Source organism: Roseobacter weihaiensis (genome assembly GCF_020622345.1).
Classification (GTDB): domain Bacteria; phylum Pseudomonadota; class Alphaproteobacteria; order Rhodobacterales; family Rhodobacteraceae; genus Roseobacter; species Roseobacter weihaiensis.
In genome coordinates, this window is record NZ_JACNMO010000022.1 from 1 (window position 1) to 94447 (window position 94447).

At 61.3% G+C, this 94447-nt stretch carries 106 protein-coding genes, 2 tRNA genes and 2 riboswitches; of the genes, 73 read left to right on the forward strand and 35 right to left on the reverse strand.

Annotated features, from left to right (window positions below; all coding sequences use genetic code 11):
- Positions 1-224 (forward strand): helix-turn-helix domain-containing protein (locus H7847_RS19505; RefSeq protein ID WP_227271158.1); only part of this gene is annotated, 224 nt, incomplete at its 5' end.
- Between the two features lie 483 nt (positions 225-707).
- Here the strand turns inward: H7847_RS19505 and H7847_RS19510 are convergent.
- Positions 708-783 (reverse strand) — tRNA-Lys (locus tag H7847_RS19510).
- 97 nt (positions 784-880) lie between these two features.
- Between H7847_RS19510 and dapF the strand changes: the two genes are divergently transcribed.
- The 4 genes from dapF (at position 881) to H7847_RS19530 (ending at position 4250) form a co-directional block, all read left to right on the forward strand.
- Positions 881-1723: a diaminopimelate epimerase gene (gene dapF, locus H7847_RS19515; RefSeq protein ID WP_406676024.1), complete on the forward strand. Its 843-nt coding sequence runs from the start codon at positions 881-883 to the stop codon at positions 1721-1723.
- A complete protein-coding gene (gene mtaB / locus H7847_RS19520) occupies positions 1720-2973 on the forward strand; it encodes a tRNA (N(6)-L-threonylcarbamoyladenosine(37)-C(2))-methylthiotransferase MtaB (protein ID WP_227271159.1) in 1254 nt (417 codons plus the stop codon). The genes dapF and mtaB overlap by 4 nt, the downstream gene beginning before the upstream one ends.
- Positions 2974-3313: 340 nt before the next feature.
- Positions 3314-3988 carry a Crp/Fnr family transcriptional regulator gene (locus H7847_RS19525; RefSeq protein WP_227271160.1) on the forward strand — a complete coding sequence of 225 codons (675 nt, stop codon included), beginning with the start codon at positions 3314-3316 and terminating at the stop codon, positions 3986-3988.
- A gap of 10 nt (positions 3989-3998) precedes the next feature.
- Positions 3999-4250: a hypothetical protein gene (locus tag H7847_RS19530; protein WP_227271161.1), complete on the forward strand. Its 252-nt coding sequence runs from the start codon at positions 3999-4001 to the stop codon at positions 4248-4250.
- A gap of 383 nt (positions 4251-4633) precedes the next feature.
- Here H7847_RS19530 and H7847_RS19535 read toward each other — a convergent pair whose 3' ends face one another.
- From H7847_RS19535 to H7847_RS19555, 5 genes are all read right to left on the reverse strand, one after another.
- The gene (locus tag H7847_RS19535) at positions 4634-5422 is read right to left on the reverse strand and encodes a cytochrome c1 (RefSeq protein WP_227271162.1); all 789 of its coding nucleotides are present in this window, start codon (positions 5420-5422) and stop codon (positions 4634-4636) included.
- 14 nt (positions 5423-5436) lie between these two features.
- Entirely contained in the window at positions 5437-6780 is a 1344-nt protein-coding gene (gene petB / locus H7847_RS19540; protein WP_227271163.1) for a cytochrome b, read from the reverse strand.
- 12 nt (positions 6781-6792) lie between these two features.
- Positions 6793-7353: a ubiquinol-cytochrome c reductase iron-sulfur subunit gene (petA, locus tag H7847_RS19545; RefSeq protein ID WP_227271164.1), complete on the reverse strand. Its 561-nt coding sequence runs from the start codon at positions 7351-7353 to the stop codon at positions 6793-6795.
- A 198-nt stretch (positions 7354-7551) separates the two neighbouring features.
- Positions 7552-8163 (reverse strand): glutathione S-transferase, encoded by a 612-nt coding sequence (locus H7847_RS19550; protein WP_227271165.1) that lies wholly within the window; start codon positions 8161-8163, stop codon positions 7552-7554.
- Between the two features lie 44 nt (positions 8164-8207).
- Positions 8208-8834 (reverse strand): FMN-binding negative transcriptional regulator, encoded by a 627-nt coding sequence (locus tag H7847_RS19555; protein ID WP_227271166.1) that lies wholly within the window; start codon positions 8832-8834, stop codon positions 8208-8210.
- A 61-nt stretch (positions 8835-8895) separates the two neighbouring features.
- Positions 8896-9046: riboswitch (FMN riboswitch) on the forward strand.
- A 77-nt stretch (positions 9047-9123) separates the two neighbouring features.
- On the opposite strand from H7847_RS19555, the gene H7847_RS19560 reads away from it, so the two are divergent.
- Positions 9124-9570 carry a 6,7-dimethyl-8-ribityllumazine synthase gene (locus H7847_RS19560; protein WP_227271167.1) on the forward strand — a complete coding sequence of 149 codons (447 nt, stop codon included), beginning with the start codon at positions 9124-9126 and terminating at the stop codon, positions 9568-9570.
- Here H7847_RS19560 and H7847_RS19565 read toward each other — a convergent pair.
- The 3 genes from H7847_RS19565 to H7847_RS19575 are packed head-to-tail and all read right to left on the reverse strand — an operon-like array spanning position 9567 to position 12758.
- On the reverse strand, positions 9567-10259 hold the full coding sequence (locus tag H7847_RS19565) for a thiamine ABC transporter ATP-binding protein (protein WP_227271168.1): 693 nt from the start codon (positions 10257-10259) through the stop codon (positions 9567-9569). The two genes, H7847_RS19560 and H7847_RS19565, sit on opposite strands and share 4 nt — an antisense overlap.
- On the reverse strand, positions 10246-11802 hold the full coding sequence (locus H7847_RS19570; protein ID WP_227271169.1) for a thiamine/thiamine pyrophosphate ABC transporter permease ThiP: 1557 nt from the start codon (positions 11800-11802) through the stop codon (positions 10246-10248). The genes H7847_RS19565 and H7847_RS19570 overlap by 14 nt, the downstream gene beginning before the upstream one ends.
- The gene (locus H7847_RS19575; protein WP_227271170.1) at positions 11778-12758 is read right to left on the reverse strand and encodes a thiamine ABC transporter substrate-binding protein; all 981 of its coding nucleotides are present in this window, start codon (positions 12756-12758) and stop codon (positions 11778-11780) included. The genes H7847_RS19570 and H7847_RS19575 overlap by 25 nt, the downstream gene beginning before the upstream one ends.
- A 36-nt stretch (positions 12759-12794) precedes the next feature.
- Positions 12795-12895: riboswitch (TPP riboswitch) on the reverse strand.
- 92 nt (positions 12896-12987) lie between these two features.
- Here H7847_RS19575 and aroC point away from each other — a divergent pair.
- From aroC to H7847_RS19590, 3 genes are read left to right on the forward strand one after another with little or no spacing between them, the layout of a single operon-like run.
- Positions 12988-14088 carry a chorismate synthase gene (aroC, locus tag H7847_RS19580; RefSeq protein WP_227271171.1) on the forward strand — a complete coding sequence of 367 codons (1101 nt, stop codon included), beginning with the start codon at positions 12988-12990 and terminating at the stop codon, positions 14086-14088.
- A 57-nt stretch (positions 14089-14145) separates the two neighbouring features.
- Positions 14146-15120, forward strand: coding sequence for a DMT family transporter (locus H7847_RS19585; protein WP_227271172.1), 975 nt, complete (start codon positions 14146-14148; stop codon positions 15118-15120).
- Between the two features lie 40 nt (positions 15121-15160).
- Entirely contained in the window at positions 15161-15781 is a 621-nt protein-coding gene (locus H7847_RS19590) for a DUF6434 domain-containing protein (protein ID WP_227271173.1), read from the forward strand.
- Positions 15782-15866: 85 nt separating this feature from the next.
- Here the strand turns inward: H7847_RS19590 and H7847_RS27035 are convergent, their stop codons facing one another.
- Both H7847_RS27035 and H7847_RS19600 read right to left on the reverse strand, forming a co-directional pair.
- Positions 15867-16490, reverse strand: a complete 624-nt coding sequence (locus tag H7847_RS27035; protein WP_227271174.1) for an IPTL-CTERM sorting domain-containing protein — start codon at positions 16488-16490, stop codon at positions 15867-15869.
- A 228-nt stretch (positions 16491-16718) separates the two neighbouring features.
- On the reverse strand, positions 16719-17588 hold the full coding sequence (locus tag H7847_RS19600) for a branched-chain amino acid aminotransferase (RefSeq protein ID WP_227271175.1): 870 nt from the start codon (positions 17586-17588) through the stop codon (positions 16719-16721).
- Positions 17589-17759: 171 nt separating this feature from the next.
- Here H7847_RS19600 and H7847_RS19605 point away from each other — a divergent pair, with 171 nt between their 5' ends.
- From H7847_RS19605 to dxs, 5 genes are all read left to right on the forward strand, one after another.
- The gene (locus H7847_RS19605) at positions 17760-18272 is read left to right on the forward strand and encodes a MarR family winged helix-turn-helix transcriptional regulator (protein ID WP_227271176.1); all 513 of its coding nucleotides are present in this window, start codon (positions 17760-17762) and stop codon (positions 18270-18272) included.
- The gene (locus H7847_RS19610; protein WP_227271177.1) at positions 18269-18970 is read left to right on the forward strand and encodes a response regulator; all 702 of its coding nucleotides are present in this window, start codon (positions 18269-18271) and stop codon (positions 18968-18970) included. The genes H7847_RS19605 and H7847_RS19610 overlap by 4 nt, the downstream gene beginning before the upstream one ends.
- A 114-nt stretch (positions 18971-19084) precedes the next feature.
- Positions 19085-19327 carry an exodeoxyribonuclease VII small subunit gene (locus tag H7847_RS19615; RefSeq protein WP_227271178.1) on the forward strand — a complete coding sequence of 81 codons (243 nt, stop codon included), beginning with the start codon at positions 19085-19087 and terminating at the stop codon, positions 19325-19327.
- Positions 19328-19331: 4 nt separating this feature from the next.
- A complete protein-coding gene (locus H7847_RS19620; RefSeq protein WP_227271261.1) occupies positions 19332-20201 on the forward strand; it encodes a polyprenyl synthetase family protein in 870 nt (289 codons plus the stop codon).
- 9 nt (positions 20202-20210) lie between these two features.
- Positions 20211-22139, forward strand: coding sequence for a 1-deoxy-D-xylulose-5-phosphate synthase (gene dxs / locus H7847_RS19625; protein WP_227271179.1), 1929 nt, complete (start codon positions 20211-20213; stop codon positions 22137-22139).
- Here dxs and H7847_RS19630 read toward each other — a convergent pair.
- The 6 genes from H7847_RS19630 to H7847_RS19655 all read right to left on the reverse strand — a co-directional run bounded on the left by H7847_RS19630 (position 22136) and on the right by H7847_RS19655 (position 28518).
- The gene (locus tag H7847_RS19630; RefSeq protein ID WP_227271180.1) at positions 22136-23002 is read right to left on the reverse strand and encodes an SDR family oxidoreductase; all 867 of its coding nucleotides are present in this window, start codon (positions 23000-23002) and stop codon (positions 22136-22138) included. The two genes, dxs and H7847_RS19630, sit on opposite strands and share 4 nt — an antisense overlap.
- A 75-nt stretch (positions 23003-23077) precedes the next feature.
- The gene (locus H7847_RS19635) at positions 23078-23857 is read right to left on the reverse strand and encodes a carnitinyl-CoA dehydratase (RefSeq protein WP_227271181.1); all 780 of its coding nucleotides are present in this window, start codon (positions 23855-23857) and stop codon (positions 23078-23080) included.
- Positions 23844-25943 (reverse strand): acetate--CoA ligase family protein, encoded by a 2100-nt coding sequence (locus H7847_RS19640; protein ID WP_227271182.1) that lies wholly within the window; start codon positions 25941-25943, stop codon positions 23844-23846. Before H7847_RS19640 ends, H7847_RS19635 begins: the two co-directional genes overlap by 14 nt.
- 3 nt (positions 25944-25946) lie before the next feature.
- The gene (locus H7847_RS19645) at positions 25947-27110 is read right to left on the reverse strand and encodes an acyl-CoA dehydrogenase family protein (RefSeq protein ID WP_227271183.1); all 1164 of its coding nucleotides are present in this window, start codon (positions 27108-27110) and stop codon (positions 25947-25949) included.
- Positions 27111-27244: 134 nt separating this feature from the next.
- Complete coding sequence (locus H7847_RS19650; protein WP_227271184.1) at positions 27245-28000, reverse strand: class II aldolase and adducin N-terminal domain-containing protein; 756 nt, start codon at positions 27998-28000, stop codon at positions 27245-27247.
- Between the two features lie 98 nt (positions 28001-28098).
- Positions 28099-28518: a VOC family protein gene (locus H7847_RS19655; protein ID WP_227271185.1), complete on the reverse strand. Its 420-nt coding sequence runs from the start codon at positions 28516-28518 to the stop codon at positions 28099-28101.
- A 49-nt stretch (positions 28519-28567) separates the two neighbouring features.
- On the opposite strand from H7847_RS19655, the gene ade reads away from it, so the two are divergent.
- From ade to H7847_RS19670, 3 genes are all read left to right on the forward strand, one after another.
- Positions 28568-30370 carry an adenine deaminase gene (gene ade, locus H7847_RS19660; protein WP_227271262.1) on the forward strand — a complete coding sequence of 601 codons (1803 nt, stop codon included), beginning with the start codon at positions 28568-28570 and terminating at the stop codon, positions 30368-30370.
- Positions 30367-31830, forward strand: coding sequence for an AMP nucleosidase (locus H7847_RS19665; RefSeq protein ID WP_227271186.1), 1464 nt, complete (start codon positions 30367-30369; stop codon positions 31828-31830). The genes ade and H7847_RS19665 overlap by 4 nt, the downstream gene beginning before the upstream one ends.
- Positions 31831-31966: 136 nt before the next feature.
- Positions 31967-32254: an HU family DNA-binding protein gene (locus tag H7847_RS19670; RefSeq protein ID WP_227271187.1), complete on the forward strand. Its 288-nt coding sequence runs from the start codon at positions 31967-31969 to the stop codon at positions 32252-32254.
- Between the two features lie 97 nt (positions 32255-32351).
- Here H7847_RS19670 and H7847_RS19675 read toward each other — a convergent pair whose 3' ends face one another.
- The gene (locus H7847_RS19675) at positions 32352-32945 is read right to left on the reverse strand and encodes an ATP-dependent Clp protease proteolytic subunit (protein ID WP_227271188.1); all 594 of its coding nucleotides are present in this window, start codon (positions 32943-32945) and stop codon (positions 32352-32354) included.
- A 151-nt stretch (positions 32946-33096) separates the two neighbouring features.
- On the opposite strand from H7847_RS19675, the gene H7847_RS19680 reads away from it, so the two are divergent.
- Together H7847_RS19680 and H7847_RS19685 are read left to right on the forward strand one after the other, a co-directional pair.
- Positions 33097-33966: a DMT family transporter gene (locus H7847_RS19680; protein ID WP_227271189.1), complete on the forward strand. Its 870-nt coding sequence runs from the start codon at positions 33097-33099 to the stop codon at positions 33964-33966.
- Positions 33967-34028: 62 nt separating this feature from the next.
- On the forward strand, positions 34029-35012 hold the full coding sequence (locus H7847_RS19685; RefSeq protein WP_227271190.1) for a GlxA family transcriptional regulator: 984 nt from the start codon (positions 34029-34031) through the stop codon (positions 35010-35012).
- Here H7847_RS19685 and H7847_RS19690 read toward each other — a convergent pair.
- The 3 genes from H7847_RS19690 to H7847_RS19700 form a co-directional block, all read right to left on the reverse strand.
- Positions 35009-35638 carry a class I SAM-dependent DNA methyltransferase gene (locus tag H7847_RS19690; RefSeq protein WP_227271191.1) on the reverse strand — a complete coding sequence of 210 codons (630 nt, stop codon included), beginning with the start codon at positions 35636-35638 and terminating at the stop codon, positions 35009-35011. The two genes, H7847_RS19685 and H7847_RS19690, sit on opposite strands and share 4 nt — an antisense overlap.
- 26 nt (positions 35639-35664) lie before the next feature.
- On the reverse strand, positions 35665-36201 hold the full coding sequence (locus tag H7847_RS19695) for a glutathione peroxidase (protein ID WP_227271192.1): 537 nt from the start codon (positions 36199-36201) through the stop codon (positions 35665-35667).
- Positions 36202-36279: 78 nt separating this feature from the next.
- On the reverse strand, positions 36280-37512 hold the full coding sequence (locus H7847_RS19700) for an MFS transporter (protein ID WP_227271193.1): 1233 nt from the start codon (positions 37510-37512) through the stop codon (positions 36280-36282).
- A gap of 144 nt (positions 37513-37656) precedes the next feature.
- Here H7847_RS19700 and msrB point away from each other — a divergent pair, with 144 nt between their 5' ends.
- On the forward strand, positions 37657-38106 hold the full coding sequence (gene msrB / locus H7847_RS19705) for a peptide-methionine (R)-S-oxide reductase MsrB (protein WP_227271194.1): 450 nt from the start codon (positions 37657-37659) through the stop codon (positions 38104-38106).
- Positions 38103-38624, forward strand: a complete 522-nt coding sequence (msrA, locus tag H7847_RS19710) for a peptide-methionine (S)-S-oxide reductase MsrA (protein ID WP_227271195.1) — start codon at positions 38103-38105, stop codon at positions 38622-38624. The genes msrB and msrA overlap by 4 nt, the downstream gene beginning before the upstream one ends.
- Positions 38625-38647: 23 nt before the next feature.
- On the opposite strand, the gene H7847_RS19715 is transcribed toward msrA, so the two are convergent.
- The 7 genes from H7847_RS19715 to H7847_RS19745 all read right to left on the reverse strand — a co-directional run bounded on the left by H7847_RS19715 (position 38648) and on the right by H7847_RS19745 (position 49762).
- Positions 38648-40654, reverse strand: a complete 2007-nt coding sequence (locus tag H7847_RS19715; RefSeq protein WP_227271196.1) for a hydantoinase/oxoprolinase family protein — start codon at positions 40652-40654, stop codon at positions 38648-38650.
- A gap of 64 nt (positions 40655-40718) precedes the next feature.
- A complete protein-coding gene (gene queG, locus H7847_RS19720) occupies positions 40719-41762 on the reverse strand; it encodes a tRNA epoxyqueuosine(34) reductase QueG (RefSeq protein ID WP_227271197.1) in 1044 nt (347 codons plus the stop codon).
- Positions 41763-41813: 51 nt separating this feature from the next.
- Entirely contained in the window at positions 41814-42479 is a 666-nt protein-coding gene (gene fzlA, locus H7847_RS19725) for an FtsZ-binding protein FzlA (RefSeq protein WP_227271198.1), read from the reverse strand.
- 55 nt (positions 42480-42534) lie between these two features.
- Positions 42535-43257: a monofunctional biosynthetic peptidoglycan transglycosylase gene (gene mtgA, locus H7847_RS19730; protein WP_227271199.1), complete on the reverse strand. Its 723-nt coding sequence runs from the start codon at positions 43255-43257 to the stop codon at positions 42535-42537.
- A gap of 52 nt (positions 43258-43309) precedes the next feature.
- Positions 43310-47842 (reverse strand): glutamate synthase large subunit, encoded by a 4533-nt coding sequence (gltB, locus tag H7847_RS19735; RefSeq protein ID WP_227271200.1) that lies wholly within the window; start codon positions 47840-47842, stop codon positions 43310-43312.
- Positions 47839-48282: a GFA family protein gene (locus tag H7847_RS19740; protein ID WP_227271201.1), complete on the reverse strand. Its 444-nt coding sequence runs from the start codon at positions 48280-48282 to the stop codon at positions 47839-47841. Before H7847_RS19740 ends, gltB begins: the two co-directional genes overlap by 4 nt.
- Before the next feature lie 46 nt (positions 48283-48328).
- Positions 48329-49762, reverse strand: a complete 1434-nt coding sequence (locus H7847_RS19745) for an NAD(P)-dependent oxidoreductase (RefSeq protein WP_227271202.1) — start codon at positions 49760-49762, stop codon at positions 48329-48331.
- A 224-nt stretch (positions 49763-49986) separates the two neighbouring features.
- Between H7847_RS19745 and H7847_RS19750 the strand changes: the two genes are divergently transcribed.
- On the forward strand, positions 49987-50790 hold the full coding sequence (locus H7847_RS19750; protein ID WP_227271203.1) for an undecaprenyl-diphosphate phosphatase: 804 nt from the start codon (positions 49987-49989) through the stop codon (positions 50788-50790).
- On the opposite strand, the gene H7847_RS19755 is transcribed toward H7847_RS19750, so the two are convergent.
- Positions 50787-51770 carry a complex I NDUFA9 subunit family protein gene (locus H7847_RS19755; protein WP_227271204.1) on the reverse strand — a complete coding sequence of 328 codons (984 nt, stop codon included), beginning with the start codon at positions 51768-51770 and terminating at the stop codon, positions 50787-50789. The two genes, H7847_RS19750 and H7847_RS19755, sit on opposite strands and share 4 nt — an antisense overlap.
- A gap of 172 nt (positions 51771-51942) precedes the next feature.
- Between H7847_RS19755 and H7847_RS19760 the strand changes: the two genes are divergently transcribed.
- The 12 genes from H7847_RS19760 (at position 51943) to H7847_RS19810 (ending at position 57119) form a co-directional block, all read left to right on the forward strand.
- Positions 51943-52028, forward strand: a tRNA-Leu gene (locus tag H7847_RS19760).
- 135 nt (positions 52029-52163) lie between these two features.
- Positions 52164-52289, forward strand: a complete 126-nt coding sequence (locus H7847_RS26855; RefSeq protein ID WP_264479654.1) for a hypothetical protein — start codon at positions 52164-52166, stop codon at positions 52287-52289.
- A complete protein-coding gene (locus H7847_RS19765; RefSeq protein WP_227271205.1) occupies positions 52289-52633 on the forward strand; it encodes a hypothetical protein in 345 nt (114 codons plus the stop codon). Before H7847_RS26855 ends, H7847_RS19765 begins: the two co-directional genes overlap by 1 nt.
- Positions 52630-52974, forward strand: a complete 345-nt coding sequence (locus H7847_RS19770; protein WP_227271206.1) for a hypothetical protein — start codon at positions 52630-52632, stop codon at positions 52972-52974. The genes H7847_RS19765 and H7847_RS19770 overlap by 4 nt, the downstream gene beginning before the upstream one ends.
- Positions 52971-53339, forward strand: coding sequence for a hypothetical protein (locus H7847_RS19775; RefSeq protein WP_227271207.1), 369 nt, complete (start codon positions 52971-52973; stop codon positions 53337-53339). Before H7847_RS19770 ends, H7847_RS19775 begins: the two co-directional genes overlap by 4 nt.
- Positions 53336-53626: a hypothetical protein gene (locus H7847_RS19780; protein ID WP_227271208.1), complete on the forward strand. Its 291-nt coding sequence runs from the start codon at positions 53336-53338 to the stop codon at positions 53624-53626. Before H7847_RS19775 ends, H7847_RS19780 begins: the two co-directional genes overlap by 4 nt.
- Positions 53623-54336, forward strand: a complete 714-nt coding sequence (locus H7847_RS19785) for a hypothetical protein (RefSeq protein ID WP_227271209.1) — start codon at positions 53623-53625, stop codon at positions 54334-54336. The genes H7847_RS19780 and H7847_RS19785 overlap by 4 nt, the downstream gene beginning before the upstream one ends.
- Before the next feature lie 7 nt (positions 54337-54343).
- Positions 54344-54547, forward strand: coding sequence for a hypothetical protein (locus H7847_RS19790; RefSeq protein ID WP_227271210.1), 204 nt, complete (start codon positions 54344-54346; stop codon positions 54545-54547).
- Positions 54548-54549: 2 nt separating this feature from the next.
- A complete protein-coding gene (locus H7847_RS19795; protein WP_227271211.1) occupies positions 54550-54768 on the forward strand; it encodes a hypothetical protein in 219 nt (72 codons plus the stop codon).
- A gap of 240 nt (positions 54769-55008) precedes the next feature.
- Positions 55009-55410, forward strand: coding sequence for a hypothetical protein (locus tag H7847_RS19800; protein WP_227271212.1), 402 nt, complete (start codon positions 55009-55011; stop codon positions 55408-55410).
- Between the two features lie 3 nt (positions 55411-55413).
- Positions 55414-56760, forward strand: a complete 1347-nt coding sequence (locus H7847_RS27040) for a DUF6538 domain-containing protein (protein ID WP_227271213.1) — start codon at positions 55414-55416, stop codon at positions 56758-56760.
- Complete coding sequence (locus tag H7847_RS19810; RefSeq protein WP_227271214.1) at positions 56757-57119, forward strand: thermonuclease family protein; 363 nt, start codon at positions 56757-56759, stop codon at positions 57117-57119. Before H7847_RS27040 ends, H7847_RS19810 begins: the two co-directional genes overlap by 4 nt.
- On the opposite strand, the gene H7847_RS19815 is transcribed toward H7847_RS19810, so the two are convergent.
- Together H7847_RS19815 and H7847_RS19820 are read right to left on the reverse strand one after the other, a co-directional pair.
- The gene (locus H7847_RS19815; protein ID WP_227271215.1) at positions 57116-57292 is read right to left on the reverse strand and encodes a hypothetical protein; all 177 of its coding nucleotides are present in this window, start codon (positions 57290-57292) and stop codon (positions 57116-57118) included. The two genes, H7847_RS19810 and H7847_RS19815, sit on opposite strands and share 4 nt — an antisense overlap.
- Positions 57282-57518, reverse strand: a complete 237-nt coding sequence (locus H7847_RS19820) for a helix-turn-helix domain-containing protein (RefSeq protein ID WP_227271216.1) — start codon at positions 57516-57518, stop codon at positions 57282-57284. The genes H7847_RS19815 and H7847_RS19820 overlap by 11 nt, the downstream gene beginning before the upstream one ends.
- A gap of 296 nt (positions 57519-57814) precedes the next feature.
- Between H7847_RS19820 and H7847_RS19825 the strand changes: the two genes are divergently transcribed.
- From H7847_RS19825 to H7847_RS20015, 39 genes are all read left to right on the forward strand, one after another.
- On the forward strand, positions 57815-59365 hold the full coding sequence (locus H7847_RS19825; protein WP_227271217.1) for a DNA methyltransferase: 1551 nt from the start codon (positions 57815-57817) through the stop codon (positions 59363-59365).
- On the forward strand, positions 59362-59655 hold the full coding sequence (locus tag H7847_RS19830; protein ID WP_227271218.1) for a hypothetical protein: 294 nt from the start codon (positions 59362-59364) through the stop codon (positions 59653-59655). Before H7847_RS19825 ends, H7847_RS19830 begins: the two co-directional genes overlap by 4 nt.
- A 4-nt stretch (positions 59656-59659) precedes the next feature.
- Positions 59660-59929 (forward strand): hypothetical protein, encoded by a 270-nt coding sequence (locus H7847_RS19835; RefSeq protein WP_227271219.1) that lies wholly within the window; start codon positions 59660-59662, stop codon positions 59927-59929.
- An 11-nt stretch (positions 59930-59940) separates the two neighbouring features.
- A complete protein-coding gene (locus H7847_RS19840; RefSeq protein WP_227271220.1) occupies positions 59941-60825 on the forward strand; it encodes a DUF6456 domain-containing protein in 885 nt (294 codons plus the stop codon).
- Positions 60826-60828: 3 nt separating this feature from the next.
- On the forward strand, positions 60829-61176 hold the full coding sequence (locus H7847_RS19845; RefSeq protein ID WP_227271221.1) for a hypothetical protein: 348 nt from the start codon (positions 60829-60831) through the stop codon (positions 61174-61176).
- Positions 61173-62030: an HD domain-containing protein gene (locus H7847_RS19850; RefSeq protein ID WP_227271222.1), complete on the forward strand. Its 858-nt coding sequence runs from the start codon at positions 61173-61175 to the stop codon at positions 62028-62030. Before H7847_RS19845 ends, H7847_RS19850 begins: the two co-directional genes overlap by 4 nt.
- Entirely contained in the window at positions 62030-62206 is a 177-nt protein-coding gene (locus H7847_RS19855) for a hypothetical protein (RefSeq protein WP_227271223.1), read from the forward strand. The genes H7847_RS19850 and H7847_RS19855 overlap by 1 nt, the downstream gene beginning before the upstream one ends.
- Positions 62206-63372: a CHC2 zinc finger domain-containing protein gene (locus tag H7847_RS19860; protein ID WP_227271224.1), complete on the forward strand. Its 1167-nt coding sequence runs from the start codon at positions 62206-62208 to the stop codon at positions 63370-63372. Before H7847_RS19855 ends, H7847_RS19860 begins: the two co-directional genes overlap by 1 nt.
- Positions 63369-64061, forward strand: coding sequence for a dATP/dGTP pyrophosphohydrolase domain-containing protein (locus tag H7847_RS19865; protein WP_227271225.1), 693 nt, complete (start codon positions 63369-63371; stop codon positions 64059-64061). Before H7847_RS19860 ends, H7847_RS19865 begins: the two co-directional genes overlap by 4 nt.
- Positions 64058-64396, forward strand: a complete 339-nt coding sequence (locus H7847_RS19870; protein WP_227271226.1) for an HNH endonuclease — start codon at positions 64058-64060, stop codon at positions 64394-64396. Before H7847_RS19865 ends, H7847_RS19870 begins: the two co-directional genes overlap by 4 nt.
- A 3-nt stretch (positions 64397-64399) precedes the next feature.
- Positions 64400-66064: a DNA primase family protein gene (locus H7847_RS19875; protein ID WP_227271227.1), complete on the forward strand. Its 1665-nt coding sequence runs from the start codon at positions 64400-64402 to the stop codon at positions 66062-66064.
- A 417-nt stretch (positions 66065-66481) separates the two neighbouring features.
- A complete protein-coding gene (locus H7847_RS19880) occupies positions 66482-67144 on the forward strand; it encodes a hypothetical protein (RefSeq protein WP_227271228.1) in 663 nt (220 codons plus the stop codon).
- A gap of 174 nt (positions 67145-67318) precedes the next feature.
- Positions 67319-67909: a hypothetical protein gene (locus H7847_RS19885; RefSeq protein ID WP_227271229.1), complete on the forward strand. Its 591-nt coding sequence runs from the start codon at positions 67319-67321 to the stop codon at positions 67907-67909.
- Positions 67910-68042: 133 nt separating this feature from the next.
- A complete protein-coding gene (locus H7847_RS19890; protein ID WP_227271230.1) occupies positions 68043-68699 on the forward strand; it encodes a terminase small subunit in 657 nt (218 codons plus the stop codon).
- Positions 68674-70767 carry a terminase gpA endonuclease subunit gene (locus tag H7847_RS19895; RefSeq protein WP_227271231.1) on the forward strand — a complete coding sequence of 698 codons (2094 nt, stop codon included), beginning with the start codon at positions 68674-68676 and terminating at the stop codon, positions 70765-70767. Before H7847_RS19890 ends, H7847_RS19895 begins: the two co-directional genes overlap by 26 nt.
- 153 nt (positions 70768-70920) lie before the next feature.
- Positions 70921-71130 (forward strand): hypothetical protein, encoded by a 210-nt coding sequence (locus H7847_RS19900; RefSeq protein ID WP_227271232.1) that lies wholly within the window; start codon positions 70921-70923, stop codon positions 71128-71130.
- A gap of 15 nt (positions 71131-71145) precedes the next feature.
- The gene (gene ssb, locus H7847_RS19905) at positions 71146-71580 is read left to right on the forward strand and encodes a single-stranded DNA-binding protein (RefSeq protein WP_227271233.1); all 435 of its coding nucleotides are present in this window, start codon (positions 71146-71148) and stop codon (positions 71578-71580) included.
- Between the two features lie 17 nt (positions 71581-71597).
- On the forward strand, positions 71598-71768 hold the full coding sequence (locus tag H7847_RS19910; RefSeq protein WP_227271234.1) for a hypothetical protein: 171 nt from the start codon (positions 71598-71600) through the stop codon (positions 71766-71768).
- Positions 71769-71942: 174 nt separating this feature from the next.
- Positions 71943-72479 carry a hypothetical protein gene (locus H7847_RS19915; protein WP_227271235.1) on the forward strand — a complete coding sequence of 179 codons (537 nt, stop codon included), beginning with the start codon at positions 71943-71945 and terminating at the stop codon, positions 72477-72479.
- Entirely contained in the window at positions 72476-73972 is a 1497-nt protein-coding gene (locus H7847_RS19920; protein WP_227271236.1) for a phage portal protein, read from the forward strand. Before H7847_RS19915 ends, H7847_RS19920 begins: the two co-directional genes overlap by 4 nt.
- Positions 73969-75915: a phage major capsid protein gene (locus H7847_RS19925; RefSeq protein WP_227271237.1), complete on the forward strand. Its 1947-nt coding sequence runs from the start codon at positions 73969-73971 to the stop codon at positions 75913-75915. The genes H7847_RS19920 and H7847_RS19925 overlap by 4 nt, the downstream gene beginning before the upstream one ends.
- A gap of 75 nt (positions 75916-75990) precedes the next feature.
- Positions 75991-76353, forward strand: a complete 363-nt coding sequence (locus H7847_RS19930; protein WP_227271238.1) for a hypothetical protein — start codon at positions 75991-75993, stop codon at positions 76351-76353.
- Positions 76350-76565 carry a hypothetical protein gene (locus H7847_RS19935; RefSeq protein ID WP_227271239.1) on the forward strand — a complete coding sequence of 72 codons (216 nt, stop codon included), beginning with the start codon at positions 76350-76352 and terminating at the stop codon, positions 76563-76565. The genes H7847_RS19930 and H7847_RS19935 overlap by 4 nt, the downstream gene beginning before the upstream one ends.
- The gene (locus tag H7847_RS19940; protein ID WP_227271240.1) at positions 76562-76870 is read left to right on the forward strand and encodes a head-tail joining protein; all 309 of its coding nucleotides are present in this window, start codon (positions 76562-76564) and stop codon (positions 76868-76870) included. Before H7847_RS19935 ends, H7847_RS19940 begins: the two co-directional genes overlap by 4 nt.
- Positions 76871-76873: 3 nt before the next feature.
- Positions 76874-77263 (forward strand): hypothetical protein, encoded by a 390-nt coding sequence (locus tag H7847_RS19945; protein ID WP_227271241.1) that lies wholly within the window; start codon positions 76874-76876, stop codon positions 77261-77263.
- A gap of 3 nt (positions 77264-77266) precedes the next feature.
- Positions 77267-77659: a hypothetical protein gene (locus H7847_RS19950; protein ID WP_227271242.1), complete on the forward strand. Its 393-nt coding sequence runs from the start codon at positions 77267-77269 to the stop codon at positions 77657-77659.
- Entirely contained in the window at positions 77659-77808 is a 150-nt protein-coding gene (locus H7847_RS19955; RefSeq protein WP_227271243.1) for a hypothetical protein, read from the forward strand. Before H7847_RS19950 ends, H7847_RS19955 begins: the two co-directional genes overlap by 1 nt.
- Before the next feature lie 3 nt (positions 77809-77811).
- Entirely contained in the window at positions 77812-79755 is a 1944-nt protein-coding gene (locus tag H7847_RS19960; RefSeq protein ID WP_227271244.1) for a hypothetical protein, read from the forward strand.
- On the forward strand, positions 79755-80399 hold the full coding sequence (locus tag H7847_RS19965) for a DUF2460 domain-containing protein (protein ID WP_227271245.1): 645 nt from the start codon (positions 79755-79757) through the stop codon (positions 80397-80399). The genes H7847_RS19960 and H7847_RS19965 overlap by 1 nt, the downstream gene beginning before the upstream one ends.
- Before the next feature lie 100 nt (positions 80400-80499).
- The gene (locus tag H7847_RS19970; protein WP_227271246.1) at positions 80500-81378 is read left to right on the forward strand and encodes a DUF2163 domain-containing protein; all 879 of its coding nucleotides are present in this window, start codon (positions 80500-80502) and stop codon (positions 81376-81378) included.
- Positions 81375-82007 (forward strand): C40 family peptidase, encoded by a 633-nt coding sequence (locus H7847_RS19975; RefSeq protein WP_227271247.1) that lies wholly within the window; start codon positions 81375-81377, stop codon positions 82005-82007. Before H7847_RS19970 ends, H7847_RS19975 begins: the two co-directional genes overlap by 4 nt.
- A 3-nt stretch (positions 82008-82010) precedes the next feature.
- Positions 82011-85895: a baseplate multidomain protein megatron gene (locus H7847_RS19980; RefSeq protein WP_227271248.1), complete on the forward strand. Its 3885-nt coding sequence runs from the start codon at positions 82011-82013 to the stop codon at positions 85893-85895.
- A gap of 1 nt (position 85896) precedes the next feature.
- Entirely contained in the window at positions 85897-86232 is a 336-nt protein-coding gene (locus tag H7847_RS19985) for a hypothetical protein (protein ID WP_227271249.1), read from the forward strand.
- The gene (locus H7847_RS19990) at positions 86232-86942 is read left to right on the forward strand and encodes a DUF2793 domain-containing protein (protein WP_227271250.1); all 711 of its coding nucleotides are present in this window, start codon (positions 86232-86234) and stop codon (positions 86940-86942) included. Before H7847_RS19985 ends, H7847_RS19990 begins: the two co-directional genes overlap by 1 nt.
- Entirely contained in the window at positions 86939-87400 is a 462-nt protein-coding gene (locus H7847_RS19995) for a hypothetical protein (protein WP_227271251.1), read from the forward strand. Before H7847_RS19990 ends, H7847_RS19995 begins: the two co-directional genes overlap by 4 nt.
- Positions 87401-87427: 27 nt before the next feature.
- Complete coding sequence (locus tag H7847_RS20000; RefSeq protein WP_227271252.1) at positions 87428-88102, forward strand: glycoside hydrolase family 108 protein; 675 nt, start codon at positions 87428-87430, stop codon at positions 88100-88102.
- Entirely contained in the window at positions 88089-88388 is a 300-nt protein-coding gene (locus tag H7847_RS20005; RefSeq protein ID WP_227271253.1) for a hypothetical protein, read from the forward strand. The genes H7847_RS20000 and H7847_RS20005 overlap by 14 nt, the downstream gene beginning before the upstream one ends.
- A gap of 3 nt (positions 88389-88391) precedes the next feature.
- Complete coding sequence (locus H7847_RS20010) at positions 88392-89552, forward strand: hypothetical protein (protein ID WP_227271254.1); 1161 nt, start codon at positions 88392-88394, stop codon at positions 89550-89552.
- Entirely contained in the window at positions 89549-90100 is a 552-nt protein-coding gene (locus H7847_RS20015; protein ID WP_227271255.1) for a deoxynucleotide monophosphate kinase family protein, read from the forward strand. The genes H7847_RS20010 and H7847_RS20015 overlap by 4 nt, the downstream gene beginning before the upstream one ends.
- A gap of 90 nt (positions 90101-90190) precedes the next feature.
- Here the strand turns inward: H7847_RS20015 and H7847_RS20020 are convergent, their stop codons facing one another.
- The 4 genes from H7847_RS20020 to H7847_RS20035 form a co-directional block, all read right to left on the reverse strand.
- Positions 90191-91747, reverse strand: coding sequence for a recombinase family protein (locus tag H7847_RS20020; RefSeq protein ID WP_227271256.1), 1557 nt, complete (start codon positions 91745-91747; stop codon positions 90191-90193).
- Positions 91737-92027: a hypothetical protein gene (locus H7847_RS20025; RefSeq protein ID WP_227271257.1), complete on the reverse strand. Its 291-nt coding sequence runs from the start codon at positions 92025-92027 to the stop codon at positions 91737-91739. The genes H7847_RS20020 and H7847_RS20025 overlap by 11 nt, the downstream gene beginning before the upstream one ends.
- Positions 92028-92258: 231 nt before the next feature.
- Positions 92259-92870 carry a hypothetical protein gene (locus tag H7847_RS20030; protein ID WP_227271258.1) on the reverse strand — a complete coding sequence of 204 codons (612 nt, stop codon included), beginning with the start codon at positions 92868-92870 and terminating at the stop codon, positions 92259-92261.
- Positions 92867-93538 (reverse strand): DNA methyltransferase, encoded by a 672-nt coding sequence (locus H7847_RS20035; protein ID WP_227271259.1) that lies wholly within the window; start codon positions 93536-93538, stop codon positions 92867-92869. The genes H7847_RS20030 and H7847_RS20035 overlap by 4 nt, the downstream gene beginning before the upstream one ends.
- Between the last annotated feature and the right edge of the window lie 909 nt (positions 93539-94447).

Below are 94447 nucleotides of genomic sequence, written 5' to 3' on the forward strand. Positions count from 1 at the left end.
TAGCGGCTTACGCGCGGGTTCTCCGCGAGAGACGTAAGGCCGCGAACCTCTCGCAGGAGGAACTCGCGTTCAGAACAGATCTTTCCATGAGCTACATCTCGTTCCTGGAAACCTGTAGGCGACAACCCACCCTGACTGTGATGGATGCAATCTGTCGGGAACTTGAGGTATCGCTGACGGAATTTATTGGTGAGGTTGAAGGGGACGTCGAGAATAATAGGTAGGCGCTGACCGCCTGGATGTTAGAGGGCGGAGAGTAGATGGGGTGGGCGGCTTCCGCTCCCCGGCGTCGCAATGCGCCGTTGTGCGGGTGTCATGATCTGCGATCGAGACGAGCTACCCTATGTAACCCATCGCTGTCGGCCTGTATTTGGCCAAGACAGTCTTTCACGTGCACGGCAACGCGGAAGCTGAGCAGGTTATGTTCAATAGGATCTTCTGGCAATCTCAGGTCATTCAGTTCTTCGAACGCCTCGCGCCTTGTCTAATTGGTGTCGAGGCTTGCGCATCGAGCCACCACTGGGCGCACAAACTGTCGAAACTGGACCATATGCCAATCAGTTCCTGATAGTGTTGCTTCGGCTTCATCACACCCAACTGCTCCGAAAAGCCCAAAAGGTTGTTGTGGAAGGTTTCCTTGACGTTTGTGGCAGAAAACCTGGCAATTGTGGAAGACTCGCGTGAGTACTCACAACAAGGTGATGAAGTGGTGAGCCGTGCAGGATTCGAACCTGCGACCCACTGATTAAAAGTCAGTTGCTCTACCAACTGAGCTAACGGCCCACTAGGCGGCTTGTGTAGAAAGCTGCTGAGGTAGGGTCAAGCCCCAAATCAGCGTTTTTGCAGGGACATACTGGATAGTTTCGTCGCATCCGCTTATATGGCCGCAATGTGTCACTTCAACGATACCGGTTTGCCCTTTATGAAAATGCACGGGCTGGGAAACGACTTTGTCGTTGTGGATGCGCGTGCGCAGAAAATTGACATCACCCCGGCCTTGGCCGAAGCGCTCGGCGATCGACATCGCGGGGTTGGTTTCGACCAGCTTGCGGTCATGACCCAAGGACGTCAGGCACTGCATTTGACCTTCTATAACGCAGACGGATCGATCGCCGGAGCCTGTGGCAATGCCACGCGCTGCATTGCCCGCCATGTGATGGACGAAAGCGGCGCAACCGACCTGCACCTCACCACAGACCGGGGCGACTTATGGGCGCGTGACGCTGGGGCCGGTCTGACGTCAGTCAACATGGGTCAACCGCAGTTGAAATGGGATGAAATCCCGCTGGCCCACGAAATGGACACGCTGGAGTTGCCGATTGAAGGTGCACCGACGGCGACCGGTATGGGCAACCCCCATTGCACCTTCTTTGTGGATGACCTCGATGCGGTTAACGTCCCCGCCTTTGGCGCTGCGCATGAGCATCATCCGCTTTATCCTGAGCGGACGAATGTGCAGGTTGCGCAGATTGTAGCTGAAGACCACATCCGCATGAAGGTCTGGGAGCGGGGCGTGGGCATGACACTGGCGTCGGGCTCGTCCAGTTGTGCGGTTGCGGTCGCCGCAACGCGCCGCGGTTTGACTGGTCGCCAGGTTACAATCGATCTGGATGGGGGGCAGATGAGCGTCGATTGGCGCGATGACGGCGTCTGGATGACGGGACCCACCCAACATGTCTTTACCGGTCGGTTGACCGAAAGCTTTCTGGAGAGCTTGAGATGAGCGCCCCAAAGTTCGCCACGTTGGGGTGTCGCCTGAATGCCTATGAAACCGAAGCAATGAAAGAGCTGGCCGCAGAGGCTGGTCTGGATGATACGGTTGTCGTCAACACCTGCGCGGTGACGGCCGAGGCCGTGCGCAAGGCTCGCAGCACCATCCGAAAGCTGCGGCGGGAAAACCCAGGCGCGCGCATGATCGTGACCGGCTGCGCTGCGCAAATCGACCCTGAGGCTTTCGCTGAGATGGCTGAAGTTGATGCGGTCATTGGAAATACCGAGAAAATGGAAAACGCAACTTGGGCAGGGCTGGCCAAGGATTTCATTGGCGCAAGCGAAGCGGTACAGGTAGACGACATCATGTCCGTGATGCAGACAGCAGGACATCTGATCGATGGCTTTGGCACGCGCAGCCGCGCCTATGTGCAGGTCCAGAATGGCTGCGATCATCGGTGTACCTTTTGCATCATTCCGTTCGGACGCGGCAATTCGCGCTCCGTGCCTGCGGGCGTGGTGGTCGACCAGATCAAGCGCCTCGTCGACAAAGGCTACAACGAAGTCGTCCTGACCGGCGTTGATCTGACCAGCTGGGGGGCGGACCTGCCCGCCACGCCACAGTTGGGCGATCTGGTGATGCGTATCCTGAAACTCGTACCGGACCTGCCGCGTCTGCGGATCAGCTCTATCGACAGTATCGAGGTGGATGACAATCTGATGCAGGCCATTGCGACCGAGCCTCGACTGATGCCGCATCTGCATCTGTCGCTGCAACATGGCGATGACTTGATCCTCAAGCGTATGAAACGACGCCATCTGCGCGACGACGCGATCCGCTTCACCCGGGAGGCGCAACGCCTGCGTCCCGACATGACATTTGGCGCGGATATCATCGCGGGCTTTCCCACCGAGACAGAAGCCATGTTCGAAAACTCCATTGCGCTCGTCCAGGAGTGCGATCTGACGTGGCTGCATGTGTTCCCCTACTCCGCACGTCAGGGCACGCCCGCAGCCCGCATGCCGCCCGTGTCCGGCCCCGACATCAAGGCGCGTGCAGCGCGGCTGCGCGCGGCAGGTGAGGCACAGGTACGCAAACATCTGGCACGGCAAGTGGGCCGAACCCACAACGTTCTGATGGAAAGCCCCACGATGGGCCGGACCGAACAATTCACCGAAGTGCAGCTCTCGAAGCCGCAGACCGAAGGGCAAATCGTTGCGGTCAAGATCTCTGGCGCAACGGACAGTACTCTGCGCGCGTAAATTGGTGCCACCTTCAGCTTGAGTACGAATTCTCGTGACAAACTCTCTGGTTGGCCGGTAATCTCCGTCTACCTTGTGGGAGAGGTATGAATGCAACACGCATCGGTTTTGACATCAGGCGGGAGTGGCCGGATGGCAAGGCAAACGGCTTGGGTATGCGGTGCATCTTATCCTTTTGCAGGGAAGGTTGGGCCGGTTTAAGACGGGTCTGCACCGTCCCATTTCATCGCAGGGCTTTGAAGGGACCCCTCCTGTTTTGGTTCCCTTGGATCAACACGGGTGCCGAGTGTCACCGAGCCCCAGATCAGTTTGTCTGGGGCATGTCAGGAAAGACAAAAAGATGGATAGCAAAGATCTGCCAAGAACAGGTTTTCTGGCCAATGCCTCAATTGATCTGTCCCGCTTGATAAACTCGGTTGCAAGCGACGTTGAACTGGCAGAGGGCGAAGTGCTGTTTGAGCAGGGCGATCAGGGAGATGCGCTTTATGCCATCGCCTCCGGCAGTCTGGAGTTCAGTATTCTGTCGCGGGAAGGGCGCAAACTATCGCTCGACGTGATGCGCCCAGGTGCACTCTTCGGGGAAATTGCGCTGTTTGATCCAGGTGTGCGGACAGCGACCGTTACCGCGCTGGAACCATCGCGGGTACGTGGTGTTAAAAATGCGGACATGATTGCCGCGATCCGTAAAAATCCGGATCTGGGCATTGATCTGATCCAACTCGCGGGCGCGCGGATGCGCTGGATGAGCAGCCAGCTCAACGAACAGGTCTTTTTGCCGATGCCCGCGCGCTTGGCCCGCAAGATTCTTTATCTGACAGCCAACGGAACAGATCAGCAGTCTTTGCTGAGGTTGTCTCAAACGGAACTGGCAGAGTTCGTTGGTGCCACGCGTGAAGCGGTCTCCAAAACTCTGGCGCTCTGGAAACGGGCCGGGGTGATCGACGCGTCACGGGGCGGTGTGCGCGTTCTGGATCGAGACAGGCTGCAGGTGATGGCGGACCTTCAGCAGATTTAAACATCTTCATGTGAAACGTATCACAGACCGAAACGGCGATTTCGGTCATCCTGAAGATATTCCAGACTATATTTTTGATCAAATTTCTTTACATCGCAAAAGGATTTTCGATATGCAACGCATTGAAGAACTCGCTCCTGTCGCTGACAAGGCGCCCACACCAGCATCCCCCGTGAAGGCCGTCATCAATTGGGTGATCGAAACAGAGCGAGAGTTTCGCGCGACGCAAAAGCTGATAGATAAGACGCGGGACCGGTCCTGAAACCTTGTTGCCACAGTCGCTTCCAGGTCCCTTCCCAGGCTATTCAAAAGGCCAAAATTACAAAACTTTCGCGCTGAGTGTGACCAAGATCACAGACGTCGATTCGAGAAAATGTTAATTATTGGTTATTGTAGTGACCGGTAAAGAGTAAAAGAGGTCCTTCTCAGGGCATTTGAAAAGTTAACGAGGGAAAACATTCAAAGGTACAGAAAGGTATCTGAATTGCGGGAGAAAGCCGTAGGCTGACAATGACCGTAATCACGGGTCCTTCTGATTTCGACTCTCCCCAGGGTCTGTTATTTGCCTCCGTCGCGAGGTGCAGACAGGTAACCCCCCGCGCAGCACCTGCACGGGGGGTTATTTTGCAACAGAATTTAGAAGGGTCAGGAAGCCTTCTTGCCTTTAACCGGCGCCCAGATGCGCTTGTTCGTCAGGTAGAGAAGAACTGACAAGATGGTCAGGAACAACACGCCGACAAATCCGGCCTGTTTGCGCGCCATCATTTTCGGCTCAGCAGTCCACATCAGAAAGGCCGAAACATCCTCGGAAAGATGGTGCAGATCGTTTTGATGCCCATCGGCAAATTCCACCAGTTCATCATCCAGTGGCGGGGCCATGGCGATCCAGCCACCAGGGAAGGCTGTGTTTTCGTAAAGGATCACACCAGCTTCTTCTTTTTCTTCACCCGTATAGCCAGTCAGCAAAGACGCGATGTACTCCGGCCCGCCAATGCCTTTGAAGAACTGGTTGATCCCCAGACCGTACGGACCATGGAAACCTGCACGCGCCTTTGCCATCAGGCTCAGGTCGGGTGCGTTTTCCAATCCGGACTCCGGAAAGTTATCTGCTGGAATAGCGGCGCGAAAATCGTCTATTTCGGGATCGAAGACTTCGAAATTCTCCGCATAGGCGCGCACTTGATCCTCTGGCATGGAGGGCCCACCCTCCTCGGAAAGCGACCGGAAAGGGACGAACTTCAACCCGTGACAGGCGGCGCAGACCTCGGTGTAGATTTGCAGACCGCGCTGAAGCTGGTTCTGGTCGTAGGTGCCAAAAGGCCCTTCGAACGAGAAGTCAAAGTCTTCGATATGCGTGTCATACGCACCTGCTGTCAGACCCGCTGTGGCAAACGATACGGCCGCCACAGCACTCAGTGTAAGTGTTCTGAACATGATCTTATGGTCCTTTATTCAGCCGGGGTTGCCAGCGGTTTCGATCCGCCGTCACCAGAGCCCTTATGCGAGGCAAAATCCTCTTCGATGGTCGCGGGTCGTGCCAACGGTTTCTCGATCACGCCCAGCAGGGGCAGGATCACCAGGAAGTAGGCGAACCAGTATGTCGAAGCGATCAGCGAAATCGTGTTGTAGGGCTCTTCCGCCGGCATCGCACCGACCCACATCAGCACGAAGAAGTCGAAAACCAGCAGAGCAAACCACCATTTCAGCATGGGGCGGTAGCGCCCGGAGCGGACCGAAGATGTATCCAGCCAAGGCGCCAGAGCCATCACCACAATCGCACCGAACATCGCAAGCACGCCGAAGAACTTCGCGTCGATGATCCCTCCCGTGACAAAGGACGCGATCTGCACGATCCATACTTCATCCGTAAAGGCCCGGAGAATCGCGTAGAACGGCAGGAAGTACCATTCCGGCACGATATGTGCAGGTGTCGCCAGAGCATTCGCCTCGATGTAGTTATCGGGGTGGCCCAGATAGTTCGGCATGAAGCCGACGATGGCAAAGAAAACTGCCAGAATAACCGCCAGCGCAAAGAGGTCCTTGATGACGAAGTAGGGCCAGAACGGTAGCGTGTCTTTCTCTGCTTCTTCCTTCGAAGTGCGGCGCACTTCAACACCTGTCGGGTTGTTGTTGCCCGTCGTGTGGAAGGCCCAGATGTGCACGATCACAAGACCCAGGATCACAAAGGGCAGCAGATAGTGCAGCGAGAAGAAGCGGTTCAACGTGGCATTATCCACCGCAGGCCCGCCCAGCAGCCAGGTTTGCAGCGCATCACCGATGAAGGGGATTGCGCCGAAAAGGCCAGTGATAACCGTCGCACCCCAGAAGGACATCTGACCCCAGGGCAGCACGTAGCCCATGAAGGCGGTGCCCATCATCAGCAGGTAAATCAGCATGCCGATGATCCAGGTAATCTCGCGCGGTGCCTTGTAGGAGCCATAGTAAAGACCCCGGAAGATGTGCGCATAGACAGCCACAAAGAACAGCGACGCGCCGTTTTGGTGCATATATCGAAGCATGTAGCCGCCGTTCACGTTTCGCATGATATGCTCAACGGACGAGAACGCGTAATCAACATGCGGCGTGTAGTGCATCACCAGAACGATACCGGTGACGATCTGCAGCACCAGCACGAATGTCAGGACGATGCCCCAGATCCACATCCAATTGAGGTTCTTGGGTGTCGGGATCATCAGTGTGTCATACATCAGGCCGATGATCGGCAACCGTTTGGCCAAACTCTTTTCCCAAGGGGCCTTCGGTTCGTAATGGTCGTGTGGAATTCCACCCATCTTCTGTCTCCCTTACCCGAGTTGGATCGTGGACTCGTCCACGAATACTGCGACCGGAACCGGCAGGTTGCGCGGTGCGGGACCACGGCGAATGCGTCCGGAAGTGTCATAGTGCGATCCATGGCACGGGCAGAACCACCCGTCAAAATCGCCCGCATCTCCCAGCGGCACGCAGCCCAGGTGGGTGCAGACGCCCTGCATGACCAACCATTCACCGGCCTCGTCGAGCGACCGGTTTTCATCTGCGGCCGTCGCATCTGCAGCAATGTTTGCGTTCTCGGCACCCTGATCCGGCAGGTCCTCAAGCGGCGTTTCGCGCGCGGCTGCGATCTCTTCCGGCGTTCGGCGGCGGATGAACACGGGTTTGCCAAGGAACATGACGGTCAATTGGGTGCCCGGCGCGACGCCGCTGATATCAACGCGCTTCGATGACAGCGCAAGGACGTCTGCCGACGGGTTCATCTGGTTGACCAAAGGCCAGATCGCGGCTCCTGCTGTTACCGCGCCAGCACCAGCAGTGGCGTAGTAAAGGAAATCCCGCCGGGTGCCTTCGTGATCTTCTGCATGCGACACAGGTTTACTCCATTTCCAGGGCCAAAAATGTGGCCAGTAGTGAATAGGTCGCGCAGAACGCAACCATAGCTAGGCGGGTACTTAGCGCTGTGACCGCGATCAGTCTAGTGACCTTTAGCGCGCAAACCGTCGCAGGTCGTTAAGGTTTTTGCCAAAAACCCCTTGTATGGCCCGTATTTCTTTATCCTTTCTTAAGAATCAGGCGTCTGGCGGGCGCGATGCCTGCATGGAGGGCCGCGAATCAAAAGCCTGGTGCCATGCGGCCAGCGCTTCGTTGCCCTGCCGCCAGTTGCGCGGTCCGTGGCGAAAATCAAGATAAGACAGCGCACAGCCGACCGAGATATGCGCCATTGTCAGAGGTCCCGACAGGTGGCTCATCCAGCGGGTATTCAAAACCGACAGGGCCCGGCTGATCTTGGACCATTGCGCCTCGACCCAGGCATCGGACTGCTCCGCTTCCGGTCTGAGACGTTTTTCGTACGACATGGACACGGCACTATCCATAATGCCGTCGCCGGTCGCCTCCAGCGTCAGGGTCTCCCACCGTCCGCTGCCCTGGGGATAAAGCGTGCCGCCAAACAGATCGTTGAGATAGCTGGTGATCACCCGACTGTCATAAAGCGTGGCCCCCTCTGCCCGCTCCAGTGCCGGAATGCGCCCCAGAGGGTTGGCGGCCTTGAGCGCCTCGTCGGAGGCAAAGGCCGTGGTGGTGATCGTTTCCAGAGCCACGGCCTCGGTTTTCTCCAGCTCATGGAGCAAAACAACGACTTTGCGCACATAGGGCGATGCGGGAGAGTGGAAAAGCTTCATGGCAGGGGTCCTTTGCTGAGGTCACGCAAAGCCTATCAGAGCGGTCAGCCCTGTCCATCCACACCGCGCATCAGGGCGGCAAGGACCTGCATATCGCTGCCCTGACCGTAGGCCTCCACATGGTCCGCCGCGCTGTGGCGTACGGCGGCGGGTTTGTTCTGGTTCAGCTTCCAGGTGCCGTCGACCCCAGTCACCTGCATCTTGCAGGGCACGATCTGCCGCATCATGCGCGCCATCACGCCCTCTGACATCTTACCGGTCGTCCAGGGCGTCTTTGGCAGCAGCCGGTTTTCAAAGAGAGCGGATTGACGGTCAAGAATACCGTGCAGTTCTTCTTGCGGTCGCAGTTCCAGCAGCCCGGTCAGATGCACGGCCACATAGTTCCACGTGGGCACCTGATCGCTCACACCGTACCAGTCGGGCGAGATATAGCTGTCCGGGCCAGAGACCGCGATCCTGGCCTCCTGCGGTGCTTTCAGTGCCCGGGCAATCGGGTTGGAGCGCACCAGATGCAGCCAGACAGTCCGGCCATCGTCGTCCAGCAGGAACGGAATATGGGCGAGCAACGGGGCGCCACCATCCGCCACCGCCAACACCCCAAAGGCGCGCTGCCGGGCGTAAGCGAGGTTATGGTCGTCTGCCTGCGTATGAAAAACCGGATTGGGATGCATGGTTCTGGCCTCCGCTAGTGCGATTTGCTCTTGCAGGCTTTTACGCGGCTTGGCAACCTGATGCCATTCTCAGGGCGGGGTGAAACTCCCCACCGGCGGTATGCAGGGCTTCGACCCTGCGAGCCCGCGAGCGGCCTGTCAAAAGACAGGTGTCAGCAGATCTGGTGAGACGCCAGAGCCGACGGTCATAGTCCGGATGAAAGAGAATGCGCATGTGCGGGGCCCCTTGGGGCTGCGCGCTGACGTGATCGCCTTGGGTGGACGTGTCTGACCAGAAAAGGAGATCACCATGACACACACCCGTTTCGCTTTTGTCCAGGCCCAGTGGCACAAGGACATCGTGCGCCGCGCCTATGAGGGCTTTGCTCAGGACATTCCCGCCGAGCAGATCGACATCTTCGAGGTGCCCGGTGCCTTTGAAATGCCATTGATGGCGCGCGATCTGGCCGCCAGCGGGCGCTATGCCGCGGTGATCTGTGCCGCCTTTGTCGTTGATGGGGGTATCTACCGCCATGATTTTGTGGCGCAGGCTGTGGTGGATGGGTTGATGCGGGCGGGCCTCGATACCGGCGTGCCCGTGTTGTCGGTGTCGCTGACCCCGCATCATTATCAGGAAACCGCGCATCACGATGCCATCTACCGCGCGCATTTCGTCACCAAGGGGCGCGAGGCCGCACAGGCGGCTCTGGGCATTCTGAAAGCACGTGAGGCGCTGGAGGTCACAAAGGCCGCCTAGCCCAGATAGGCCCGCAGCGCGGGCGGCGGGTTCTGCATGATCTCCGCCGCCGGTGTCGGGGCCTCGGCCCGGCCTGCATCGACAAAGATCACCTCATCCGCGATGCGCAGCACATCTTCGGGCGCATGGGTGACCATCAGCAAGGTCGCCCCGGTCTCGCGGATCAGGGCGCTGACCAGATCCAGCATGTCCTGACGCAGCGCCGGGCCAAGGGCGGCAAAGGGTTCGTCCAGCAAAACCAATGGTTTGTCCTGCACCAGAACCCGTGCAAGGGCGGCACGACTTTGCTGTCCGCCCGACAGCGCGCTGGGTTTGCGATCCGCCATGCCCTCCAGTCCAACCCGGTCGAGGGCGGCGGCCACCCGCGCCCTGTCCTGTGCGTCGAGCCGCAGGTTGGCCCGCAGCCCCAGACCCACATTCTGCGCCACACTCAGATGAGGAAACAGGTTGTTGTCCTGAAACAGCATCGCGATGGGCCGCGCACCGGGGGCGGCGTGGGTGATCGCGATCTCTTGCCAAAGCACCTGCCCGGCCGCCACGGGCACAAAGCCGCCCAGAGCCCCAAGCAAGGTGGATTTCCCCGACCCCGAAGGTCCGATCACGGCCACCTTGCGCCCTTGCTCAACTGAAAGATCCGCTGCCAGGTCAAAACTGCCCTGATGGATGGACAGGCCCTCAAGTCTTAGCATACCAGCGCGCCCCTCTGTCGCAGGTCCAGAAAATCACCAGCGCCATCATCAACAGCAACAGGGCCGCGCCAGCCGCGGCGTCTGTCTGGTAGGCCCCCATCAAACGGTACATCTGCAGCGGCAATGTCGCCCGGTCCGGGTCCGCAAAGAGCGCGATCACTCCCAGATCACCAATCGACAGCGCACCCGTCAGCCCTGCCGCAAACCCGATCTGTGGCAGGGCGCGCGGCAAGATCAGCCAACGCCACGCGGACCAGCCTGTCACCCCCAGCGACAGACAAAGCCTGCCATGTCCCGCAAGAGCCTCCCGGATGCCCGGCACGAGGATACGCAAGGCAAACGGCAAAGCCATCAGCGCGTTGACAATGGCCGTGACGGGAAGAGACAGGCTCACCGGATCCGCGATCGGATTGATGAGGATGAACCAGCCGGTCCCGATCATAAGCGGTGAGGCCGAGAGACCCAGAAGTCCGATCGCCTCCGCACTGCCGCGCGCACGGATGGCGATCCAACCTGCCAAAGGCAGCGCAACAGCCAGCAGGACGGCAACGCTGAGCGCCGCAACCCACAAGGACACAAAGGCCGCCTGCCAGACAGACGCAGGCATCAAGGGCAAACCCACCAAACCTGCCAGGGTAACAGACAAGAGCGGCAACAGCAGGAACGCGGCCCCGAGCGCAATCACCAGCGCATCGGTCAGCCGCTGCACCCCGCCGCGCGCATCCCAGCGCTGCACCGGCCGGTCCATGCCGCCTGTCAGCGGGATCGCCGGAATGACCCACAGCGCCAGCAAGGCGGCCCCGCCGGCCAGCACCAGTTGCACCACCGACAGCATCGCCGCTTTGGACAGGTCAAAGTCAAACCGAAACGCCTGAAAAATCGCCAATTCAATTGTGGTGGCGCGCGGCCCGCCGCCCAAGGTCAGTGCCACGGCAAAGCTGGTCAGACAGATCACGAAGATCAGCGCCGCGGCCCCCGGCAGCACCCGGACAATCAGCGGCCATTCTAATGTCCGCCAGATCATCGCCGGCGGCAGGTTGAGCTGGGCTGCGAGCCTGAACCGCTCTGCCGGGATGCTCTGCCAGCCTTGCAGCAGAAGGCGTGTCGCCAGCGGCAGATTGAAAAACACATGCGCCAGCACCACCCCGTGCAACCCGTAGATCGAGAGACTTGGCAGATCCAGAATGTCCAGCACCTGGTTGACCCACCCCTTGCGGCCAAAGATCGCCAGCAGCCCCAGTACCGCCACGATCACCGGCAGAATGAAGGGCGCGCCCAGCAGCGTGACCAGAAGGGTCCGCCCCGGCATCTCGCGCCGCGCCAGCGCGCGGGCCAGCGGCACGGCCAGCGTCACTGAAATCAGCGCCGAGAGCGCGGCCTGCATCACCGTAAAGCGGATCGCCTGTCCCTCCGCCGGTCCCAAACCAGTGCCCGGTTCGGCGCGCAGCCCGATCCCCACAAATGCCAGCAGGACCGCCGCGACCACACAGGTGCCCGCGACGATCCCCGATGTCCCGCTTATTGGCTGAGCGCGTTGCGCCATGTCTCGATGGCCTCCGCCTGAAGCGCGGCGGCCTCGGTTTCGGAATAAAACAGCACTTTTTCCGGCAGCGGCAATTGCGCCCATCCTTCAGGCCAGTCGGTCTGTGGCAGCGCGGAGGGCAGCGACCAGTTCGCCGTCGGAATCATCGACTGGAAATCCCGCGACATCACATAGGTCAGAAACGCATCCGCCAGCTCGGGCTTTTGCGTCTGGGCAATCTTGGCAACCGTCTCGACCATGAAATAGTGCCCCTCGGGGAAGAGCGCGGCTTTCTTGGTGAAATCATCCTCTGCGAACATGTGATAGGCGGGCGAGGTCGTGTAGCTGAGCACCATGTCCGCCTCGCCGTCGGTGAAGAGGCCGTAGCTTGCCGACCAGTCCTTGGTCACCGTCAGGATCTTGGGGGCCAGCTTTGTCCAGACATCGGCGGACGCCTCGCCATAGACCGCCTGCACCCACAACACGAGGGCCAGACCCGAGATCGACGTCCGCGGATCCTGAATGACGATCTTGACGTCATCGGGCATCTCCAGCAGCGCATCGAAACTGGCAGGGGGGGCCTCCATCGTGGTCTCATTATAAATGAAGGCCGTGTGCCCGTAGTTGAAGGGTAGGAAGGTGTCATCCGTCCAGTCGATGGGCAGGGTCAACGCGCTGTTGTCCTGCCCGTGTGGTGCAAACAGCCCCGTGGCCCGCGCACGCGCCGTCACGTCAGAGGTCAGACCGATCACAACATCCGCCTTGGTCCGCTCCCCTTCCAGCAGCAGACGCGGCAGCAGATCGCCGGTGGAGAATTGCAGGTCGCAATTGCAAATCTCTTCGAACCCGGTCTCGATCATCGGACCGGGACCCCATTCAGACGTGAAGTAATCGCCCGCGTACACGGTCAGCACAGGTGTCTCTGCCCCTGCCTGAGAGGCCAGCAGGAGACTGGCAGCCAAAAGAGTTCTTCGCATGATCTATCCCTTTCATATGCGTCGAACGGCGAAAGAGGATGATATGCTCACCTTCCCTCCGCCGGTCTTAACCGGTTCAGGTTCTACGGGTCCGCGCACATGCACATCTCAGCCGAAAGGCCCCCCGAGGTACCTGATGACGTAATATGCGCCACTGGAATTGGCAAGCGATAAGGGCTTGAGGCGGCCCGCCTGCGCCGCTAAGCAACTCGCTCAAAGGAGAAGCTCCATGTCGATCAACACATTTGGCCACCTGTTTCGCGTCACCACATGGGGCGAGAGCCACGGCCCGGCGCTGGGTGCGACGGTGGATGGCTGCCCGCCGGGTGTGCCGATTGACGCGGGTGCGATCCAGCACTGGCTCGACAAACGCAAACCCGGCCAGAACAGATACACCACCCAACGGCGCGAGGCGGATGCGGTGCAGATCCTCTCCGGCACCTTCGAAGGCGTCACGACGGGCACGCCGGTGCAACTGATGATCGAGAACACCGATCAACGCTCCAAGGATTACGGGGACATCAAGGACAAGTTCCGCCCCGGCCACGCGGATATCACCTATTTCCAGAAATACGGCCTGCGGGATTATCGCGGCGGGGGGCGATCAAGCGCGCGCGAAACCGCAGCACGTGTGGCGGCGGGCGGTCTTGCGCGCGCGGCACTGGCAGCGCTTGCCCCGACTGTCGAGATCAAGGGGTACATGACCCGGATGGGGGCGCATGAAATCGACCGCAGCCGGTTCTACTGGGATCAGATCGACCAGAACCCCTTCTGGACGCCGGATGCGACAGCGGCGGAGACCTGGGCCGACTATCTGGACGGTCTGCGCAAATCCGGCAGCTCCGTGGGCGCGGTGATCGAAGTGGTGGCGCGCGGCGTGCCTGCGGGCCTTGGGGCCCCGGTCTATGGCAAGCTGGATACGGATCTGGCCGCCGCGATGATGAGCATCAACGCGGTCAAAGGTGTCGAGATCGGCGAGGGCATGTCCGCGGCCATGCTCACGGGCGAGCTGAACGCGGATGAGATCACCATGGGGCCGGATGGGCCGGTCTATTCGTCGAACCACGCAGGCGGTATTCTGGGGGGCATCAGCACAGGCCAGGACATCGTGGTGCGCTTTGCGGTGAAGCCGACCTCCAGCATTCTGACCACCCGCAAGACCATCACCAGGACCGGCGAAGAGACCGAGATCATCACCAAGGGCCGCCACGACCCCTGTGTCGGCATCCGCGCGGTACCCGTGGGCGAGGCGATGATGGCCTGCGTACTGCTCGATCACATGCTGTTGCATCGCGGTCAGATCGGGAAAAATCAGGGGCAGATCGGTTAGAGCAGATCCCGGACGCCGTGCCTTGATCTTTGCCCGTCTTGGGCGCAGAGAAGGCGCATGGCAACTGACCTCACCCAAAACAGACCCGGCCTTGCGATTACACTCAAGCTTTGTGCCGTGTTCCTGTTCATGGTGATGGCCGCCCTCATCAAGGCGGCATCCGATCACGTGCCTGCGGGTCAGGCGGTTTTCTTTCGGTCGTTCTTTGCCGTGCCGGTCATCATGCTGTGGCTTTGGCAACGCGGGCAGTTGCGCGAAGGGCTGATCCCCTCGAACCTGACGGGCCATGTCTGGCGCGGCGTTTTCGGCACCACGGCGATGGGTCTGACCTTTACCGGGCTGGCGCTTTTGCCCCTGCCCGAGGTCACCGCGATTGGTTATGCGACGCCGTTGTTCGCCGTGATCTTTGCCGCGATGTTTCTGGGTGAACGGGTGCGGCTGATCCGGCTGTCCGCCGTGGCGCTCGGGCTGATCGGTGTGGCCATCGTGATCGCGCCACGCCTCAGCCTCGGTGCCGAGGCGCTGACAACCGGTGCAACCTTCGGGGCGATTATGGTGCTTGTGGCCTCGATCCTGCGAGCGATGGTGCAGATTCACGTCCGCCGCCTGGTTCAGACCGATACGACGGCGGCGATTGTGTTTTACTTCTCGATCACGGCCTCGACACTGGGGCTTTTGACGCTGCCCCTGGGATGGCTGACGGGTCTTGCCGCGCTGGAGTGGACGGCACCCCCGCTCTGGGTGATTTACCTGCTGATCCTGTCAGGACTGGTCGGCGGCATCGCGCAGATCATGGTCACGGCCTCCTACCGCTTTGGCGGAGCCTCCATGCTGGCGCCCTTTGACTACGCGTCGATGATCTTTGCCAGCGCCATCGGATATGTGGCGTTTGGAGAAATCCCCACCGGCCCGATTCTGCTGGGCGCCAGCCTCGTGATCGCGGGTGGCGTGCTCATCATCTGGCGGGAAAGTCAGCTGGGGTTGGATCGCAGCAAATCCAAACCGAATGTCCCACCCTCCGGCACACCCTGAAGGCAGATGACATCGCGGTGCCGATGACTATCTTTGCCCCATGGCAGATCGCAGCGAACACCGACCGGATTTGGCTGACATTACCAACGGCACAGAATTGCGCCGCTGGTATTGGCTCAAATCAGAGCTGGCCGCCCGGGCAAAAGCCTGCGGTCTGAAGCGGACGGGTGGTAAATTCACCCTTTTGGAGCGTCTCGCGCACTACCTTGACAGCGGTGAAACGAATTGGCCGGGCGACATAAAACAGAAGGCCAAGTCCGGATTTGATTGGCACAGTGCGGAGCTGACACTCAAAACCGAGATCACAGACAGCTACAAGAATTCCCAGAACGTCCGGCGGTTTTTCAGGGCGCATGCGGGGAGCGGCTTTAAGTTCAATATTCAGTTCATGAAGTGGATGCGCGACAATACAGGCAAGACCCTCGCCGATGCCGTGGCCGAATACCACCGACAGAAAGAAAAAGCTGCAACCCCCGGGTTTCAGTCAGAGATTGCAGAGCACAACCAGTTCAACCGGTATACAAGGGATTTTCTGGCCGATAACCCGCAGATGGGTATGGCGGAGGTGCGTCACTACTGGGCTCTCAAGCGTCAACTGCCGTCCGACACCGGACGACACGTCTACGATGCATCAGATCTGAAGCTGACCCCAAGCAGCTGAGCCAGGCCCCGCAGACTGTCGCGAACCGGGCACAAAAGAAAAGGGCGGCACCGAAAGCCGCCCTCTCAAAGCATTTTTACCAGCGTTACGATTTGCGGCGACGACGCATGATGCCGAACCCACCCAGAGCTGTCATCATCAGGACCATGCCTGCTGGCAGCGGTACCGGTGTGACAAAGTTGGTAAGGTTGGACTGTAGCTGCGCTTGGGTGAACTGCCCTTCGAAGTACCAAAGCTCAGCCTGGAAGGTCCCGGCACCACCGCCCCACACCGCGCTGGTTGTGTTGTTGGGCGCGCGGATTCCGGTGAATTCCGACAATGTGTTACCACCAATGATGAGGCGGAAGCCGTCATCGGATGTCACATCGATCTGATCGCCGTCTGCAAGTGTCACAAGCCCGGAAATCCGGAACACGGATTCCTGCATGCTGGCAGGGTCAGACCCGCTGATCGATCCTGCGTCGCCTTGCAGGAAGTTCGACAGCGATCCGATGACAAAGTTCGCGCCCGCATCCCCATAATTGATGGAAGAGGAGTCGAACGTGGCCGTTGTCGGATCAGCGCCGCCCCCAACAGCGGCAATCGCCTGATCGATGTTTGAGATGGTATTTGCCGGTAAATCCCAGAACTCACCGCTCAGCGTCGCGGCACTTGCGCCCGAGCCCATCAGCCCCATCGCGGCCGCAGCAGCAATTAAATAACGTTTCACTATTCATATCCCTTTTCTATCTTGATCTTCTAAAACGAGTGCAGTTTGAAATTCCGCACTGCGTGAAAAGGTTAACACAAGTTAACAGAATTAAGAAGTAACAAGATTTGAGTGTATCAAAGATGCTAAACCCGCTCTGCGGCAAACAGAACGGGCTTTGTCTTTGGCATAACGTGCACAAGCGGTCGCGGAAACGGCCCGATGGTACCTTTTTCGTATGCGCCCGGCTTACGTCCGGACCAGCGTCTCGTAGCTTTGCGCGATATCGCGGGTCAGGCTGCCTACCTCGAAGTTGTAGTCACCGATCTGACCCACAGGTGTCACTTCTGCGGCGGTGCCTGTCAGCCAGCACTGCTCGAAACTTTCCAACTCTTCGGGCATGATGTGACGTTCATGCACCTTGATCTGGCGGTCCTTGAGCATACCGATCACGGTTTGCCGGGTGATGCCGTTCAAAAAGCAATCAGGGTCGGGCGTGTGAACCTCGCCGTCTTTCACAAAGAAGATGTTCGCCCCCGTCGCCTCGGCCACATAACCGCGATAGTCGAACATCATCGCGTCAGAGCATCCTTTGGCCTCCGCCGTGTGTTTTGACATCGTGCAGATCATGTAAAGACCCGCCGCCTTGGCGTGGCTGGGGATCGTTTCGGGGCTCGGACGCTTCCATTTTGAGATGTCGAGCTTGGCCCCCTTCATTTTGGCATCGCCGTAGTAGGCCCCCCATTCCCAGGCGGCGATGGCCATCCGCACCGGGTTGCGCGCAGAGGCCACACCCATATCCTCGCCTGCACCGCGCCAGGCGACCGCCCGCACATAAGCATCGGACAGCCCCGACTTTGCCAGAACCTCCGCCTTGGCCGCTTCGATCTCGTCGACTGTGTAGGGAATCTCGAAATCGATCATCTCAGCCGACCGCCTGAGGCGCTCGGAATGCTCCCGGCTTTTGAAGATCTTGCCGCTGTAGGCCCGCTCCCCTTCGAAAACGGAAGAGGCATAATGCATGGCATGGGTCAGGATATGAACATTGGCGTCGCGCCAATCCACCATCTGGCCATCCATCCAGATATATCCGTCGCGGTCATTGTAAGCGCCTGCCATGAGTGTTCCCTTCCCGATCTTACAAGCAATATTTCCAAATATTGCGCTGCATACGTCCACTTCGGACATAAAATTGCGCAAAACCTGCAATTCGATATCTGTTCGCTCTTGGAATGTCAACAACACTGACATAAGCTAGCCGGAATTGGACAAGGCAATTTGAGGCATACCATGGCAGACCGCAGAGCAGGCGCGGCCCACAGCGGTGAAACCCTGCTGTTTCTGACGGATGAACAGTTGCGGCAGGGCATTGAGGCGATGTTCTTTGCCTACCGGGGGTTCACCGCAGACCCGGATCGGATCCTTTCCGACATGGCCTACGGGCGTGCGCACCACCGCGCGGTGCATTTTATCAATCGCGCCCCCGGGACCACTGTGAACAACCTGCTCAACATTCTTGGGGTGACAAAACAATCTCTCAACCGTGTCTTGCGTACCTTGATCGAGGATGGTCTGGTTGAAAGCAGGGTCGGAAAGGTGGACAAACGCGAGCGCCACCTGTTTCTGACCCCGGACGGAGAAGCATTGGAACAAAAGCTGTCGGATGCACAGCGCGCTCGGATGCGGATGGCGTTCCGCGAGGCCGGACCAGAAGCGGTCGCGGGGTTTCGCACGGTATTGGAGGCGATGATGGATCGGGAAATGCGCTATGCTTACACGCGGCTCAAGGATAGCGGATTATGAGTGACCTCGATGCCCACCTGCTGATTGTCGATGACGACGAGCGTATCCGCACCCTTTTGCAGAAATTCCTGATGCGAAACGGGTTTCTGGTCACCGCCGCCCGCGATGCAGCCCACGCCCGCCGCATCCTGTCGGGGCTCGATTTCGATCTGATCGTTCTGGATGTGATGATGCCGGGCGAAGATGGCCTGGCCTTTACCCGCGCGCTGCGCGAAACCAACGCCGTGCCAATCCTGCTGCTGACCGCCAAGGGCGATACCGACAATCGCATCGAAGGGCTGGAGGCGGGCGCGGACGACTATCTGCCCAAGCCCTTCGAGCCCAAGGAGTTGCTGCTGCGGATCAATGCGATCCTGCGGCGGGTGCCCGAGGCCGAGGTCGATGCGACCATGCCCAAGGTCCTGGCACTTGGTCCTATCCGCTATGACATGGAACGGGGTGAGATGTGGCAGGGCGAAGACCTCGTGCGGCTGACGGCGACGGAAATGCAGCTGATGAAAATCTTTGCGGCCAGCTGTAATGAGCCGATCAGCCGCGCCAAGCTGGTCGAAGAGCTTGGCCGGGATCGCGGGCAGGCGCAGGAACGCGCCGTGGACGTGCAGATCACCCGGTTGCGCCGCAAGATCGAAAGTGACCCCAAACAACCCCGCTATCTGCAAACCGTGCGCGGGGCCGGGTACATGCTTGCCCCCGAATAACCGCCGACGCCTGCGGGCGTTTGAATTTTCCCTCGGATCAGCCTGCCGATGCACTGGCATGCGGGGCCGAAACTGATTAGTGTCGCCTCACCGCAAAGGCAGGATGATACGATTATGACCGACACCCCCGTCACCGACATGAGTTTTGAGCAGGCCATGAGCGAGCTTGAGAAAGTGCTCGGCCAGTTGGAACGTGGCGACGTGGCGCTTGACGAGAGCATCGCACTTTACGAACGCGGGGCGGCCCTGAAAAAACGCTGCGAGGAAAAGCTGAAAGAGGCCGAAGAAAAAGTCGCGGCGATCACCCTCGATGGGGACGGCACCGCAACAGGGACAAAACCTGTCGAAGGTCTTTGACCCGATGTTCTCCGCAAGGTTGGGGGAGGCCGCCGCGGCGATACAATCGCATCTGGATGGCATCCTGGGACAGTTCGAAGACGTTCCCGTTGTGCAGGCCATGGCGCATGCCACGCAGGGCGGCAAAAGGCTGCGCGGCTTTCTGGTGCTGGAAAGTGCAAGGCTGCATGGCATCGATCCGGCTCAGGCACTCTGGCCGGCCACCGCAATCGAGGCCCTGCACGCCTATAGCCTCGTGCATGATGACCTGCCCTGCATGGACGATGACGATCTGCGCCGCGGCCAGCCGACGGTGCACAAACGCTGGGATGAGGCCACCGCGGTTCTGACCGGGGACGCGCTGCAGACACTTGCTTTCGAACTGGTGAGCACCGCAGCCGCAAGCCCCTCTGCCGAGGTGCGTGCAGATCTGGCGCTGAGCCTTGCGCGCGCCAGCGGTGCGCAGGGCATGGTGCTGGGCCAGGCGCTCGATATCGCGGCCGAGACGGCCAAAACCCCCCTGACGCTGGATGAAATCACGGCCCTGCAACAGGGCAAAACCGGCGCGTTGATTGAATGGTCAGCCACGGCAGGCGCGCGCCTGGCGCAGGCGGACCTGCACCCTCTGCTCAGCTATGCCCGCGCATTGGGCCTCGCCTTTCAGATTGCGGATGACATTCTGGATGTGACGGGCGATAGCGCTACTGTTGGCAAGGCCGTTGGCAAGGATGCGCAAGCTGGAAAGGCGACCTTTGTCTCTTTGCTGGGGTTGGAGGCAGCCCGCAGACAAGCCTCCGATCTGACCGAGGCAGCCTGCGACAGCCTGACGGGTTACGGCGCTGAGGCAGAGACTTTAAAAGAGACGGCACGCTTTGTCGTGAGACGGGCGCATTAAGGACATGACATGACAGACAGGCCCCACACCCCGCTTCTTGACCAGATCGACCGGCCCGCCGATCTCAAAGGCCTGTCGGACCGCCAATTGACCCAGGTCGCCGAGGAGCTGCGGGCCGAGACGGTTTCGGCCGTGTCCGTCACCGGTGGGCATCTGGGCGCCGGGCTTGGCGTTGTCGAACTGACCGTTGCGCTGCACGCCGTGTTTGACACGCCGCGCGACAAGATCATCTGGGACGTGGGTCACCAGTGCTACCCGCACAAGATCCTGACCGAGCGGCGCGACCGCATTCGCACCCTGCGGATGAAGGACGGGCTGAGCGGCTTCACGAAACGCAAGGAATCCACCTACGACCCCTTCGGCGCGGCGCATAGTTCCACATCGATTTCGGCGGCTTTGGGCTTTGCGGTGGCGCGCGACCTGGGCGGGGTCATCCCCGAAGGATTGGGCGACGCGATTGCCGTGATCGGGGATGGCGCGATGAGTGCGGGCATGGCCTATGAGGCGATGAACAACGCAGGCCACCTGAAAAAGCGCCTGATCGTGATCCTCAACGACAACGAGATGTCGATCGCCCCACCGGTGGGGGCGATGTCATCGTATCTCAGCCGGCTCTATGCCGAAGAGCCCTTTCAGGATTTCAAGGCCGCCGCCAAAGGGGCGGTCAGCCTGCTGCCGGGGCCCTTCCGCGAAGGCGCCAAGCGCGCCAAGGACATGCTCAAGGGCATGGCGATGGGCGGGACGCTGTTCGAAGAGCTTGGCTTTACCTACATCGGCCCGATTGATGGCCACGACATGGACCAGTTGCTGCCCCTGCTGCGCACGGTCAAGGCCCGCGCCACCGGCCCGATCCTGATTCATGCGCTGACCAAGAAGGGCAAGGGCTACGCGCCTGCTGAAACAGCGCGCGACAAGGGCCATGCCACGGCGAAGTTTGACGTCATCACCGGTGAGCAGAAGAAAGCGGCCTCGAATGCGCCGAGCTATACACGCGTCTTTGCCGAAAGCCTGATGCAAGAGGCCGCAGCAGACGATAAGGTCTGCGCCGTGACCGCCGCGATGCCGGACGGCACCGGGCTGAACCTCTTTGCCGAACGCTACCCGAGCCGCTGTTTCGATGTGGGCATTGCCGAACAGCACGGGGTGACATTTTCTGCCGCCCTGGCGGCGGGCGGCATGAAACCTTTCTGTGCGATATATTCGACGTTTCTCCAGCGGGGCTACGACCAGGTGGTGCATGATGTGGCCATCCAGCGTCTGCCGGTGCGGTTCGCCATCGACCGCGCGGGGCTCGTGGGGGCCGACGGGGCCACCCATGCGGGGTCGTTCGACATTGCCTATCTTGCCAACCTGCCCGGCTTTGTCGTGATGGCCGCCGCCGACGAGGAGGAACTGAAACACATGGTCGCAACCGCCGTGGCGCATCAGGATGGCCCCATCGCCTTTCGGTTTCCACGCGGCGAAGGCGAAGGCGTGGAGATGCCCGAGAGGGGCGTTGTACTTGAGATCGGCAAGGGCCGGATCATGACCCAAGGCGCACGGGTCGCACTCCTGTCGTTCGGCACCCGTCTGGCCGAGGTTCAGAAAGCTGCCGAAGCTTTGTCCGCCCGTGGCATCTCGCCCACCATCGCGGATGCCCGCTTTGCCAAGCCACTGGACCGCGAGATGATCCTGACCCTCGCTGCAGAGCATGAATGCCTGATCACCATAGAAGAAGGGGCCGTGGGCGGGTTTGGCAGCCATGTGGCCCAGCTTTTGGCGGAGGAAGGCGTCTTTGACAGCGGGTTGAAGTATCGCTCCATGGTGCTGCCGGATATCTTTATCGATCAGGCCAGCCCCGCAGATATGTACGCCGTCGCGGGCATGAACGCGGCCGATATCGAGAGCAAGGTGCTGGAGGTGCTGGGGGTGGCGCAGATCGGCGAGGCGCGGGCCTAGCCCTCTGACGCCTCGGCCAGCATCGCCCGCAGGCCGGTTTTGTAATCGGGGTACTTCAGCGTCACACCGAGTTCCGTCTTGATCTTGTCGTTGCGGACCTTCTTGCTCTCGGCATAAAAGCTGCGCGCCATTGGTGTCATCTCTGCCGTCTCGAAGTCCTCGGCGGGGGGCTGGGGCAGCCCCAAGAGCGCCGCCGCATAGCCGATCACATCCTGCGGGGGGGCCGGATCATCGTCACACAGATTGTAGATCGCCCCCGGATCAGGCTGGCGCAGCGACGCCTCAAGCACCTGCGCGATATCATCGACATGAATCCTTGAGAACACCTGACCCGGTTTGATGACCCGTCGCGCGGTGCCTGCGCGCACCTTGGCGAAGGGGCCCCGGCCCGGCCCGTAGATGCCCGCCAGCCGAAAGATATGCAGGGGCAGGCCGGGGATCGCGCGCCACGCGGCCTCCGCCTCGACCCGCGCATGACCACGCGCGGTCGAAGGAGCGAGAGCGGTGGCCTCGTCCACCCACCCCCCGGCGTGGTCGCCATAAACGCCCGTGGTCGACAGATACCCGGCCCAGAAAAGCCGGGGGACTGCGGCCTCGATCCGGTCGCGTGCCGCGTTCAGAACCGGATCGCCGTCCTTGCCCGGCGCGGGCGAGATGAGCAGGGCGTCTGCCTCATCAAGTGCCGGGCTGATCTCATCCCGGCCCGGCCAGATCAGGGCCTCGACCCCGCTGGCGATGATTTCCCGCGCCTTATCCGCGCTGCGTGTGGTTCCGATCACCCGCCACCCCGCCGGGATCAGCAGCTTTGCCAATCCGCGCGCGCTGAACCCATGTCCGAGGGAAAGAAGCGTTTTTTGTTTCATGGCATCAAGTTGGCCGTTATGGCCCGCACTGACAAGAGGCGCTGACCTCGCATGGGCACAAATCCCCCCGCCCGCTCAACGCCCTTTCCAGACAGGATCCCGCTTTTCCGCAAAGGCCCGCGCCCCTTCAAGCTGATCCTCGGACCCATAGAGGATATCCACCGTTTCAAGCTGGCGTTTGGTGATGCGGTTCAGGACATCCTGAAACTTGGCATCTTCGGCTTCGCGCACGACCTCCTTGATCGCGGCATAGACCAGCGGCGGACCCGATGCCAGAAGCTCAGCCAGCGCCCAGGCGCGGGGCATGAGCCCATCCGCCGGCAGGACTTCATTCAGCAACCCCCAGCCCCTGGCCTCATCGGCGTCGAACCAGCGACCGGTTAGCAAAAGCTCCATCGCGATGTGGTAGGGGATGCGCTTGGGCAGTTTGATCGAGGCTGCATCCGCCACCGTGCCCGAACGGATTTCCGGCAGCGCGAACGTCGCGTGATCGGCGGCCAGGATTATATCCGCGCTCAGGGCAAGCTCCAGCCCGCCACCACAGCAGATACCGTTCACGGCGGCAATCACCGGCTTGTTGAGGCCCCGCAACTCCTGCAAGCCGCCAAAGCCGCCAATGCCGTAATCGCCATCCACCGCGTCCCCCTCTGCGGCGGCCTTCAGGTCCCATCCGGGGCAAAAGAACTTCTCGCCCGCCCCGGTGAGGATTGCGACACGCAGATCGGGGTTGTCGCGAAAATCGGCAAAGACCTCTCCCATGCGGCGCGAGGTCGCCAGATCAATGGCGTTCGCCTTCGGGCGATCCAACGTCACCTCGAGGATCGTGCCCTTTGTGCGCGTCTTAACCGGGTCCATCGTTGGTCTCTCCTTCTATCGGGCCGATGCGCCTTGAGATGAGCGCATCCGCGGCAACAGCATGATCTGGCGTGCAGATCAGCGGGTTGATCTCAATCTCGTGCAAATACGCCGCATCGGCAATCACATAGTCCTGCACCGCCATGATCGTTTGGAGGATGGCGGGGATATACGCGGCGGCAGCCCCCCGGTAGCCCTCCAACACCGGATAAAGCCGCAGGGACCGCAGCGCTGCCATGACATCTTGCGCGCTGGCAGGGAGCAAAAGGCTGACGCGATCCTGCAACAGCTCGGTCAGCACGCCCCCTGCGGCCAGCGTCAGCACATAGCCATGGGCCGCGTCCCGCGTCACCCCGACCAGCAGCTCTGCCACCGCGCCCTGCACCATTTCTTCGACAAGGAACCGGTCGCCTGCCATCCCCTGCGCCGCGCGCGGCAACGCGTCCTGGGTCAGGCCCAATTTCACCGCGCCCGCCTCGGACTTATGCGCCAGACCTTCGGCCTTCAAAACCAGCGGGGCCGTCAGGAGGGTAGCCTGTTCCGCCAATGTCTCCCGCCGCGTGACAGCACCGCGCGGCACCGCAACGCCGTGCTGCTGCAGCCGCGCTTTTGCAGCCGCTTCGCTGATGACCTCGGTCGCGCCCTCCGGTGCCACGCCGAGCGGCGGGGCCGCCTTGGGTTTACCGATCTGCGCCGCAGCCGCCGCGGCGGCGATCGCTTCGCGCAAACCGCGCAGAGGTGTCACCCCTGCGACCTGCAGTTGAGCTGTCACATCCGCTTGCAGAAGTTCCGGCAGGGTTGTGACCACAGCCACCGGGCGGCCACTTTCGCGACGCACCGCGATAGCGGCCTGAGTTGCGCCCTCCCAGGCGCGCGCATCGGTGTGCGGATAGTCCAGAACGATCAGGACCAACCCGATATGCGCCGCGGCCATCGGCAGCCACGCGCGGGTCATCTTGTCCACGTTTCCCCAGATATAAGTGTTGTAATCCAGTGGGTTAGACAGGGCGACCATTGGCCCGAGTACGCTGGAGAGCGCCTTCCGCTGGGCCTCGGTCAAGGGGGGAAAACTGACCGCATGACCCTCTGCGGTATCGGCCACCAGGGAGGCCTCCCCTCCCGAGCAGCTGATTGACGAGAGCGTCGGGGCCTCCAGAGGGCCGTTGCAATGCAGCAGCATCAGCGTCTCCAGAAAGGTTGGCAGGTCGTGCACCCGCGCAATGCCCAAATGCCGCAACAGGGCATCGGCACCCGCATCGCTGCCCGCAAGCGACGCCGTATGCGAGACCGTCGCTTGCCGGGCTTGCTCGGACGCACCAACCTTGAGCGCCACCAGCGGAATCCCTCGGGCATGGGCTTTCAGGGCAAGCGCATGCCACAGAAACGTGTCCCCGAAGCCTTCGACATGCAGCCCTATGGCGGTGATCCGCGGGTCGTTCAGCAAAGCCAGCGCGATTTCCGCCTGACCGGTCTGGGCCATGTTCCCGCAGGTAATTGCAAAGGCGATCGGCAAGCCGCGTTGCTGCATGGTCAGGTTGATCGCGATGTTAGAGCTTTGCGTCAGGATCGCCACACCCCGCTCAACCGGCGCGCAGCCATGCTGATCGGGCCAGAGCAATGCCCCGTCCAGCGCATTGACGAAGCCATAGCAGTTCGGCCCGAGGATCGGCATCTCACCGGCGGCGGCAATCAGATCGGATTGCAGGCCGGACCCTGACGCGTCCTCTGCCGCCGCTTCCGAGAACCCCGAGGCAAAGCACACCGCACCCCCTGCCCCCATCGCTGATAAGGCCGCGACAGCATCAAGGGTCGCGTGCCGGTTCACCCCCAGAAAAACCGCATCCGGCGGATAGGGCAGATCGGACAGGGACGGCACCGCCGCGACCCCCTCAACCGGATCGGGACGGGGATGGATACGGAAGATGTCGCCTTCAAACCCCATCCCCAGCGACTGGCGCACGACCTGCTGGCACCAGGCGCCTCCACCGACAACGGCGATGGATTTGGGGCGTAGCAACCGCGAGAGGTCACGCGGTCCCTCCACCGCCCCTCTGGCAGGATCGTACTTGGATCTTGCAGGGGGCACGGATCAGGCCCCCAGCGCCCGCAAAAGATCGCGGCTGATGATATGACGCTGGATCTCGGAAGTGCCATCCCAGATGCGTTCCACCCGCGCATCGCGCCAGAAGCGTTCAAGCGGGTAATCATCCATCAGCCCCATGCCACCATGGATCTGAATTGCGGCATCGGTGACACGGGCCAGCATCTCGGAGGCGTAGAGCTTGGCGGAGGCGATCTCCCGGTTTGCCGGCAAGCCTTTGTCGAGCCTGTCCGCTGCCGCCAGCGTCAGCAAATCCGCCGCGTCAATCTCTGTCACCATATCGGCAAGCTGAAAACTGACGCCTTGAAACTTACCGATCTTCTGGCCGAACTGCGCGCGCTCGGCAGCATACGCCAGCGCATAGTCAAAGACCCGGCGCGCGCGCCCGACGCTCATCGCGGCGACGGTGATCCGCGTGGCATAGAGCCATGTGTTCATAACCTCAAAACCGCCATCCACCGCGCCCAGAACCTGCGCGTCGGGCAAACGGCAATCATCGAAATCAAGGATCATGTTCTTGTAGCCGCGATGACTGACAGAGTTGTATCCATCCCGAATGGTAAAACCCGGCGTGCCGCGATCCACCAGAAAGGCGGTGATCCGTTTCTTGGGTCCCTTCAGGGTCTGGTCCTCTCCTGTCGCGATAAAGACGATCAGGAAATCCGCATGATCCGCCCCCGAAATGAAATGCTTCGTGCCGTTGACGACCCAGTCGCCGCCTGCGCGCACCGCTGCGCATTTCATGCCCCGCACGTCCGATCCCGCTCCCGGCTCGGTCATCGCAAGCGCGTCCATCCGCTCGCCGCGCACGGCGGGCATCAGGTAGCGGTCGATCTGGTCTCCTTCGCAGGCCATCAGAATGTTTTGCGGGCGTCCAAAAAAATGCGTGAGCGCCATGGAACCGCGACCCAGCTCACGTTCCACCAGCGCAAATTCCTGATGGGTCAGCCCCGCACAGCCGACAGATTGAGGAAAATTGCAGGCGTAAAATCCAAGATCGATGGTCTTTTGCTTGATCTCCTGCGCGATGTCGGGCTGCACCTCGCCGGTACGCTCCACCAGAGCCTCATGCGGGTAAATCTCTCTTTCAACGAAGCTGCGGACGGTATCCGCGATCATCAGATGCTCGTCGGTCAAACCGTAAGATGTCATGGGGGCAGGCCTTGATGTTGGGGCGTAAAGGGTGCAGCGGGGGGCGGGCCGCTTACGTCCGGGGCACCAACCGTCGCGTGCTCGTCCACCGTTTGAGGTTCTCAACCGGCATCAGCGCCGACCGCAAACACCCGTCAACTGGCATAGCTGCTGCCTTCTTCATCCAGGATCGCTTTGAGCTCCGCCAGATGGCGGGCATCCTGCTCGGGATATGTTTCAAGCTCCTGCGCTGTCTTTTCCGCAACCTCATCGGACAGGACCCGCAGCGGTTTGCCGGTCTGCAACGCCATGATGTAGGTCATGCAGGCGCGTTCAAAGTAATACATGCGGTTAAAGGTGTCCGCGACGGTATCCCCGATAATCATGATGCCATGATTGCCCATCACCATGACTTTCTGCTTGGGGTCGTCAAAGAGTTGCGCGCAACGCACGCCTTCCTCTTCAAAGGCCAGCCCCCCGTAGTTGTCATCAATCACATATCGATTGAAAAACGTGCAGGCGTTCTGATCGACGGGGGGCAAGCGGCTGTCGGCCAGTGTTGCCAATGCGGTGGCGTATGGTGAATGCACATGCATGGCGCAGCGTGCGTGCGGGCAGTGTCGGTGCAGGCCGCCGTGCAACCCCCAGGCCGTGGGATCCGGCGCATCCGGCCCTTGCAGCGTCTCGGGATCATTTGCATCCACGACGATCAGATCCGAGGCCTTGATGCGCGAGAAATGCATCTGATTGGGGTTCATCAGGAACTTTGTGCCATCGTCGTTGATCGCAAGACTAAAGTGATTGGCGACCGCTTCGTGCATGTTGAGACGAACCGTCCAGCGAAAGGCGGCGGCAAGATCCACGCGCTCTTGCCAATGCTCCATGCTCGGGCGTGTTTCGGTTTGGGACATTCGGGCCTCCGTTCACGGTCACGCCCTTATGTGAACCATGCCTGAAAGCGGCGCGCTAGCCGAAAAGCGACAGAACGCGCCCCAACAACCTCTTTCGCTCAGAGCGGGCGGCTTGGCACCCAGGCGTAGCCATCGTCGCACAAAATGTAGGCTTCCCGCAGGCCGTGGGGTTTATCTGTCGGAGCTTGCAGGACCATTGCCCCGCGCGCCTCTGCGCGCGCAACGGCCTGATCGGGGTCGGTGTCGTAAAGGCGCAGCTCGACCCCGGCACCCCTTGGCGGGTTTTCCGGCAAGAGGTTCAGCAGCGGGTTTGCGTGGTAGGTGCCGTCACTATGCAACTGAAACACCTGGCCCCCGTAGGTCACGATCGCAAAATCCTCGCTCAGCCGGTGGATGCCCAGGTCAAACACATCCCCCAGAAAGGCTGCGGTCGCCCGGACGTCGCGCACCAGAACATTCACCCCGACACCGCGCAAAGACTTGCCAAAGTCCTCCGCCGAAACTGTTTCGTAGTCCATTTCAGCGCTCCTGTCTTGAACATCGGACCGCCCCGTGGCACGGAAGGCTATGACGCATGTTCCTGTCCCCTCATGGCCCGACGTCGCTGCCGATCTGATCGCCGTTGCGACCGGCAGGCAGCCTGCGGACCTGCTCATAAGAGGCGGCAAATGGGTCAATGTCCATACCCGCGAAGTGCTTGATAACCACGACATTGCAATCGTAGGAGGACGGATCGCCTGCGTGGTGCCGGATGCGACCAACTGCACGGGGCCGGACACACGGATTATCAGAGCCGAGGGGCGTTATATGATCCCCGGCCTTTGCGACGGGCATATGCATATCGAAAGCGGCATGCTCACGCCCGCTGAATTTGCCCGCGCCGTGATCCCGCATGGCACCACGTCGCTGTTCACCGATCCGCATGAGATCGCCAACGTGCTGGGGCTGGAGGGCGTCCGCATGATGCATGACGAAGCGCTGATGCAACCTGTGAACATCTTTACGCAGATGCCGTCCTGTGCGCCCTCCGCACCGGGGATGGAAACCACCGGCTTTGAGATCACCGCCGAGGATGTGGCCGAGGCGATGGGCTGGCCCGGCATCATCGGGCTGGGCGAGATGATGAACTTTCCCGGTGTCACAAACGCCGACCCCAAGATGCTGGCCGAAATCGCGGCGACGCAAAACGCCGGCAAAACCGTGGGCGGGCATTATGCCTCGCCAGATCTGGGCCCGGCGTTTGCAGGCTATGTGGCGGGCGGCCCGGCGGATGACCACGAAGGCACCTGCGAGGCGGATGCCATCGCGCGGATGCGGCAAGGGATGCGGTCGATGATCCGGCTGGGCTCCGCCTGGTATGACGTGGAGAGCCAGATCACCGCGATCACCGAAAAGGGTCTCGATCCGCGCAACATGATCCTGTGCACGGATGACTGTCATTCCGGTACGCTAGTGAACGACGGGCACATGAACCGCGTGGTGCGGCATGCGATTGAGTGCGGGTGTGATCCACTGGTCGCCTTGCAGATGGCCACGATCAACACCGCCACCCATTTCGGGCTGGAGCGCGAGATCGGCTCGCTCACGCCGGGGCGGCGGGCGGATGTGATCCTGACCTCGGATCTCGCCACGCTGCCGATTGAAACCGTCATCGCCCGCGGGCAGGTGGTCGCTGAAAACGGCACCTGCCTTGTGGACTGCCCGCATTACGACTGGCCCGCCCACGCCCGTGCGACCGTCCATGTGGGCAAACGTCTCGACGCCGCCGACTTTACCATCGATGCGCCGCATGGGGCCAATGCGGTCACGGCCAATGTGATCGGCGTGGTCGAGAACCAGGCCCCGACACGCGCCTTGAAATTCGAACTTCCCGTCACCGAAGGCCGCGTTCAGGCCACCGGAGAGGTTGCACAAATTGCCCTTGTGGAGCGGCATCGCGCCACCGGATCGGTCACGAATGCTTTCGTCGCAGGCTTTGGGTATCAGGGGCCCATGGCGATGGCCTCCACCGTCGCGCATGACAGCCACCATATGATCGTGGTGGGCACGGATGCGGGTAACATGGCGCTGGCGGCAAATCGTCTCAGCGATGTGGGCGGCGGGATCGTGATCTACAAGGACGGGCAGGAAATCGCCCTGGTGGAGCTGCCGATTGCAGGCCTGATGTCTGACAGCCCGGCGGCAGAGGTCGCCGCCAAGACCGAGCAGATGATGCAGGCCATGCGCGCCTGCGGCTGCACCCTCAACAACGCCTATATGCAGCACTCGCTGCTGGCACTTGTCGTCATCCCGGAACTGCGGATTTCCGATCTGGGGTTGGTGGATGTGCGCACGTTTGAATTCATCCCTGTATTAGAGCCACATTCATGACCGTTATCCTGACGCCCGATGCGCCCGCCGCCGAAGAATTTCACGATGCCGCCGCCGCTGTCGCCCGGCTCGAAGCGCTCTATACGCAGGCGACCGGGTTCCTGTGCGACCATTTCGTCAAGGCCATGGCCGAAGGGGCACCGGACGGGCGTGTCCGGGCATTTTACCCGCAGGTGCTGTTCAAAACCTCTAGCTACGCGCAGGTCGACACGCGGCTGAGCTTTGGACATGTCTCTGCCCCCGGCAGCTTTCGGGCAACGATCACGCGACCTGACCTCTTTCGCAGCTACCTGACCCAGCAGATTGGCCTGCTGATCGAAAATCACGGCCAACCTGTCAGCATCGGCCCGTCCAAGACCGCAATGCCGGTTCATTTCGCGGTGGCCAATGACGCCAGCATGACCGTTCCGCAGGAAGGCGCTGCCGATTTCACCCTGCGTGACTTTTTTGACGTGCCCGACCTCGGCACCACGAATGATGACATCGTGAATGGCACCTATGTCTCGCCCGACGGTGTCGGGCCGCTGGCGCCCTTCACGGCCCAGCGGGTGGATTATTCGCTGGCGCGGCTGTCGCATTACACTGCGACCGATGCGGCGCATTTCCAGAACCACGTGCTTTTTACCAACTATCAGTTTTACGTGTCGGAATTCGAAACCTACGCGCGGACACAACTGGATGATCCGGCCTCGGGCTACACGGCCTTTGTCTCGACGGGCAATGCCATCATCACCACGGGGGACCAGCCGCTGCCCTCGGCGGGCAAGACGCCCCAGATGCCGACCTACCATCTCAAACGCGCAGATGGCTCCGGCATCACGCTGGTGAACATCGGCGTGGGGCCATCCAACGCAAAAACCGCAACCGACCATATCGCGGTGCTGCGCCCGCATGCCTGGCTCATGGTCGGGCACTGTGCCGGGTTGCGCAACTCTCAGGCGCTGGGTGATTTTGTGCTGGCCCATGCCTACCTGCGCGAAGATCACGTGCTGGATGACGACCTGCCGCCCTGGGTGCCGATCCCTGCGCTGGCGGAGATACAGATCGCGCTGGAGCAAGCGGTTGCACAGGTGACCAACCTTGAGGGCTACGAGCTCAAGCGCGTGATGCGGACCGGTACCGTGGCGACCTATGATGACCGCAACTGGGAACTGCGCGATCAATCCGGTCCCGTGCAACGCCTCAGCCAGTCCCGCGCGGTGGCCCTCGACATGGAGAGCGCCACAATCGCTGCCAATGGTTACCGATTCCGGGTCCCTTATGGCACGCTGCTATGTGTCTCCGACAAACCGCTGCATGGCGAATTGAAACTTCCGGGCATGGCCTCGGACTTTTACAAGACACAGGTTTCGCGGCATCTGATGATCGGAATTCGCGCGATGGAACGTTTGCGCTCCATGCCGTTGGAGCGTATCCACAGCCGGAAATTGCGATCTTTCGAAGAAACGGCCTTTCTCTGAGGGGCGGAATACCCGAAAAATCGCAAAAATCAGCATGTTTTTAGTTAATTTTCTCTACTAATCGTTGTGTTCCCTCACAACATACGGGTAGATTCGCGGTATGAGGCCCTAGGACCGGGCAGCGAAGGAGAATAAAATGGCCAAACCAATGACAAAAACCCAGCTTGTTGCCGCACTGGCAGAGGAAATGGGAACAGACAAGAAATCCGCCGGCGGCGCTCTGGACGCCGTGTGCAGCCTTATCACACGGGAAGTGTCCGGTGGCGGTGCCGTCACACTGCCTGGCGTTGGCAAAATCTACTGCCGTGAGCGTCCCGAGCGTATGGTACGGAACCCCGCGACCGGCGAGCAATTCAAGAAAGACGCTGACAAGGTGGTCAAGATGACCATCGCAAAGGCGCTCAAAGACAGCGTGAACGGCTAATCACCGCATGCGTTAGACTTCAAGAGGCCGCCTCCGGGCGGCCTTTTTTCATTCCCCGTCGCGGCCGACCTGATCTCGCACCGGTCAGAACATGACCTCAGTCCAACTGGTCAATCGACGAAATCACCTGCCCCACCAGACCATACTCCAGCGCCTGTTGCGTGGTCAGCCAGAAATCGCGTGTGGTATCTGCGGCGATTCTCTCCGGCGTCTGCCCGGTCGCTTCGGCAAAGAGCTTGTCGAACCGCGCCCGCATGATCCGCAGCTGTTCGGCCTGGATCATCATATCCGTCACCTGCCCGCCGATCCCGCCGGAGGGTTGGTGCAGCAAGAACCGCGTATTTGGCAGGCAATACCGGTTCTCCTTCGCCGCGCCGATAAAGATCAGCGCACCGGCACTGGCCACCCAGCCTGAGCCGATGGTGCGCACCTTTGGGCGGATGAACTTGATGACATCATGCACCATGTCCCCCGATTCCACATGTCCGCCGGGCGAGGAGATATAGACGTTGATCGGGTCATCGCTTTCCTCGGCCAGCGCCAGCAAATGGGTGACCGTGCGCTGCGCCAGCTTGTCGTTGATCTCGCCGGCGACAATCACATTGCGACTTTTGAAGAACAGCGCCTCAATCCGCCCCTCACCGGATTTTGCGGGTGTCTTGCTGGTATCGTCGAGCATCGTTTCAGACATGGCATCTCTCCAAAGAATTAAACCTCTGCGGGAAATCTAACCGGCTGTGCGGGATTGTCCATCGGGGCAGGCGTCTTTCATCGGCATCTTGCCATCCTTCCCGAAGTGCGAAATGGTCCCGCCGGCAGGCAGACCCCTCGGAAAGGCCCTGATGGACATTCGTGCAATTCTGGCAGGTCTCGCATTTGCGATGATGTGGTCCTCGGCCTTTACCTCTGCACGGATCATCGTCACGGACGCCTCGCCCTTGGCGGCCCTCACGCTGCGGTATCTGATATCGGGTCTTTTGGGTATCGTGATCGCCCGCGCCATGGGTCAGACATGGCGCCTGACACCGGCCCAGTGGCGGGCCACCATCATTTTCGGCGTTTTGCAGAACGCGGTCTATCTGGGTCTGAACTTTGTGGCGATGCAGACCGTTCAGGCCTCTGTCGCGGCGATCATCGCCTCCACCATGCCGCTGCTGGTCGCGATGGCGGGCTGGGTGTTTCTGGGTGAGCGGTTGCGCCCCTTGGGCGTCGCAGGCTTGGTGGCTGGCCTGATCGGTGTGGGGCTTATCATGGGGGCCCGGATCACCGACGGGGTTGATCCCTTTGGGCTGGTGCTGTGCTGCATCGGTGTGATCGCGCTGACAGTCGCGACCCTGTCGGTGCGCGGCGCCACCTCGGGGGGGAACTTCCTGATGATCGTCGGGCTGCAAATGCTGGTGGGCTGTGCCGCCCTCGGCATTGCCACAGCGCTGTTCGAGACACCCAGCGTGACCCCAAGCTGGCGCCTGCTCGCCGCCTTTGCCTATACCACCGTCGTACCGGGCCTGATGGCCACTTTCGTATGGTTCTGGCTGGTCAACCGCATTGGGGCCACGCGGGCTGCGACCTTTCACTTTCTCAATCCGTTCTTTGGCGTGGCGGTGGCCGCCGTTCTGTTGGCCGAACCTTTGGGCGCACAGGATCTTGTCGGCGTGGGCATCATCACCTTGGGTATTCTGGCGGTCCAGCTTTCCCGCCAGCGTCAGAGATAAAACCCTTTCTCCCTGCGGAAAAGTGCCTTTAGGCTTTGCCGTGATTTGTGAAAGAGAGCCCCTTGCCCGCGACGGATACCCCCAGATCCTATGCTTTCGTCCTGATCCCCGGCTATTCTCAACTGGGGTTTTCCTGCGCACTCGAAGCGCTGAGCCTCGCCAATCGCCACCCGTCGGGTCAGACCTACTACAAGTGGCGGCTGTTGAGTGAAACCGGCGCCCCCGTGGCGGCCTACAACGGGGTGCGGATTACCGTGAACGGCGCGCTGACAGAGCTTGACCGGGAGGAGACGATTGTCATATGCGCGGGTGAAGACGTCGGCAGCGCGGTCTCCAAAAAGCTGCTGAACTGGCTCCGTCACGAAGTGCGGCGCGGAATGGATTATGGCGCGCTCTCCTCCGACACCTATGTGCTGGCGCTGGCCGGTCTGCTGGCGGGCAAACGGGTCACCACGCATTGGGAGTATCGCGCCGCGCTGACCGAAATCCTGCCCGACGTCATCATCGAAGATACCCTGTTTTCCATCGACGGGCGCGTTTTCACCACGGCGGGCGGGGCCGCATCGATGGATATGATGCTGGAGCGTATCCGGGCCGATCATGGCACCGATCTTGCGACATGGGTTGCGGATCAAATGGTCTATACCGACCCGCGACTACCCGACCATGCCCAGCGCACGACACTGAAAAACCGCCCGCAGGTGCGCCACGGCAAGCTGGCATTGGCGGTTCAGATGATGGAAAACAACGTCGAAGACCCGCTGAGCCCCGATGAAATCTCTCGGGCCATCGCCCTGTCGACACGCCAGCTGGAGCGGCTGTTTTCAAAGTACATGGGCCTGTCCCCCAAACGGTACTATCTCAGGCTGCGTCTGGAAAAGGCGCGTGACCTTTTGCGCCAGACCGACCTGTCCGTGACAGAGGTCTGTGTGGCTTGCGGCTTCAGATCGCTGTCGCATTTTTCAAAGACCTACCGCATGGCCTATGGTATCAGCCCGGGTCTCGAAGGAGACACAACAAAACTTGTCTGGCGCGGGAGCGTCTAAGGGCGGCGAAAGCTGGCGATAAGACCCCTGTCCCTGGCATGGGCGCTGTTCACCCCCGGCCCGTAGATCGGGATCTCTTCGATCTCAAATTGGTTGATACGCTCCCCAAAGGAGGCAAATTTTTCAGCAAAGCCGCGTGTGTCGTAGAGGTCTTGCTTGATGGTCAGCACAAAAAGCGCGCCGGGAGCCGCCACGCGCAGCAGCTCGTCCAGCGCCTCCGGGCCGACATGGCCGTGCGTGAAAGTACCTGCGCTGACAACGCCAGCATAAGTGCCGCTGTCAAAAGGAAGTCTGGCCGTCAGATCGCCTTGGATGAGCGCCCGGTAGACACCTTTGGCGCGGGCAACCTCCAGCATCTCCTCCGAGATGTCGAAGGCGTCACAGACCACATCGGCCCGGCGCTGAAGGGCCTGTGCCACCAGACCCGTACCTGCACCGGCATCGAGCACAGGCCCCGATCCGCCCCGCGCCTCAAACACGCGGGCGACATGATCTGGAAAGACATATTCCAACGCAGCCGCAAAGCTGTCGTCATAGGTCCTGGCCCAGTCCGCATAAAGCGCTTTGCTGTCCGCCGGTGTCCTGAGCGCATAAGCGGCCTTCACATCCAGAGGCTTGTCGGTCATTGGCAGCAGCACCTCCTACCGCCAGCCTAGCCCGGAACAGCACTGTCGAGCAATTGCTCGACAGCCTTAGTGATTTCATCCGACATCGGCTTGGTGCTGGAGCCCCAGGTCTGCACGATCTCTCCCTCGGGCCCGATCAGGACCTTGTTGAAGTTCCACCGCGGCACAAAGCCGGTCTCGGCTTTCACATCCTGATAAAAGGGATGCGCGCTCGACCCTCTGACATGGGTGATGTCGGTCATCGGCATATCGATCCCATAGTTGATTTCGCAGAATTCCTTGACCTCTTCGGCGCTGGCCAGTTCCTGATTGAAATCATCCGACGGGATCGCCAGAACGACCAACCCCGCATCGCGATAGGTATCGTAAAGCGCCTGCAGACCCGCATATTGGCCGGTGAAGCCGCATTGAGATGCGGTATTGACCACCAGCACCGGCTGACCCGACCACGCCGACATCTCCAGCGCGCCACCATCGATTGACGGAAAACTGTAGTCACGCATACCGGCCCAGGCGACCCCCGTCATCGCGACACTTGCCAGGATCGCTGTCAGTGCTTTCATTGCATCCTCCGCTGTTGCTTGGAGAGTGATGTAGCTCTGCTTTCGGGCCTGCCAAATCAGCTGGGCGGGCATGGGGCGTCAAAGCCGCAGTTTGGCCGATCCGTATAGCATCATGGCCATCATCATCGCAGCCCCCAACAGATAGGGGACGCGCAACGCAAGCTCGCGCCCGAGATCGGCCTCTACCGCCGATACGATCAACCCGCCCGCCAGCGCGCCGAGAGGCATCATGCCCCACCCAAAAAACCGGTAGAGCGAATTGACGCGCCCCAAAAGCGCATCCGGGATACGTCGCTGCCGGTAAGAGACCGTCACGATGTTCCACAGCAGGGCCGCGATCATCTCCAGAAACAAGGCGACAGCCGCAACCACCGGATTGGCGGTCAGCCCGATCACGACGAGCGGCACCGGAAAGAGCAGCAAGGCCAGTTGCACGCTTTTTTGCGCCCCGATCCGCGCCACGACCTTTGGCCCCAAAAGCCCGCCGACAACACCCCCGGCAGCCCCTGCGGTCATCAAAACCCCATGGCCGATCGCGCTGAGGTTGAGGATCTCCTGCGAGAACAGGATCAGGACCGTGATCGCCATGGTGGAGATCGCATTGATCAGCCCCAGCATGATGGCGAGCCGCAGAATGGTCGGATGCGCCCTCATCCACGTCCAGCCCTCCATGATTTCCGGAATGATACGCGTTGTCTTGCGGGCGGGCCTGCGCGGGATGGCCATGCACCAGACCAGCCAGGCCGCAATCGCAAAGGTGACCGCATCCACAGCGAAAGGCGCCGGCACCGCCAGAGCGATCAGAACACCGGCCAGAGGCGGGCCCACAAAGGAGCCCATGATCTGCTCGACGCTCCACATCTGGCCATTGGCCGCCTCAAGGTCGGCTTTGGCGACGACAGAGGGCAAGACGGTTTGTGCGGCGTTGTCCCGGACCACTTCCGCGGTGCCCAGCATCATCGCAAGGCCGGAAAGCGCCAGGATGTAAATCAGCGGGTCCTCTTGCAGCGGCAGATCCGGCGCGGAAAAGATCAGGGCGATCACGCCAATGGTGAGCAAAAAGCGAAAGGTATCCGCCTGCACCATTAAAAGCCGTCGATCCTGCCGGTCCGTCAGAACGCCCGCCGGAATCGAAAAAAGCAGCCAGGGCAGACGTGTCGCAAAAGCCACCAGCGCGATCAACGCAGGATCACGGGTGATGAGCGTTGCCAGCCAGGGAAACGCCAGCGCGGAGATCCCATCCCCAAGGTTGGAAATCGCGGTGGCAGAAAACAGCAATCGGAAGGGGCGGTTCGTTGCAAGCAGTCGCATGACCCGACTGTGCGGTCGGGTTTACGCGGAAGTCAATCGACGAAAGCCTGATCGGGGCGGCAAAAGCGGCGTCGTTTTCACTTCGCCCTTTTCTTTACGCAGATGTCCCCCATCTTAAGAGCCAAGACAGAAAGGGAGTGTCAGATGCCCACCTATACCAAATCGCAAGACGCCATAGACCGGCTGTCCCCCGAAGAATTTCGCGTCACCCAGCAGGACGCCACAGAGCGGCCGGGCACAGGCGCGCTTTTGCATAACAAGGAACCCGGTATCTACGTCGATATCGTGTCGGGTGAGCCGCTTTTTGCCTCGGCTGACAAATATGAAAGCGGCTGCGGCTGGCCCAGCTTTACCAAACCGATTGAGCCTGCCCATGTAACCGAATTGCGCGATGTCAGCCTCGGCATGGTGCGCACAGAGGTCCGTTCAACCCATGGCGACAGTCATTTGGGCCACGTCTTTCCCGACGGACCAAGCGACCGGGGTGGCCTGCGGTACTGTATCAACTCCGCGTCCTTGCGGTTTGTGCACCGCGACGACATGGAAGCGGAAGGCTACGGCGACTATATCAATCAAGTGGAGGATGTAACATGAGCCATGAACGTGCAGTGCTGGCAGGCGGATGCTTCTGGGGCATGCAGGACCTCATTCGCAAGCGCGAAGGCGTGATTTCCACGCGCGTCGGGTATACCGGCGGCGATGTCCCGAATGCGACCTACCGCAACCACGGCACCCATGCGGAAGGGATCGAGGTGATCTTTGACCCTTCGGTTTTCAGCTACCGGGACCTGCTGGAGCTGTTTTTCCAGATTCACGACCCCACGACGTTGAACCGGCAGGGCAATGACCGCGGGCTCAGCTATCGCTCTGCGATTTACTTTGAAGACGAGGCACAGAAACAGACAGCCCTTGAGACGATTGCCGATGTTGAGGCCTCCGGTCTCTGGCCTGGCAAGGTGGTCACCGAAGTGGCGCCGGTGGGCGATTTCTGGGAAGCTGAACCCGAACATCAGGACTATCTGGAGCGGTTTCCAAACGGGTATACCTGCCATTTCCCACGCCCCAACTGGGTTTTGCCAAAGCGCGATGCCGCGTCACAGGCCGCTGAATAGCCGCCGGGGGGTCGCCGCTCGCCTCACCCGACCGCCACCCGGGGGCGCCCTGCGGCCTCGACCGTGATGACGGCCTCGACAAAAACCTCGCGTGCCTCGACGCCGGTCAGTTTGATCTCCCGCGATACGCTGACTTCGATCTCTGCGGCACCCGCGGCGGCAGCCTCCGCCTCCGCCTCCCCGCGTAACTGCACCTCAAGCGCGTCCAGCGCGGTGTCGCGATCCGCATAATCTGTGGGTCCGGCCGGCAGGTGGACCCGGTATTTGCCCTCGGCGGGGCAGGTCACGGTGCCCGCGCGCCGCATCGTGACACGCCCCACCACCGCCCCGATGGCATTCGCCACACCGGCATGATCCGGCAGGATCATCTGCGCGCCCACGGCCCGCCCCACCGCAGGATAATAGGTCGGTGCAGAGGCTCCGAGACCGACAACCGGCACATCCAGCCCGGTGTCGAGGCGGATCAACCCGCGATGCCCGGCCAGACCGCGCTGCATCAGAACATGTCGGGCCAGATCGGCGGCAGGCAGACCGAAATCGGGGGTGTCTTGCGCAAAGGCAGTCTCCAACAAAGCCAGAGCGGTTTGATGTGTCAATTGCGCGACAATCATCTCGGCCATCTGCTGCGCTGATTTTGCAAGGATGGTGCCCGCACCGGTGCGGCGGCGGGCCAGAAGCGAGAGCGCCTTGGCGGCAGCCTCGCTGTCCCACGCAGCGAGGCTGCCCAGCACGTGGCTGGCATCGGAGGGGGTCACGCCGCCAAGCTGCACCAGACCGCGCTCCACCAGCCGGTTGAGTGCGCCAACCTCAAGGCGGGCGCGCAGGATCGCACCCAGCGGATGTACATCAGGGCCAATACGGTCGAGCAGCCCGGCCTCGCGTGCCGTCAGGCCCTCTGCGGATTGACCCTGAACCGCGCGCACAAAGCAGGCGTCATGCTCCCCCGGTGTCGTGCTGCGCAAAGCGGCGTCCAGCGCGCCATGCACAACCTCGGGGGCCTCCCGCCCCAGCAGCGAGACCGGCAGCACCCGGCGTGGCCCGAGCGTCACAGCCGCCGCAAGCCCGCCTGATACCATCGCAACCGCGCTATCGCCGCCGAGCCCGGTGGTGCGCATCGCAACCGCCTCCACCATCGTGCGGTAAGGTCCGACCTGCGCCCCTGCCGGGTCAATCGCCGGCCGCCCGTCCTTGAGCAGGGCCACATCGGTTGTCGTTCCGCCAATATCGCTCACAAGCGCAAACTCGGCCCCGGTCAGCCAGCGCGCCCCCACCAGCGAGGCCGCCGGTCCGCTAAGAATGGTCTCGATCGGACGGGCGCGCGCCTGAGCCGCCGAAATCAGCGCCCCATCGCCGCGCACAACCATCATCGGCGCGGTAATCCCCAGCGCCTCCAGCGTGTCGCTGGCTCGACCGATGAGCCGGTCAATCATCCCCACCAGCCGGGCATTCAGCAAGGCGGTCATCGCCCGTTTGGGACCGTTGAGCTTTGCCGACAGTTGATGCGAGGCGGAAACCGGCCTGCCGGTCTGCACCTCGATCAGGGCGGCTGCACGGGTTTCATGCGCGGGGTTACGGGTTGCAAACTGGGAGGCCACCGCAAAGGCGCTGACGTTTTGACCCTGGGTTTCCAGGAAATCGTGGAGTGCCTGCAGATCGAGGGGGGCGGCTTCGGCCCCCGCGTGGTCGTGCCCCCCGGCACAGACCAGCACCGGGTCGCCTTTGAGCGCCACGCGCAGGCCGTGCGTTTCCAGATCGCGGTCGCGGAAACCAATGTAGATCAGCGCGACGCGCCCGCCTTGCCCCTCCACCAAGGCATTCGTGGCCAGCGTGGTCGACAGCGACGCCATGCTGACCTTGGCGGCGGCGACACCGGCACGCGCCAGCACCCGTCCCACGGCGGTGCCGATCCCCTCGGCCAGATCATGCCGCGTGGTCAGCGCCTTGGCCGACGCCAGCACGGTTTTTTCGTCGCGGATCAGCACCGCATCGGTATAGGTGCCACCCGTATCGACCCCAAGCAGTAGGGACATCACTCTCTCTCCATCGGTTTGCTGCGCGGTATCAGACCCCGCGCGCGCGACGCGTTGCCCTGCATCATTGGGCAGTCAATTGCGCCACAGCCCAGCAGGCGGCTTCGGCCACTGTCTCGTCAGGGTCTTCGGTCAAACCCGCGGCAGTTGCCCGCAGGGCCGGGTCGCCGGAATTTCCGATGGCATAGAGCACGTTGCGCACAAAGCGGTCCCGCCCGATGCGCTTGATGGGAGAGCCCGAAAACAGCGCCCGGAAGGCCCGATCATCCAACCGTGCAAGATTCGCCAGGGCGGGGGCCCGCAATTCGGGGCGGGCCGACAGGCGCATGTCGCGGGCGGAGACCGCAAACTTGTTCCAAGGACAGACCGCCAGACAATCGTCGCATCCGTAAATGCGGTTGCCCATTTTGGCCCGCAACTCCTGCGGCACCGGGCCCTTGTGCTCAATCGTGAGGTAAGAAATGCAGCGCCGCGCATCGAGCTTGTAAGGGGCGGGAAAAGCGTCGGTCGGGCAGATGTCAAGGCACGCCCGGCACGAGCCGCAATTGTCGCTTTCGGGCGGGTCTGGTGGCAGCTCCAACGTGGTGAAAACAGCGCCCAGAAAAGCCCAGTTCCCCCAGTCGCGGCTCAAAAGGTTGGTATGCTTGCCCTGCCAACCCAACCCCGCCGCCTGTCCCAGGGCTTTTTCCGGCACCGGGGCGGTATCGACGAAAACCTTGACCTGCGGGTCGTCATCAGAGGCCGCCGCGATGAGCCAGCGGGCCAGACGTTTGAGCCGCTTTTTCACCACATCATGATAATCCCGCCCCTGTGCATAGACCGAGATTGCGCCGCGATCCGGCTGCTTCAGGATCTCCAGCGGGTCATGCGTCGGCGTGTAGCTTTCCGCCAGCATCACCACGGAGCGTGCATCGGGCCAGAGAGCGACGGGGTTGCCACGCCACTGCGTGCGCTCACTCATCCACGCCATCTGACCGTGATACCCGGCCGCCAGAAACTCCTGCAACCGCCCGGCGACCTCCGGCACGGCATCAGGCCTGCATATACGGCAGGCGATGAAACCCGCCTCAAGCGCCTCCTGGACCAGCCGCTGCTTTAAGCCTTGCATGACGGCCCTTTGCTGCCATCCCGCGGGGCCGCCGGGCCTGCGCGCAACGGGTCAGAAATCCAGATCATTGTAGTGTTTGGGCGGCGGAAAGCCCGGCACCTGATCGGCCAGAATGGAGCGGAAGGCCGGCCGCGACTTGATCTTGGCATACCAGTCCTTGACGACGTCCGAGCGATTCCAATCCACATCAGAGATGTAATCCAGCGCGCTCAGATGGGCCGCGGCGGCAAAGTCCGCCAGGGTCATCGTATCACCCGCCAGCCAGCGACGGTGATCGAGCAGCCACGTCATATAATCGAGGTGGTACTTGATCGCCTTGGCCCCCGCCTTGACGTTGCCGCTGTCAGGGTAGCCCTTCCCCATGACCTTCTTGTTGACCCGTTCATACAGCAGCTTGGAGGTCACCTCGTGATGGAACTTGTCATCAAACCAGCCGATCAGACGGCGCACCTCCTGCCGGGCGACAGGGTCCTTTGGCATCAGTGTCGGGTCAGGCCGCGTCTCTTCGATGTATTCGCAGATGGCGCTGCTCTCGGCCATCATCACCCCATCCAGCCGCAGCACGGGAACCTTGGCGGCAGGATTGCGACGCATGAAATCAGGATCTTGCTCCCAGTAGCGCTCTTCAACGAGTTCGACCTCGATCTTCTTTTCAGCAAGGCTCAGCCGTACTTTGCGGCAAAACGGCGAAAGAGGGACATGAAACAGGCGCGCCATCAGAAGATCCGAATTGAAAAGACTTTCCCCTCAATGCCTGCAATGGCGCGTGGATTCAACTCTCGAAACAGGCTGAGCGGCCATCTTTGCGGATCGTCGCTGCACCGTCGAGAATGGAACGCGCCCGGTTACGCACGAAGGTCGACGGATTTGCCGCAGACCGTGTCTTGGGGCTGGGCAGGATTGCGGCGAGACGCGCCGCCTGGGTTGGCGACAGGGCATCCGGGGTTACGCCGAAGTAATGGTTGGCCGCCGCCTTGACCCCAAAGACGCCCGTGTCGAACTCTGCCACGTTCAGATAGACCTCGATAATCCGCTGCTTGGGCCAGATCGCTTCCAGCATTGGGGTCATGAGTGCCTCCAGCGCCTTGCGGCTGTAGTTGCGCCCATGCCAGAGAAAGACGTTCTTCACGGTTTGCTGGCTGATGGTCGAGGCTCCGCGCGCGCCGCCGTCCTCCAGAGCATCGCGGATGGCCACCATATCGAACCCCCAGTGGGTGCAGAAATTGGCATCCTCTGCTGCCACGACGGAGCGGGCCATGACCGGGGCGATATCCTCAAAGGGAACCCAATCGTATTCAACCCCTCCCAGCTTGCGGCTTTCGGCAAACATGTAGGGGGTGGTCCAAAGCGGCATGAAACGGCTCAGCCCCATGACCAGAACAAGCAAAACGACCGCCACCAGAAGACCACGTGCCGTCAAGACAAACGCGCGCCGGATCAGACGCCGCGGCGCGCTTTTTGACTTTGTCTTTCTTCGGGTTCTGCGTTTCGCCATGGCGCGACATTAGGCGCACCATGGCCGGTTGTGAACCACTGATCCGACGTGGTTATTCCGCTGGAACGGCAGTTTCCTCCTGACCAAGAGGCGCCGGCAAATGCACCAGCATCTCCTTGGGACAGACCTGCAGGAAGTTGTACCGTTCGATGTCCCAATGCTGTAGAATATCCGCGACCCGGCGGCTGCCGGTTTCGCGCAGATGCATCTCCAGCAGCTCCTCCAACTGCCCCAGCCAGTGATCAACCGTGACCGGGCAGGTCACCAGCGTCTCCATGTTCATCAAAGCCGGTGCATGCCCTTCAGGGTCATAGAGATAAGCCATCCCCCCCGTCATGCCCGCGCCGAAGTTTGCCCCGATCTCGCCCACAATCACGGCAACGCCGCCGGTCATATATTCACATCCGTTGGAGCCGCAGCCCTCGATCACCACCTTCGCACCGGAGTTGCGCACGGCAAACCGCTCGCCGGCTCGTCCGGCTGCAAAAAGGTAGCCATCGGTTGCACCATACAGCACCGTATTGCCGATGATGGTATTATCCCCGGCCGTGATCGGCGACGACATCGGCGGACGCACCACGATGACGCCGCCCGACAGACCCTTGCCGACATAGTCATTGGCATCGCCAGAGACTTCCAGCTTGAGTCCGGGTGCCGCAAAAGCACCAAGCGACTGCCCGGCGGACCCGCTCAGCTTGACCGTCAGGTGATCGGGTTGCAGCGCATTCCGCATCCCGAATTTCTTGACGATGTGGCTGGACGTTCGCGTGCCGACGGTCCGATGGGTGTTCTGGATCGCATAGGACAGCTGCATCTTTTCGCCATCCTCAAGGAAACGGTGCCCGTCGCGCACGATCTGCGCGTCCAGCGTATCAGGGACCGCGTTGCGCTCCTTGTAGCGGTCGTAGACGATATCAGCCGCCCCATCGACGGTGATGAGCAACGGGTTGAGATCAAGATCATCCAGATGGGCTGAGCCACGGCTGACCTGGGTCAGCAAATCTGCCCGGCCCACCACGTCATCAAGGCTGCGCGCACCGATACTGGCGAGGATTTCACGCACTTCCGTGGCGTAGAAAGTGATGAGGTTCACCACCTTATCCGCATTCCCGGTGAACTTCTCGCGCAGCGATTCATCCTGTGTGCAGACGCCGACAGGGCATGTATTCGACTGGCACTGGCGCACCATGATGCACCCCATCGCAATGAGCGCCGCCGTGCCGATGCCGTATTCCTCGGCGCCCAGCATGGCGGCCATGACAATGTCACGCCCGGTGCGCAAACCGCCGTCTGTGCGTAATGTGACGCGGTCGCGCAGATGGTTCATCGACAGCACCTGATGCGCTTCGGTCAGGCCCATCTCCCACGGCAGTCCAGCATATTTTATCGACGTCGCAGGTGAGGCGCCGGTGCCCCCGTTATGCCCCGAAATCAGGATGATATCCGCCTTGGCCTTGGCCACCCCGGCGGCGATGGTGCCCACCCCGGAGGAGGCCACAAGCTTGACCGTCACCTTGCAGCGCGGGTTGATCTGTTTCAGGTCATAGATCAGCTGCGCCAGATCTTCGATGGAGTAGATATCGTGATGCGGCGGGGGCGAGATCAGCGTCACCCCTTTTGTCGAATGCCGCAGGCGTGCAATCAGGTCTGTGACCTTCATACCGGGAAGCTGCCCGCCTTCGCCGGGCTTGGCCCCCTGCGCCACCTTGATCTCCAGCTCTTCGCACTGGTTAAGGTATTCAGCGGTGACGCCAAACCGGCCCGAAGCGACCTGTTTGATCTTGGCCGACGGGTTGTCGCCATTGGGTTCCGGCACGAAATGCGCAGGGTCTTCGCCCCCCTCGCCGCTGTCGGATTTTGCACCAATGCGGTTCATCGCCACATTCAGCGTCTTATGCGCTTCGGGGCTGAGCGCCCCCAAGGACATCCCAGGCGTGACAAAACGCTTACGTATGGAGGTGATACTTTCCACTTCTTCGATCGGCACCGGATTGCCCAGCGGCTTGATCTCCAAAAGGTCCCGCAGGTGGATCGGCGGGTTGCTCTTCATCTTGGCGGAGTATTGTTTCCACATCTCATAGGATGCCTTGTTGCAGGCCATCTGCATCATATGCATCGAGGTGGCTTCCCATGCGTGGGTCTCCCCCGACTGGCGAGCCTTGTAAAAGCCGCCGATGGGCAGGACGGTGGCATCCGCGCGCCATCCCTTGGCATGTACTTCTTCGGCCTTATGCTGGATGCCCCAGGTCCCGATGCCGGAGATACGGCTGGTCATACCGGGGAAATATTCCGCGCACATGGCGCGGGACAGACCCACCGCCTCGAAATTGAGCCCGCCCCGATAGGATGAGATCACCGAAATCCCCATCTTGGCCATGATCTTGAGCAGGCCCTGGTCAATGGCATGTCGATAGCGCGACGTGGCCTCCGTCAGCGTCCCATCGAGCAAACCCCGGTCAATCCGGTCGGCCAGGGAATCCTCTGCCAGATAGGCATTCACGATGGTCGCTCCGGCCCCGATAAGAACCGCAAAGTAATGCGGATCAATACATTCAGCAGACCGCACGCTGATGGAGCAGAAGGTGCGCAGACCCTTGCGCACCAGATGACTGTGCACTGCTGACGTCGCCAGGATCATCGGCATGCCGATCTTGTCCTGATTGCTCATATGGTCGGTCAGAACCAAGTGTCCGGCCCCCGACCGCACCGCATCCTCTGCTTCGGCACGGATGCGCTTCAGACCCTCGTTGAGGCTCCCGGCGCCCGGCGCGAAGGTGCAGTCAATCTGCATCAGGTCGGCGTTGAAATGGGTTGCGAGTTCTTCAAACTGTGCATTGCCGACAAACGGGCTGTCGAGCGTGATGATCTCTGTCTGGCTGCTGTCTTCGTCCAGCACATTCTTGAGGTTTCCGAACCGGGTTTTCAGGCTCATGACCCGATATTCGCGCAGGCTGTCAATCGGGGGGTTGGTGACCTGGCTGAAGTTTTGCCGAAAGAAATGGCTCAGCGGGCGGTACTGTTTGGAGAGCACCGCCGAGGGCGTGTCATCGCCCATTGACGCCAACGTTTCCTTGGCGTCTTCGGCCATGGGCGCAAGAATTTGCTCAATTTCTTCAATGCTGTAGCCAGCAGCAACCTGTCTCTTGCGCAGCTCGGATCCGGTAAACATCGGGGTTTCCGTGATGCCCGACAGGGCGGAATCCAGATCCTTGATCTTGCGCACCCAGTCCCCGAAGGACTGTGATGCGGCAAGCTTGTCCTTGATTTCCGTGTCGTGGAAAAGCTGACCCTCCGCCATATCCACGGCCAGCAACTGACCCGGACCCAACGCCCCTTTTTCGACGACATTTGCCTCATTCAGCGGCACCATACCCGCTTCGGACCCTGCGATCAGCATACCATCGCCCGTCACAACGTAACGCATCGGGCGCAGGCCGTTTCGGTCGAGACCCGCGCAGACCCAACGCCCATCTGTCATCGCAAGGGCTGCGGGGCCGTCCCACGGCTCCATCACGGAATTGCAATAGGAATACATGTCACGCCATGTTTGCGGCAGCTCCACCGCCTGCTTGGACCAGCTCTCTGGAACCAGCATCGTCTTGGCCATGGGCGCGTTCCGACCCGCCCGCACCAGGACCTCAAAGACCGCGTCCAATGCTGCGGAATCCGACGACCCCGCCGGAACGATCGGTTTGATATCTTCGGCCATTTCGCCAAAGGTGGAGGAAGCCATGCGGATCTCATGGCTCTTCATCCAGTTCAGGTTGCCTTTCAGCGTGTTGATCTCGCCGTTATGCGCCAGCATGCGGAAAGGCTGGGCCAACCACCACTGCGGGAATGTATTGGTCGAATACCGCTGGTGATAAATCGCGAAGGCGCTCTCGAACCGCTCGTCCATCAGGTCGGGGTAAAACTCCGCCACCTGCTCGGCCAGCATCATGCCCTTGTAGATGATCGACCGACAAGACAATGACGCAATATACAACGAAGGCACCTGCGCGGCGGCCGCTGCCTTTTCAATACGGCGGCGTATGACGTAGAGCTCGCGTTCGAAGGTCTCTTCGTCAACACCTTTGATGTTGGAGATCAGGATCTGTTCAATCTCAGGCCGGGTCGCATTCGCCTTTTCGCCAAGGCAGGCGATGTTGACCGGCACATGCCGCCAGCCGTAAATGTAGTATCCCATCCGCAGGACTTCGGTTTCGACAATCGTGCGGCAGGTCTCTTGCGCCGCAAAATCCGTGCGGGGCAGAAAAACCTGTCCAACGGCCATCAAGAGATCGGTCTTGGGTTGGTGGCCGGTGCGACGGACCTGATCGTAAAAGAAAGGGGCGGGGATCTGCACATGAATGCCCGCGCCATCACCGGTTTTACCATCGGCATCGACAGCCCCCCGGTGCCAGATCGCCTTCAGCGCCTTGATGCCGTTTTCAACAACACCGCGGCTGGGTGTGCCGTCAATCGATACAACCAGACCAACGCCGCAGGAGGAATGCTCCTCCTCTTCAGAATAAAGCCCGTGCTCCGCCACGTAGGCGCGCTTGGCCTCTTCACGGGCGACCCATGCGTCATCGTATACGGTCATTGGGGTTGTCCTTCCGAAAGGGCGGCTATTTCAGCTTCGAATTCCGCCTTGGTCTGTTTCTTATGCGCGCCGGCAAAGGCATACCCCGCGGGCTTGGAATCGATGTAGATTTCCTTTTCCAGAGACAGCCCACCCGCGTTGTCAACCAACCCGGCGGATACGCCATAGAAATCCTTGCCCGGCACCGTCAGGTGGTACCAGAGGGTCGTGCCGCAGATGTCACACCAGGCCCGCTCAGCCCATTCCGACGAGGCGTAGTTTTTCACCGGTCCTTCATAGGTCAGGGAGCCGGGCGCGGCATCAATCTCCAACAGCGCGCTGCCCGTCCAACGCCGGCACATGTCGCAATGACAAGCACCCAGATGGTCGTTATGCGCCACAAATGTAACCGTGACAGCACCACAGAGGCATTGGCCGTTCATTTCCGCTTTTTCACTCATGTCATTCATCCCTGGCAGCGTTCTGTTGATTGTCGGTATCCGAGTGTCATTCTGCAGCGATTGCTGCGCCCGCACCTAGTTTTTCAAGGATCGCCTCAGCACAGTCGCGACCATCCCGAATGGCCCAGACCACAAGGCTTGCACCGCGCACGATATCGCCCACGGCATAGACGTTCTCAAGATCGGTTTCGCCCGTGGTGAAGGCAGCCTTGATCGTGCCCCAGCGCGTCACGGGCAGGTCCGGCTCGTCCCAGAGGGTGGGCAAGGCCTCCGGCTCGAACCCCAGCGCCATGATGACAAGGTCCGCCTCTTCGATGTAATCGGCGCCTTCGATGACTTCGGGCGCCTGGCGGCCTGTGGCATCGGGCGCGCCGAGGCGCATCTTCTGCACCATGACGCCGGAAACGGGATCACCGGTAAATCCTTTGGGTGATGAAAGCCATTCGAAGACAACGCCCTCTTCTTCGGCATTCTGCACCTCGCGTTGAGATCCGGGCATGTTTGCGCGGTCGCGGCGGTAGAGGCATTTGACACTCGTCGCCCCCTGCCGAACCGACGTTCGGACACAGTCCATCGCCGTGTCCCCGCCACCAATCACAACGACCTTTTTGCCCTCGGCGTTCAATTCACCGCTGTCAAACGCAGGCACCGCATCGCCAAAACTTTTCCGGTTGCTGGCCGTCAGAAAATCAATTGCCCGCACCAGGCCACCCGCTCCGACACCCGGGGCTTCGATTTCGCGCGATTTATAGACACCAGTTGCGATGACCACAGCGTCGTGTTTGCCGCGGATCTCGGCAAAAGAGATGTCCTGACCCACAGCGCAATTCAGCTCAAAGCTGACACCACCCAATTCGAGCTGCTCATTCCGGCGCATCACCACATCTTTCTCAAGCTTAAAGCCGGGGATGCCATAGGTCATCAACCCACCCGCACGGTCATAACGATCATAAACGGTCACCTGCACACCCGCGCGGCGCAACACGTCCGCCGCAGCCAGTCCGCCGGGCCCCGCGCCGATGATCCCAACCGATTCGGATCGTTCACCGGAGGGTGAGATCGGCTGCACCCAACCTTCTTCCCAGGCGGTGTCGGTGATATATTTTTCAACCGCACCGATGGTGACGGTCCCGTGGCCTGACTTCTCAATCACGCAATTCCCCTCACAGAGGCGATCCTGCGGACAAATCCGTCCACAGATTTCCGGGAAGGTGTTTGTGGCCTGGCTGACTTCATAAGCTTCGCGCAGACGTCCTTCCGCGGTAAGGCGCAGCCAGTCGGGGATGTTGTTGTGCAAGGGGCAATGGCTTTGGCAATAGGGCACGCCACACTGGCTGCACCGGCTCGATTGCTCCTTGGCTTTCGCATCGGCGTATTCGGCATAGATTTCCTTGAAGTCTTCGCGACGCGTATCTGCCGCACGCTTTTCGGGCATGTCCCGCTCAACGGTCACAAACTTCAGCATCTCTTGCCCAGCCATTGCATAAATCCTCAGCAAATTTCCAGAATTGCACCCTTACGGGAACTCAAAGGGGAAATAAAGTCAGCGACACTGACTTACTTTTAAAAAATTCGCTACTGACCCAGATGTACTAAGGCTCCAGTCCGGGAATTTAGGACCGATTCGGGCATAAATTGACGCATTTCCTTTGATTCCCTGTTCTTATACCACAGTCGCAAAGTACGCTGCGCGAGATCTAACACATGACACTTTTCTACCTTTTCGTCGTTGCGGCGATACAAGGGCTGACCGAGTTCTTACCCGTGAGTTCGTCAGGCCATCTGGTGCTTTTACCTACCCTCACAGGTCATGCCGACCAGGGGCTCGCGATCGATGTCGCAGTGCATGTCGGGTCGCTGGCTGCTGTTGTGCTTTACTTCTGGACAGACGTTCGCATCGCCCTCGCCGGCACAGCACGTCTGGCGCAGGGCAAGGTAGATACGCAAGGTGCTTTTCTGGCGCTCTGCCTCGGGATTGCGACCGTTCCGGTGATTGTCGCCGGGCTGGCCATCAAGCTGACCGGGCTCGACGAGATTCTGCGATCCGTTGCCGTGATCGGCTGGACCATGCTGGGGTTTGGCCTTGTCCTCTATTGGGCCGATAAGACAGGTACCACAACGCGCACTGCGAGCACATGGACAATCAGGGATGCCGCGATCATGGGGCTGGCGCAGGTCCTGTCACTTATTCCAGGCACCTCGCGGTCAGGGATCACGATAACCGCTGCGCGCCGGCTGGGATATGAGCGCGAAGGGGCCGCCAAGCTATCGATGCTGATGTCGATTCCAACGATCTTTGCATCGGGCGTGGTGCTCAGCTTTGACGTTGTTGGCACCGCGAATTGGCAGATCGCACGCGACGGCTTGATCGCTGCCGCGTTCGCTTTCGCATCAGCGCTGCTGGCTCTGGCCCTGATGATGCGCCTGTTGCGAACGGTGAGCTTCACGCCCTACGTTATATACCGCGTCATCTTGGGCGTGATTCTGTTGGTCTACGCCTACAGTTAAGTTCTGAGATTTTTGGCCGATCTCTTGATCGCATCATACTGGCCGGATGGCCGGAACCGCCAAAGATATTCAGGCAGAACCGAGGTCAATGCTGTCGGCTCGATCCCCAGATCATCAAAACCCCGATCCCCTTCCCCTACCACATTATCACGGGCCAGATTGCGAACCTGATCGCGGGTGATCATTCCGTTCTTGATAAGCCCCAAAGACAACGTCTGGATCATGTCAAAGCCGAACGCCATAATCCGTGCCATAAAGAACGGAATGTTCACGATCAATCGGCGGCGGTGGATCGTGTCGAGCATCATCTGCATCAAGGTTCGGAAAGATGCCACTTCGGGCCCGCCCAATGCGTAGATGCCAGGTTCGACCGATCCGGTCAGTGCCTGTTCGGCAGCCTTGGCTACATCATCGACATAGACTGGCTGGAACCGGGTTTCCGCGCCGACGACCGGCAAAACCGGGCCAAATTTGGCCATGCTCGCGAACCGGTTAAAGAACTGGTCTTCCGGGCCGAAAACAATAGAAGGGCGGAGGATCACGGCAGAGGGCATATGCTTGGTAACGCCCGCTTCCCCAAGGGCCTTCGTACGGGCATAATCGCTATTTGACTCCGAGTCGGCTCCGATGGCCGAAATATACACCATCTTCGAGATACCTTGCTCCGCGGCAATCCGCGCCACGCGCTCGCCGCCTCCAGCCTGAACGGCGTCAAAACTGTTTTTGCCAGCCTCCGCCAGAATGCCAACACAATTCACAACAGCATCGGCGCCTGCCATCACCTGTTTTACAGAGGCATCATCGCGAATATTGCATAGAACCGGCTCCACCTGACCAACAACGCCATATGGTTTTACAAAAATCGCTTCGTTTGGCCTGCGAACGGCCACTCGGACGCGCCAACCGGCCTTGGCCATCCGGCGGGCGATATAGCGCCCGACAAAACCTGAACCGCCGTATATTGTGACCAGTTTGGACATCACTTGCCTCTTTTGCCGTCTGCTGATTTGATGTAGCCTCGTAGATCATCTGAAACAAGGCGCAAATGGGCGCAGTATTTTGGCGGTATTTATAGAAATCTCCAAGGAATTCGCGCGAATTTCCGTTTGACACCCCACTTGCTTGAGCTTAAACGGCAAATTCACGACACCGGCCCAGGTGGCGGAATGGTAGACGCGCTAGCTTCAGGTGCTAGTGTCCGTATGGACGTGGAGGTTCGAGTCCTCTCCTGGGCACCATAATTCCGCTCTCAAAAATGTCCTAAACGCCGGAAAAACAGGGATTTCCTTGTTTTTCCGGCGTTTTTTTGTTGACAAATGTTGCGTGATCCCGCAACAATTCCCGCAACACTAAGTCACAAACGGGAAACGAAAATGACCTTGATCCGCTCAATCTTCGACACTTGGTTGCCCTTCGGCTTCGGCCTTGCGGCGTTCGTCCTTCATGTCCGCTTCGACATCGCTCCGACGGTTCAAGGTTTGGTGGGGGTCCTGTTCTGATGCGCCGCCTTACCGATAGACATTTGCAAATCGAAATCCAGCGCACCTTTGATGGCTACCCCGACGACTCCCTCGACGGTTGGGGCGATATTGAGGACGCCAAGTCTCACACCTTCGATGAGGGCGATCTGGTCGCGATCGACACGGCGCACGGCCCGCGCCGCGCCCTAGTCGTTTTTGTGTCTCGCAAATACAGCGAATGGTCCGGCGACTGGATTCAATGCTACAAGGTCCGGCTGGCAAAGGCCGACGGGACCCTCGGCAAGGCTTGGCGTTGGGCATATCCGGGCGATCTTGAGCGCGGCTTTGCTGCCCTTAAGGCGACCGCAGAGGTCGCACAATGAGCGGCCGCCTGTCCTTCGACTACATCACGAAAGAGGCGGCCGACGGCGCGGCCTTCAAAGTCCGCGACCGGCTTCTGTTTGAATACTTCAACCCGCGCGGCGCGGTCTCTGCAAAGCGGTCGATGGACGATCGGGTTGAAGATCTTGTCGACCGGGGCCTCGCCGCGACCGGCGCGCTTTTCGTGCATGGATCGCTGAACCGATACCACGTCGAGAAACTTTCAAAGCTACTTCGCCAAAAACGCCCTCGGCGCTGGCCTGTAGAATATCACGCCCGGGCGATCCGGCGAGAAATCGTAGAGGCGGCCGCATTCATCGCAGAAAAGGAATCCGCGCAATGAGTTTTGACACCCCCACAAACCGCGGCCGCGCCGACAAGATTGTCGAGATCGTCGGGCACCTGAAACGCTCGGCCGGGGCGAACAAGCCGACCCCGTCCGAGGTCGCCGAGATTTTGGCCCCGGCGATCGACGCCCTGCGCGACCTCGGCGCGATCCCGACCGCCCCCGAGGGCGGCGCGATCGAGGACGTTGACGCGGCTATTCGTTCCGCGACCGTGTCCGGCCCGCACCCTGTCCCCCGCAGGATCGACCCGGACATGGCGCAATTGACTTACTGCGTTTCCCGCGCCCGGGCTGCGATGCGGTCAATGGAGGAAATGTCCGAAATCTTGAAAAAGAAACACGAAAAGGAATGTGCGCAATGATGCCTTGGCAGATGAAAGAAACCGCAAAAAAGGACTCCGACGGCTTTCCAGTCCAGCGCCTTCATTTTTTCGATTACGAGGGCGACCGGCTCTTGGCTGAGTTGGACGCTTGCGCCCCTGCGGCGACTATCAACACGGATGAATTTTCTTACATTATGCTTTCACCCGATCAACTCCGGCGCATTGCCGATTGGGTCGAGCGCGCGCAAGTCAAAACAGATGCTTGGAATGAGTCGGTCGCGGGTAAGAGGTACTTAGCCGAGATCAGGGGCGAGTCTGCGCAATGAAGGTGCTGATCGCCTGCGAGTGTTCCGGGACCGTCCGCGACGCCTTTCTCGCCCTCGGGCATGACGCATGGTCTTGTGACCTCAAGGCGTCGGAAACCCCGAGCAATCGCCACATTCAGGACGACGTCCGCAACGTCCTGCAATTTGAGCAATGGGACCTGTTGGCGGTTATGCACCCGCCATGCACCCGGCTTTGCAACTCGGGCGCGCGGTGGTTGACCGAACCCCCGGAAAACCCCCCGGCCGATTGCACACCCGCCGAGGCCGCCGCATGGCCGACCCTCGATCGCGAGGCGCGGCTTGCGATGATCTGGGCACACTTGGACGCCGGGGCGGCGCTGTTCTCGGATTGCTGGAATGCCGACGTCCCCCGGATCGCTGTCGAAAATCCGATTATGCACAAGCACGCAAAGGCCCGGATTCGGAATTACGAGAAATTCGCCCAAACTGTCCAGCCTTGGCAATTCGGCACCGATCCCGACGGTCTGGATAATGAGAAAAAACGGACGTGCTTTTGGTTGAAAGGCTTGCCGCTTCTGACCGCGACCGGGACCCTCGACGGCACAACCGCCCGCGATAGCGTCCACAAGGCCCGCCCCGGCGAAAACCGGGCGGCCGAGCGGTCCCGCTTCTTTCCGGGCATGGCGGCCGCTATGGCGGCACAATGGGGCGGCTCTGCCCTTAATGAGGTTCAACGCTATGCCGCGTAAACGCCGAGTGAATCGCCGCCCCTCATACCGTCACGCGGTCGAGTGGATCGCATTAGAGGACAATCCGGGCGGCGAGGACCCGGCCGACTGGATCGCCGGGTATCTGACGACGCATCTTGTTGCCGATCTGTTCGGCGCTGAGCCACGCGACGTCGCCGAGGACGTTGCAAAGGTAAGACTTGCGAATGACCTGATCGTAGGGGAGTGTTAATTATGGCTAAGACTGTTCATGGACACCACATCGGAGATGCGGAGGTAACGCTGCGGCTTCTGCCCGGCGAGATCGATCTTGCGCTTGAGGGGTTGGATCAACTCTCTCAGATGGTGCAATTCGACGCGGATCACGGCGGCTCGGATGAGCCGGAGGTATCACGGGCGATGCTAAAGCAGATCGGCGACCTCTACCAAAAACTGCGGGCGTATCAGGAATGAAACGCGCTGAAAAAACTGATTTCGAGGCCCGTCTTGCCGCCTGCGATCGGCCCGTGAAGGATCACCGCCCCCACAAATCCCGGCCATTGTGGGATACCTATCTGCCTGCGGCGGTCGGGTATGCGTTTTTTGCTTTCAATTTGTGGATTCTCGCTCGAATCCTTCTCCCCTGATCTTGCGAGTTGATTTTCAAGACCCCGCAACGTAGAGAGGGGGGTCACTTTCGCGGGAGTAGTCTGAATGATGCGCAAGGTATTGGTTTATATGTTTTTTAGTGTTGCTTTTGTTGTAGTTTTAGTTGTGGCAGGGGTGACGCTAACCCGCAACAGCTTTGATCAAGTCGCCTATTTCAAGACCCCTGATCTCAACCGGGTGTTGATCTACTCTGCCGACAGTGGCCCGGATTCCGATGAGGTTCGCTCGATATTGTCCCGCGTCCCTTGGACTGAGGGACAACTCACGACCGCCTATCTCTACAACCCCTCCGACGCCGAGGCCGCCCGCCTCTCTCTCACCGCCGCCCCGGCTTCTTTCCTCGCGGCGTCCGACGCTGTCGAGGCGGCCGCACCTACGTTCTCTTGTCGTCTCACTATCGCCCCGACCGGATCAAAAGTCTGGGCGGGCGATTGCTCGGGAGGCTGATCTGTGGGGATCACCAATGATCGGGGCCGCTACTACTTCGTGATGCGTGTCCCGAAAAGGTTCAAGGGTATTGTTTGCGGCAAGGATGGTAAGCCCGTCAGTCAGGTCCGGCAGGCGCTCCACACGGACAGTAGAGACGAAGCCAACGCCAAGGCAAAACAGGTTGAGGCGGCTTTTCTGGCGCAATGGGAGGCGCTTGCCGCGGGCGACGGCGAGGCGGCACACAAGCACTATACGAACGCGCGCAAGATCGCCTCTGCCCACGGATTCACATATCGGCAGATCGATGATCTCAATACCGGCGACTTGCAGGAATTGCTTAAGCGGCTTCTGTCGCTTCGCGAGGGCGAAAGCGTCAAGGCCCCCGAGGTCCGGTCCGCCATTATGGGCGCTGTCCCGGCCGTCACCCCGAACCTGATGGAAGTTTTCGAGGAATACCGCGACCTGACGGCCGTGGATCGTCGCGAGAAATCCGAAGCCCAAGCGAAGCGATGGGAGCAACTGCGCCGCCATGCGGTCGAGGTTTTCAATAAGGTCATCTTTGACGACCCGCGGTTTTCCGAGGACCCGCTACCCGTCGGCTCGATCACCCGCGCCCATGCGCTTGCCTATCGCGAGCATTGGTCTAAGCGGGTCGCGTCTGGCGAGGTCACGGCAGGGGCTGCAAACAAGCATATAGGGATGCTGGCTACGATTATCGACACTTGGTCGAAGCTGACCGACGTTCCCCTGCCGAACCCGTTCAGGGGGTTGCGACTCGCGCCCGGGAAAGAGGGCCGCATCCCGCCTTTCTCGCCCGAATGGATCACCGAAAAATTGCTCGCCAAGGGCGCTTTCGAGTCGCTCAACGATGAGGCGACCGACGTTTTCCTGATGATGATCAACACCGGACTTCGGCCTTCCGAAATCACCGACGCGCCCCTGTCCGATTTTGAAGTCGATGCCCCTATTCCTTTTTTCCGGGTGGCCCCGCACGGCCGCGAATTGAAGGTCTCTCACACCGAACGGGAAATCCCCCTGCTTGGCGTCTCTCTCGCCGCCGCAAAACGGATCGCCGCCCGTGGTGGTATCAAGAGGTACGCCCACAAGGCGAACGGCTGGTCGGCGGCCGTCACGAAACACCTTCGGGTTCACGGCCTGCGCGAAACCGAAAAGCACTCTCCCTACAGCCTGCGGCATTCTATGGAGGATGCTTTGCAGCGGGTCGGGGCCGACGATCGTATCCGGGCCGACATTCTGGGCCACAAATACGCCCGACCAAAGTATGGCGACGGCGGCGCTCTGCCTGCCCGATTGGGGGTCTTGGAGAAGGTCGCCTATCCGGCCCGCGCCGAGGATTGCGTGAGTTGATCCCCGCGCTGTTGGTTGCGACATTCCTTGCCGCGCCGGACCCGATTGTGGTTGTGGATGGAGACACGATCAAGACCCGTGAACACGGCCGAATGCGGATCGAGGGGATTGACGCGCCCGAAATGCGTCACCGGGCGGACTGCCTGCCCGAATTGCTTTTGGCTGAAAAATCTAAGGCGAGACTTGAGTCGCTCTTGTCGGGCGGTGTTGTGGTCGAGTTCACCGGCCGCCGCGATGGATGGAACCGCCCGCTTGTCCGTCTGCGCTTGCCGGACGGCCGACTTGCGGGTCAGGTTTTGATTTCTGAGGGGCTGGCGATAACCTGGTCGGGGTCTCCCGGCGAGTGGTGCGACTCTTAGCCTGCCTTGCGGGCAAGGGTGCGCGCCCGCTCGACTGCTGATCTGGCCGCGTCCCGGTTCTTAAGTTCGGCCTCTATGCGCAGAAACGTCGGCAGGTAGATATCCCCATCGAGGTCAACGAGAATAGCGGCGACGCGCAGTGCCTCTTGAAGGTCTTGGGATTTAACCGACACTGAACACCGCCCGGATCGAGTAGAGGGAAAGTTTCTTGCGGAAGGTATCGGGGGCCAGTCCGGCGAGATCGGCCGCCTTGCGCTTATTGCCGCCCGCTTCCGTCAGGACATGGCCGAGATAACGCGCCTCGACGTCTTTTATGACATCGGCGAGAGTACGGCCCGCCATGTCGATCTGCATTGCGTGAGCCTCAACTGTAGGTTGGGCGCTATCGTTGTCAGTCATAGACTGCACCTCGCTATTATTGGGTAGTCGCAAATCACTAGGGAATTTCCTACACTCTACTATGGCGAGAAAATCCCGCAACATATAATTCATCTAACCTTGGGGAAAACTACTCGGCAAAGCGGAAAAATTAGGCTATTCCGGGCAAATTGGACCGATCAGGTGAAATTTTTCCGTTATACAAGCGTATATAGCCGGTAAGTTGGAAAAATACCTGCAAATCAGGTATGGTTTGAAACTGTAATCCCGCAACATAATAGTCCAGAAGGGAAGGCATCCGATTAGAGGTGCTTTCCATGTCCGACCATGATGCAGATCAACCCCAAGGCGAAAACGTCACTCTATCAGAAGGCGATTGCCTCGCCGTTCTCGCTGAGCTTCCCGAAAACTCATTCGACGCGATCGTAACCGATCCCCCGTATCACCTCGCGTCTATCGTGAAGCGCTTCGGCGGGCCGAATGCGGCCGCGGCGAAAGAGGGCACCGACGGCCTCTTTCAGCGATCCTCTAAGGGCTTCATGGGTAAGGAATGGGACGGCGGCGACATTGCCTTCCGTCCCGAGACGTGGGCCGCCTTGCTGCGGGTTGCCAAGCCCGGCGCACATCTGGTCGCCTTCAATCACTCCCGCACATTCCACCACATGGCGACCGCGATCGAGGCGGCCGGTTGGGAAATCCGCGACTCGATCTTTGATCTTTACGACACCGCCGACGCTTGGGCCGACTTCCTCGATACCCTCACTGCCGATCAGTCCAAAGGCTTGCACCGCGCGCTTGCCGGGGCCGACGGCCCGTTGATGGGCTGGCTTTACGGGACCGGCTTTCCAAAATCTCACGACGTTGCGGCCGGGATCGACATGCTGCGCGACGATCACGCCGAAATCATCAAGGTCACTGCATGGATCGCCGAGGCTCGCGATCGTGCCGGTCTGACGAACGCCAAGATTGACGAGGTGTTCGGGACGAATGGCATGGCTGGTCACTGGACGACAAGAGGTGCGCAGGCCGCTATTCCGAAGCCCGACCAATGGAACCGGCTCAACAGTCTTTTTGCAATGTCGGTCCCCGCCGAAATCGAGGACCTGGTCGATCGCCTGAATGACCGCAAAGGAAAGCCCGGCGAGGCATGGGGTCAGCGCGAGGTCGTCGGCGAGGAAACATATTCCCGGACTGATAACGGATCGTGGGCCGAGCATGTCGAAAGCGGCATGTTCAAGGGCGGCGAGCGCACCCGAAAGATCACCCGCGCAACCGCGGCGGCTTCGCAATGGGAGGGGTGGGGGACCTGCCTTAAGCCCGCGATTGAGCCGATCGTCCTCGCCCGCAAACCCCTTGCCGCCGGGTCTGTCGCCCGCCAGACGATTGCGACCGGGACCGGCGGCCTCAACATCGACGCCGCTCGCCTGCCGGACGGTAATCGCTGGCCTGCGAACGTGACGCATGACGGTTCGACCGAAGTTTTGAAGCGGTTCCCCTTTGATGAAACCGGCTCTTTCGGTCGGTTTTTCTATTCATCCAAGGCCAGCAAAGCCGACCGCGCCGGGGCAAAGCACCCGACGGTCAAGCCTCAAAGCCTGATGCGCTGGCTTGTTCGTATGACGACGGCCCGCGGCGGTCTTGTCCTCGACCCGTTCGGCGGGTCCGGCTCGACCGCTTGGGCGGCCGCAACTGAGGGTCGCCGCTGTCACCTGATCGAGCGCGACGCCGAATACGCCGCTCATATCCGGTCCCGCCTTCCTGAATTTGACCCGACCCGAATTGCCGAGGCCGCCGCCGCCCGGGCCAAGTCGGCCGCTGAAAGCGCAACCGACGATCAACCCTCTCTGTTTGGAGAAATCACAAAATGAACACCGCATTGCGCATAAACCCGACCCGCGCCGAGGAATTGACCTCTTTTGCCAACCCCAAGCTGCTGCACTTTCTGGCGGCCGCCGCCCGGGCCGAGGCCGAGCGCCGCCCGCTGGCCCGTGTCGCCGGTCTGGATGGTGCAAACCTGATGCTTTTCCGCGCGACCGCGATCGAGCGCGGGTTTCTGGATCACGGAACCGACCGGCTGACCCGTGCGGGGTGCGTGTGGGCCGCCGGTCAGTTTGCCCCCTTTGCCGCCCTTCTGACCAGAACCACGCGGGAGTCCTGATCCTATGTCGTCGCCCTATCCACGCCGCCCCCGCCTGCTGATCGCGGCCGCCTCGATTGTCGTTTCCAATGGGGGCGCAAAGGTCAGGCCGCTGGCTGTCGCTCTTGCAGATGAGGCCGCACTGGAATCGGCCCGGCACAATCCCGGCCCGGGCGAGATTTTCCACACTTGGGCGGCCCACGTCCAAGCGGTCGCTGACCTGATCGCCTCGATCAATGCGGACGAAACCGCCCGCAATCTCTTGCCCCGTTCCTCTCTCACCGTCGTTAAGTAAGGACCCCCGCCATGCCTGCGATTACACCTGATCACGCCGCCGCATATCTTCGCCACACCGTAGGGACTGAGCCGATCCGCGAGATCGCACGCGCCGACGGGGTTCACGCTTCTACCGTCCTGCGCCGCATCCGCTCAATTGAAGATGCGCGGGACTGCCCGATCTGGTCTCAGATTTGGGACGACATTTCCCGCGAGTATGCCGCCCCCAAGACCGACGCCCCGCGCGGCTTCGACCTTGCGTCGCTGCTCTGCTACCTCGGCACGTCTGTTTGCGAAGTTTCGGCCGCGCTCGCGACCGCCTCTATCGGCCGCAAGTCTACGGTCTCGATTCTGGTCGGGGTCGAGACATCCCGATCCCCTGTCCTGCAAAATGGCGACCAGGTCGCGACGATCTCCCGCGCGGCCGCCCTTGGTCTTGTCCTGTCCGGCGCGGCACGCTGCAAGCCGGGACAAGGGACCGTCCGGGTCGCCCGACTGGAATTGACCGGCGTCGTCCCGGACGTTCTCGCCGGGATCGAGACGCCCCCGGCTGTCAAGCCTGCGGCACGCCGGATCGCAGCCGAAAGCCGCAAGAGGTACGGCCCGACATACGGCTCGACGCTGGTCGCTCAAATGGAACGGTCAGGCAGCATGTCCGCCGCAAAGTTTGACGCCGAGCATATCGCGCTTGTCTGGTCGATGATCGAGACCGCGCAAACCGATCCCGCGCGTTTTCTGGACGCAATCGCCGACCTCAATATCGGCGAGACACTTCCCCCGATCTTCAAGGCTTTGATTGTGGACGGCTTGGGGTTCGAGGCGACCGAAAAGTCCCTCGGCTGGCCCGCCCGGTCCTGCAAAATGATCTTTCTGATCGCGCTCGATCTGGCCCGCGACCGCGGCTATGCGGCCTGACCCATGGCAAAGGTCGAACCCCTCGCGCCGCGCCCCTTTCCCTGCATGGTCTGCGGCGTAGAGCCTGCCCCTTATGGTCTCGGCTGGCCGGGCTTCAAGGATGCGCGCCCGGCGGCGATCCGCAACGCGGGAACCTTCCGGCACTGCGGATCGGTCGAGTGCAACGCTCAAGGCATCGCCCGGATGCAAACGGCCGCCCGCACCCCGTTCCCATGGTCCTCGACGCTCTACCCGAAAAAGGTCCGCGACCGGGTCGCCGAGATCACCGGGGAACCCCCGCCCCGACCCCCCGCGCCCTCACCGCCGAAACCTCAACCCCCTGCAAACGACAAACAAGGACTCCTGTTATGACCAAGAAAAAGCCCACGACCACACTCAAGAAACCCGCCCCGAGCCTTTCCGGGTCCGTCCATCCCGAAGGCGCACCCGTGCATGAAAACGGCAGCGTGAAGACGGACGCACCGGTCGATAATTCTGCCACGCCGGAAGCACCCGACGCGCCGGAAAAGTCTGACACCCCCGAATTTACCATGCCCGCCGACGCAAAGCTGTCTGTCGGCGATCTTGAAACAAACTGCCCGGACCCCGAGGCCCTGATTTCGCAAAACCTAGAAGACAAAGAGGCCCCGTTCATGGATGTTCCCGAGGGGTGGACCGAAAGCGCGGTCTGGACCGGCACCGGCTACCTTGACGTCCTCGATCCTGATCCTCTCGCGATCAAACTCGCCGAGATCGCCCGCGGCCTCGCCCGTCAATACCGCTTCGGACCGGCTCTGTTGGACGACTACACGGTCGCCGAGCATTCCGTCGGCGCGTTCCGTATCATGCGGGCGATCGGAATTGACGAGGGTTGGAGTGACGAAAATCGCCTGAATTTGGAGCGCGCCGCGCTTCTGCATGATGCGCCCGAGTATCTGATCGGCGACATGCTGTCCCCGATCAAACGCCAATGCCCGGCATACCGGGACATCGATGCGTTCATATCGCGCGCCGTTGAAGTCCGTTTCGGTCTGCCCGCCTTCATTCTGGAATGCGACGAAGTCCGGCGCGTTGACCAGCTTGCGGCCGATACCGAGGCCCGGGTCTTTATGCCGGACATGCCCGCTTGGCCCGGCATGTCCGACGGCCACCCGGACGGCATTTGCCGGACCACGAAACCGGCCGCCTACTTCCTGCGGGTCGCTGACAGTCTGGGGCTGCGCTGATGGGGTCTTTCGCCGCCTTCTTTATTGCAGCCCTCGGCGTCGTCGGGATCGTCGGGGCCTTCATTCTCGGCGGGATCATTGATGTGATCCTGAGCGCCTTCGGCGTCCCGAAATTCGTCTTTCCGATTGTCCTGTTGTGCCTCGGCGCATTGGCGATCTGGGGCGAGCGGCGCTGATGGCCCTCTCCGACGACGTCAAGAAAAAGGTCTCACTTGTGGCCGAGGCTGCGCGGGTTGTCACATGGGACACCCGCAAATCCTCGCCCAAGCGGGGCGATTACTGGTCGCCCTGTCCCTTTCACGGCGAGGCGACGCCCTCTTTCCATGTGACGGAAAAGCCCGGCACCCCCGGGCAGTTCTATTGCTTTGGCTGTTTCGCAAAAGGGTCTGTGATCGACTTCGTCATGGCGCTGGACGGCGTCTCTTTCGCCGAAGCGGTGAAGCGCCTCGCGGACAGCGGCGGCGTCGGCCGAGTTGTAGACCCGGTGCAGCAAAAGCGCGTCCGGGACGAAGCGGCCGCCCGTCAAGCGGAGGCCGAGGCCGAGGACGAAGCTAAGGCCGAGCGCCACCACGCGGCGGCGTTGCGGCTCTGGCATGACTGCGGTCCGAACCATATCGGTCCGGTTGCGGACTACCTGATAGGTCGCGGGATCGACATTGCCGCCCTCGGCGGCGTCCCTGCAACCTTGCGCTATCACCCGAATTTGCCCGCCCGATCAGAGTCAGGCGAGATCATCCATCGCGGCCCGGCAATGGTTGCCGCGATCGGTCGCGGCCGTCTGATCGGCGTTCACCGGACATGGATTGACGGCAACGCCCGCGCCCGCCTTCCCGATGGGACCAAAATCCCCAAAGCATCCCTTGGCCGCACCGGGTCGATCTATGGTCAGCCCGTTCGCCTGACACCCCCCGCCCCGGGCGGCGACATGATCGTCGGCGAGGGGATCGAAACCACACTGGCGGGGCTTGTCCGGTTTCGCCGGGATATGGGCGACAACGTCGCCGCCGAATGCGCGCTGAACCTCGGCGCACTGACCGGCCCGGCCGACCCGGACGCCCCGGCCGAGGGTATATCCGCCGCGACCGGCAAGGCCCTGCCGTCCCCGCGCCCCTTGATAGGCCCCGACCGCCCCGGCTGGCTTCCGGCCGAGCCGGTTCACTTCTGCATGATCCTCGCCGATCCCTCGACCAAATGCCCCGAGACTGCCCGCCTCAACGCCGAGCGCGCCCGCGCCAAAATCAACCCCCATTGCACCCATGCCGCGAGCCTCGCGATTCCCCTCGACCGTTGGGATCACGGCGACGACTTCGCCGACCTCGCCAAGAAAGGACTCCTTAAATGACAAAAACCCCAGAAATGCCCGCCGACTTCGCCGCGATCAAATCCGAGATTGACGCCGCAAACCTCACACCCTGGTCGAAAGCGCGCATTCTGTCGGCGCTGTCCGACATGGCTTGGATCAATCCGCCTGCGGTGGACGGGTCTGCGATCGAGGCCGCGGCCGACGCGATCTTTCAGGTTCGGCAAGGCTGCAAGGCCGATAAGGTCGTCGGTCATGCGCCCTTTGATTATTGGGCCGCCGAGGCTGCGCTGGCGCAAGTGACGCCGCGGCTCGACCTTCTGACCGTGATCGAGCATCATATCACCTTTTCGCTTGAAACCTTCGGGCCGGGCGAACGTCTCGCCGGGACGCTCGATCATTTAAGGGGTGAGCTGGTCGAGATCGAAGCCGATCCGCACGATTGCGAGGAATGGGTCGACGTGATCCTGCTTGCGATCCAAGGCGCAGCCCGCCACGGTCACAACGCCGAGGCGATCGCCGCGAAATGGCTTTTCAAAATGGCGAAAAACAACGCCCGGACTTGGCCCGACTGGCGCACGGCCGATCCCGACAAGGCGATCGAGCATATCCGCGGTAACAAAATGAAAACCGATTGCGTTTGCGGCGGATCGGGCATGGTCTCCGGGCTGCCGGGTCTTGTTGAATACTGCCCGCGCTGCCGTCCACATGAGCGGGCCGACGCGGAATGATAAAGGCGACGCAAGCGGACGTCGACCGCTTCCTGCGGTACGTCCGCGTCCTGCCGTGCGGTTGCTGGTTCTGGATCGGCGGCCGGTCCAAGGGGCGGGGCAATAAAATCCCATATGGCACCTTTAACGTGAACGGCCGCGCCGTCCGCGCGCACCGCTTTGCGTCGGAGGTCCTTGGGCGTCAATCCTGCCCGCCGGGACACCATCGGGATCACACGTGTTGTTTTTCGCTCTGCGTCCACCCCGATCATATCGAGGTCGTGACGGCAGAGGAAAACCAGCGTCGCAAGATCGCCCGGAAGGCCGCCCCGCCCGCATTCAATCTGGAAGGCTGATTTATGCCCGACAATCGAAAACTTCCCGCCGCAACCGCGGCGGCCGCTCTGACGATGGCCGAGCGCCTGCGCCTCGAATTGAACGACACCGACAACGCCGCCCGGCTTCTGTCCGTTCATGGCGAGGACCTGGTCTTTGTGGACGGTAAGGGCTGGTCTGTCTGGGATGGCTCGCGCTACTCTTTCCGGTCCGGCGGCCTTGCGGCGCTGGAAATCGGATTGCGTCTGCGTGAGATCATCCAAGAGGAAGCCGAGGCCGCCCGCGGGATGCTTGAATTTCCCGAATTTCAGATCATGGCCCGTTTGGAGGAAAGCCGCACCCGCCGGACGAAGCCGATCCTTGTTGACATGGACGCCGCCCGGGCCGAGTTGACCCAAGAGGCCGTCACGAAGCTGAAAAACCACGCCACCAAATGCGGCAACCTCGACAAGGTCAGAAAGGCCCTTGAGGTTGCCGAGGTCCGCAGGCGAGTCGAGGTTGACGATCTCGACAATGATCCCTTTGCGTTTGTCGTGACAAACGGTCAGGTCGATCTGCGAAAGGCCGCCGCTTGGGACCCTTCTGGCTTCACCGACGAACGCGAGGCCCGGGCCTCAAAGGCCGAGTGGCTGCGCCCGACGGATCGGGGCAGTCTGCCGTCCAAATGCGGCGGCGTTGCCTTCGATCCCCACGCCGAGGCCCCGGGTTGGCTCAAGTTCATAGAATTGATCCTGCCCGACCAAGAGGTCCGGGACTGTGTCCAGCGTATCCTTGGCGCGACCCTGCTCGGCGAAAACCGGGCGCAGGTCTGCATCATCCTGCGCGGCCCCGGCGGGAATGGGAAATCGACGCTCTTGAACGGCCTGCAAAACGTCCTTGGCACAAAGGACGGGTACGCCGCCCCCTGCAAAATCGAGATGTTTCTGGAAACCGGGAACAGTTCGAGCGGCGGGCCGACGCCCGAGGAAATCAACCTGCCCGGGGCGCGCGCCTACATCGCCACCGAACCCGGCGCGCGGGACATTCTCTCGGCGAAAAAGATCAAGGGCCTGACCGGGGGCGACAAACGCATGTCCCGGGGCCTGAATAAGGATTTCTTTTTCTGGACGCCGCGGGGTGTACCTATCCTGTCCTGCAACCGGACGCCGAAGATCAAAGATGAAGATGAAGGCACGCGCCGCCGCTTGGTTTTTGTCCCTTTCGAGGTCAATCTAAGGACCCTTCCGATCGAGGAACAGCGCCCACAAGCCGAGGTTGAGACGGAATTGCGGGCCGAGGGGTCCGGTATTCTGAATTGGCTTCTGGACGGTTTTTCAGAGTTCATGCACCGGGGCGTTGACATGCCCGAGTCCATGCAGGAATTGAAATCGTCGCTCATGCAATCGGCCGACCCTGTCGGCGTATTTCTGGACGACATGGTCGAGATCGACCCGTCGTCGCGGATCAAGGTCACGGACTTTTACAAGGTCTATGAGAAGTGGTGCGACGAAGCCGGGCACACGCTTTATCAGTCAAAAACGGTCCGCGAGATCATGGTCGAAAAGGGTTTCGATAACAAGAAATACCAAGGCTATCACAGATGGAAGGGCCTGACGTGGGCCGCCGATGCAGCCCCGATCGTGACTGCGGTTTTGGGCGCTGATGCTGTCCCCCGCACCCCCTTACCGCCCGAAGCGCCCCCTTTCTGACCCCCGCGCCCCCTTGGGGATTTTAAGGGGACTCCCCCCTTTTCCCCCTATCGGGGCGGGGGGAGAAAAGCGGAGCGATCCCGGGGGATCGCAAGGGGAATGTGGCCCCCGCCGCTCCCCTGACGGGGGCGGGGACGAAAATGCAGGCCGCCTAATCGGCGGCGAGAACATGAAGGCGAAAAACGACAAATGGCGAAAGCGACAAAAACGACGGCAATACTTCCCCTAGTTCCCCTTAAATTCCCCTTTGAAACAATATCTAATCTATTGAAAAGAAACAATAAGGGGAGAGAGGGGAAAAAGGGGAGGGGGTCCGTCACATGAAGGAAAATTACTATAGAAAAAAACAGAATGGATAGGGCGAAAACGCTCCCCTTCCTCCCCCTGATCCCCCGACATGAAAAAAGAGGCTGTGAAATGACCAAAAGAAAACCCGCGCCCCTCACACTCCCGGCATTCATCCTGCCCGCCGACGGCGACACCGGCACAAGGGACGCCGAAGGCCGCCCGATCCGCGCCCCGCTGGCCCGGAGGGCTGTTGAATTGACCTCGATCGAGGTTCGGTCCCTTTCTCAACCTGACGAATCGGTCAGGTATGGCGAGGAAACAACCGAGCGCGAGCGCATTCCGGTCTGGCGTGGTAAAATCCCGGGCGCGATCTCTGCCCTGCCTGTAACGGATCGCGAGGCTTTGGCCGAGTATGCCTATTTTGTGTCACACGTCGGGGCGTCCTCTGGGGGCTGCGATCCGTCCGGCGGGGGTGGCGGCACGCGATCAACCCCGACCGGGCCTAACCTGTCCCGGATCGAGGCCGCGCAGGCGCTCGGCCGGGTCCATGATGCGCTGCAAGGCCGTCTTTTACAGGCGCATCCCCGCGCCCGCGTCCTGACATATCGACGCCTTGTCGAATTGCTAGCGGTTGATGAGATAAGCCCGAGCGCAATCGCCCGCAAGCTTGATTACACACCCAAAGACCGGCCGTCCCGCCCCGCTTTCGCTGCCGTCAAGTCTGCAATCCCAGAGGCGGCGGCCCTTGTTGCGACCGCGCTCGGGCACCGATCGGACATTCGGTTAGATTGACGAAATCCCGCAACACGCGCTCGGCCGTGCTATATCCCTTGGCATAGTCGAGGAATTGCGCGGCGGAACGGGTTTCTTGCTCTCCCCGTTCTGCCCCTGACCTTGACACCGCCGCCCGGCTTGAGCCTCGACCGCACCCGAGGATCGCCGGGCGGATTGCGTTCGGGGGGTATGATGTCGATCAAGCACAATATCAAAGACCTTGAACGGGGCCTGAATAACGCGGCCCGCAATCAAATTCCTTTCGCTGTTTCCCTCGGGATCAATAAGACCCTAGAGGACGTGAAGCGAAACACCGACAAGCGCATGTTGCGCATCCTCGACAATCCGACCCCCTTCACTATGCGCGCCTTTCGCGTCTTTAGATCGACAAAGCGTCGCCTGACCGGATCGGTCAGGGCGCAACGGATACAGGCCGGATACCTCAAGTGGGCAGAGGAAGGCGGAACACGCACTCCGAAGGGGCAGGCGATCGTCGTCCCTGTCGGTCAGCGGGTCAACAAATATGGCAACATGCCGCGCCGCTCGATCGGCCGCCTATTGGGCCGGGCTGACACGTTCTCGGGATCACCCGGCGGGCGGTCTGGTCGGGGCGGTATCTACAAGAGAACCAAGCGCGGCTTGAAGCTTATGGTCGCTTACGTTTCCCGGGCGCGTTACTCGGATCGGCTTCGCTTTGTCGAGACCGCGACCAAGACCGCCGACGCCCGCTTTGCTGTCCAAATCGAACGGGCTTTAGCCGTGGCGCTGAAAACGTCCAGATAAAGGGCCTTTGGGTCCTCTCTGGCGTCCAGCGCACACGGGTAATTCGCGCCCCGTTTTGTGGGGGTTTTTATTCTTCGCCGCGACTTCGGGTTTGGGTTTCTGTTGTTGTTCCCCGCCCTTGGAGGTCCCGACCATGTCCGACGAAATCAAGTCCGACCTTCGATCTCTCACCGCCGCCGAGGCCGATCTGGTCTCACGTTACCCGTTGCCCGATGGGGTCCCGGACGCGCTGGTGAATAAGACACAACTGGAAACCGCCCTTGGCGTTTCCGGCGTTACGATGGCGGCATGGATACGCAAGGGCCTGCCCTGCGAGCAAGAGGGAACCAACGGCCGCGCGTGGCAGTTCCGGCTTTCCGTCGCTTTCGCTTGGAATGCGGCGCGGCAAGCCGAGGACCGGGCGCGGGACGCCGAGGCGGAAGCGGCCTCGCAGCAATTGGCACTTGCCCTTGTCGGCGAGGGCGGTCTGGGCGCGAACGCCGGTCTTAGTCTTGCCGAGCAAAGACAGATTTTAGAATTGGAACACGTTCACGCCGTTGCCGCCCGAGACCGCGGCGAGTTGATCCGGCGGCCCGAGGTTGTCGAAGGTTTCGAGGTTGTGTTTGCCGCGATCCGGGATGCGCTCGACGCACTTCCCGACCGTCTGGCCCGCGAGATCGGGGTCGAGGGTCGCGATCTGGAACGGATCGAAACGGCCTGCGACGACGTCCTCGCCGCGGCCGCCCGCAAGGTGACGGCAATCATTGGCGAGGTTGATCTGGAACATGACAAAGGCACCTTATCAGGCTGACCCGCTGCCCCCGTGGGCGACGGTTGACCAAGCGATCGCCGAAGCGCTTCCAAACCTGAAACCTCTTGCGCGGGTATCGGTCTCGGAAACGGCACCCCGGCGCTCGATCGAGACCGGCGGGCAGTGGGTTCCTTGGCGTCCTGATGTCGCCCCGTACATGAATGAGCCGGGGGACCTGATCACGTCCCGGCGGTTTGACTCCGTGGCCTTCGTCGGCCCGGCCCGATCCTCGAAATCCGAGGGGCTTGTTATCAATCCTCTTGTTCATGCGATCTTGGCGCAGCCCCGCGTCGTCGCGGTGTTCTCGCCGAAAAAGGACGCCGCGAACGAATGGTCAATCGGTCAACTTGACCCGCTGATCCAGAATAGCGACGAATTGCGCGAACGGCTTCTATCCGGCAAGGGTGGCGACAATATATTCGGCAAGAGATTTCGCGGCGGTTGCCGTGTGACGATCGACTGGCCGGTTAAATCCAAACTTGCGCAGCGCTCGATATCGCTGGTGATCGGAACCGACTATGACGCTTTCGACGCGGACATAGGCGGCGACGGCGAGGCTTTCCCGTTGATGCGCAAGCGGACAGAGGCCGCCGGATCGCGAGGCATGACGGTTGTCGAGTCCTCGCCGCGCAAGCCGATCCTGAATGAAAACTGGACCCGGAAAACCCCGCATGAGGCCCCGCCCTGCGAGGGGATTGTGGGCATTTACAACCGCGGGTCCCGCGGCCGTCTTTACTGGACTTGCCCCGAGTGCCACGACCAATTCGAGCCGACCTATGATCGGCTTGCCTTCCCCGATGAAGGATCGCCCGCTGATCGCGGGGCAAAGGCTTACATGGTCTGCCCGCACTGCGGGGGGGTGATCGAAGCCCGGCACAAGTCGGAAATGAACGCAATCGCGCAATGGCTGCATGAGTGCGAGGGGGGCGAGATCGTCCCGATCCGTGATCTGAAACGGAACGTGGCGACCGCCTCCTACTGGTTGCCGGGTCCGGCCGCCGCGCTTGCGCCTTGGTCGCGGATCGTGAGCCGCGTTCTTGAGGCCGAGGAAACATATGCCGAGACCGGCGGCGAGACGGCTTTGCAGGCCGCCTATAACGTCGAGTTGGGCTTGCCCTACCTGTCCCGCGCCCGGGGCGCGGCCGAAGGTCTGACCGCCGACGCCCTACGCGATCTGGCGTCGCTTCACGCTTGGCAGGAATGCCCGCCCGAGACGCGGTTTGTCACGGTCGCGGTTGACGTCCAGTCGGGCCGATTTGTCGTGCAGGTCGAGGCTTGGGGTCCAGACATGGAGCGCGTCGTTATCGACCGCTTCGATCTCTTTACGCCCGTGGGCGGTGACGACGGCCGCCGCCTCGATCCGGCGAAATACGCCGAGGACTGGCTGGTTCTGGAACCGCTCGCAGACAAGGTTTATCCGGTCACGGGCGCGGCTCATGGCCTGCGCCCTCTCGCCGTCGTGATCGACATGCAGGGCGAGGCAGGGGTCACCCCAAACGCGCGGACCTTCTGGCGCGACATGAAGTCGAAACACCGCGGCCGGTTCTTCCTGCAACGGGGCCGGGGCGGCGACAACGTCAAGCGCGCCGCGCTTCTGTACCCGGAGACGGCGCATAAGGGCAAAGATCATGTGGCCCGGGACGTCCCGGCGATCAACACCGGGACCGACCGGCTCAAGGATGAGATTGCGGCGTCCTTGCTGCGGGACGAACCTGGTCCGCGCAAGCTGCACATTTCAGCCTACGCCCCGGCGGAAGTCTTTGACGAGTACGCGGCCGAGCGCCGAGGCCCAAAGGGATGGGAAAAGCGCCCCGGCGCGATCCGAAATGAAGCGCTTGACCTGTCGGTTTACGCGCTGGCCCTCGCGATTGTCCTCGAAATCGAGGCGGTCGATTGGGACAACCCGCCCGCGGTTCTGCGGCTTGGCCCGGATAACCCCCGGGCAGTTCCGCTCGGCGATCCCGACACCCTGGTCGAGGACCCGGACAGCCCGGAAGTCTCCGCACCACAACCTAAAGCCAAGACGCGCCGAGGATGGGGCGTCCGGCGGGGAGGTAGCAATTGGTAAAGTTTATTCCCTTGCGGGCATGGCTCGCGCTGGCCGCCGTTCTGGCGGCGTTTGCACTTTATCAGGTCGGCGTCCTGTCGGGCGCTGCGGTCGAGCGATCCGAGGGCAATGCCCGGGACGCTGCGACCGCGTTTGAAACTCTGGAAAGGATGAATGATGCGGATACCAGCCGCGGCGATCCCGCTTCTGATCTTGACTGGCTGCGCCAGCGAGGCACCGCCGAACGCACGGGTCGCCCTCGATAGGTTGCAAGACCTCGCCACCCCCCACGCCGCCGCCCTTGCGGGCGAGGATGTCACCGAAATGCGCCGCACCGGCCGCGATCTGATCGCCTCGATCGACGCCGCCGCCGGACCTCAATAGACAAGGATTCCCCCTATGAGTCTAAGCGTCAACGAAGTCAAAATCCTTGGCAATGTCGGGGAGGACCCGCAAATCCGATCCTTTGAGAATGGCGGTCGGGTCGCGAATTTCTCCGTTGCGACCTCGCGTCGCTGGAAAAACCGCACCACCGGCGAAGTCGAGGAAAGGACCGAATGGCACCGGATCAATGTCACGGCGGATCATCTTGTAAAGGTCGCTGCGGATTTCTTGCGCAAGGGGTCAAAGGTGTTTCTTTCGGGTCGCCTTGAGACCCGAAAGTGGCAAGACCAGTCGGGGCAGGATCGCTATTCGACCGAAATCGTCCTCGCGCCCTATGAGGGGGTTTTGATTTCCCTCGATCGCCGCGAGGGATCGGGTGGATCGGCCGGATCGACCGGGTCCGAGACCCCGCCCCCGTCCCGCGATCTGGACGACGAAATCCCATTTTAATCTGAAAGGCTGATGCGATGCACGCTTCTGAATTGATCGAATATCTGACCGGACTTGTCGAGACCTTCGGCGACCTCCCGGTCCATACACTTGACGGCCCGGCCGAGGACGTTTGCGCCCTTGCCGACGACGATACTGTTGCCGCCGAGTGTTCCCCGCGCGGCGCTGTCTCGATCCTGATCGAGTGAGTCGCGCCCCGCGGTCGAGCCACTTCCCGCTTTTCCGATGGATCGGGCGTCTCCGCCTGATGTTCGGGGTTCTTCGCCTAGCGTCGAACACCCGGCGCGCCTCGCTCTGGCGCGCTGTCCTGACCGGCTTTGGCCGGTCGGTCCGCCTGAAACCCTGACAATCGAGGTCATACCATGACTGACACGATCCCCGCCCGCCTGACCGCGGGCGATGCTTGGTCTTGGGGTATGCCCGAGACCCTTTCCGCCTATCCGTCCCCTTACTACGCGCTCGCCTTGACCCTGTCTTTGCAAGCCGGGGGGCCGGTCACGACGTTGAATGCCGTGGCCCTCGCGACCGCTTGGCGCTTCACTGTCGATTCTGCCGTGACCTCGACCCTGTCGCCGGGCGTTTATGCTTGGGCCGTGCTGGCGACTGAGGTGGGCACCGGAAACCGGACGACGATCTGCCGGGGCACCCTCACAGTTGACCCGGACCCGGCCACCGCGACCGGCGACACCCGGTCCAATAACGCGCGCATTCTGGACGCGATCGAGGCGACCATCGAAGGCCGCGCCACGAAAGACGCGGACGCTTGGACGATCGAGGGCCGGTCGATCACCCGGACACCGATCACTGATCTGATCCGTCTTAGGAATATCTATTCCGCCCTTGTGGACGCCGAGCGCGGCCGGTCAGCCCCCTTTAAGGTTCGGAGGGTCACGCATTGAAACTGCCGTTCTTTGGTCGCCAACCCGCCGCTGTGCCTGAGACCTCGACCCGGGTCGAGCCTGTTGTCGCGCAGCGGTCCTACCGGGCCGCTTATTCGCACCGCCTTGCGAAGGGCTTCACGACAATGGGCGCAAAGACGCCGCGCGAAGAGACTGCCCGCGAGATACGTGGGCTTGTGGGGCATTCGCGGCACGCCGCCCATAACTTCGACCACGCCCGCGCCTACGAAATGCTCGTCCGGCGTCATGTGATTGGCCAAAACGGCATTCGCCTACAAATGCGCATTACCGACCCTGACGGCCGCCCTGACAAGCTCGCGAATGAAAAAATTGAGGCAGGTTGGAAAAAATGGGGTCGAAAGGGATCGCCGTCGATCTGCGGTCGGTTGTCTTTTTGGGGGATCGAATGTCAGATCGCCACCGCCATCGCCCGCGAGGGCGGGGCCTTTGTCAGGCTGCACCGCGGCCGCAAAGGCGGCCCCTTTGGTTTGCGCCTTGAGCCGATCCTCTTCGATCTTCTGGACCTCGATCTCACGCAGCCCATGGCGGGCGGCGGATATATCGAGTCCGGGATTGAGTTTGACGAAGATGGCCGCCCGCTCGCTTTCCATATCTGGGAAACCTCGCCGGGATCTTCACATATGGGGACCCGGCACAGGCGACGCATTCCCGCCGCGGATATGGTTCAAATCCTTATCCCGGAGGAAATCGGCCAGTCTCTTGGCATTCCAAGGTCAGCAACAGCCCTGCGGTTGATGAATATGGCTGACGCCTTCCAGAAAGCAGGCATGGAGGCGGCGCATTTTGGCGCGGCGGCCATGCTGTTTTTCAAGCGCAACGCAGACTCGTCCGTTCTATCCGGCACCGACGACACCGCGGACGACGGCGGCCCGCCGATCGACCGGATCGAGGCCGGGACGATCCTTAATCTGCCCCCGGGCGTCGAGCCGGTTCGACCGGACTCGCATTACCCGGACGCCGCGGTCGAACCCTTCATGCGTAATATGAACGCTTCGACCGCGGCGGGTCTTGGTGTCTCTCGCGAGACCCTGACCGGCGACCTGACCGGCGCGAATTTTTCCAGCCTGCGCGCCGGGAAAGGCGAGGAAAGGGACGAATGGCGCATGTTGCAACGCGCCTTTTTCGAGTCGTTTCACGATGTCGTTTTTCAGGCTTGGCTGGAAACTGCGCTTTTAACGCAAGCGATTGGTTTGCCGATTGAGAAAATCGACAAATTCGACGCGGCCGAATGGCGTCCGCGGGGCTGGCCTTCGGTCAACCCCAAAGACGACGCCACCGCGGCAGAGAAAGACCTCGCACTCGGGCTTCGGTCCCGTCGCGAGATCGCCGCCGAGCGCGGCCGGGACATTGAGGAAGTCGATAAGGAAATCGCCGAGGACAAAGAGCGCGCCGAGCGATTGAAACTCAATCTCGGGTCCTCGCCGCCGAAACCCCCCGGTCCCGCCCCCAATCAAGAGGATTCCGATCCATGACATTGAAGATTGCCGCCCGCTCCACCCGAGCGGGCGAAATTGTTTCTGCCCCGGCCGAAGACAGCCGCGAGGTTGAAATCTCGTTTTCCTCCGAGGCCCCGGTCCTGCGGGCGTTCTGGGATGAAGATGCCGAGGACGTTCGGCACTACCACGAAGTCTTGGGCCACGCTCCTGGCGAGGTCGATCTGGCGCGGCTCAATACCGGGGCCGCGCCGCTTCTCAAGGACCACGAAGCCCGCATCGATTCCCAGATTGGGGTCGTTGTCCGGGCCTGGACCGCCGAAGGACGCGGCCGGGCTGTTGTCCGGTTCTCGACCAATGCGGCGGCGGACGACGTTCTTGCCCGTGTCCGGGCGGGGGACGTGACTTGCGTGTCCGTTGGTTACGGAATCACGCAGGCGGAAAAGGACGGGACGGCCGAGGACGGCCGCCCGATCGTGCGGGCGGTCAACTGGGCCCCCCGTGAAATCTCTTTCGTCGCGATCCCCGCAGACCCGTCCGTTGGTTACGGCCGGGCTGCGCAATCCGACGTGGAAACCCTCTCAATCAATGAAAGTGCAGATATGCCCGACCCAATTCCTACCCCCGAAGACACGCACAACGATCCGACACCCGCACCTGCGCCGGTCCCTGCGCAGCCGAAAGGCCCCGGCCAGGACCTGCAACGCGCCATGCGTGATGAGCGCGCCCGGATCGCCACGATCGACGCCATGGCCGAGCGCTTTAATGTGCCCGCCGATGTTGCGCGCGCGGCCAAGAAAGATGGGGTGTCCGTTGATGCATTCCGCGAAATCGTTCTCGACAAGCTGGACTCCGAGCGCGGCGAAGCAACGCGCGCCAAGGCCACTGAAATCGGTCTGACGCAACGGGAGACCAAGTCTTTTTCTGTTGTGCGCCTTCTGCGTCACCTGTCGAACCCGGATGAGCGTCGCTTTGAACAGGATGCGGGCTTTGAGATCGAAGCGGTCCGCGCCGCGAATGGCCAGCACAAGGGTCAAGTGCGTGGTGTGATCCTGCCGACCGAAGTCATGCGCGACCGTCCGTCGAACCCCGCCTCCCAGGTCCACGCGATCCGCGCGGCGGACCAATTCGCAGGCACCCCCTCGCTCGGCGGCAACATTGTCGACGAAACGCTTATGGCGGGTTCCATGATCGACATCCTGCGAAATATGTCGGTCCTGCCCCGTCTGGGTGCCCGGGTCTTTTCCGGTCTTGTGGGGGACGTCGCATTTCCCAAGCAACTCACCGACGTCACCGCATATTGGATTCCCGAGGATGGTAGTCCGGCGAAATCGGCGATCACTTTCGGTCAGGTGAAAATGACACCGCACACGGTTGCCGCGATGAACGAAATCTCGCGGCGTCTGTTGATTCAAGACGCTGTTTCGGTCGAGGCATACGTGCGTGCCTCCATCATGGCTCAAATCGCGCTCAAGATCGACAACGCGGGTTTGAATGCTGACGCGGACCCTGACGCCCCGGCGGGCCTCGGCGCGGTGTTCGCGCAGGGCGGGTCGGGTATTCACCATGTTGACCTCGCCGCCGCCGGGCAGCCGACATATGTCGAGACGGTAAAGCTTCGGACGGCTGTCAAAAAGGCGAACGCCCTGCAAGGCTCTTTGGGTTACGCGCTTTCGCCGGACGTCGAAGAACACCTCCTGACCACACCCAAATTCGGCGCGGGCGCGGAAGTGCCGATCATGGTCGAAGAAGGCCGTCTCGGGGGTTACTCCGCTGCATGTTCGAACCAAGTCGAAGACGCGGACCTTTGGTTCGGCAACTGGTCCGACTTCTACATGGGTCTTTGGTCCGGCGTCGATCTGCTGGTTGACCCCTACAGCAATTCGGGCAGCGGTGCGGTTCGGATCGTGGCCCACCAAGACGTCGATTTCGCCATCGCGCGCGAACAGTCTTTTGCCTTGGGCCGCCGCACCAGCGCCTAAGACCTGGCTGTCCCCGAACACTGCGGCCGCCCTTCGGGGCGGCCGTTTCGTTTCATCGCATTGGAGGGCTTACCCTTGTTTGAACGCTATCAGAAAGCGATTGCGGTATTGCTTGCCGGGATCGTGTCGATCGCCGGCCTTTTCGTCCCCGCGCTGCGAGACCTGCCGGTTGAGGCATTCGTCGCGCTGTCCTCGACCCTCGCCCTGGTCGCCTGCTACGTCGTCCCGAACCGGGTTGCCGGTTACAACGTGGACGCCATCGCCGCGGCGATCCTGTCGGCTCACGGCCGCGCCTCTGGCGAGTTGGCGGTCTACGTTACCGACCCGAAATTCAAGGGGCCTTCCCGGCTTGTGCGTCTCGGGGCGCATAGCATCCACGACCGCGGATTGATTTCGGTTGCCGATCTCCCGCCGCGCGTAGGGGAGGGCGACGCATGACTGTGCAAGTCCGCCTTATTCACCCGTCGAAAATCCGCGGCAAGCTGGAACCGGCGGGAAAAGAGATCGCCGCCCCCCGCGTCCGCGGCCTCGGCTTAGTCGCAATGGGTCGCGCCGAGTTTGTCGAGGACCAAACCGGCGGCGACCGCATGGCGCGCGACACGAAGTCGGCCGCCGTAATCCCCGCTGATCCCGGCGAGGTCTCCGAATGACGATCGACGCCGGATCGGCTTCGGTTTTCTTCGACCCGGCCGTGTTTGGAACGCCTGCGACCTTCTTTCCGGTCGAGGGCGGGTCTTATCCGATCTCGGGCATTTACACCGACGCCTACGCCCTCGCGGGCAGTGGGCCGGGCGTATCAACGTCCGCGCCGGTTTTCACGATCGACGCGCACACTCAACCGCGGCCGCCACAACAAAACGACCGCGTTTCAATCTCGGGTAAGGGCGATTTCGTCGTCAATGACCCGCAACCCGACGGATCGGGATTGATTCGTCTCATTCTTGAAAGGGCCTAAGTAATGGCATTTTACAAAGGACGCGACGGCGTCGTTAAAGTAGGGACGCCCCCGGCGGCTCTTGGACATGTTCAATCGTGGAATGTGGACGAAACCGCCGACGAGGTTCGCGGTTGGGGCATGGGCGACGACTACGACACCGGCTTTGCCACAATCGCCCGCTGGTCGGGATCGGTCGAGGTCTATCTGGACGCGGCCGACGAATCGAACGGGATCGCGATCCGCGACGAAATGGCGGTCGAGTTCTACCCCGGCGGCGAGACCTCGGGTAACGTCTACTTTTCCGGGACGGCTGAAATCCTGTCGCTTGCGCGTTCCGCGTCCAAGGACGGTATTCCCATGCTGACGATCAATTTCACGGGCCGCGGCGCTCTGACGAAAGCGACGGTGTAATCAATGACTGAAACTCTCGCAACCTCTCATCTCGACGCCGCAATCACTGCCGGAATCAGCGCTCTTGCCGCCGCGACGGCGCACTATGACAAACTGCGCGGGCAAACGATCGAGGTCCCCGAATGGGGGTCCGAAGGCAAGCCGCTGGTCATTTACTATGACCCGATCACCGCCGCCCAAGCACAAACCGTCACCAAGCGCGCCAAAGGGTCCGACGCCCGGGCGACTGCGCTCGCGGTAATTCTGTATTCCAAGGATAAGGCCGGGAAACCGATCTTTACCGATGATGCGCCGACCTTGAAGACGTTCGAGAATGACGTCCTCCCGGAAGTGATCGCCCGAATCGGTCAGGCGATCCTTGGCATGTCTGGTCGCGAGACTGATCTGGGAAACTGATGGCCTCTCCCGAGGGGCGCGAGGTTCGGTTTTATTACCGCCTCGCGGCCCGCCTCGGGCGTTCGGTCCGCGAGGTTATGGATTTCCCCCTCGCCGAATTGGACGGCTGGGCCGCCTTCCTCGAAACGGAACCACAAGAAAGGGGCTGACCTATGGGTTTGCGCGATCTGTTTTTCTCAATCACCGCCCGCGACAAGACCGGCGCGGCCTTTTCGTCGGTCAATAAAAAACTGCGCGAGACCGGTGGTCACGCCGCGACCGCGTCCGAACGGATCGACCGCACCGGGGCCGCCATGCGCCGCGCCGGTGCGGCCGGATCGGTCGCCTCGGCCGGGATCGTCGCGCTCTTTCGTGACTCCATCGGCCTCTATGATGAACAAGCCCGCGCCGAGGCGAAAATCGCTCAAGCGATCCGGGCAACCGGCGGCGCGGCCGGATTTACGGCCGAGGAATTGGCGAAGCAGGCTCAAGCCTTACAAGGCGTGACCCGCTTTGGCGACGAACGCATCCTGAATGAGGTCACGGCGCAATTGCTGACCTTCAAAGACATTGCGGGAGATAGCTTCACCCGGGCGCAAACCGCCGCCCTCGATCTGGCAACCGTCCTCGACGGGGACCTTCAATCGGCGTCGATCATGCTCGGCAAGGCGCTGAATGACCCGGCCGTCGGCCTGTCTGCCATGTCCCGCGCCGGGGTCACATTCACGAAAGATCAGCAAGAGGTCATTAAGGCCCTTGCGGAAACCGGAAACATCGCCGAGGCGCAGCGTCTTATCTTGGATGAGATCGCCTCGGCCTACGGCGGGCAGGCAACCGCCGCCCGCACGGCGGGGGCCGGTATCCTTGACGCTTGGTCGAACACATGGGGTGACGTGAAAGAGGTTGTCGGTAAGAACCTCTTAGAGTTGCTGCCGCCCGTTATCGCTGTTCTCGAAAGGATCACGGGCGCATTCCGAGACCTTGAACCCGGGACGCAAAAGACGATTGTCGTCATGGGCGCGCTTGCTGTTGCTGTCCCGCCCGTGACGCTGGCGCTCGGGCTTCTGGCCTCGGCCGCCGCCGCGATTTCCGCCCCCGTCGCTCTCACTGTCGCCGGGATCGTCGGTCTGACCTCGGCCGTCGTCGCGTTCTGGCCCGAGATCAAGGCCGCGACCGAATGGGTCGGCGAGAAATTCGCCGCCGCCCTGCAATGGGCTTCCGACGCAATGTCCTTCATGGAGGATCAGTCGCGCGCTCTGGACGCGGCGATCGTGAATGGCCTTGCCGCGGCCATGACCGTCGGGGCCGCCAAGGTCCAGATGATCCATGACGTCTTTCGCGACGCCTTCGGTGCGATCCCCCAGATCGTCGGCGATGTTGTGAATAAGGTCGGCGAGTGGATCAACGGCAAGCTTAACGCGATCCTCGATAACCTCGGGCAAAAGGTCGAGTGGGTCGAGGGTAAGTTTTTCTGGCTCTACGACAAGGTCGTCGGCAACTCGTGGGTCCCCGACATGATCGAGGAAATCGGGAAGCATTTCGGCTATCTGCAAGGTAATATGGTCAAACCGACCGACGATGCGACGTCGAAGGTCAGCGGCTCATTCGAGGGCCTTGCAGGCGACGTCGGGTCCAAGATCGGCGATCTCGCCTCAAGCGGCACCCTGAAATGGAAAACCTTCATGGGGTCCCTTCTGGACGTCGGCAAAAACTACGCCGACCGGATCGTGTCGGACGTCTTCGGCAAGATCGGCGACGGCCTCACGCAATCCATGTCCGGCCTCGGCGGGTCCGGGGCAGGCGGATCGTTCCTGAACAGCCTCGGGTCGAGCCTGTTTTCGGGTCTCGGATCGGCGTTCTCCGGTTTGATCCCGGGTCTCGATCAGGGCGGGTCACTGACTGTCGGCGGCCGGGCTGGCGTTGACCGCAACTTTGCCTCTGTCCGCCTGTCTCAGGGCGAAAAGGTCAAGGTGACGCGCGCCAATAGCCGGGACACATCGGCCGCGCCCGTAACGGTCAATATCTACGCGCAGGACGTCAATTCCTTCAAGGCGTCCCGGGCGCAGGTCGGGCAGCAAATCGGCCGCGCCGTCGCGGCGGGACAAAGGGGTATGTAATGGCGCATCTCGACCGCGATTTTCCCCGCAATGTTGCCCAAGGTTGCCAAGCGGTCGCACAACGGCGGGACGAAATCGTCACGCTCGCGAGCGGCCGCGAGGAAATCAACCAGCGTTGGCAGCACGCCCGCCGGTCTTGGTTGGCGGGTCTGGCGATCCGCTCGGCCGATGATATGTCCGACGTCCTCGATCTCTGGGAAGAGTCGCAGGGGCGGCGGCATTCATTCCGGTTTCAGGACTGGTTGGATTACAAGTCCTGCCGACCCTCGGAAACGCCGGGACCTCTCGACCAGGTTGTCGGCATTGGCAACGGATCACAAACCGACTTCCAAGTGTCAAAGACCTACGGCGTCGGATTGCCCTACGTCCGGCCGATCTACCTTCCGCGGGCGGCGTCGCTTCTGGTGGCTGTGAACGGGGTCGAGGTCCTGTCGGGCTGGACCCTGTCGGCGACCGGCGGCGTCATTACCTTTGACGTCCCGCCGGACCCCGCCCTGACCGTCACGGCCGGGTTTCTCTTTGACGTCCCCGTGCGCTTTGAAGCTGACTCGATCCTCGCCGAGTGGACCTATTTCAGGCCCGGCGGCGATGGGGTCGCGTCGGCCCCTGACGTCTCTGTGATCGAGGTTTTTCTGGACGGTTAACCACACCGCACGGTTACAGGTTCAATTCCCAAAATCCCGCAACACCTGACCGGCGACGCTAGTGTGTCGCCGGTTTTGCTTTTTTTGAAAGGGGAAACGAGTGACCGCATATGATGACGCCCTCGCGACAGGTAACACAAACTTTTGCAGATGCTTCCGCCTGACACGCCTTGACGGTGTTGTGATGGGCTTCACGGATCACGACCGAAACATCGAATTGTCAGACGGCGTTACCTATACCGCCGCCGCCGCGTTGACCGCGTCCGACGCCGCCTCGGCGCTTGGCATGGCAGCCGATGAAATGGAAGCGTCCGGCGCGCTGTCCGCAGAAGCGATCACCGAAAGCGACCTTGCCGCAGGTCTTTATGACGGGGCTTCGGTTGAGGTCTTTGACGTCGATTGGTCCGACACTGTCCCGCCCCAGCTTTTGGGGCGCTACACGATCGGGCAGGTCGAGCGCGGGTCGGTCGCATTCCGCGCTGAATTGCGGTCCCTGTCTGCCGGTCTGACCCGCAAGACGGGTCGCATTCATTCGGTCTTGTGCGACGCCCGTATCGGCGACGCCCGGTGCGGCCTCAACCTGTCCAGCCTGACCCATAGCGCTGCGGCGACGGTCGCCTCGATCGACCCGCTGGATTTCGATGTGCCGACCCTCGGCAGCTTCGCCGCCGACGCATTCGATCGCGGCCGGATCAACTGGACAAGCGGACCGAAGGCGGGGACGTCCTCGGATATCCGGGTCGCCCGGGCGTCTGACGGCCGCCTTCGGGTGTCCCTCTGGCGCGTGCCTTCTGCGGCGATCGGGATCGGCGACGCCGCAACCCTGACCGTCGGCTGCAATAAGACGGCCGAGACATGCCGCCTGCGGTTCGGCAACCTCGATAACTTCCGGGGCTTCCCCGACATGCCCGGCGAGACCTTCGCCGCGGAATACGCAAGGACGGGCGACCCGTCGCAAAACGGGGGGTCCCGCTCATGATCTCAACCGTCAATCCCGCTGTGATCGCCGCCCATGCCGCCGCATGGGTCGGGACACCCTTTCACAGACGCGCCGCCGTTCGCGGTGTCGGCGCAGATTGCGTCGGCCTGATCCGCGGCATTCTTGCGGAGACCTCGGGCGTTTTGGTTACGCCGCCCCCTTTTGTCGAGGATTGGGCCGCGACCTCGCCGATCCTTGAGGCCGGAAACCGGCACTTGATCCCCGTAACGTCTGGACCGATCCCGAGCATCGGGGACGTGGTTGCGTTTCGAATTGGCGGCGGCCCCGTCGCTCATGTCGGCGTTCTGTCAGGTCGCAATGGGCCACAAGCAAAGTCCGGGTGTCGCATTGTGCATGTCTGCGAAAGACGGGGTGCGGTCGAGAGTCGGACGCCTTGGCATACTGCGGGCCGCTGGCGCTTCCCGCTCGCCGAAGGGTGTGAGACCGGCAAGCCAAACCTGAGACCGTCCGACCTCTTGGCAATCGTTCAAGAGGACGCCGGGGGCGCTTTCTACACCGTTCAGGACATGATGGACGGGACCCCCTTATCCCGATCCCGCCACTACCCAACGCCCGGGGCCGCGCTCGCCGCGATCCCCCCGGCGATCGTTCACGTCGAAAGGGTCTAACACATGGCAACGCTTCTTTTCGCTGCGGCCGGTTCTGCAATCGGCGGCGCTATCGGCGGGTCTGTCCTCGGGGTTTCGGCCGCTGCGATCGGTCAGGCTATCGGCGCGACGCTTGGCCGTGTGGTCGATTCAAAGCTGATGGGCGGGACCGGCACAATCACGCAAGAGGGTCCGCGCCTCGACACCCTTGATGTCATGACCTCGCAAGAGGGCGCGGCGCTTGCCGATATCTCGGGCCGTACCGCGATTTCGGGTGAAGTGATATGGGCGGCCCGCTTGAAGGAAACAGCAAACACAACCTCTCAAACGACGGGGTCCGGCAAGTCGCAGCAAACCGTGACGTCGACCACCTATTCCTATTCAGCCTCTTTTGCGGTCTCTCTTGGCGAGGGGCCTTTGTCGCACATGGGGCGGATTTGGATCGACGGTCAGGTTGTCGATCTCTCGACCATGATCAATTCCGGCCGGGTACGGTTTTACAACGGAAATGAGACGCAAACCCCCGACTACCTGATCGAGGCGATCGAGGGTCATGCCCCGGCCTACCGCGGGACGGCCTATGTCGTTTTCGAGGACCTGCCACTCGCGCAATTCGGCAACCGCATTCCGCAGGTCCGCATCGAAGTCTTCGGGCGCTCGGGTGACATGGAGGACCTGATCCGAGGCGTCAACGTGATCCCCGGCGCAACAGAATGGGGATACCTGCCGACCCCGAACCCGCGGGTCCGCCGGGATGGTCAGGGTAACATTTTCCAAGAGGACGTCGAGAATGCGAACCGCCACGCGGGCATTGCCGACTGGACTCTGTCTATGGATATGCTGTCGGCGAACCTGCCTGCGGCCTCGACTGTCTCTCTCATTGCGGCATGGTTCGGCACTGACCTTCGGGCGGGCCTTTGCAGCGTCGAGCCGCGGGTCGAGTTGAAGGGCAAAGAGACAAAGACACAGTGGTCCGCCGGTGGCCTGACCCGCGCGAGCGCAAACGTGACCTCGACAACGGACGACGGCCGCCCGGCCTACGGGTCCAGCCCGGCCGATATCTCTCTTGTCCGGGCGATCAAGAACCTGCGCGCCCGGGGCAAGCGGACCGTCCTTTATCCCTTCATCATGATGGATATCACCGACGCCCAAGCCCTGCCGGACCCTTCGGGGCTTGGCACTCAGGGCGCTTACCCGTGGCGCGGCCGGATCGAGCCGCGGGCCGGGCAGTCGGTCGCGGCCGAGGTCGCCGCCTTCATGGGAACGGCCGCGCCTTCGGACTTCTCTGTTTCGGGCGAGACGGTCACATATTCCGGCCCGGCGGCCTTCGGGTTTCGCCGTTTCATCCTGCATCTTGCGCATGTCGCCAAAGCGGCGGGCGGCGTTGACGCCTTCCTTGTGGGGACCGAAATGCGGGGGCTTTCGATGGCCCGGCACTCCGACGGCTCATATCCGTTTGTTGACGCCCTGCGCGTCCTCGCCGCCGAGGTCTCGGCGATCCTTCCGTCCGCGGCTATCAGCTACGCGGCCGACTGGTCGGAATATCACTCTGACCGCCCCGGCAATGAAATCCTGTTTCACCTTGACCCGCTCTGGTCTGACCCCGCAATCGACTTTGTCGGGATTGACAACTACCTGCCCTTGTCCGACTGGCGCGGCGGGACGTCACACGCCGATTTTGACGCCCTCGCGGGGATCACGACGCCTTATTCGCTGGAATACCTCAAAGGGAATATCGAGGGCGGCGAGTATTGGGACTGGTTCTATGCCGATAGCGCCGCCCGGTCCGCGCAGGACCGCACGCCGATCGAGGACGTCACCTATGGCGAGCCTTGGGTCTACCGCCAGAAGGCAATCCGGGACTGGCACCAAAACGCCCACCATGAGCGCGACGCAAGCGGCATTCGCGCCGCCTCGCCAACCGCTTGGGTCCCCGGGTCCAAGCCGATCTGGTTTACCGAAATCGGTTGCCCGGCGGTCGAGTTTGGCGGCAATCAGCCGAACGTCTTCAACTCGCGGATTTCGAGCGAGGGGGGCTTGCCCTATTTCTCGACCGGCATCCGCGACGACTTCATGCAGCGCCAGTTTATCCGGGCCTCGCTCGAATGGTGGCGGGACAATGGGGCCGGTGTTCTGGATATTGCCGACGCGCAGGTATGGTGTTGGGACGCCCGCCCGTGGCCTGAGTTCCCGAATAACCTCGACACATGGTCGGACGGCCCGGACTGGCGTCTGGGTCACTGGTTGAACGGCCGCGCCGGAACGGCCCCGGCCGCCGAGGCGATGCGCCGCCGGTTGGTGGAGCGTCACAACCTGGTCGACGCGGATTTCGATTTCTCCGAAGCTTACGGGCAAGGGGACGGCTACGCCTCGGGCGCTCCGATCAGTTTCCGCGAGTATATCCAGCCTTTCGAGGTCTCTTTGGGCTTGACCGTCCGCGAGGACGACGGCCGCCTGATCTTCTCAAATCCGGCTTTTGCCCGCGAGGTCGCAGGGGTCACGGTTGACGACATGGCCGAATCCGGCACTGCGGGGACCGCGCCTTTCGCGGCGCTGCGGTCGGCGATCGAGGATACGGCCGGGACGGCGATTTTCCGTTTTCGGGACGGCGTTCGGGATTACGAGGCGGCCGCTGTTCGCGATGAGATCGAGGACGGCCCCGAAGATGGAACGGCCGAAGCCGAAACGCCTCTTATCCTCGATTTCGATCGGGGGGCCTCGGCCGTGGCCCGGATACTCCGCGCAGCATCGGCGGGCCGGGAAACCCTGTCCTTCTCGCTGCCGCGCTCCGCGCGCCGGGTGCGCCCGGGCCTGATCCTTCCGGTTGCGATCGGGGACGGCACAACGCGCCTTTACGAGGTCACAAAGGTGATCGAAGGGGAATCCCTCGCGATCGAGGCCCGGTCCTATGACCGTCGCAGTCACGCCCCCGGAAGCAGCATCTATGTTCCGGCGCAGGATAGCCGGGTGTTCGGGTCTCAATCCTCGATTTTGGCGCTTATGGACCTGCCTCTTGTCACATCTGGGGTTGATGAAGCCGACGGCTTTATCGCGGCTCACGCCGAGCCTTGGCCCGGACTTGTGGTTGTCGCCCGATCCTACGACGAAAACATCGGCTTTGCGCCCTCGGCGTCTCTGGCAGTCCCTGCCACGCTCGGCGAAACCGTTGCTGATCTCGACCCGGATGCGTCTTGGACCTACACCCAAGGCCCTCTCGACGTCCGCGTCTTTTCGGGATCGCTGGTCTCGCGCTCCGAGCCGGAAGTCCTTGGCGGTGCAAACTCTCTCGCCGTGAAACACGGCGACGGATGGGAGATCATTCAATTCCGCAATGCTGAATTGATCGACGCCGAGACCTATCGCCTCTCGGGTCTTCTGAGGGGCCAGCGGGGCACGGAAAGCCTCTCCGGGGTGGTTCTGCCTGCATTCGCCCGGGTGGTCCTCTTGGACGACGCTATCGCCCCCGCTGGCGTATCCTCGGCCGACGTCGGCTTGCCGTTCTGGTATCGTTACGGCCCCTCGGACGTCTCGACCGACGAACACCTGAAATCGCGCGCCACCTTTACCGGGATCGGCCGTCGGCCGTTCGCACCGGTTCACCTAAAGGCCGCGTGGTCCGGCGGCGACGCCGTCCTGAATTGGACGCGGCGCACCCGGACGCTTGACGGCACGTTCCCGGCCTCTGGTCAGGAACCCCCGATCGGCGAGGTCTCGGAAAGCTACCGGGTCGAGATCGGACCCGTGGGCGCACCGATCCGGGTCGCGACGGTTGCCGCGCCAACCTTCACCTACACCGCGGCCGATCAATCGGCCGACGGCGTCACCCTGCCGGTCGCGGTCAGGGTGTCCCAAATCTCCGACACCTTCGGCCCCGGTCCCGCCGCGGCTCTCAACCTGAAAGGCTCTTAATATGGCAATGCTGATTCTCAATTCCGGCTGGACGGAAATCGTCATTCCGGCCAACGAAAACTATCGCAATCTGAAAAATATGGACTCGGTAGGCGCGGTCACGCTGCTTTTCTCCGACACGCCCCCGGTCACGCATCCGTCCGAGACGTGGGATATCTACAAGATCGCCCCGGGCGAGCGGGTCAATATACTGCTTTCGGGTCAGTACCGCCCCCGGGTTTTCCTGCGCGGCAATAACGTGGGTATCGACGTCATAAATTCGTTCACGCTTCTGGGGAACGATCCCGGGGGCGGCCCGATCGTGACGATCTCGCCCCGCGCCTCCGGGGTCAAATAATGGCGACGCCCTATCTGCGCGCCCCGCTGATCGCCGAAGGTCAGGCGCAGCCGCATGTGACGGCAAACTCGGCGCAGACGATCGCCGATCTTGCCCGCGGCCGTCTCGCCCTGTCGGCGACCGTATTGACGCCCCCGGGATCGCCCGTCGAGGGCGACGCCTATATTCTGCCTACGGGCGCGACCGGCTGGACCTCGGCCGACGATAACGATCCGGCCGCTGGCGACATTGCAATCCGATGGGCGGGCGCGTGGCACAAGATCACACCCGCGATCGGCTGGACGTGGCGGATTCTGGATGAAGGCGCTTCGGCCGTCTTCACCGCCGGGGGGTGGCGTAGGGGGTCGGTTTCCGGCCCCTTGGGGGCTTCCCTTGGTCTTGTGGTGGCCGAGGCGGCGCTTGACCTCTTGGGGCCTTCGACCTCTGCGGTCGATCTCCTGCCGACCCGGGCGATAATCCTCGGCGTTTCGTCTTGGACGATCGAAACCGTGACGGGTGCGCCGTCCTATTCCGTCGGCCTGACCGGAGAAGTCAACAAATTCGGCGGATCGCTTGGCGTGGCGGTCGACTCCTCGAATATCGGTGTCGTTGGACCCTTCGCAACCTACGCGCTCGCGGACGTCATTGTGACATCTGACGGGGCCGATTTCACCGGCGGCCGCGTCGGTCTTGCGGTCTCCGCGATTGTTCCGGGGGTGCCGATCCCATGACATGGCAAGCGACAACCCAAGCGGCGCTAGAGGACGCCGCCCGGGCCGCCATTGTGGCGGCCTTCCCTCTGGCGCGGGGTCGGTCATATGATCCGCGCCCGGTCCCGAATGAGATCGTCCCCGCCTACGCCGTCCGGGTCGAACACGAAAACGCCGAACCGTCGGGTCTCAACACGTCGTCCCGCCTGATAACCGGGACGCTCCGGGCGGTTCTGTGGGTCAAGGCCCCGGACGACGATCGCCTCGATCTCGCCGATCTCGCCGACCACCTTCGCGCCGTGATCCTCGATAGCCCGGCCCTTTTGGACCTGACCGGATCGCTCGACCCGTCAGACAATGAAACCGAGGTTCAAACCGAGGCGGAACGCTTCGCCCGGATTGAATGTCTCTTTTCCGCGCAATGGCTGGAAAGCCCCTCGGAAAATGCCTTGATCGCTGCCCGCTTCGGCTTGGCCTGATCGGCTCAACTCACAAGGAAAACGCATATGGATTATTTCGAGTCCGCAATGGACACCGTCGCAATTTGGGAGGGCGGATGGTCCGACCACAAGGACGATCCCGGCGGTCTGACCCGTTGGGGATGGACCCTGAAAACGCTGGTCGCAAAGGCGATCGACGTCAACATGGATGGCCGCGTGGACGCGCGCGATCTCAAAGACCTGACCAAAGGCGAGGCCCGGAGGCTATACCGCGTCCATTTCTGGGACGCGGTCTCGGGCGATCTGCTGCCCGGGCCTCTCGCGATGCTGGTCTTTAACTCGGCAGTGAACCAAGGCCCCGGCCGCGCCGCGAAATTTCTGCAACGCGCCGCGGGCGTAAAGCGTGACGGTGCAATCGGTCCTCGCACGCTTGCCGCCGTTTCGGACAAGTGGAACGCTGACCCTCTCGCGATCATGCGTGAATTTCTGACGTGGCAACTGTTGCACTACACGTCGCTTGCGATCTTCGTCACCTTCGGCCGTGGCTGGACGCGCCGGACGATGGACTTTGCGCTGGTCGCTGGCGGCGAGGCCGCGACGATCAAGGAATCCGTGATCGAGGACGTCATCCCGCACGGCACTGCGACGCACGCTCCCGCGCCCTCTCGCCGCCGCCCCTCGACCGCTTGGACGCGGATCGTTTCGGCGCTGTCCGGGGGGCGTGTCAATGAAACCCGCTGACGATCTCGAATGGCGCGGCCGCGTCGAGCGCAAGCTGGACGCGATCTCCGAGGCGGTTGTGCGACTGGCTCGGGTCGAGGAACGGACGGCGACGCTCTTTCGCGATCAGTCCGCGAATACGACGGCCGTCGTCCAGCTTACCGCCCGCCTGACCGCGCTGGAAGCGACCACGCAGGCCAATAAGACGTCAATCAGGCTCGCCGAGCGTGTTTTCTGGCTGGCCGCAACACTGGCGACACCGATCGTTTCGGGTGTCGCTGTCTACTACCTCACGAAAGGGGCTTGACCTATGGCCGCACCGCTGACCGACGACGAATTGAAGGCGACGGCACACGTCGTCGCAGCGCACCCGGGAGACACCCCGGGCGCGGCCCGCGCCCTCGGTATCTCGACCTCGGCGCTTTACCGTCGCCTTGCCCGGATCGCGCAACGCGGATTTGACGGCTCAACACCCGCCGCAATCCCGGCCGGTCAGGTTGTCAAAGGCGTCTCTACCCTACACACGTTGAACCCGGTCACGGGCGAAATGGAACAGCGGGCCATTTGGACAAAGACTCGAGAGGAAGGATTTACCCCCGAGGATTTCGCCCAAGTGATCCGCGACGTTGCAAAGGACCTGGTCGGCTCGATCCCGCCCGTCCCTGCGCCCAAAACCTCGGCCGACGGCAAGGGGTCCTTTCACCTGTTCCCGTGGCCGGACCTGCATTTCGGAATGCTGTCATGGGCAGAGGAAACCGGCGAGTCCTTTGATCTGAAAATCGCTGAGCGTCTTGTCATGGACGCCTTTTCCCGTCTGGTTGCTCAAACACCCGACGCCGATGAAGCGATTTTGCTCGGCCTCGGCGATCTGTTGCATTCGGACGACGAGTCCGGCACGACCAAGCGCAGCGGAAACCGGCTCGACGTGGATGGCCGCTTTGCCAAGGTGCGCCGGGTTGTGATCCGGGTTCTCGCGTGGGCGATCCGTCTTCTCTTGGCCCGCTTCCCGAAAGTGACAGTCCGCCTCTTGCCGGGCAACCATGACGAAGAAACGGCCGTCGCTCTTGCCGAGGCGCTGGCGCTCTTGTTTGACGCCGAGGATCGCGTCGAGTTTGATCTGGACCCGGGTCTGTGGTGGTTCTACCGCCGCGGCGTCGTCCAGATCGGCGCAACGCACGGGCACACCTGCAAGCCCGCCAAAATGCCCGGCGTGATGATCCAGCGCCGCCCGCACGACTACGCGGCCGCAACGGTCCACCGCTTCTATCACGGGCACTTGCATAACACGATGGTCGGCGAGGAAATGGGCGTCCCGATTGAATGCCTGCAAACCATTATCCCCGGCGACGCCTATCACATTGGCGGCGGGTATGGCGGCGGGCGATCCATGATCGCGGTCGAGTTTCACGAAACCCGCGGCGAGGTCGGTCGAAAGATCGTCGGCGTCGTCAATGGAAAGGTCTTGCAATGAACGGGCCGCGCCTGATCGGCCTAGTGGGCCGCGCCGGGGCTGGCAAGTCAACCGCGGCCGAGATCATAGCGGCCGAGGGCTTCACCCGGACACGCTTTGCGGCGGGCCTTAAAGCCATGCTGTCGGCCTTGTTTGCCGCCGCTGGTCTGCCCCCCTGCGAAATCGCCCGACGTATCGAGGGCGATCTAAAAGAGGCCCCCGACGCGATCCTAGACGGCGTGTCACCTCGGCAAGCTATGATTACCCTCGGGACCGAATGGGGTCGCGATCTGATATCGTCCGGGCTTTGGGTCTCGATCTGGGAAACCCGCGCCCGTTCGATCCTCGCCGCCGGGTCCTCGGCCGTCGTCGAGGACGTCCGGTTTCCGAATGAGATCGACGCGATCCGCCGTCTTGGCGGCGTGATTGTGTTCATTGATCGCCCAGCCTCGGTAGGGGCTTCGATCAACCACGCCTCGGAAGGTCTCGGCCCCGATTGCGCCGACGTTACGATTGACAATTCGGGCGACTTGGATCACCTTAAATCTGCAATATCGGGTTTGATTTAATCCCGCAACAAATCCCGCAACATTGAAAATCTGTAACTTATGTAAGTTACTGATTTGAAAAGTAAAATATGCGTGTTTGAGCGTCGGTTTTTATCCTCTCCTGGGCACCATTTGACATTTTTCGCCAGATATCTCGAAAAACGTAAATGGAACAGTGACTTGCGGAGTTCTATGTCCTTCGCTGCGGCAGTAGCGTAACCGCTCTAAAAAGGTCAGTCTGAGGACCAGTTTGCGCAGGGTCTTGTCGCCTGTTTCCCAAAGTTTCCAAGGATTTGCGAGGAATGCGAGGCTGAGTTCTATTTTTTCTTTTGCTTCTCGGTCTTTTCCGCCGTTCTGGGCACCGATTCCGGTCAGCTTTTCTTCCGCAAGAAGCCGCTCCTCTTCAAGCGCGCTGATCTTGCGCTCGTAGGCAGCGATAGCGGCAGGGCTGCTTGCCTCGCCGATGCGGTCGACGAAGGTGTCGATCTGACTTTCGATCTTGCGCAGGCTGTTGGCCAGAGACTTGCGGGACTGACCGGATTGCGCGTTGCGCTGTTCCCAGGCGTCCCAGAACATGTCGCGGACAATGCGATAGAGCGGCATGGCTGGGCGGAGCGATTTCAGCAATGTCTCGAATTCGCCCTCCAGCTGTTCGCGGCGGATGGACTTGCCATACTCGGAACAGCCTTTCGTGTGGCAAAGATAGTAGGCATAGCGCCCGCCGGAGCCGCCTTGTGTGTAGCACGAGCGCAAGGGAGCCTCGCAGGCATCGCAGCAGACATAGCCGCGCAGCGCGAAGTCGTCGCCGATATTGGCGCGACGTGGCGCTCTGGCGCCCTCAGCAATGCGTCTCTGCACCTTGTTGAAGGTGGCGCGGCTGACCAGCGGCTCGTGCCGCCCTTTTCGGCTCGCGACGTTCCATTTCACAGCCTGCACATCGCCCGCATAGAGCGGATGCGTCAGAATATCCGTCACCTTTTGCAGGCGCAGCTTGCAGCCGGGAAGTTGCTTGGGAAACTCAGGCTGGGCCTCAAGAAAGCGTTGCACATCCACCTGATTGGGAAAGCGGCCTGAGGCAAAGCCCTCGAAGGCTTCCTGTACGATAGAGGCAACGGGTTCGTCGCGCACCAGCAGTTTCCCTTCGCCGCGTGTTTGCTTGTAACGATAGCTGGGAATGGTTCGGAAGACCCAATACCCGGCTTCGATGCGCGCCAGCATCTTTTGCGCCGTCTGGCGACCGATTTGCTTGCGCTCCAGTTCGCCCTGAGCAGCGAGGATGGTCTCGATGAACTCGCCTTCCGGCGTGTCCGCGAATTTGAAGTTCAGGCACTCGGGCCGGGCGTTTCGGGCGGCGAGCTCTTTCCTCAGTTTCAGGTGAAAGCTCGTGTCGCGCGCCAGCCGTTTCAGATCGTCGAAGATGATGACGTACTTCTTGCCCGGTTGCGCGTCGAGAAAACTGAGCAGCGCGACCATGCCGGGGCGCTTCATGAAATCGCCGCCGCCGGAGACATCGTCTGGAAAGACCGCTTCGACGTTATACCCCTTGGTCTCGGCATATTGACGGCATCGGTGTTCCTGACTTTCCAGCCCCGCACCCTCTGCCGTCTGCTTCTTGCTAGACACGCGGCAGTAGATCAGCGCGGGCACTGCGGTTTGCTCATGCGTCACGAGGGCCTCCTGTTTCTTGAAGTGTGTTGGCCGATTCTACCCCATTTACAGTGCAGTCAGCGCTCAAAACTTGGAGTTCTCCACAGCTTTCTTCGCGCTTTACGAGCGCAGTTACAACGTCATAGCGCAGGTCGATGAAGGCGACGATGATGCCCCACAGGGCGTCGATCATCTCCTTCTTCCGATGGTCTGGTATTGATGTGTCATCGAGATAGGCCTGGTACTTCTCGACATCGAGTGTGAGGGCGCGGCGTGTTGGTGGGGCGTGTGGGTCTGTCATCTGAATGTCCTTGAATCTGTCGTCGCGCGCGGACTGAAACGGGCGCGTGACTGCTAATGGTGATTGAAATGAGTCATGAGACCGCGCACCGCTTGGGCCGATCTGGGGCCAAGCGGTGCGCGCGGGGGAAATGCCCCGCGCGGCAGGTGCAATCATGGCGTTGATCCAGATAGATTAGCAAAATATTCCTATTTTGTCTAATGCCTTCAATGCCATACGACAGTGTGCAGCCTACAACGCTCGAACCGCGAGCAGCCTGCCGCGCAAAACAGTCTCGACATGCGATTCGATCGCGCGCCGCACAAAGCCCTCTGGCGTCATACCCTGTTCTGGCGGGACGGACGCGCCCAGAAAGCTGCGATAGCCTGTGTCGCTGAAAAACGGAGCGGCCTTGTCCTTGGCGCGATCGGAAAACCCTGCATAAGGCATCGCCGTTGCGCCTATGCCAAACATGCCGCTAATCTCTATCAAGGCGGTCGTGCTTGCGGCCTCGATCTCGAACGCCCCAGCCTGACCCCAGATGGGCACTGCCCCTGCTGGCGCGGCAGTCTCGCGCTCCAACACGCAGCCCGGCGCATCCGGCCCCGCAATGATGCCCGGCTTGCCGCTGTTTAGCTTCTTCGCCAGCGCGTGCGCTTCTTTACGGATAGCAATTGCCGCATTGAAGTCCGTCGCCAGCATCGCCGCGTGATGCCGTTCGATTTGCGCACGATGAAAGATGATAGCCTCTTTCATGGTTTCAGGCAAATGCGCTGTCTCTTTCGCGAAGGCATGGGCGGTATTCTCAGCCGCCGCCGCCTGCATCAGACAATCAAAGCCCATTTGTTCAGGTTGCTTGCTCATGCCGCCACCTGTGTTTTCTGGCGCTCCGTGTAGGCCATGACACCCGCCAAACGGTTGTGCGCGGTGGTGATGTGCTCTTTGTCCAGCTCTATGCCGATGGTCTGACGCTCTGATAACGTCGCCGCAACGCAGGTCGAACCAGAGCCGCAGAACGGATCAAGCACCAGATCGCCGGGCTTCGAAAAGCTGCGGATCAGCGGTGCGATAACCTCGACCGCCTTCTCTGTTGGGTGGGCACGGTTGCCCGAATAGACCCACTCCATGACGCTCGGCAGAGGCTTAGTAGGTCGCGCAGGTTTTCCCTTGGCTAGGATGTACGCCGATTCATGGCGATACTGTGTGAACCCGACCCGTGAGGCATAGCGCTTATGCCAGACAATCTGCCCGACGATGCGCAAACCCGCTGCCTCCCACGCGGCTGAAAACTGCGGCAGTGCGCCCCATCCCGCGAAACACACCGCGTAGCTGTTTGGCTTCATCACCCGCGCCATCGGATCAAACACCGCCATGACGGCTTCGGCGTTGTTGTCGTTTTGCAAGCTGCGCCCATTTCTGTCCCTGTAGTTCACCAGATAGGGCGGATCGGTCACGACCAGATCAACGCTGGCCTCGGGGAATGTTCTCAGAATATTGGCGGACTCGCCGTGAATGATTTGGTTCGATTGCATGTGAAACTCGCTTTCTTTTGAGGTGAAGGCGAAACCAAACCACTGACCCCGCGCTTGAACCTCTCCCCAGCGGCGAGCGTCCCATGAAAGAAGCCGCGCACTCGGCGCGGCTGGGACGGTCGATCAAACCTTCCGGGGATGAGTCAATCTTCTTCTCGGGAGACCGCTCGCGGCGGAAGAGGATTGACGCACAGGCTGTGGGCGTCCCCGGATTTGATGCAAGCTGGAGGATAAGGTTCGCAACGCGGTAACGCCGTAGAAGTGAATGCAGCGCACAAGACGTCTGCACCCTAAGCACCCTGACACTTATCAGTCAGGTAGGCGGTGTGATAAGGGTTCATATTGAAATCAGCGTCTTAACAACCGTGAGCCGCCTTACATTACCGGGGTTGTCCGTGAGCAGGTGATCAACAAAAATGATGGCGCTGTGGCACGGAAGTTTAAGGTTACAAACTCAGTAGTACATTTGAGCATTAAAGCCTGATATTATCAGTTATGCTTGCGCACATTTATCTAGGGAAAAAAGGAATGCAAAAAATTTTGAATTTGCGGTTTTATTAATATTATCAACGATATACATAGTATATCCGAGTAATGCTCAACCAATTGGCGAAGCTACGCTCGACAGGTACATCAACCAAACGGGCCCGTCTATAATGTGTCCAACCCCCCTACAAACCGTCAAACGTCCAATGCAAAGGGACTACTGCCGTTTATGTAGTGGTGTATCGACCCAGTGAAATCCTGCTCATGCTACAAGGAGGAAGACGTACCAATAAGTGGACATGGCGTATCTGCGGCGAATCCGGCTTGGGAGGTTTCGAACGTCGTTAAAGTCGATGTTGAAACCATTCAGCCAGAGGAGAGATACCATGAAACGCTACGTTGGAATTGATGTCGCCCAAGAGC

Coding starts and splice junctions, on each gene's coding strand:
- H7847_RS19780 (WP_227271208.1), top strand. CDS start 53,336: ATGATGCCTTGGCAGATGAAAGAAACCGCAAAAAAGGACTCCGACGGC.
- H7847_RS19590 (WP_227271173.1), top strand. CDS start 15,161: ATGGCAGATCGCAGCGAACACCGACCGGATTTGGCTGACATTACCAAC.
- petB (WP_227271163.1), bottom strand. CDS start 6,780: ATGGGTGGAATTCCACACGACCATTACGAACCGAAGGCCCCTTGGGAA.
- H7847_RS19830 (WP_227271218.1), top strand. CDS start 59,362: ATGAACACCGCATTGCGCATAAACCCGACCCGCGCCGAGGAATTGACC.
- gltB (WP_227271200.1), bottom strand. CDS start 47,842: ATGACCGTATACGATGACGCATGGGTCGCCCGTGAAGAGGCCAAGCGC.
- H7847_RS19615 (WP_227271178.1), top strand. CDS start 19,085: ATGACCGACACCCCCGTCACCGACATGAGTTTTGAGCAGGCCATGAGC.
- H7847_RS19895 (WP_227271231.1), top strand. CDS start 68,674: ATGACAAAGGCACCTTATCAGGCTGACCCGCTGCCCCCGTGGGCGACG.
- dxs (WP_227271179.1), top strand. CDS start 20,211: ATGACAGACAGGCCCCACACCCCGCTTCTTGACCAGATCGACCGGCCC.
- H7847_RS19785 (WP_227271209.1), top strand. CDS start 53,623: ATGAAGGTGCTGATCGCCTGCGAGTGTTCCGGGACCGTCCGCGACGCC.
- H7847_RS19890 (WP_227271230.1), top strand. CDS start 68,043: ATGTCCGACGAAATCAAGTCCGACCTTCGATCTCTCACCGCCGCCGAG.
- H7847_RS19675 (WP_227271188.1), bottom strand. CDS start 32,945: ATGTCTGAAACGATGCTCGACGATACCAGCAAGACACCCGCAAAATCC.
- H7847_RS19875 (WP_227271227.1), top strand. CDS start 64,400: ATGCCCGACAATCGAAAACTTCCCGCCGCAACCGCGGCGGCCGCTCTG.
- H7847_RS19645 (WP_227271183.1), bottom strand. CDS start 27,110: ATGACATCTTACGGTTTGACCGACGAGCATCTGATGATCGCGGATACC.
- H7847_RS19800 (WP_227271212.1), top strand. CDS start 55,009: ATGATGCGCAAGGTATTGGTTTATATGTTTTTTAGTGTTGCTTTTGTT.
- H7847_RS19765 (WP_227271205.1), top strand. CDS start 52,289: ATGCGCCGCCTTACCGATAGACATTTGCAAATCGAAATCCAGCGCACC.
- H7847_RS19650 (WP_227271184.1), bottom strand. CDS start 28,000: ATGTCCCAAACCGAAACACGCCCGAGCATGGAGCATTGGCAAGAGCGC.
- H7847_RS19565 (WP_227271168.1), bottom strand. CDS start 10,259: ATGCTAAGACTTGAGGGCCTGTCCATCCATCAGGGCAGTTTTGACCTG.
- H7847_RS19585 (WP_227271172.1), top strand. CDS start 14,146: ATGGCAACTGACCTCACCCAAAACAGACCCGGCCTTGCGATTACACTC.
- H7847_RS19935 (WP_227271239.1), top strand. CDS start 76,350: ATGACTGTGCAAGTCCGCCTTATTCACCCGTCGAAAATCCGCGGCAAG.
- H7847_RS19635 (WP_227271181.1), bottom strand. CDS start 23,857: ATGGACCCGGTTAAGACGCGCACAAAGGGCACGATCCTCGAGGTGACG.
- ssb (WP_227271233.1), top strand. CDS start 71,146: ATGAGTCTAAGCGTCAACGAAGTCAAAATCCTTGGCAATGTCGGGGAG.
- H7847_RS20030 (WP_227271258.1), bottom strand. CDS start 92,870: ATGAGCAAGCAACCTGAACAAATGGGCTTTGATTGTCTGATGCAGGCG.
- H7847_RS19700 (WP_227271193.1), bottom strand. CDS start 37,512: ATGCGACTGCTTGCAACGAACCGCCCCTTCCGATTGCTGTTTTCTGCC.
- H7847_RS19740 (WP_227271201.1), bottom strand. CDS start 48,282: ATGAGTGAAAAAGCGGAAATGAACGGCCAATGCCTCTGTGGTGCTGTC.
- H7847_RS19900 (WP_227271232.1), top strand. CDS start 70,921: ATGATGCGGATACCAGCCGCGGCGATCCCGCTTCTGATCTTGACTGGC.
- H7847_RS19525 (WP_227271160.1), top strand. CDS start 3,314: ATGGATAGCAAAGATCTGCCAAGAACAGGTTTTCTGGCCAATGCCTCA.
- H7847_RS19670 (WP_227271187.1), top strand. CDS start 31,967: ATGGCCAAACCAATGACAAAAACCCAGCTTGTTGCCGCACTGGCAGAG.
- H7847_RS19980 (WP_227271248.1), top strand. CDS start 82,011: ATGGCAACGCTTCTTTTCGCTGCGGCCGGTTCTGCAATCGGCGGCGCT.
- H7847_RS19825 (WP_227271217.1), top strand. CDS start 57,815: ATGTCCGACCATGATGCAGATCAACCCCAAGGCGAAAACGTCACTCTA.
- queG (WP_227271197.1), bottom strand. CDS start 41,762: ATGCAAGGCTTAAAGCAGCGGCTGGTCCAGGAGGCGCTTGAGGCGGGT.
- H7847_RS19885 (WP_227271229.1), top strand. CDS start 67,319: ATGTCGATCAAGCACAATATCAAAGACCTTGAACGGGGCCTGAATAAC.
- H7847_RS19865 (WP_227271225.1), top strand. CDS start 63,369: ATGACAAAAACCCCAGAAATGCCCGCCGACTTCGCCGCGATCAAATCC.
- H7847_RS19775 (WP_227271207.1), top strand. CDS start 52,971: ATGAGTTTTGACACCCCCACAAACCGCGGCCGCGCCGACAAGATTGTC.
- H7847_RS20015 (WP_227271255.1), top strand. CDS start 89,549: ATGAACGGGCCGCGCCTGATCGGCCTAGTGGGCCGCGCCGGGGCTGGC.
- H7847_RS19575 (WP_227271170.1), bottom strand. CDS start 12,758: ATGCGAAGAACTCTTTTGGCTGCCAGTCTCCTGCTGGCCTCTCAGGCA.
- aroC (WP_227271171.1), top strand. CDS start 12,988: ATGTCGATCAACACATTTGGCCACCTGTTTCGCGTCACCACATGGGGC.
- H7847_RS19880 (WP_227271228.1), top strand. CDS start 66,482: ATGACCAAAAGAAAACCCGCGCCCCTCACACTCCCGGCATTCATCCTG.
- H7847_RS19985 (WP_227271249.1), top strand. CDS start 85,897: ATGGCAATGCTGATTCTCAATTCCGGCTGGACGGAAATCGTCATTCCG.
- H7847_RS19680 (WP_227271189.1), top strand. CDS start 33,097: ATGGACATTCGTGCAATTCTGGCAGGTCTCGCATTTGCGATGATGTGG.
- H7847_RS19965 (WP_227271245.1), top strand. CDS start 79,755: ATGGCGCATCTCGACCGCGATTTTCCCCGCAATGTTGCCCAAGGTTGC.
- H7847_RS19610 (WP_227271177.1), top strand. CDS start 18,269: ATGAGTGACCTCGATGCCCACCTGCTGATTGTCGATGACGACGAGCGT.
- H7847_RS19855 (WP_227271223.1), top strand. CDS start 62,030: ATGGGGTCTTTCGCCGCCTTCTTTATTGCAGCCCTCGGCGTCGTCGGG.
- H7847_RS19770 (WP_227271206.1), top strand. CDS start 52,630: ATGAGCGGCCGCCTGTCCTTCGACTACATCACGAAAGAGGCGGCCGAC.
- H7847_RS19690 (WP_227271191.1), bottom strand. CDS start 35,638: ATGACCGACAAGCCTCTGGATGTGAAGGCCGCTTATGCGCTCAGGACA.
- H7847_RS19820 (WP_227271216.1), bottom strand. CDS start 57,518: ATGACTGACAACGATAGCGCCCAACCTACAGTTGAGGCTCACGCAATG.
- H7847_RS20010 (WP_227271254.1), top strand. CDS start 88,392: ATGGCCGCACCGCTGACCGACGACGAATTGAAGGCGACGGCACACGTC.
- H7847_RS19570 (WP_227271169.1), bottom strand. CDS start 11,802: ATGGCGCAACGCGCTCAGCCAATAAGCGGGACATCGGGGATCGTCGCG.
- H7847_RS19620 (WP_227271261.1), top strand. CDS start 19,332: ATGTTCTCCGCAAGGTTGGGGGAGGCCGCCGCGGCGATACAATCGCAT.
- H7847_RS19665 (WP_227271186.1), top strand. CDS start 30,367: ATGACCGTTATCCTGACGCCCGATGCGCCCGCCGCCGAAGAATTTCAC.
- H7847_RS19975 (WP_227271247.1), top strand. CDS start 81,375: ATGATCTCAACCGTCAATCCCGCTGTGATCGCCGCCCATGCCGCCGCA.
- H7847_RS19945 (WP_227271241.1), top strand. CDS start 76,874: ATGGCATTTTACAAAGGACGCGACGGCGTCGTTAAAGTAGGGACGCCC.
- H7847_RS19835 (WP_227271219.1), top strand. CDS start 59,660: ATGTCGTCGCCCTATCCACGCCGCCCCCGCCTGCTGATCGCGGCCGCC.
- H7847_RS19910 (WP_227271234.1), top strand. CDS start 71,598: ATGCACGCTTCTGAATTGATCGAATATCTGACCGGACTTGTCGAGACC.
- H7847_RS20005 (WP_227271253.1), top strand. CDS start 88,089: ATGAAACCCGCTGACGATCTCGAATGGCGCGGCCGCGTCGAGCGCAAG.
- fzlA (WP_227271198.1), bottom strand. CDS start 42,479: ATGGCGCGCCTGTTTCATGTCCCTCTTTCGCCGTTTTGCCGCAAAGTA.
- H7847_RS19995 (WP_227271251.1), top strand. CDS start 86,939: ATGACATGGCAAGCGACAACCCAAGCGGCGCTAGAGGACGCCGCCCGG.
- H7847_RS19600 (WP_227271175.1), bottom strand. CDS start 17,588: ATGGCAGGCGCTTACAATGACCGCGACGGATATATCTGGATGGATGGC.
- msrA (WP_227271195.1), top strand. CDS start 38,103: ATGAGCCATGAACGTGCAGTGCTGGCAGGCGGATGCTTCTGGGGCATG.
- H7847_RS19940 (WP_227271240.1), top strand. CDS start 76,562: ATGACGATCGACGCCGGATCGGCTTCGGTTTTCTTCGACCCGGCCGTG.
- mtgA (WP_227271199.1), bottom strand. CDS start 43,257: ATGGCGAAACGCAGAACCCGAAGAAAGACAAAGTCAAAAAGCGCGCCG.
- H7847_RS19655 (WP_227271185.1), bottom strand. CDS start 28,518: ATGGACTACGAAACAGTTTCGGCGGAGGACTTTGGCAAGTCTTTGCGC.
- H7847_RS19960 (WP_227271244.1), top strand. CDS start 77,812: ATGGGTTTGCGCGATCTGTTTTTCTCAATCACCGCCCGCGACAAGACC.
- dapF (WP_406676024.1), top strand. CDS start 881: ATGGCCGCAATGTGTCACTTCAACGATACCGGTTTGCCCTTTATGAAA.
- H7847_RS19870 (WP_227271226.1), top strand. CDS start 64,058: ATGATAAAGGCGACGCAAGCGGACGTCGACCGCTTCCTGCGGTACGTC.
- H7847_RS19630 (WP_227271180.1), bottom strand. CDS start 23,002: ATGAAACAAAAAACGCTTCTTTCCCTCGGACATGGGTTCAGCGCGCGC.
- ade (WP_227271262.1), top strand. CDS start 28,568: ATGACGCATGTTCCTGTCCCCTCATGGCCCGACGTCGCTGCCGATCTG.
- H7847_RS19845 (WP_227271221.1), top strand. CDS start 60,829: ATGGCAAAGGTCGAACCCCTCGCGCCGCGCCCCTTTCCCTGCATGGTC.
- H7847_RS19535 (WP_227271162.1), bottom strand. CDS start 5,422: ATGTTCAGAACACTTACACTGAGTGCTGTGGCGGCCGTATCGTTTGCC.
- H7847_RS19925 (WP_227271237.1), top strand. CDS start 73,969: ATGACATTGAAGATTGCCGCCCGCTCCACCCGAGCGGGCGAAATTGTT.
- H7847_RS19915 (WP_227271235.1), top strand. CDS start 71,943: ATGACTGACACGATCCCCGCCCGCCTGACCGCGGGCGATGCTTGGTCT.
- H7847_RS19990 (WP_227271250.1), top strand. CDS start 86,232: ATGGCGACGCCCTATCTGCGCGCCCCGCTGATCGCCGAAGGTCAGGCG.
- H7847_RS19715 (WP_227271196.1), bottom strand. CDS start 40,654: ATGTCCCTACTGCTTGGGGTCGATACGGGTGGCACCTATACCGATGCG.
- H7847_RS19745 (WP_227271202.1), bottom strand. CDS start 49,762: ATGGCTGGGCAAGAGATGCTGAAGTTTGTGACCGTTGAGCGGGACATG.
- H7847_RS19750 (WP_227271203.1), top strand. CDS start 49,987: ATGACACTTTTCTACCTTTTCGTCGTTGCGGCGATACAAGGGCTGACC.
- H7847_RS19755 (WP_227271204.1), bottom strand. CDS start 51,770: ATGTCCAAACTGGTCACAATATACGGCGGTTCAGGTTTTGTCGGGCGC.
- H7847_RS19795 (WP_227271211.1), top strand. CDS start 54,550: ATGGCTAAGACTGTTCATGGACACCACATCGGAGATGCGGAGGTAACG.
- H7847_RS19840 (WP_227271220.1), top strand. CDS start 59,941: ATGCCTGCGATTACACCTGATCACGCCGCCGCATATCTTCGCCACACC.
- H7847_RS20000 (WP_227271252.1), top strand. CDS start 87,428: ATGGATTATTTCGAGTCCGCAATGGACACCGTCGCAATTTGGGAGGGC.
- H7847_RS19550 (WP_227271165.1), bottom strand. CDS start 8,163: ATGAAGCTTTTCCACTCTCCCGCATCGCCCTATGTGCGCAAAGTCGTT.
- mtaB (WP_227271159.1), top strand. CDS start 1,720: ATGAGCGCCCCAAAGTTCGCCACGTTGGGGTGTCGCCTGAATGCCTAT.
- H7847_RS19605 (WP_227271176.1), top strand. CDS start 17,760: ATGGCAGACCGCAGAGCAGGCGCGGCCCACAGCGGTGAAACCCTGCTG.
- H7847_RS19560 (WP_227271167.1), top strand. CDS start 9,124: ATGACACACACCCGTTTCGCTTTTGTCCAGGCCCAGTGGCACAAGGAC.
- H7847_RS19555 (WP_227271166.1), bottom strand. CDS start 8,834: ATGCATCCCAATCCGGTTTTTCATACGCAGGCAGACGACCATAACCTC.
- H7847_RS26855 (WP_264479654.1), top strand. CDS start 52,164: ATGACCTTGATCCGCTCAATCTTCGACACTTGGTTGCCCTTCGGCTTC.
- msrB (WP_227271194.1), top strand. CDS start 37,657: ATGCCCACCTATACCAAATCGCAAGACGCCATAGACCGGCTGTCCCCC.
- H7847_RS20025 (WP_227271257.1), bottom strand. CDS start 92,027: ATGACAGACCCACACGCCCCACCAACACGCCGCGCCCTCACACTCGAT.
- H7847_RS20035 (WP_227271259.1), bottom strand. CDS start 93,538: ATGCAATCGAACCAAATCATTCACGGCGAGTCCGCCAATATTCTGAGA.
- H7847_RS19850 (WP_227271222.1), top strand. CDS start 61,173: ATGACCAAGAAAAAGCCCACGACCACACTCAAGAAACCCGCCCCGAGC.
- H7847_RS19860 (WP_227271224.1), top strand. CDS start 62,206: ATGGCCCTCTCCGACGACGTCAAGAAAAAGGTCTCACTTGTGGCCGAG.
- H7847_RS19695 (WP_227271192.1), bottom strand. CDS start 36,201: ATGAAAGCACTGACAGCGATCCTGGCAAGTGTCGCGATGACGGGGGTC.
- H7847_RS19950 (WP_227271242.1), top strand. CDS start 77,267: ATGACTGAAACTCTCGCAACCTCTCATCTCGACGCCGCAATCACTGCC.
- H7847_RS19955 (WP_227271243.1), top strand. CDS start 77,659: ATGGCCTCTCCCGAGGGGCGCGAGGTTCGGTTTTATTACCGCCTCGCG.